The sequence below is a fragment of the Rhodococcus sp. NPDC057135 genome (genome assembly GCF_042670865.1).
Classification (GTDB): domain Bacteria; phylum Actinomycetota; class Actinomycetes; order Mycobacteriales; family Mycobacteriaceae; genus Rhodococcus_F.
Genome location: NZ_JBHUUU010000015.1, coordinates 1 through 113,223, shown reverse-complemented (window position 1 = coordinate 113,223; position 113,223 = coordinate 1). Strand labels below are relative to the sequence as shown.

Here is a 113,223-nt window from a genome sequence, read left to right as displayed (position 1 = left end):
ACAGAACTCAACCGCGAGACCCGCATGGGTGGCCTGGGTACCGAGACGACCGACCGCGAGGTCCGAAGGATCGATCTCGCGGACTTCGAGAACCGGCGCAGCGAGATCGCCGAGGAGTTGTGGTCGGCAGCGACCGACATCGGGTTCTTCCAAATCGTCAATCACGGAATCGATCTGGACCAGGTTCGCGAGGCTTTCGCGGCGGCCGAGGGATTCTTTGCGCTCCCCGCCGAGGTCAAAGCGCAGTATCCGCTCAAGAAGGGGTTCAACTCCGGCTGGGAGAGTATGACGCAGGTGCGTCCGTCCATCGGAACACCTGATCAGAAAGAGTCCTACCAGGTGACCCGCCCGCATATGGGAGATCTGTGGCCCACAGCAGACGAATTGGCCGGGTTCCGCGAGACGATCCTGGACTTCGAAGCCAAGTGTTGGGGCATTGCGATGGATCTGCTCTCGTGCTTCGCCGAGAAGCTGGGATTCGAGCGAGACTTCTTCACCAAGGCGCACGATCCGTCGGTGGAGAGCTACCAGAGCACACTGCGGCTGCTGCATTACTTCCCCCTTGCCGCCGACGCGGATGTCGAAGGGATGTGGCGCGCCGGTGCGCACACCGATTTCGATTGCCTGACATTGCTTTTCCAGCGTGACGGTCAGGGTGGTTTGCAACTGTGCCCGGGCAAGGAGATGGACACCCAGGAATGGACGTCGGTGGTGCCGGCTGAGGAAGCGATCACCTGCAATATCGGCGACATGCTGATGAGATGGAGTGATGATGTCCTGCCGTCGAACTTTCATCGGGTGAAGAGTCCCGGCGTCACCGACTACCGGGGACCTCGCTACAGCCTCGCGTTCTTCGCTCAGGCGAACCGCGACGTGACCATCGAGGGCCCCGCGGGCAAGTACCCTCCGATCACCGCGGAGGACTACATCGACCAGCGAGTACGCGCGAACTTCGCACGTTGATCCGCACCCGTTCCGTCACACACTTTCAGGAGAATTGTCGATGACTACCGCACACCGGAACTCGGCCGACACGATCGTCACGGACGTCACGCTCTACAGCGGCGGCCAATGGCTGAGCGGCCGCGATGTTGTCGTCTCGAACGGCGTTGTCGAATCGATCGAGGTTTCCGCCGGGAGCGCCGGCGCAGGCAGTGTGGACGGATCGGGGGCGTATCTGATCCCGGGGTTCGTCAACACCCATACGCACCTTCAACAGTCACTGATGCGTGGGATCGCCGAAGGGGCACCGCTTCTCGAATGGTTGCTCGCGGTCGCGGAGGAGTCCGTCCAGATCACTCCGGAGCGCGCCTACGCGGCCGCCGTCGCAGCATCGTTGGAAGCGTTGCGCAGCGGTACGACCACCCTGGTCGAACACATGTGGCCGCACCCGTCCAGTGAGGTTCACGACGCCGTGATCCGGGCGTTGCGCGACACCGGGATTCGAGCAGTGTTGGGGCGTGGGGCCGCAGACAGGGCGGACCCGACGAGGAAGTGGGGGTTCGATCCACGGCTGATGCAGCCACTCGGAGATGTTCTCGCACATACAGATCAGATGATGCACGACGTGGCTGGTTCCCGCGTCGACGTGGCAGTGGCGGTACCGAATCCGCGATCGCTGACCCCGGAGGGGATGTCGGCAGTGCGTGAATTCGCGCAGTCTCGCGACATGACGGTCTCGATCCACCTGCTCGAGACACAGACCGACAACACGATGTGTACCGAACATGCAGGCGTGAACGCTGTCGACTACCTCGATTCCCATGGTTTTCTATGGGATCGGGTGCTGGCGGTCCATTGTGTCGAACTCGACGACCGTGGCCAGAAAGTGTTGGCGGAGCGCGGCGTCGGAGTGTCGTACAACCCGGTCAGCAACATGCGCCTCGGCAGTGGAATTGCACCGGTCCCGAGCTTCCTCGACGCGGGAATCGCGGTGGGGTTGGGCGTGGACGGTGCGGCTAGCAACGACACCCAGGACATGCTGGAGACGCTGCGCACGGGCGCCTACGTGCAGCGAGCCGCGCGCGGCCGCGCCGACCTGTTCGGCTTCGAAGCCATGATCGACATCGCGTCCGGCGGCGCGAACGCGGCGCTCGGTCTACCCGCCAGGTCCGGCGGAATCTCCATCGGTGATCCCGCTGACCTCACCATGATTCGGTTCGAACGAGACTTCGGTTGCCTCCCGGTACGAGATCCGGGTGCGTCCATTCTCACGACGGGAAGTCGCCAGATCGTCGACACTGTGTTGGTTGCAGGCGAGGTCGTGATTCGTGACGGGCATTCCACTCGCGTCGACGAGGCGGAATTGATCCGGACGCTCAGCGCGTTGTGACGGCGCTCAGTCCTCACTGACCTCCATCTCGATGAGGACGCGGCGCAACAGCTTTCCCGTGGCGTTGCGGGGAAGTTCGTCGATGAAGACGATCTCGCGGGGAACCTTGTAACGGGCCAGGTTGGACCGAACGTGGTCTTTCAATTCGTCGGAGTTCTGCTCGGCGCCGTGAGCGACGACGACGAAGGCTCGCAGGCGGTGGCCGAAGTCGGCGTCTTCGACTCCGATCACGGCGGCTTCCAGGACGTCCTCGCGGTCGGCGAGGAGGTTCTCGACCTCGAGCGGGTAGACGTTCTCGCCGCCGGAAACGATCATGTCGTCGTCGCGGCCGTCGACGAAGAGGAGACCGTTGGCGTCGAAGTGTCCGACGTCGCCGGTGGAGAGAAGTCCGTCGATACGTTCCTTGTCCCGTCCGTCGGTGTAGCCCTCGAAGCTCAGTCCGCTCGCGACGAAGATTCGGCCGATCGTGTGGGGAGTGGTAATTCTTTTGTTGTTTTCGTCGAAGAGTTCGACGTGGCACGTCACTGGAGCTCGGCCCGCGGTTCCCGGAGCGATGGTCAGGTCCTCGGGAGTCGCGACCGTGGCCACGGCGACCTCGGTGGATCCGTACAGGTTGTAGAGGACGTATCCGAACGAGGCAGTGACTCGCTTACACAGGTCGGGGGAGAGCGACGAACCTGCCGAAAAGATGATCTTCAGGTTCGACGTGTCGTACTTGGACAGCACCTCGGGGCCGAGGTCGATGATACGAGTGAGCATCGTCGGGACCACTACCAGACTGTCGCACTTGTGTTGCGCGACAAGTTTGATCGTGTTCTCCGGGTCGAACTTTCGATGCATGATCACGGTCTGCCCGAGCGCCAACGCGAGAGCGAACTGCGAGACGCCGGTGCCGTGGAAGGCCGGGGCGGCCATCATCATGGTCTGTCCGCGGCGCAACGGAACGCGGTCGAGGAACTGCGCCGAAGCGAGCGGGGAGGTGTGTCCGCGCGGCGCGCCTTTGGGAGTTCCAGTCGTACCGCTGGTGAGGAGGACGAAGCCACCGTTCTTCTCGGGAGCTTGCACCGAGGACGTGGTGCGTCCGGCGATGGCCTCGTCGAGTGTCGTCGCTGAGGAGCTTTCGGCGGACGCGTCCGTCTCCGGCCACGAGCGATACCGGACGACGTCGCCTGGCAAGGCATCGGCGACGTTCGCGAACTCGTCGTCGTAGACGAAGGCGACAACCTTCTCGCGCGCGGCGACGTCCACGAGTTGGGGTCGAGCGAAGCCCGTGTTCATGAGGACGAGCTTGGTTCCGTTCTTTGCCGCAGCCAGCATGGTCAGCACCAAACCACGATGGTTGCGGCACATCGCGCCCATGACGGAGTCGGACGTGATGCCGTCCGCCTGCCATGCACGGACCAGCGCGTTGCTCTGGCGTTCGAGTTCGGCGTACGTGATGGGCCCGCGCTCGTCGACGATGGCCACCGCGTCGTAGCCGTTCTCGGCGTGGGCGTGGACCGGTCCGGCAAAAGGTCCGTATTTGTCCACCGCTGCAATCGATTTGAGTCCGCGGTCGATTCGGGGAAATGGGACGAGTCCGGCTCGGAACATGACCCCCGCCGCGCCGATGGTGTCAGTAACCTTGGTGACCAATCCGGGCATACGTGAACCTCTTCCGAGCGTCGTTGTAGGACTGAGTACACACTAATGCGCAACCACGGCTCGGTGGTGGAATTTCGGGATGGCGACCGAGCACTCCGCCCCGCCATCTCGGAAGGTGGCGGGGCGGAGCGTGTGCGATGTCGTATTTCTGGTGACCGACCTACGGAACCGTCACTTCAGTTCGGCGGACGACTTTCCGAGCAGACGGCGAGCGACGATCAGCTGCTGGATCTGCTGGGTGCCCTCGAAGATGTCGAGAATCTTCGAGTCGCGGCCCCACTTTTCGAGCAACGGGCGCTGCGAGTAGCCGTAAGTGCCGGCCAACTCCACTGCCTTGAGCGTCACGTCGGTGCCGGTGCGGCCGGCCTTCGCCTTGGACATCGACGCTTCGAGCGAGTTCGGCTTCTTGTTGTCGGCCATCCACGCCGCGCGCAGAGACAGCAGGTATGCGGCCTCCCAGTCGGCTTCCAAACGGATGAACTCGGCTGCAGCTGCATGCTGGTTGTAGACCGGTGTGTCGTAGGAGATCTCGACTCCGGCTTCGGTCAGGATGGTGCGCAGTTCTTCGAGAGCTGCGCGTCCGACGCCGACGGCCATGGCTGCAACGAGCGGGCGGGTGTTGTCGAACGTCTGCATGACGCCGGCAAAGCCCTGCTCCACGTTGACCTCCGGGCTGCCGAGGATGTTGTCTGCCGGAATGCGGCAATCCTGGAGTAGGAGGACGGCGGTGTCGGAAGCCTTGATGCCCAGCTTGTGCTCGAGACGAGCGACGCTCAGGCCCGGGGCGTCACGCGGTACGACGAACGACTTGATGGCCGCGCGGCCCTTCGACTTGTCGACCGACGCCCACACGACGATGTGCGTCGAACGCTCACCGGCGGTGACGAAGATCTTCTCGCCGTTGAGGACCCACTCGTCGCCGTCGAGAACAGCGGTGGTGGTGACGGCAGCGGAGTCGGAACCGAAACTCGGTTCGGTGATGGCCATCGAGGCCCACACCTTGCCGAAACGTTCGAGCTGCTCGTCGGTGGACACTGCGGCGATCGCGGCGTTGCCGAGTCCCTGGTAGGGGATCGAGAGCATGAGTCCGACGTCGCCCCAGGATGTTTCGAGCGAGTTGAGAAGCGCGGACATGTTGCCGCCGTTGGCGTTGCCGCCCTTGGCGCTCGCGTCGGAACGTCCGCCGCTGGCACCGCCGATGTCTCCACCGGAATCGGAGAGGCCTTCGACCATGGCGGCCATGGTGTCGAGCTCGACGGGGTACTCGTGCTCGGCCAGATCGTACTTACGTGAAATGGGTCGGAAGATCTGCGCCGCGACCTGATGTGCCTGGTTCGCTGATGCTTTGAGCTTCTTGGGAAGTTCGAGGTTGATCATCGTGGTTCTCCTGGAAGTTCAGCGGCGTCAGATGAGGACGATGCCCTCGGCAACGCCGATGGCACGGAGGTCGCGGTACCAGCGCTCGACCGGGTGTTCCTTGGTGAACCCGTGTCCACCGAGGAGTTGCACACCGTCGAGGCCGATCTGCATGCCCTTCTCGGAAGCCAGCTTCCGGGCCAGAGCGGATTCGCGGGCGAAGGACAAGCCCTGCTCGGCGCGTGAAGCGCCGCGAAGCGTGACCAGACGCAGTCCGTCGAGTTCGATGCCGATGTTGGCGACCATGAAGGCAACCGCCTGGCGGTGGCTGATCGGCTCGCCGAACGCTTCGCGCTCGTTGACGTACGGAATCACGTAGTCGAGAACTGCCTGGCTGGTTCCGACGGCCATGGACGCCCAACCGAGGCGGGCCAGGCGAATCGCGTCGGCGTATTCGGCCTTGCGCTGATCGGCGTCACCGTCACCGAGCAGTGCGGATTCCGGCACCGCGACGTCGGTGAGGATCAGGCGACCCAGACCGGCGGCGCGCAGACCCATGCTGGGATCTGCCTCGACGACAAGTCCCTTGGTGTCGGACTCGACGATGAAGAAGGAAGGCTTGCCGTCGAGTTCTGCGGCGATGACGAAGAGCTCGGATGTGGCCGCTGCCGGCACCAGGCTCTTGACGCCGTTGAGCTTGTAGCCGCTGGGGGAGCGAACTGCCTTGGTCTGCAGGGCAAACGGATCGAACAGAGCGCGAGGCTCGTTGACCACCACTGCTGCGCCGGGTACCTGCTCGCCGGTGAACGCCGGGAGGTAGGTCTTCTGCTGCGCGTCGGTGCCCCACTGCGTCAGTGCGACTGCAACACCACTGGGTGCGAGGATCGGCAGTGCCAGACCCATGTCTCCGTGCGCAAGTGCCTCGGCAACAAGAGAATTGGTGACTGCGCCACGATCGGCGGCCGCTCCGTCGAGTTCTTCGGGAACGTTGATCAGCGTGATTCCGAGCTCGGCCGCACGCTTGGAGAGATCGGCGGGTGCCTGAGCTGCACCGTCGGCGTCGTAGGCCGCGGGACGCAGAATTTCGGCCGCGAACTCGCGCACGGTCTCGACGATCATCTTCTGATCGTCGTCCGGGGTTAGGTCGAAGTAGTCGGCGTTCTTGCTCGGGTTGTCGGGGAGGCGCTTGGGTGCACCGTTGCCCGAGACCTTCTGGAATCCACGAGTAGCGGCGCCCAGGGTTTTGAAGCCCGTCTTGGTGCCCTCGTAGGTCACACGATCGATGGTCTGACGCAGGTTGAACTTCTCGGCCAGTTCCGAACCGGTGATCTTGGTAAGCACGCGCATGGCTGCGCCCATGGCGTCGCGTTTGATCGGGTTCAGGCCGACGGCGGACGTGTCGCGGGGCGCACCCTTGGCGCCGCCGCGCTGCGCGCCCGATTCGCTGCGCTGAGCGCTCTTGTCGGAGGCAACACTGTCTTGCTTGGTCATGATCACCAGCTGTTTCTCGGTGTTGGGGCGTTGGACGATTCTTATCTTACTCATCAGTAAGGTCTGTTGTCGAGAAACGGCAAAATGATGCGCGTCATAGGCTCGACGGGTGAACCGGACAGAGGTGCCAGATCGGATACAGCGGTACGTGCGCTACGCGCCGCTGGTGGTTGTTCCGTGCCTGTTGATCGCCAGCACGTATCCCGGGGAGTATCGAGTCCCGCTCACCTACTGGATCTTCTCGATGCTGTCGGCGCTCGTCTTCGTCGCCGGCCGTCGATGGCCGGTCCTCGCGTCCCTGGCCGTCTCGGCGCTGGCCATTCCGATGTTCGTCGCCGACGCCTGGGGGCTGTCCGAACTTGTCCCGTACCTCGGCGCGGTAGCGGTTGTCGACGTCACGATGCGGGCCGATCGCAGAGAGTTGGTCGCCGTTTCGGCAGCAGGCTGGTGCGGTTCGGTGCTCGCGGGGATCTGGTTCGAATCTCACGAAGCACTCTGGTCGGTCACCACTGCTGTGAAAGTGCTTGCGTACGTAGGATTGCCGCTGCTGCTCGGACTGTATCTGCGCTCGCAGCGTGAATTGGCCGCGAACAATCTTGCGCAGACCCGCGCTGCGGAGCGGAGCGCGCTCGCCCGCGAACTCCACGACCTCGTTGCGCACCACATGGCGTCGATCGTTTTGAGAATCGGTGTGGCTCAGCATGTCTTGGCGCCCGAGGACGAGGCCGTGCGTGAGGTCCTCGCGGATGTGCGTGCGACGGCGTCGGATGCGCTGACCGATATTCGTCGCCTTCTGGTAGCGCTTCGTGATCCCTCGCTCGGCGAGGTCGCTCTGGTCGAGCCGGATGCCGTGGACGCCGAAATCGCGGCGGCGGTCGATCGTGTGCGTGCAGCGGGTTTCGAGGTGCAGGCGGACTTCGATGTTCAGGGCAAAGTCGATTCGGGCGCAGCTGATCTCGATGCGATCGGCAGGCTGACGTTGTTACGGGTGATTCAGGAATCACTGACCAACGTCATGAAGCACGGCGATCGGAAGGGGTCGGTCTCGGTCTCGGTTCGTCGTTTCGACGGTCGGGTGGACGTATGTGTGATCAACAGTTGCGAGGGATCGGCAAGGAGTGCCGGACACGGACTGGTCGGAATGCGTGAGCGTGCAGAACTGGTCGGCGGCGAGATGACTGCCGGCATCAACAGCGACGGGAAATGGGAAGTCCACGTGAGTATTCCACTCGTTACCGCAGGCGGTGCCTCGTGATCAGCGTGCTCATCGTCGACGACCAGCGACTGGTGCGTGCGGGTTTACGGATGTTGTGCACGGCAGCTGAGGACATGACCGTAGCGGGTGAAGCCTCGAACGGGGTCGAGGCGGTAACGCTAGCTGCCGAACTGGATCCCGACGTGGTTCTGATGGACTTGCGGATGCCCGGGCTCGACGGGATCGGTGCCACACAGCAGATCGTCAAGGCCGGTCGGCGAGCACGCGTCCTCGTGCTGACAACCTTCGACGACGACGATCACCTGTATCCCGCGCTCGCCGCCGGGGCTTCCGGGTTTCTGGTGAAAGACACCGAACCGACCGAGTTGCTCGGCGCCATTCGACGGATCGCCGAGGGAGAGATGGTGTTCTCCCCGGAACTGCTCCGCCGCGTCGTGGATCGTGCCGTGATCGGCGCAGACGCCGACACTGCTGTGACAGTGAAGGTTCCGCTGACCGAGCGCGAATCACAGGTCCTCGCATTGGTGGCGGAAGGGCAGAGCAATCAGGAGATCGCGGACGCGCTCCATCTGGGTGTGACCACGGTCAAGACGCACGTGGCGAACCTGATGTCGAAGACCGGCTGTGACAATCGGGTTCGCCTCGCGGTGTACCACCTGCAGAACCGTCAGTGACCGGAGTGCGCACCGGACGACGGCATCGGCATGTCCATCGGCATGTCCATCTGCATCGGCATGGCTTTCTGTCCTGGCCCTAGTACGAGGAATTGGCCCATCATCCCTTGGTCCTCGTGCATCAGCAGGTGGCAGTGGAACATGTACGGGAAGGTGGGATCGGTGTACTCGGACCACTGCAGCGCGACGCGAATCCTACTGCCCGGTGGTGTGTACACAGTGTCCTTGAGTCCGCGTAAGTGAGGCGGAGGAGTGCGGCCGTCGACGTCGAGGATCTGGAACTGTACGTCGTGGACATGGAAATTGTGTGGCCAGTTGTCCTTGTTGGTGATCGTCCACACCTCGGTCGCGCCGACCTCGGCCTCGAAGTCGATGCGGTTCATGTCCATTCGTTGCCCGTTGATCATGTACCACTGCAGATCGAAGGTTCGGGAAACGCGTGCCTTCGACGGGTCGAGGCGCGCCAGGGTGGCCAACTGCGCCGGGAGACTCGACCGCGACGCGCGAGTGCCGACGCCCCGCAGTTCGACGATGTCGAAGCGGTCGTTCATGCCGAAGGTCTCTGCGTCCGATGAGTTCACGCCACCGCCGTCCTCGATCGGGAACGACACCAGTGTGGTCGTCGCACCGGGGTCGACTCGAACCACGATCTCGGCTCGTTCACCGGGGCTGAGCTGAATCCGCTTGATCGGAATCGGTGATTCGAGCAGTCCGCCGTCGGTGGCGATCAGATCGAAGGTCCGGTCGTCGGGGAACCCCAGGTTGTAAAGACGACCGGAAGAGCCGTTCAGGATGCGCACCCGGACAGCCCCGGTGGTGACGTCGAGGTAGGCGTCGGAGATGCCGTTGGTGACGATCGTGTCGCCGAGCAGGCCGATGTCGGTCGGGTCGGACTCGTTGAAACTGCCGTCGGCAAGGAATCGACGATCCTGGATTATCAACGGAACATCGTCAACCCCATAGGTTTTGGGGATGTCCAGCCTGTCGGTATCGGCGTCGTCGATCAGGAACAGTCCGGCGAGTCCGCGCTGCACGTGCCGTTCGGTGGATCCGTGCGGGTGTGGGTGATACCAGAGCGTCGAAGCCGCTTGGTCGATCGTCCACGCTGGTTCCCAGCGTCCGCCGGCTTCGATGGTCTGGTGCGGGCCACCGTCGAACTTTGCCGGCAGATGCATGCCGTGCCAGTGGACGGTCGTCGGCTCTGTCAGTGTGTTGTCGATCGTGAATGCGACAGATTCTCCGCGTGCGGCTCGAATGGTCGGTCCAAGGATGGATCCGTTGAAACCCCAAGTGTCGGTGATCTTTCCCGCGACGATCTCGGTGGCTGCGGCACCGGCGCGGAGTGTGAAGTGGCGAACGCCGGCGTCGTCGACCGTCGATTCGGCCAGCGGCGGAACCGGTAGCGGGCGAGAGGTTCCGGGTACCGCCTGTGCGGCGCTTCGTGCTGCCGAGTTGGCCCCGCAGCCCACTGCGAGCCCGAGGGGTGCGGCGGCAAGACCGAACAGAATCGTGCGCCTGGAAATCCGGTTCATCGTTCTCCTGGAGGTAGTGCGTGATCAACTACTTCCAGTCAACGGGCCGCGCCGTGCTGCCGAATCCTGCCGACGGGCCTGTCGGCACTCCTCCCTCGGACCCTTGCGGCGGGTGGGATGTTCTGGTACTCGGGTGGTTACCGCAGGCGGGTCAGAACGTCTTCGTGCAGCAGGCCGTTGGTGGCGACCGCACTGCCGCCGTGTGGACCCGCGCCGCCGTCCAGATCGGTGAACGCGCCGCCGGCCTCACGGACCAGAACATCGAGCGCTGCCAGATCCCACAGGGAAACTTCGGGTTCGGCAGCGATGTCGACGGCACCTTCGGCCACGAGGCAGTACGAGAAGAAGTCGCCGTAACCGCGCACGCGCCACACATGGTCGGCGAGTTCGACGAACTGGTCGCGAATTCCGCGGTCCTTCCAGCCGGACAGGCTCGAGAAGCTCAGGCTCGCCGATTCGCTGCGATCGACGGCGGATACCTGGATTGCCCGCGCATCGCCGTCTCCGAAAGACGTATGTGCGCCCAATCCTGTTGCAGCCCACCATCGCCGATTCAGTGCCGGTGCGCTCACGACGCCGATGACCGGGACGCCGTCCTCGAGCAAGCTGATCAGAGTGGCCCACACCGGTACGTTGCGGACGAAGTTCTTGGTCCCGTCGATGGGATCGACCACCCACTGCCTGCCCTCGAAGACTGCGTCGCCGCCGAATTCTTCGCCGAGCACGGAGTCTGCAGGCCGATGCTCACCGAGCGTCGCGCGCACTGCCCGCTCGACAGCGAGGTCGGCGTCGGAGACGGGGGTGAGGTCCGGCTTGTCGTCCACTCGAAGATCGAGTGCGCCGAAGCGGGCGCGAGTGATCGCGTCAGCCTCGTCGGCGATACGGAGGGCGAGTGCGAGGTCGGATGCGCGATCGGTCACGGGTACACAACCTACCGGCTCAGACGGGGAGGACTTCGTTCAGCTTTCCGGTCGCGACGTCGAAGACGAATCCGCGGAGGGACGTCGTCGCGGTGATGAACGGACTGTTCTCGATACGCTTCAACGACTGACGGACGTCCTCGTCGATGTCGGGGAACGACTCGGCGGCCCAGTTGGGTTTGATGCCGATCTCGTCTTGGATCGAACGCTTGAAGTCGTCGTCGGTGAACGTCAGCATTCCGCAGTCGGTGTGATGGATGAGGATGATCTCGGTAGTTCCCAGCAGCCGCTGGCTGATGGCCAGGGATCGGATCTCGTCGTCGGTGACGACTCCACCCGCATTGCGGATGACGTGCGATTCACCTTCCTTGATTCCCAGAACCCGATAGACGTCGATGCGGGCATCCATGCAGGCGAGAACGGCAACGTGTCTGCTGGGTGGGAGGGGGAGCGGTCCGGTGAACTGCTCGGCGTAGACGGCGTTGTTCTGGAGGTATTCGTCGGTGACAGTCATCGTTCCAGTAGGTTCCCTCGGACCGACGTTGGCAAGGCTTCGAGTCCCGGTGATCTCAATCCGTGACGTGCGGCGGACCTGAGAAGGTGACGCACGGCAGAGCCGAGGTCGGCACCCGGTAGCCTTGAGAACCGTGCATCCCGACGTAATTGCAGACCTGAACGCCCTCGACACCACCCTTCGCACCTGCGAATCGGTTGTGGACGTCGAGGAGCTGCGCCGACGCATCGACGAGCTCGAGCACCAGGCAGCCGACCCGGGTCTGTGGAACGACCAGGAACACGCCCAGCAGGTCACCAGCCAGCTCTCCCACGCGCAGGCCGAACTGCGGCGCATCGTGGCACTGCGCGAGCGGCTCGACGAGATGCCGATCCTCTACGAATTGGCCGAAGACGAAGGCCCCGACGCGCTGGCCGATGCCGACGCCGAGCGAGCCAGCCTGCGTGAAGACATCGCGGCGATGGAAGTCAAGACCATGCTCTCGGGCGAGTACGACGAGCGCGACGCCCTGATCAACATCCGCTCCGGTGCCGGCGGAATCGACGCCGCGGACTGGGCCGAGATGCTCATGCGCATGTACATCCGCTGGGCTGAGAAGCACGACTACGGCGTCGAGGTCTACGACACGTCGTACGCCGAAGAAGCCGGACTCAAGAGCGCGACGTTCGCGATCAAGGGCCCGTACACCTACGGAACGCTGTCCGTCGAGATGGGCACTCACCGGCTCGTCCGGATCAGTCCCTTCGACAACCAGGGCCGCCGCCAGACGTCGTTCGCCGAGGTCGAGGTCCTGCCGGTCGTCGAGACCACCGACCACATCGAGATCAACGAGAACGACATCCGAGTCGACGTCTACCGCTCGTCCGGTCCCGGTGGTCAGTCCGTGAACACCACGGACTCCGCAGTTCGACTCACACACATCCCGACCGGAATCGTCGTCACCTGTCAGAACGAGAAGTCGCAGCTCCAGAACAAGGTGTCGGCTATGCGCGTTCTGCAGGCCAAGCTGCTCGCGGTCAAGCGTCAGGAAGAGCGCGCCGAGATGGATGCGCTCAAGGGCGACAGCGGCAGCTCGTGGGGTAACCAGATGCGTTCTTACGTCCTTCATCCGTACCAGATGGTCAAGGACCTGCGTACCGAGTACGAGGTCAACAACCCGTCGGCAGTGCTCGACGGTGACATCGACGGGTTCCTCGAGGCCGGCATCCGTTGGCGCATGAGCGAGAACCAGTCCGCATAGCGTTCGGATATCGAAAGGCACGATGACTTTACTCAGACCTGGGCAGAACCTGCTCGATTGGCTTCAAACCACCGGTTTGTCCGTCCTCATGACCGTGCTCGGCGCGATGATTCTCGCCCGGTTGGTCAGTTGGGGAGGCAACAAGGTCACCGACCAGATCGACTCCAACTATCAGTTGGGCGATGCGCTGGTTCGCTCGGAGGCGACCAAGCATCGTCACTCGGTCGCGCAGGTCATCACCTGGGTTGTCATCACGTTCATCTACGTGATCGCGACGTTGAAGGTTCTCGACCAACTGAACCTGCCGATCGGTAGTCTCGTCGCGCCGGCGACTGTTCTCGGTGCGGCGCTCGGTTTCGGCGCGCAGCGCGTTGTGCAGGACATCCTTGCCGGTTTCTTCATCATCACCGAACGCCAGTACGGCTTCGGCGACACCGTGCGACTTGCGATCACCGGTTCCTCAGACGACGCCGAAGGTGTCATCGAGGACGTGACGCTGCGCGTGACGCGGATGCGTAACTCCGACGGCGAGGTCATCACCGTCCCCAACGGCCAGATCGTGAAAGCGACCAACCTGTCCAAGGACTGGGCCCGCGCCGTCATCGACGTTCCGGTACCGGCGACTGCCGACCTCACCCGGGTCAACGAGGTACTTCGTCAGGTCGGAGTCGACGCGATGGCCGACCGCGGACTCAAGAAACTGCTGCTCGACGAGCCCACCGTCATGGGCGTCGAAAGCCTCGAGGTCGATCAGGTCAACGTGCGGATGGTTGCGCGCACGCTTCCTGGCAAACAATTCCAGGTCGGACGCGCACTTCGCGTCCGCGTCGCGGCAGCGCTGCGACGTCAGGGGATCACGGTGTCACCGGATCTGCACACCGTACGGACCGAGGAGGCGAGCGAATGACCGATCAGGAACCGCGTCGCGGACTCGACAGACTGATTCACCTGGACTGGCTACCGTCGCGGATCTTCGGCGGCCGGATGCGAACTTCGACTTTCATCCTCATCGTGGCGTGGATACTGACGTATCTGCTGCACACGTACCTCAATCCGGAGGAACAGACCGCAGCGACGCCACCGCCGAGCACCGACACGTCGCAGACCGAACCGTACGTCGCTCCGTCGGTGAAGCCGTCGACGACGACCCCGGTACCGTCGTCGACCGAGCCGACGACCACCTCCGAGACCCCGTCCTCGGAAACGAGTACGGGCAGTTCCGGTTCTCCGACGCCGACTTCGGGTCCCGCGCCTGCGCCGGGCAACGCCGAACAGTCCGCGACCACCGTGCCGACCACTCCCGCGACGACGACCGTCCCGCAACCCGGCGCCGCAATGCAGGCACCGACGACGGTGCCGCAGTCACCTGCGACCACCGGTACCGGATAAGGACGAGGGTGCTCGCGCGTGGCGCCAAGGTCACCGTTAGATAACGGCTAGACTGGCTAGTTGTGATCAGCATGAAGAATGTGTCGAAGTCCTACAAGGCCTCCACCAGGCCGGCGCTCGACAAAGTCAGCGTGGAGGTGGAGAAGGGGGAGTTCGTCTTCCTCATCGGCCCCTCCGGCTCTGGCAAGTCGACGTTCATGCGGTTGCTGCTCAAGATGGAGTCGCCCACGTCCGGCGATATCGAGGTCGCGGATTTCCACGTCAACAAGTTGGCGGCCCGCCGTGTGCCGAAGCTTCGTCAGAGCATGGGCTGTGTGTTCCAGGACTTCCGCTTGCTTCAGCAGAAGACGGTCTCCGAGAATGTCGCCTTCGCGTTGGAAGTCATCGGCAAGCCCCGTAACGTCATCGCGCGCACTGTTCCCGAGGTGCTCGACATGGTCGGTCTGGCCGGTAAAGCCGACCGACTGCCCACCGAGCTCTCCGGAGGTGAGCAGCAGCGCGTCGCCATCGCTCGTGCATTCGTGAACCGTCCACTCGTCCTGCTCGCCGACGAGCCCACCGGCAACCTGGACCCCGAAACGAGCCAGGACATCATGCTGCTGCTCGAGCGGATCAACCGCACGGGCACCACCGTCGTCATGGCGACCCACGATCACCACATCGTCGACTCCATGCGTCGACGCGTCATCGAACTCGATCTCGGCAAGGTGACCAGAGACGAAGCGCGGGGTGTGTACGGCGTCGGCAGGTAGCGCCGACTACGACCACACGTCCCGTACGCCCACCGGTTGTCGTGAAACAACCGGCCTCTCGAAAAGGAATCGGATTCCCCGATGCGCGCCAGCTTTATTTTCAGCGAAGTACTGACCGGCCTACGCCGCAACATCACGATGACCATCGCCATGATCTTGACGACGGCGATCTCCCTCGGTCTCTTCGGCGGTGGTCTGCTGGTCGTCCAGATGGCAGGCAAGACCCAGCAGATCTTCCTCGAACGCGTCGAGGTGCAGATCTTCCTGACCGACGACATCTCTTCGGCCGATCCCGGTTGCGAGCAGGAGATCTGCAGTTCGCTGCGCAAGGAACTCGAGCAGACTCCGTCCGTCGTCGCGGTTCAGTACCTCAACCGTGAAGACGCGGTGAAGGACGCCACCGAGCGCGTGTTCAAGGACCAGCCCGAACTGGCAGCGCTGGTGAGCCCGGACAGCTTCCCGGCGTCGTTCAAGGTCAAGCTCAGTGACCCGGAGCGGTTCGGCGTCATCAACGACACCTTCGGTTCGAGGCCCGGCGTCGAGAGTGTGCTCAATCAGCGCGAGTTGGTGGACCGACTCTTCAGCGTGCTGGGTGGAGTGCGCAACGCGGCATTCGCGATCGCGATCGTCCAGGCGATCGCAGCGATCCTGCTGATCGCCAACATGGTCCAGATCGCGGCGTTCACGCGTCGTACCGAGGTCAACATCATGAGGTTGGTCGGCGCGACGCGTTGGTACACCCAGCTTCCGTTCCTCCTCGAAGCCGTCGTCGCGGCCCTGATCGGCGCGGTGCTCGCCATCGCCGGACTGTTCACCGCGAAGAACGTCTTCATCGACGGGGTCCTGGCCGACGTCTACGAAGCCAACATCGTGGCGCGGATTTCCAACAGCGACGTGCTGTTCGTCTCGCCGATCCTCGTGCTCGCCGGTGTCGGAATGGCCGCGGTGACGGCGTACGTGACGCTGCGTCTGTACGTCCGCGAATAATCGGTTTGCACGAGCTTCTATGCTGGAACTGTATTTGACGGTAAGACAGTATTCGACAGCAAGACAGCGGACTGAGAGGCCCGGACAGTGAAGGAAAAGGGCCGCAAGGTCATTGCGACCAATCGCAAAGCACGCCACAACTACACGATCATCGACACCTACGAGGCCGGCATCGCTCTCGTCGGGACCGAGGTCAAGAGTTTGCGTGAAGGCAAGGCATCGCTCGTCGACGCCTTCGCAACCGTGGACAACGGCGAAGTATGGCTGCGCTCGTTGCACATTCCGGAGTACACGCAAGGCACGTGGAACAACCATTCGCCGCGTCGTACCCGAAAGCTCCTGCTGCACAAGCGTGAGATCGAGCACCTCGTCGGCAAGACCCGCGAGGGAAACCAGACGCTGGTCCCGCTGTCGATGTACTTCAACGACGGCAAGGTCAAAGTCGAACTCGCGCTGGCAAAGGGTAAGCAGGACTACGACAAGCGCCAGGACATGGCCAAGCGCACCGCCGAGCGCGAGGTGACCCGCGAGCTCGGTCGTCGTATCAAGGGCATGCGCTGACCTCCATCCTGCTTGCCCTCGTGGCGGCAGTTGCCTACGGAGTCAGCGACTTCGTCGGTGGAGTTGCGTCACGACGGGTTGCCGCACTGCGCGTGGTGATCGTCTCGTATCCGCTTTCGCTCGTCATCGTGTTGATCGCAGCACCTTTCGTCTCCGGGACGCTGACGCTGAACGGGTTGATCTGGGGTGCGATCGCCGGTATCACGAGTGGTCTGGCGGTGTGGTGGTTCTATCTCGCGTTGGCGACCGGCCCCATGTCGGTGGTCTCGCCGCTCACCGCCGTTCTGGTGGCGGGTATTCCGGTGCTAGTCGGATTCGCTTTCGGTGAGCGGCCGGGACTGATCGCGTACCTGGGTATCGCCGTCGCGTTGGTCGCCGTCGTTCTGGTCAGTCGCGAGTCGCCCGACGACACCGCGGGTGAAGTTGCCGGCGGAATCACGCTCCGCTTCACCAGACAGGTAGCGCTGCTGACCGTCGGAAGCGGTGGCGCATTTGCACTCTCGTTCATCGCACTTCACCAGATCGGCGAGGGTAGTGGGCTGTGGGCGTTGGCCGTATCTCGCGGCGCCGCGACGGTCGTGGTGTGGTTGGTCGCGTTGGCGGCCGGTCACTTCGTTCTCCCGCGAGGTGAGCCACTCAAGCTCGCGGTGTACGTCAGCGTCCTCGACGTCGTCGCCAACGGGACGATGATCTACGCCTTCCAAGGCGGAATGCTCTCACTCGTCAGCGTGATCGGTTCGCTGTATCCGGCTGCGACGGTTCTGCTCGCGATGGTGATGCTGGGCGAGCGGGTCAGCCGCGTGCAACAAGCGGGAATGCTGTTGGCGCTGGCGGCAGTCGGCATGATTGCCGTCGCGGGTGCCTAGATTCTTTTCAGCTCCAGCGTTTTCAGTCCCAGCGTTTTCAGTCTCAGCGTTTTCAGGCTCAGTGTTTCAGCCGCGTCTGTCGGCCGGTGCAGCGCGTAGGTGAACCCGCTCGCCTTGTTTTCCGAAGAGGCTGATCGCCTCGGCCGGTCGACCGTCGGCAGCACTGATGCGGTGCGGGATGTGTGTATCGAATTCGGCTGCCTCGCCGGCACCCATGATGAAATCACGGTCGCCGAGTTGGAGTCTGATGCGCCCGGACAGAACGTAGACCCACTCGTAACCCTCGTGAGATCCTGGCTCGCGATCGTCGTCGGTGGGGGAGATGATCATCTTGTAGGCCTGCAGATTGCCGGGCTGGCTCGTCAGCGGAATGACCGTCATACATCCGACCGTCCGAGGTTCTTCTCGCACGCGCGGATCTTTGATCTTGCTGTTCACGAGGTCGTCCAAGGGGACGCCGTGTGCCTTGGCGATCGGCAGCAGAAGCTCCAAGTTGGCTCGGCGAGTACCTGATTCGAGTCTCGACAGTGTGCTCACACTGATGTCGGTGGCCTCCGACAAATCGGCCAGGGTCATGTCGGACTGTTGGCGCAACGCACGTAGGCGAGGGCCGATGCCGGCCAGTACGGCTTCGAACGATGTTTCAGTCATGCATTCATTTTGCCAAAGTGGCAACAGTGTTTGTCAAGATTGCGTTCTCTTGTCATTCTGGATTCATGACGCAGAACTCATTCGACGTAGCAGTAATCGGAGCCGGCGCGGCGGGCCTCAACGCCGCACTCATTCTCGGTCAGGCACGCAGGTCCGTGATCGTCTTCGACAACGGATCGCCACGAAACGCGGCCGCCGACCACATGAACGGATTCCTCTCCCGTGACGGTATGAACCCTGCCGAACTGTTGACCATCGGCAGAGGTGAGGTCCGCAAATTCGGCGGCGAGTTCCACGACGGCACGGTCGTCTCCGTGACACGGGACAGTGACGGTTTCTCGATCGAACTCGCTGACACCAGCAAGATTCAGGTACGCAAAGTCCTAGTCGCAACGGGCCTGACGGACCGTCTACCGGCAGAACTCGAAGTCTTCGGTGAGCGATGGGGCCGCGAGGTGTTGCACTGCCCGTACTGCCACGGGTACAGCGTGCGTGATCAGCCGCTCGGCGTGATCGCCAAGAGCGCGGAGTTTGCGATGCACCAGGCACTCATGGTGCGCCAGTGGTCCGACGACGTGGTTCTCTTCCTCCATCGAATCACCGAACTGAGTGCCGAAGATCGGGAAAAGCTTGCAGCCCGCGATATTTCGATCGTCGAGGGTGAGGTCGCCGGTCCCGCCGTAGAGGACGATCGCGTGGTGGGCGTGCGATTGGTGGACGGCACTGTGGTCGCGCGTTCGGCGGTTTTTGTCGGCGGCGCCCTCAAGATGGATCCCAACGATGCGATCTTGCGTAAATTCGGCGCTCAGCGCGCAGAGACGATGATGGGCGATTTCGTCACTGTCGACATGATGGGGGCCACAAGCGTGCCCGGCGTGTTCGCCGCCGGCAACGTCGTCGACCCGGGTGCCCAGGTCATCATGGCCGCAGCCGCCGGGGCGAAGGCCGGGGCGGGGATCAACATGATGTTGACGAACGACGACCTCGAGGTTGCACTCGCGCTTCGGAGCTGAATTCTGCGTAGCGTGGGGTGATGGACGCAGTGAGAGTGTTGATCACGGGTGCGACCGGATACATCGGCGGACGTCTTGCCCCTCGCCTGGTCGAAGAGGGGCACCACGTGCGGGTGGTGGTGCGAAGTCCCGAGAAGCTTCGCGATGTGCCCTGGCATGATTCGGTGGAGATCAAGCGCGGGGATTTGACCGACAGTGATTCACTCGCAGGTGTTTTCGACAACATCGACGTGGTCTACTACCTCGTTCACGCCATGGGCGGGGGAGGGTCTTTCTCTGACATCGACAAGCGGAGTGCGCAGAACGTCGCTGCCGCCGCACGCGATGCGGGGGTGCGCCGGATCGTCTACCTCGGTGGGCTTCATCCGTCCGACCGAGAGCTGTCGACTCACTTGCAGTCTCGGCTCGAAGTCGGTCGGATCCTGCTCGACTCCGAGGTTCCGACGGTTGTGTTCCAAGCTGGAGTGGTGATCGGATCAGGTTCGGCGTCCTTCGAAATGGTGCGCCACTTGACCAATCGACTTCCGGTGATGACCACCCCCAAGTGGGTGCACAACAACATCCAGCCGATCGCGGTGCGTGACGTACTCCACTATCTGACCGCGGCCGCGGCAACAACGCCGGAGGTCAACCGCGCCTTCGACATCGGTGGGCCGGATGTCATGCAGTACGGCGAGATGATGAACACCTACGCCGACGTTGCAGGACTGGTACGTCGGCGCATCCTCGTCTTGCCTGTCCTCACGCCGAGGCTGGCAGGTCACTGGGTGGGATTGGTCACCCCGATCCCACGGGGCTTGGCGATGCCGTTGATCGAGTCACTGCAGAACGACGCGGTGATGCATGATCACGACATCGACGACTTCATCCCGCCTCCCGCCGGTGGCCTCACGCCGTATCGGGAAGCGGTGCGTTTGGCACTTCACAAGATCGAGACCGGTGAGGTGGAGACGGCGTGGTCCGGTGCAACGATCGCGGGAGCACCCTCCGATCCTCTTCCATCCGACCCGGATTGGGCTGGTGAAGCGGTCTACGTCGATCATCGCGAACGCGACTGTGCTGCCGATCCGAAAACCCTCTGGTCGGTCGTCGAGTCGATCGGCGGTGAGAATGGTTGGTATTCATTCCCTTTGGCGTGGGCGATCCGGGGGTGGATGGATCGAGCAGTTGGCGGTGTCGGCCTACGCCGAGGTCGACGCGATCCCCGGCGACTCAACACCGGTGAAGCCCTGGACTTCTGGCGCGTCGAAGAGATCGATCGAGGCAAGTTGCTCCGTTTGCGTGCCGAGATGAAGGTTCCCGGCGGGGCATGGTTGGAGTTGCGAGTATCGGAAGGTCCGACGGGCGCGGACGGCCGACCGGTGGGTTCGCACCTCGATCAGCGTGCGGTCTTCTTTCCGCGTGGGCTCGCAGGCCGGGCGTACTGGTACTCGATCCTGCCTTTCCACGGAGTTGTCTTTCAGGGCATGATCACCAACATCACCGGTGCTGCCGAGCGTGAGATGGCTGCAGTGCAGGAAACGGCTGGGGCGAGGGACACGGCTGGGGCGAGGGACACGGAAAGTGCCGCCGATTAATTGGTATGACTTCCGAACTTCGGCGCGTTATAGTGAATAGCCCCACGAAAGACGCGGGGCACACACGGGGCTGAACGGTTTCGACTGCGTGTGTTGAGTTAGGGGAAGCGTGTCGGTGCAGGCAAGAGACCACCGTAAGCGTCGCTGCAAACCTATAAGCGCCGATTCCAATCAGCGCGACTACGCTCTCGCTGCCTAAGTAGCGAAGCGTGTCTGTCAGCCCGGGGTTGCCCTCGACCCGGTTCCTGGCATCAGCTAGAGGGCTTTACTGTTCGGCTCGGTCACGGAGTCGAACGGGACATCAAACAGTGACTGGGATCGTCATCCTGGCTTGTTCGCGAGACTGGGAGATCCAAGTAGAGACTTAGCGAACTGCACACGGAGAAGCCCTAGCGATTCAACGTAGGACCCGGGTTCAATTCCCGGCAGCTCCACAACAGGTCGGGCCGGAGAGCACACGCTCTCCGGCCCGACTTTTTTGTTGCCTTGCTGCGGTCTTGTTGCGACGCTTTGCTGCCGCGCTCGGGCCTTCTTGCGATCAGGAGCCGAAGAATCCCAGGTCGACCGAGCCGACGAAGTCGGGAGCTTCCTCGGATAGCGGCTTGCCGTCCAGATCGGCAGGCAATGCAACGCCCAAGCTCTGGAGGATTGTCGGAGTGATGTCGGCGATCGTGTACGCGGCGGTGGTCTTACCGGCCGCGTATCCCGCACCGCGTGCAATGACGAATGTCGTTGCTTCCGCGGGTGTCTGACCGCCATGCCCACCGGCGGGCTTGTGCCCGTGATCCGCAGTGACCAGTACAGTCCACTTCTCACCGGTCTTCGCTGCGCGCTGATCGACAGCATCGACAATCTTGCCCACCTGGGCGTCGACCGACGCTATCGACTCGTCGTACGCAGCGCCGTTGGTGCCGCCGCTGTGCCCTGCGCCGTCCACCTGATCGAGTTGGGTGAAGATCAGGTCAGGTCCCTTGTCGGTGATGTCCCGGGCGACGGCGTCTGCCGTTGCAGCGTCGGTGGCCGCTTCGGAACCTGCATCGGCAGTGGTCACGACAACGTCAGCTTTCGGTGTCCCACTGGAAGCGATGTTGTCGATGCCGCCCCAGGTGGAGATCGATTCGGTGAGGAGGGAGGGCTTTGCTGTTTCCAATCGGGTGAAGACGCTCGGGTAGAGGTCGAAGCGGGCGCCCGCGTACGTGTTGTCCTTGACGCCGTGCTTGGTGTCCCAGACCCCGGTCAGGATGGTCGACCACGACGGTCCGGAGATGGTGGTGTGGCCGAGGATGGAAGATTCTCCGCTGGTTCCTTCGGCGATCAGCTTCTGGAGACGGGGAGCGTCAGCGGTCTTGATGTGGCTGAGCATGGTGCCGTCGAGGCCGATGACAACTGTCTTCTCGGCGGCCGACGGATTGAGGTCGGATGATCCGGGAATGGCTGCAGCGGTTGCAGTTCCGGCTGCTACCGCGCCGGCGAGGAGGAGTGTGATGGCGGCTGAGGTGGGTGCGATTTTCTTGGTCACGCTAAGCATCTTGCGATAGGACTAGACCAATTGCACTACCTGGATGTGAGGGTTGTCCTGTTGTTCACGGCAGATTCAGATTGGACTAGACCAATGTTTCCTCAGGCGGCCCAGCCGTCGAGGATGACGCTGACCGCGTGATCGAGATGGAGGGGTTCGCCGTCCCATCTCGGGATGATCGCATCGTCGGGTATGTCTCCGCGAAGTAGGCCATCAGCGAATCCTTCGGTCGGCGGTGCTGGGTCGATGACGTCACCATTGGCGTAAACGAACTCGAACTTCTGCTCGCCGAGTGCAGTGATGGTGAACTGGCCGTCGTGCAGTGCACGGTGGCAGGTTCCGCAAAGCATGATCAAGTTGTCCAGATCCGTGGTGCCGCCGCGTCCCCAAAATTTGACGTGGTGCGCGTGCAGGAAACGAGTCCGCCCGCAACCTGGTGTGCGGCAACATCCGTCGCGGTAATTCAATGCCAACATTTGTTTGGCGCTGACGACGCGGGTCCGTCGGCCCAGATTCAGAACGCATCCCTCCTTTGTCGTTCCCAGGCGAAGTTTCGCGTTGCAGAGCACTTCCTCGGCGGCATTTTGGGGGAGCGCGGGTCCACTCGGCACTCGGACGGTGTTCGCTTCGTGGAAGAACACAACTTCGTTGGTGGCGGCCTTGGACGTGCGGTCTGCGACCACGGTGGTGGCGAGCTCCGCCATGGCGACCAGGACTGGCCCGATGTTTCCGACTGGGTTCTTTGTGGCCGTCTCGTTGTCAGGGCGGATGGCAGCGGTTCGGGTGCGTTCACGTTCCGCTACCGCCAACGCTGCGAGGATTCGGGCGCCGTCCTGCGCGGGCAGGCGTCCTTTGATGACAAATTCGCCCGTATCCGGGTCCCAATGCCACCGGACCTGAAGGTGTTCGGGTGCTTTGCTTTTGCCGGATTCGTTGTCGGTTGCTTTACGTAGACCGGCGGCGAGGCGATCGATCTGGGCTGCGGGTGCTTCACAGCCGAACCGAACCATCTGCTTTTCGTTGGACGGCGTGGTGACCCGAGTGAGTGCGCGAACCTTCGAGTAGGACAGCCGGCCTTGCTCGAAGGCCTTCCGCATCTCGGGTAATGGTCGGAGTGCTTTGGCGACGCGAACGTATTCCCTGCCGGTGTGCAGGCTCATTCCACATTTCCACGACAGCCAGTGGGCGCACGAGTGCAGTCCAGGGCCGGTCCAGCCGCGGTCTTCGTCGAATTTCGACAGGAGGGTGAGGAATCGGGCGGTGGCCGCGGCGATCTGGCCGGCGAGAGCGCAGATTTCGGAGCCGAGTTGCTCCACGTCGCCTCGGGCGGAACCCCGCGTTTCGTCATCGGTCAGTGCTGCGGTATCGGTCAGTGCTGCGTTGTTGATCAGTGCTGCGTTCATCGTTGCCCCCCGGCGCGCGTCCGACATCGTTTCGAATGTACGTTCGATATTAGATGTGGGTACCGACACGCATCCATGGATGCGGACTGAAAGCGTCCCCGCGGGGACGTCTAACCGCAGCCGATCGAGTACTCGGCGTAGGTGCCGACATCCTCGAAGCCGAGGTTTCGATAGAGCTGGGCGCCGTCGCTGGACGCCTGAAGTACGGCGATTCGGGCGCCTCGCTCGCGGGCGATGTCGAGCGCGGCAAGGGTGACCGCCGAGCCGAATCCGCGTCGGCGGGCCGCGTCGAGTGTGACGACGCCGTACAGTCCGGCGGCACCGGCAGCAAAATGGACCTCGGCTCCGGCGACGGGCTGGGAGTTCGCGTACCCGACGACAAACGAACTGCGCGACCGCTCATCGAGGACGGCATGGGCAGTTTCCTCGAAGAAGCCAATTACTGCCGCCGAGGGCGGCGACCAATTGGCGGCCATCACGGCGGCATAGTCGGCGAGCTGTGAACGAGTCGTCACTCGCTGAACGGAGAGTTCTGGGACAGGCGTTGGGCGCGGGACGACGTCTAGATCTGCCGTCATCGCTCGTTCTTCCTCGGAGCGCACGCAGCCGAGGGCTGACAAGCGAGCGCCGAGGTCTGAGGGCTTGTCGCGCGGGCCCGTCCACCAGGAGAACGGACGTCCCGTTGCTCGAATCGACGAGAGAATGTCGAGCAGTCGTCGGTCTTCGTCGGGGCCTTCATCAGGGCCTTCATCAGGTACGGCTAAGCGAGCGCCGGCGATGATGTTGAAAGTGTCGTCGGCGAGGCCGCTGTCTGCGACGACAACATCTGCAGCGAGAGTGACCGACGCCGTCGGTAAGTGTTCATGCAGGTGGCAGGCATGGGAGACCAAGTTGGCGTCCATGGCGTCGAGGACGTCGCCGACGGGTGCTTCGCGATTCACAAAAGAAATTCTACGAACCCCATCCAAATGGTTTTCGGCTCCGAATGCCTTGCATGACGCCTAACCGACGGCAAGAGCAGGACGGTGACCAGCACCTGGTGGTGCTCGTGCTGCCTGGAGGAAAGGTCTCGAGCCATCGCCCTGCCCGCGCGTGGCACCTGTCCAACCTTCGGATGCGCCCGTTCACTGCTCGGATTCGCCGCTCCGGTGTGACAGCGGTGCAGGTTCGGTACCGGGTCCGTGGTTGGAACGGCGCCGAGCGTAGTCCGGTAGCCGATGCCCGAGCTGCACTCGACGCGATCACGAGACGTGATGCACAAGCTCAGTTGATCCTGCTCGGGCACTCGATGGGTGGACGAGTTGCCGCTGAACTGTGTGGTGATCCGGCGGTGGTCGGTGTGGTTGCGCTGGCGCCGTGGTGGCCCGATGGAACGTCGGTGAATCTGCGTTCCGACACACCACTGGTGGTGCTCCACGGCACGGCCGACTCGTGGACTGACCCGGCAGCGTCTCGTCGGAAAGTAGACGAACTGCAGAAGTCTGGAACGAGCGCCGAATATTTCGGCATCGACGGCGCCGGGCACTTCATGCTCCGCCGGGCGGCGACCTGGCATCGCCTCGTCGCCGATGCAGTTGCAGGGATGAGCCGCGGGGTAGCCGCGACGAAGACGGGAGAACGACGATGAGTTCCGACAAGCGCAGGGTTGCAGTCGTCGGCAGTGGGGTCGCGGGTCTGACAGCGGCGTGGGTGCTGAGTAAGGACAGTGACGTGACGCTCTACGAAGCGGATTCACGGCTCGGTGGGCACGCGGACACCCATTCGGTCACCGATCCGGAAGGGCGAAGCCTCGCCATCGACACCGGTTTCATCGTCCACAACGACCGCACCTATCCGACTTTGTTGCGATTGTTCGCAGAACTCGACGTGCCTACTCAAGAATCCGATATGAGTATGTCGGTCAGGTGTGGGGGTTGTGGGCTCGAGTACTCGGGAGGGCAAGGGTTGCGCGGCGTTCTCCCGACGCCGGGGTTGCTGGTGAATGGCAGTTTTCTGTCGATGCTGATGGAGGTCAAACGTTTCCATCGCCGTGCCCGGGCTTTGCTCGACAACACGGATCCGTCGGCACCCGACCAGACACTGGGAGTGTTTCTGCGCAGCGGCCGGTTCTCCGACTACTTCACCGCTCATTTCATGACGCCGCTGGTGTCGGCAGTCTGGTCGTGTGATCCCGGCTCGGCGCTGAAATATCCTGCGCGGTATCTGTTCTCGTTCCTCGATCATCACGGAATGTTGAGCGTGACGGGATCGCCGACCTGGCGGACGGTTACCGGGGGATCAGCTGAATACGTTCGCCTCGTTGCCAAGAGTATCGGCGACATCAGGCTGAACACCCCGGTGCGCGCCATCCACCGGTTCGGCGATCGCGTCGACATTCGCGACGGCGACGACCAAATCCAGACCTTCGACGCAGCTGTAGTTGCAACGCATCCGCAGCAAGCGCTGAAGATATTGGCCGAACCGACGGCCGTCGAATCGCAGGTCCTCGGCGCAATGCCGTACTCCGTCAACCACACCCAACTTCACACCGACGAAAATGTGCTGCCCGACAACACCAATGCGCGCGCGTCATGGAACTACTACATCCCGGAATGCAACGCGAAGCCCGATCACGTTCTGGTCAGCTATGACATGACGAGGTTGCAACGGCTCCCAGATACCGGCCGGCGATACATAGTGACCTTGGGGGGAGGCGAGATGGTATCGCCGGAGTCGGTGATCGATCAGATGACCTACGAGCATCCGCAGTACACACCGACTTCCGTCGCAGCTCAGGGACGGCTTCCCGAGTTGGACTCGAACGTGCTCGCGTTTGCAGGCGCGTACCACGGTTGGGGCTTTCACGAGGACGGTGCACTGTCGGGCCTGCGCGCCGCCGAACGCGTCGGAGGTCGGTGGCCGTGACCGCCCCCATCACACCGTCCGCCCCCATCACACCGTCCATCGTTCACACGAGCATTCGGCATGTACGAACGCAGCCGTTGCACAACGAGTTCGAGTACCGAAGCTACAGCTGGCTCGTCGACGTCGACGATTTGCCCCAGCTCCCGAAGGCGTTGCGCCCATTGGCTACGTTCGACGCCGGGGATCACCTCGGCGACCCCACCCGATCGATTCGTACCAACGTCGAGACTTTTCTGGCGACCAACGGATTCGACTTCTCCGGCGGCCGGATCCTCATGCTTGCGAACGCACGTGTGTTCGGCCATGTTTTCAACCCACTGAGCGTGTTCTGGTGCTTGAACGACGACGGAACTCAGCGTTGCGTTGTTGCAGAGGTTCACAACACCTACGGCGAGCGGCACTGTTACCTGCTCGAACCCGACGAACGTGGCGCCGCTCGCACGTCCAAAGAGTTCTACGTGTCTCCGTTCAACGATCTGGACGGCGAGTACCGGATGCGACTCCCACTGCCCGACACCGCGCTCGCGCTTTCGATAGTTCTGGCCCGAGACGGCAAGGCGCCATTCGTAGCCACGGTGTCAGGTCGATGCGTGCCGGCAACGACGCGCGAGATCGTCCGCAGTGCGCTCTCCGTCCCGCTGGCTCCGCTCCGAGTCGCCGCGCAGATCAGATTTCAAGGAATCCGGCTGTGGGCCAGGCGCTTACCCATCGTTCCCCGACCGCAACATCACCCGCAGGAGGCAGTGCAATGACCACAACTACTCTCGGCACCGAACCTCCCGCTCACACGATCGAAACCGAGCGGTGGCCAGGCGTTGCCACAGTACCCAGCGGATTCAAAGTGCGGGTTGCATCGCCGGTTGCCCGCTCTCTGTTCCACAAGGCGGTCGCGCGCTTGCCGCTGCGTGTTCAGATGCCGAATGGTGAGTTCTCCGGCGGCGGTAGTCCGGATTCGCCGTTGATGGTCATTCATCGCCCGGACGACTTCGCCGCTCGTGTGGGAGACAGTGGCTTGATCGGATTCGGCGAGTCGTACATGGCGGGCGACTGGGAAGCTTCCGACCTCACCGCGGTCCTGGAAGTCTTCGCCTCCCGCGTCGCGACGCTGATTCCCGACTTCCTGCAGCGGTTGCGAGGCCTGTACATTCCGAAGCAGCCTCGCAGTGAGCGGAACTCGACGCAGAACACGCGCTCGAACATCTCCAGGCACTACGACCTATCGAACGAGATGTTCGAACTGTTCCTCGACGACACGATGACCTATTCCAGTGCACTCTTCGAGGATCTGTCGGTAGGAGCATCCCCGTCGTGGGATGCGTTCGCAGCTGCCCAGCACCGGAAGATCGATCGCCTGCTGGACGGCGCGGGCGTCGGTCCAGGTTCACGAGTGCTCGAAATCGGCACAGGCTGGGGAGAATTGGCGATCCGAGCGGCCCAGCGCGGCGCAACGGTGCGCTCGGTGACTCTTTCGGTCGAACAACAGGAATTGGCAGCGAAGCGGATAAGCGCCGCGGGACTGGCAGATCGCGTTCAGGTCGACCTTCTCGACTATCGGCAGGTGCAAGGGGAGTATGACGCCGTTGTTTCGGTCGAGATGATCGAAGCGGTCGGGCACCAGTACTGGGGCAGCTACTTCCAGACGATCGACGCTTTGTTGGCGCCGGGTGGGCGCGCGGCGATCCAAGCGATCACGATGCCGCACGATCGGATGCTCGCGACCCGCAACACCTATACCTGGGTACACAAGTACATTTTCCCCGGTGGGTTTCTTCCGTCGGTGCGGGCGATCGAGGATGTCACCGAACGATTGACGACGCTCCGGGTGCGTGAGCGGATGTCGATGGGCGATCACTACGCGCAGACGTTGCGGCTGTGGGACGAGCGTTTCAGCGCTCGCACCGACGAGGCATCTGCGCTCGGGTTCGACGCAGTGTTCGCGCGCATGTGGCATTTCTATCTCTGCTATTCCGAGGCGGGCTTCCGATCGGGGTATCTCGACGTTCAGCAAATTGTTCTCGATCGGAGGAACCAGCGATGACCGCCACGATGGATCGAGCGGTACGAGGCACCGGTGTTGCGGGCCGTCTGTCGGAAATTCTGAGTCCACTTGTCGGCGGCGAGCTTCCGGTGCGGTTGACTGCGTGGGACGGCAGCACGGCAGGACCGGAGGACGCTCCGAAGGTGACGCTCTACAGCGCGAACGTGTTGCGACGCCTGCTCTGGAATCCCGGCGAGTTGGGAGTTGCGCAGGCATATGTTCTCGGCGAACTCGACGTCGAGGGTGATCTGGGCGATGCGCTCACACACGTGTGGAAGGTGTCTGCCGAGCGGGGACTCGGGTCGATTACCCCGACGCCGTCGCTCGTCCTGGCTGCGGTCAAGGCCGCGCGGTCCTTCGGCGCTTTCGGGAGACCTTTGGCTCCACCGGCGTCGCAGGCTCAAGTGAAGGGCCGCTTGCACAGTCTCGCCCGCGACCGCGAGGCGATCGGGCACCACTACGATTTGTCGAACGATTTTTACGAGCTGATCCTCGACGAGAACATGGCGTACTCCTCGGGATACTGGACTTCCGATGCACCGGAATACACGCTCGAAGACTCGCAGACAGACAAGCTGGACCTGGTGTGCCGCAAAGTCGGTCTTGATCGGGCGCGAGGCCTGCGGTTTCTCGACGTCGGCTGTGGTTGGGGCTCGCTGAGCCTGCATGCAGCGCGGGAGTACGGCGCTCGGGTCGTCGGCATCACGATCTCGGCTGAGCAGAAGGCATTTGTCGACGCGAAGATCCGCGCACTCGGTTTGGAAGACTGGGTCGAGATCCGATTACAAGATTATCGCGAGATCCCCGACGGTCCGTTCGATGCGGTCGCGTCGATCGAGATGGGTGAGCACGTCGGCGAAGACAACTATTCGACGTACGTGAAAGCGCTCCACGACAACGTGATTGCGGGTGGGCGTGTGCTGATTCAGCAGATGTCGCGCAGCGGCTCGCATCCCGGGGGAGGCCCGTTCATCGAGTCGTTCATCGCGCCGGACATGTACATGAGGCCTGTGGGCCGGACCGTTGCGATGATCGAGGAAGGCGGACTCGAAGTCCGTGACGTCCACGCCCTGCGGGAGCACTACGTGCGGACGGTGGACGCGTGGATCGAGACTTTCGAATCGAATTGGGACCGCGTCGTGGAACTCGTGGGCGTCGAAGTCGCTCGGGTGTGGCGTCTCTACCTCGTCGGCGGGGGAATGGCTTTTCGGGACGGCAGGATGGGCGTCGATCAGATTTTGTCCGTCCGGCCGCTCGGCGATGGTCGATCGGGTATGGAACCGGTACGGCCGCAGTGGGTGTCGCGGCGATGAACGGATTCGACTGGGGCGCGTTCGGAGTGGTCACGCTCACGAGTCTGCTGGCGATCGCCATCGGAATGGCAGTGACTGCCACGATCGGCGTACGGATCGGGCGCCACAATGTTGTCGACGTGTCGTGGGGCGCCGGCTTCGTTCTGATCGCTCTCGTGTCCGCAATAGTTGGAACCGGCGACCTCTGGCGCCGGTTACTGATGCTTGCGCTGGTGGCGATCTGGGGTCTGCGGTTGGCGACGCACATGGCGATCCGATCGCGTGGCAAGGGTGAAGATCCGCGGTACGAGGAAATGCTCGGACGGACGACGGGCAGTCGAACGCTCTACGCGATCCGCAAGATCTATCTCACGCAGGGGATTTCATTGTGGTTCGTCTCCCTGCCGATCCAGGTCGCTGCGGTCTCGCACGGCAGCTTCGGACTTCTTGTTGTACTCGGTATCGCGCTGTGGATTGTCGGCGTCGCGTTCGAGACGGTTGGCGATCGACAGATGGAGGAGTTCAAATCCGATCCGGGTAGCCGCGGCCACATCATGGATCAAGGTTTGTGGGCGTGGACGCGTCATCCCAACTATTTCGGCGACGCGTGCGTCTGGTGGGGAATCTTCCTCGTTTCGGCGTCGGTGTGGCCGGGGGTGTTGACCATCCTCTCGCCGATCGCGATGACGTACTTCCTGGTCTTCGCCACCGGAGCGCGGTTGCTCGAGCGACACATGGAACAGCGCCCGGGCTATCGCGAGTATCAGCAGCGGACAAGCTACTTCATTCCGCGCCCGCCGAAAGCCCGATCCGGGACGTAGGCTCTTTCGGATGAGGCGAGAGCATGGGTGATCTGAAGCTGCCGGCTGCAGTGAGCGCGGTTGCCGTCGGTGGAGCATTGGGGGCACTGAGCCGATACGGTGTGGGAGAGCTGTTCCCCCACATCTGGACGACGCTGGTCATCAACGTCGTCGGCTCGCTCATTCTCGGCATACTCGCGGCCCTGCTGGTCCACAACAAGGTGGGGTACCTCTTTCTCGGCACCGGGTTCTGCGGCGGCTTCACGACCTTCTCGTCATTCGCGGTTCACGCGGTGACGGAGAGTCCGTGGCGATCGATTCTCTATGTACTCGGGACGCTGATTCCTGCCATCCTCGCCGCAGCGCTGGGCAAAGGGCTCGGAGAACGCTGGATCCGTGCGCGGGACGGGGTGTCGGCATGACGGTTCTCCTGGTGGCACTCGGCGGCGGCGCGGGTGCGAGTGGCCGGTACCTGTTGGCGCGGTATGTGCCCGCTTACAAGGGGTTCCCTGCTGCGACGTTCGCCGCGAACGTGATCGGCTGCTTCCTGCTCGGATTGTTCACCGGGGCAGCTCTTTCCACCGAAATGGCCGCGCTCCTGGCGACTGGCTTCTGCGGTGGCCTGTCCACGTACTCGACCTTCGCGACCGAGAATGTGGGCATGGTCGAGCGGCGTCAGACGATGCTTTCGCTGATCTACATCGTCGTCAGTCTGATCGTCGGCTTGTCCGCTGCATGGGTGGGAATCCAGATCACGGACTGACGTATTCGGCGTCGAGCGTGCACGCCACGCGGCCAGGGTAGACAATTGTCCACAGTCGCGTCGACACAGTGGTCGACCACCGGGCCGAGGGGGATTCGTGGCGCACGAACGAGCAGGACAAGTGGCTCTGCCAGAGGATCTGATCGACGTTCCTCATCTGGTCACCGCGTATTACACGCGCACCCCGGATCCCGAGAACCCGATGCAGCAGGTACTTTTCGGTACTTCCGGACATCGCGGTTCCAGCCTCGATTCCGCTTTCAACGAAGCCCATATCCTGGCCACGACCCAGGCGATCGTCGAGTACCGCGCTTCGCAGGGTATCGACGGTCCGCTGTTCATCGGCCGGGATACACACGCGCTGTCCGAACCTGCCTGGCTCTCCGCGTTGGAGGTCCTCGTCGCCAACGACGTCGTCGTTCTTGTCGACTCGCGCGACGCCTACACGCCTACCCCGGCAGTGAGCCACACGATCCTGCGATACAACTCGACGGGGCCGGAGGCCAAGGCCGACGGTATCGTCGTGACACCGTCACACAATCCGCCTCGTGACGGCGGCTTCAAATACAACCCGCCGCACGGCGGACCCGCGGACACGGATGCGACGTCGGTTATCGCCGACCGAGCGAACGAGCTACTGCGCAAAGGGCTTTCCGGGGTAAGACGCGTCACGGCAGCGCAGGCGCTGGACCGCGTCGAACGCTACGACTTCCTCCGCTACTACGTCGAAGATCTCCCCTCTGTCCTCAACCTCGATGCGATCCGCGACGCCGGAATCCGGATCGGTGCAGACCCCCTCGGCGGGGCAAGTGTCGACTACTGGGGCGCGATCGCCGAAACTCATCGACTCGACCTCGAAGTGGTGAATCCTCTCGTGGATCCGACCTGGCGGTTCATGACGCTGGACACGGACGGCAAGATCCGCATGGACTGCTCGTCGCCCGACGCGATGGCGTCGCTGATCGGGATTCGGGATCGCTACGACATCGCGACCGGAAACGATGCGGACTCCGACCGCCACGGCATCGTCACTCCCGACGGCGGTTTGATGAACCCGAATCACTATCTCGCCGTTGCCATCGAGTACCTGTTCGCGAACCGGCCAGGGTGGGGCGCAGATACCAAGGTCGGCAAGACCCTCGTGAGTTCGTCGATGATCGACCGCGTGGTCAGCGGCCTGGGTCGCGAATTGCTCGAGGTTCCGGTCGGGTTCAAGTGGTTCGTTCCAGGGTTGCTCGACGGGTCTGTGGGATTCGGCGGCGAGGAAAGCGCCGGCGCGTCCTTCCTCCGACACGACGGTTCCGTCTGGACGACGGACAAGGACGGCATCATCCTTGCGCTACTCGCATCGGAAATCACCGCTGTGACGGGAAAGTCTCCGTCAGCGCACTACGCCGCGTTGGCCGAGAAGTTCGGGAGCCCCGCGTACGCACGTATCGATGCGCCCGCAACACGCGCACAGAAGGCCGTCCTGGCAAAGCTGTCTCCTGATCAGGTGAGTGCAACCGAACTGGCGGGTGAACCGATCACCGCGACACTGACAGCGGCGCCCGGAAACGGTGCGGCGATCGGTGGTCTCAAAGTGACGACGGAAAATGCGTGGTTTGCAGCGAGGCCGTCCGGCACGGAGGACGTGTACAAGATCTATGCCGAGTCGATGAAGGGCACCGATCATCTGGCTCAGGTTCAGGCAGCGGCCAAGGACTTGGTGTCCGGAGTCTTGAAGGCGAACTAGCCCGCGGACCCCTCATGTCGCCCGGCTAGAATTCCGGGCGACATGAAAACTCGTGCAGCCAAGCTGCCACAGGAAATTTGGGTACTGGTCGCCGCCAGCTTCGTCATCGCCCTCGGATTCGGATTGGTCGCTCCGGCGCTACCGCAGTTCGCGCGAAGCTTCGACGTATCGGTCACCGCCGCCACGATCGTGATCTCGTCTTTCGCGTTCATGCGATTGGTGTTCGCGCCGATGAGCGGGACTTTGGTACAGAAACTCGGTGAGCGACCGGTCTACATCGTCGGCCTTCTGATCGTCGCGGTCTCGACCGGCGCGTGCGCTTTCGCGGGGGAGTACTGGCAACTTCTGCTGTTCCGGTCGTTGGGCGGCATCGGGTCGACCATGTTCACCGTGTCGGCTCTCGGGCTGATCATTCGCATGTCACCGCCGGACAGTCGCGGCCGCGTGTCGGGTCTGTACGCGACAAGCTTTCTCATGGGATCGATCGGCGGCCCGCTGGTCGGCGGTGCGCTGTTGCAGTTCGGTCTCCGGATGCCGTTCATCATCTACGCGATTGCGTTGGTGATCGCCGCGCTCGTTGTCTTCGTGAGCCTGCGTGGATCTCATTTGGCGTCACCGGACAAGGCAGTCGATGTGAAGTCGATGACTCTCACAGAAGGCCTCCAGTCGCCGGTGTACCGGGCAGCGCTCGGATCGAACCTCGCCTTCGGCGGGGTCATCTTCGGAGTTCGCGTTGCCATGGTCCCCCTGTTCGTCGTGGAGTTCCTCGATCGGGACCCTTCGATTGCGGCCTACGCCCTGACGATCTTCGCCGTCGGCAATGCGTTGGTGTTGATCGTTTCCGGACGACTCTCGGACCGCTTCGGACGCAAGCCCTTTGTCGTGAGCGGCCTGCTCATCTGTGGTGTGGGCACCATCGCGATGGGATTCACGGACAACCTCGTGGTGTTTTTTGCCATCGCGGCGGTGACGGGCGTCGGTTCAGGGCTCATGAGCCCGGCTCAACAAGCAGCAGTTGCCGATGTGGTCGGGTCGACGGCTCGCGGCGGACCCGTTCTGGCGGTTTTCCAGATGATGTCGGACATCGGTGGGGTAGTTGCGCCGATTTGTGCCGGGCTGATCGCCCAGCACGTGTCGTACTCTGCGGCCTTCGCGGTGATGGGAGCGGTTGTCGTCGTGTCGGCTACGGGTTGGTTGTTCGTCCCGTCGCGAACGAAGACAGTCGAATCCGTCGTCGAAGATCTGACTGATGTGACGGTGCTTACGGATACGCCTGCGCGGACAAACCTGGACTGACCGGGCATTCTGTACTCTCGATCGGGTGGCAATTCGTATCGTGAGTCTTGTAGCCCGATTGGGCTTGGCAGCCGTCTGGCTGATTTCCGGCGGGCTCAAGTTCCTTGATCCCGTGCAGACGAAGATCGCGGTGCGTGCCTATCAACTGTTGCCCGAGTCACTGGTGGGTCCGGTGGCGACGGCTCTTCCTCTGGTCGAGATAGTCCTGGGACTGCTGATCCTCGTCGGTCTGGCGGTTCGAGTATCCGCCGCAGTCTCGGTGGTGATTCTCACGGTCCTCATCGCGGTGATCATTTCGGTGTGGGCCAGGGGATTGTCCATCGACTGTGGATGTTTCGGCGGCGGCGGTGCTGCTGACGTCGGTGCTTGGGACTATCTGAAAGAGATTCTCCGGGACCTCGGCTTCATGGCGCTTGCCGTGTGGCTGCTCGTGTTCCCGCGTTCGCCGTTGGCATTGGGCCCCGGATCACGCGCGGCGTTCTCAGTGGATACTCAGTCTTCAGTGGCAAGGTAAGCAATCGGTAAATCGTTTCGACGCACGAAGGACTGCATCAGCGTGAGCACCAAGAGCAGCAAGAACAAATACTCGCCGGAACCGGTCTCGAGCCGCTCCACCTACATCATCGGTGGCCTCGCAGTGCTCGTGATCGCGGCCCTCGTCATCGGCGGTGTCTGGTGGACGAATAACAAGAACAAGCCCCAGAACGACGGCTACGGCTCCGTGCAGAATTCCGAAGTTGCCGTCACGGTGCAGGACAACGGCGTGGTGCTGCTCGGCAAGCCCAGCGCCGCAACGACCATTGATCTCTTCGAGGATCCGCTGTGCCCGGCCTGCTCTGCTCTCGAGCACCTCAGTGGCCAGGCGCTCTCGGCTGCCGTTGACAACGGTGACGTCGCCGTTCGCTACCACATGCTGAACTTCCTCAACCCGGCGTCGGGCAGCGGTGACTACTCCACACGGGCCGGCGCCGCTCTGCTGTGCGTCGCTCAGAGTGGCGACGCGATCGCGTACTCCGCATTCCACACAAAGCTTTTCGCGACCGACACGCAGCCTGCGGAGAGCGGCAGCAGCGATCACACCAACGACGACCTCGCCCAGATCGCTCGGGATGCGGGAGCATCCGAGGATGTGGCAACCTGCATCTCTTCCGGCACCAACGTCGAGGCCGCCGCAACCAACGCCGCAGCCGCGAGCCAGGCGCTCAAGGATGCCGGATCGACCGGGACCCCCACCGTCGTGGCGAACGGCAAGATTGTTGACACGCGCAGCAGCGACTGGGTTTCCAAGCTGTCCTGAGTCGAAGCGGCCGCTCCGATGAGGAGCGGCCGCCTCCCTCTGAGCAGGCGATTTGTTGCCCAGGATCGAAGTGGTGTAACTTTCTTCAAGCAAGCGGAAAGCAGAAAAGCCGCTGCGAGTTCGACTGTTAGAGTTAATTGAATACGGGGCTATGGCGCAGCTGGTAGCGCACCACACTGGCAGTGTGGGGGTCAGGGGTTCGAGTCCCCTTAGCTCCACCATGTTTATGCACGTCAGACGGCGTAAACGGTGAACAACAGAAAACGTGTTAACAGAACGTATCAACACTCTGTCGCACGCAACCGATACGATGACCTCCCTACAGGGGAGGTTTCTTCGTTTCAAGGCATCAATCGAACAGGCACCACAAAAGCCGGCGCAAACTCATTCCAGGTGTTGTTCAGGTTCGAAGGCAAGCAAACGTCGGACGTGTTCGGCACCTACGACGAAGCCTTCCGGTACAGGCTCCTCGTCGAAAAGGCGGGAGCGAAGACCGCCCGCGAGATGACGTTAGGCGATACAGCCGTCGCCGCGGAGTTGTCTGTTGCGGAGTGGATCACCACAGACATCGATCACCTCACCGCCATCGAAGAAGCGACCCACAATCAGTACCGCCGCTACCTACGTCGTGACATCGAACCGATCCTTGGGCCTCTGCCGCTGTCTGCGGTGAACGAGACAGCGCTATCTGTGTGGGTCCAGTCGTTGACGGAAGCCGGCAAGACAATCGCCAACAAGCATGGATTCCTATCGGGGCGTTCGCTCGTGCTGTCCGGGGGGAGCACATCACGTGGAAACCCTGTGAGGGGCGACGCCTCCCAAGTCGGCATAGCGACAGTGAGGCTGTCTTTCTGGCCCCACCCGAGTTCGCGCTCGTACGGGACACGGTGCCTGAGCATTGGCGCCTGTTCGCAGTGTTCCTGGTGACAACCGGAATTCGGTTCTCCGAGGCGACCGCGCTTCGAGTGGGCGACATCGACTTGGAGGAACGGACAGCGAGAATCGTGCGGGGCATGGAAGTACACAGGTGACGCGACAGGAAACTCGGACCGCAAGTCTGTGCGGACCATCAACCTGTCAGATCAGGCGATCGCCGCGATGGGGGAGTTGAAAGGCCGCAATCCATCCGAGTATGTGTTTGTGAACAAGCGGGGGACACCGATCGCTGCTCAACTGTTTCACAACAAGGCGTGGCGGCCGACGATAGTGCAACTGTCCGACAAGTTGGGGAAGCAGCCGAGACCGCATGATCTTCGGCATTCGTGCGCTAGTTGGATGATCGCGGCCGGGGTGCCGCTGCCCGTCATTCAGCAGCACCTCGGCCACGAGTCGATCACAACAACCATCGGAATCTACGGACATCTGGATCGACGATCCGCTCAGGCAATCTTAGGTGCCCTCACCGCTGCACTCGAAGGGCTCTGACCTCTATTCGAGTTTGTCCAGGCGCTCTGCCAGTCGATTGAATTCCTCATCCATGTCCGCGGCGATTGTTCGGCATTTGAAGAGGTCGTCTCCCTCTTTCGGATCTGCACATTTGGAGCGTTCCCATCGGGACCCGACGCTTTCAACAAATCCTGCCGCACTGTGAATGCTCTCAACTTCGTACGACATCGAAGCCTCACTCACGGTCTTGTCGTTGACCTTCTGGGCAAGTGCAACCTTGTCCAGGATCATCGCGTCGCAGTTGTGAACAGTGGGTTCTGTGCACTTCTGGTCGTTGAGGTCAGCGACTGCCGAGCAATACTCTTTGCAGACGCTGGGCTTGGTGATCTCCTGGTAGGCGTAGACGCCACCAACGACGACGATCACAACACCAAGGGCTGCGAGCAGAAATGTTCTGTTCCGTTTTTTGGCTTGCGGGTCAAGAGGTTGTGGCGCATGCGCTGCCGCCGTGGGCTGTGTTGCGCTCGTCCATTGCTGCCCATCCCAGAAGCGAAGTTGGTTGTGGCCCTGAGGGTCTGGATGCCACCCCGGTGCAGGGGTCGTCATCGCTACTTCGACCCTGTGACGGTGATAATGTTGACCTGGACCTTGGGTGCGGTGGTGCTGCCTCCGCGCTGTGTGTCGTAGGACTGCGATCCGAGAACCTCGACATGCAACGTCACGAAGTCATCCTCTACAACATCTGCGATCAATGTGGGGTCGACTGCGGTCACAACAGTGTTCTGGTCGTAGTCGTAAGACGCGTCCTGTGGTGATCCGGCTGTGCGGGCGAGGAACATCCTGCTCCCGGTCGCAGCGTCAGCCTGGAACACGACACCGTAAAGGGTCAGCTTCCGACCTTTGTATGCATCGGGATTTTTGGCGAACAAAGCGAAGTCGCGATCCGACATGGACTCGTAAGTATTCGGATCGAGTTTCGCTGCCTCCGCTTGTCGTTTTGCTTCAGCCGCGGCTTCAGACGCGGCACGAGCAGATGTGGCGGCAGCGGCGCTAGCCGCAACCTCGGCAGCCGACTTTGTCGTCGTTGCCGGCGCCGTCGTTTTTGCCTCGGAAGTCATTGCGGAAGAAGCGGTAGTTTCGGAATCTTTGTCCTTGCCCCCGTTTACTGCCGCGATCCCGATGATAATTACGAGAATCCCGGCGGCGATCGCGCCAATGACGACTTTGTTGGACTTCTTCTTCGGCTCGTTACCGGGAGTATCAGCTATTCCAAGTCCTGGAAACTCGCCAGCGAACTGAGAAGTGGTTGCTGGGGTGGTGAATGCTTCAGGTTGTGCCTGAGTAACTGCAGGTCGGGCGACTGGTTGGGTGGCACTTGTCCACTGCCTTCCGTCCCACCAACGAAGTTGGTTGGGAACGCCCTCGGGGTCGGGGAACCAGCCTGAGCCGGGAGGCTGCGTCATGTCGGGCCTTTCAATTTGTCCACGGCGACCGTCGCCGCAGTTCTGACTATGTAGTCGCGCTCTTTTTGAGTGAGACGGGCAACGCGAGTTCTGATTATTTCGAGCTCCACCCAAAGGCCAATCGCAGTTCCATCGTGGATTTGTGATTGGCCCCAGATGACAGCATCTAACAGGTCATCTAAATCGACCAAGGTTTGAGCTGTTAGGTGTTGCACATATCTTTCCTCACGCAAAGCAAGGTGTGGGTCATCGGGTACTCCGCCACGTTTGAGATGCCAGAGTTCGTGCGCGTCCGTCGTGGGCGTGCAACCGGCGGTCAACGTAGTTCCGTCTATCGCGATGCCGTACGCGTCGGCGGCGGTCGCGATCGAACCGCTGACGCTCGTCGCGGGGATGCACCTCGCTACGCAGCACACGCTGGTGTCGTCGGGCACGCAGACCCAGATCGCGGCATGGTCGGCGGATCAAGGTTCGACGATGACCTCCAACCGGCTCGTGATTCCGGCGACTCGATCGAACATGAAGGTCGAGGTATTCCGCCGATATCAAACGAATTTCGCTGTCGGCTCCCCGTCGTTCCAATGGCGGCATCTGCAGAACGCGCTCGCGGCACAGCCCGCATCGCAGACGGTTTCGGGTGGTGGCGTCGGCATGAATTACGAGGTCGTGATGACCTATACCGGAAACTTTGTCGCGGGCGATTTCCTGTACCTCACGTGTTCCGGAATGTTCACCGCCCCGGCGCCGTTCGTGATTCCGGGCGAGGACACATTCGTCCGGGTCCTTGATCCAAGCAACACGACAAAGCCCCCAACTCATAACTTTCGGTTATGGGTCGGGGGCTTGCCGTCGTTTTGGGATGCAACTCACGCGTGACGAGTGCGCCACGACACCGCCGCGGTCCCGACAGCGGCCACGCCGGCGAGTGCCCAGTACTGCCACGGGTGGTGTGTGACCGCGAGCGTCGCAGCGACGATCGCGAAGATCGTCAGGCTGGTCTTGTCTTGATTCGTCATCGTTCGATCTCTTCCGTGTGTGGGAAACTGTAGTCGGGGAACCCGCCCGTCGTGAGCGGGCGGTTTCCCTTTCCTGCTTGCGCTTTTTGCATTTCCGCTTGGGGGGCTTTTGGGCTTCGGAGACCCTTCGGATGAATTCTGCCCATCCCAGCAGGATGGTGTGAAGTCCGATTATCTCGGTCCAATTGTTGTTTGTGCCTTGTTGTATAAAGCACAGTTCGGCGTGGATGTGTCGACTGCCATAACACCAGGGCGTCAACGCTCAATACTGTCCGCTGTGAGGCCTGATCGGCCCGTGCAAGACCAGCGGCGGAATGGGGAGTCATGCGCGCACACGTGGTGATAATCGGTGCAGGATATGCGGGCGCCATGGCAGCGAAGCGGCTGCTGAGAACTCGTTCGGACGTCACGGTCACCGTCGTGAATCCGCGCCCACACTTCGTGCAAAGAATCAGGCTCCATCAGATGATCGCCGCTGGCTACGACGCGACGGTCTCGTTCGACAGGGCGCTACCGCGTACGGCACACCGAGTCTTCGGAGAGGTGACGACGATCGAGGCGGCGCTCGGCAGGCTCACCCTCGACGACGGCAGTGTGCTCGACTACGACTATCTGGTCTACGCAGTCGGAAGTGGGCAGTCACCCAGCACTGTCGCCGGGGCGGCGGAGCACGGGTTCACCGTTTCCGAATTCGAGGACGCGGTACGCCTAAAATCCAGGCTGGCGGCTCTCGACGAGAAGGCTGCAGTCTGCGTTGTCGGCGGCGGTCTCACCGGGATCGAGACTGCCGCAGAACTGGCTGAGCATCGAAGCAGCCGAATCACTTTGGTGACCGGCGGAATCGTGGCTCCGAACCTTTCGGAGCGCGCGCGATCGGCAGTAGTCAGAACATTGACCGATCTTGGAGTCGATATTGTCACCGAATCGCGGGTGACTCGGATCGAGGGTTCGTCCTGCGAGCTAGCGGGAGGCATACGGGTGGAGGCCGAATGCACGATTCTCGCGACGGAATTCGGCGTCCCCGAGCTGGCGCGCCGAAGTGGCCTTCCCGTGGACGATCTCGGTCGCCTGAAACTCGACGACCGACTCGAATGCCCGTCCCACCCCAACATCGTCGGTGCGGGTGATGCGGTTGCGGTCGGTGATCTGTCACTGAGGATGAGTTGCCAGGCCGCGATCCCCTTGGGAGTTCATGCGGCAGAAACGATCCTGCATCGACTCGCCGGTTCCGCGCCGCGTCCGGTGGTCCCGAAGTTCGCAGGCCGGTGCATCAGTCTCGGGAGGCGGCGAGGTGTTTTCCAGCGGACCACTCGTGTCGACGACGCAACTGGCATGTTCATCGCAGGCACGGCGGGTGCATTCGTCAAGGAAAGAGTCTGTTCGTCGACGACCGACTGGGCACTCACTCCGCGCCGCTCTTTCTTCTACAGCTGGACGTGAGCAGCGCGGTCACGCTCGATCACAGATCCGATCGATGATCGCCGCAGTCTTGCGGACGTACGGTTGACGAACGACGTCTTCGTGACACGCGTCGACGTCGTCGAAATCGAGCGAGCCCGTGGCAATGAGTGACCAGATTTCGCGTCCACGGTTGTTGGTGGCTCCACGGATCACGGTGACCGGCGCAGAGCACTCCCGCATCCGATGCTTCCGGAGCGCCTGGCCTCCGATGTAGAGGAACACTGTCCACTGGGTGGCCGGTGGGTACTGCAGAATGCCGGCGAACAGCGTGCGGATCCACATCGCCGCGACGGTGCGTCTGGTCGGCTTCCAGCGGGCATTGGTGGATGGTTGCGGTGCGAGGTCGATGATCGACGGATCCAAACTGATGCCCGCACGGTCGGCTAGTCGTGCGGCAGTGTCGGTGGGGATTCTGGTGTCGAGAACGGTGACGTGCTCGACGGCGTCGCCGGACTCGGACAGCTGTGACGCCATCTCCAGCGCCACGTAGCCGCCGTACGAGTAGCCGGCGAGGAGGTACGGGCCGGTGGGCTGAATCTTCTTGATTTCGAATATGAAACGGCGAGCGCTTGCCTCTACCGACCGATCGGGCAGTCCGCGAGATTCGAAGCCGTGTGGCTGAAGTGCGTAGACCGGGCGATCGGTGTGGAGTGCGTTCGACAAGGTGGACAGTGTCGTCGAGGGGCACCCCGCACCGTTCATGATGAACAGCGGTCGCCCTGACCCTTCGAGCTTCAGTGGAACCATCGTGTTGTGAGAGACGCGATCGTCGGGATCGATTGTGCACCGATCGATCAGCGCTGCAAGGTCTTTGACGGTGCTCGCGGTCGCGAACTCTGCCGCCGTGATCCGGACCCTGAACAGGTCGTGAATCTTGGCCACCACCTCGGTCGAAGCAAGGGAGTCGCCGCCGAGCTCGAAGAAGTCGTCCTCACGGTCGATGGAATCGATGCCGAGGATCGACTCCCAGATCGAGGACAGCCACAGTTCGGCAGGTCCGGTGAGAGTTGGGGGAGTGTCCCTCACCGCGACGGACGGCAATGTTGTTCGGTCGACCTTTCCTCTTTCGTTTCGGGGTAACTCGGCCATGAGAACAAAATGTCGCGGAAGCATCCAGGCGGGCAGGTATTTCGCCAATTCGCGCCGCATCTCGGCGCCCGACCGTGCCATCACGGCTTTGGTCAGGACCACGTAGGCGACAATCTCCGGTCGATCGTTCTCGAGTACGGCAGCCACGAAAGCATCGGCGACACCGGGAATTCGACGAATATGCGACTCGACTTCCATCGGTTCCACCAGGTAGCCCCGAATCTTGACGGCGTCGTCGACGCGTCCACGCAGTTGTAGTTCGCCGCGTTCGTCGATGCGGCCTCGGTCACCGGTCCGATAGATACTCACTCCGTCGCCGAGACGCGTGAATCGTGCTGCAGTGCGATCCGGGTCGCCGTGGTATCCGTCGGCAAGATCGCTGGAGACAACTTGAATCTCGCCGATCTCTCCGTCGGGGAGCGGCACGCCGTTCACATCGACGATCTGTACGTCCTTGCCATCGCGAGCACGTCCGGCCGGCACCAATCCGGCGGGTAGTTCGGAATGCGGCGGGAACGCGTTGTACGCGACGACGCCGGTCTCAGTGGTGGCCAGCCAGTTGACGTACGTGACGCGTGCAAAGCCGTGACGGCGATGGCGCGCGTAGTCCTCGCCGTGAACTGGTTCCCCGTACGTCACGACGACCCGCAGCGATCCGAGCGAATTATCCGGTGCTTCATCGGATTCGAGATCTGACCATGCTCGCAGGAATGACGGTGCGCAGTGCGCGGTCGTGATCGAGTTCTCGATCAGCCAGTCGTCGATTCCCGAGACGCCGTCTATGCGTGGATCCCAGCAGAAGACTGTGACTCCGTTCATCAGTCCCATGATCAGTGCCGTGATTCCCGCTCCGAAACTGACGGGCAACAGGTTCCCGATGTGATCGTCGGGTCGCAGGTCGATTGCTGCGGCAAGTTCGTCGGCTTTGTTCAGGCACATGGAGTGGCTCAGCACGACTCCCTTGGGCGCTCCACTGGTCCCGGACGTGAACGCGATCATGGCCGGGTCGGAACTGGACGGTTCGAGTGCGTTGTCGAAGCGGAAGCCCGTTGCGGCCGATTCGTCGAGTATCGATTGCAGCGCGACGGCGCCCGAGGTGCTCATGATGTGCGCTCGCCGGGCCTCGGGGAGTTGTGGGTCGATCATGACCAAGGGCCGACCGGAAATCAGAGTAGCGAGGATGGCGGGCACCGACTCGGCGGTTGGTTCGAGATCGACCGCAACCGGGCACGCCCCGTGTGACCCACGTAGGCGAAGTTCGCGGACCATTGCGTCGGTCCGGAGTTCGAGTTCGGCGAAAGTGATCCGGTCCCGCGGAGTCACGACGGCAACGGTGTCGTGCTGCATCGAGGCGACTCGGCGCCACCTCGACTCGATCGTCTCGTCGATGACTGCATAGCGCGTGCGCTCGAGACCTAAGTCGACAACCTTCATCACAGTAGCTCCGTTCGACCATCAGCTATCTTTGAGCAAAGACTACATAAGGTTTGTGAGATAGGTCCATAACAAACCGAAAGTAGTTTTACATACTTCGCCAATCCGCCGGGCCGACAGCTTCGAATGCATTGTTGAAGCAACGCCGGTCGGGCGTTGCACGAACCGGTGAGCCAACCGGTGCGTCAACGAGGAGGAATGGCATGAAGTGGTCGGGGCGAAGCGCGATCGTGATCGCGGGATTGTGTACTGCAGTGTCGATGTTCTCGGGCACCGCGCAGGCAGGGCCGTTGTGGGAGCCGCTACAACCGGTGGCGAACCTGGACGCCGCCCGCTACGTCGGTGAGTGGAACCAGGTAGCGGCGATTCCTCAGCCCTTCAACCTCGCGTGCGCCAAGGACACCCGGGCTAGTTACGGGATTGTCGATTCCATGAACGTGAGTGTGAAGAACACCTGCACGACGTGGACCGGCCAAGCCAACGAGATCGTCGGGAATGCCCGAGTTACCGATCCAGCAACGGGTGCACAATTGCATGTGAGCTTCCCCGGGGTGCCCTCACAGGAAAGCTTGGACGGTCCGCCCAACTACATCGTCACCTACATTGCCGACGACTATTCGTGGGCACTGGTGGGCGATCCGCTCAGGCTTTCCGGGTTCGTGCTCTCACGGTCGCCGGTCGTCGACGCGGCAGGCTGGAGTGAAATCCGTCGGGTCGCCGAAGCCCGTGGATACAACGCGTGCACGATCTTGACGTCACCGACCACCGAGGGCACTTCGGACATCCGCCCACTCTGCACGGTGTGAGTCTGCTGTCAGCGTGAACCTTCCGGAGCCACACTCCACTACGATCACTGATCGGTACGTGTGGTTTCGGAAGGTTGTGTGGTGGCGAAGAAGCAGATTCCCGTAATAGTCGTCGCAGGCTTTCTCGGTTCGGGCAAGACGACGCTGCTCAACCATCTTCTGCGCAACAACGACGGTGTACGCATCGGCGTGATCGTCAACGACTTCGGCTCCGTCAACATCGACTCGATGATGGTGGCCGGTCAGGTCGATTCGATGGTCACGCTCAGCAACGGCTGTTTGTGCTGCGCTGTCGACGTCTCCGACATGGACGAGATGCTGAACAAGTTGGCGCACCGGCAATCCGGGATCGACGTGATCGTCGTCGAGGCCAGCGGGCTGGCCGAGCCGCGGAACATGATTCGTCTCGTCCTCGGGAGTGAGAACCCGTCCGTCGTCTACGGCGGACTGGTGGTCATGGTCGACGGAGCCAATTTCTCCACCGTTCGTAGCGAACATCCCGAACTCGATCAACATGTCCGCCTGGCAGACCTGGTGGTAGTCAACAAGATCGAGAGCGTTCCCGCCGCTGAGCGCGAGCGATTCACGGCCGGAATTCGTGAGTTGAATCCGCGAGCGCCGATAGTGGAAACGTCGCACTCGCGGATAGACCCCGCTCTGTTGTTCGATTCCGGCGAGGTGACCCCTCCCGCTCCGGGTGATCAACTGAGCCTCGACGAGCTCCTGCGCGACGGACACGACCACGATCACGGACACGACCACGATCACGAGGACGGCTCCTGTCACCACGATCACCTGCACCATCGCTACGAGTCGGTTGATTTCATATCGGAGATGCCACTCGATGCCAGGGCTCTGACGCACTTTCTCGAGAATCAGCCGTCGGGTGTTTACCGCATCAAGGGATTCGTGAACTTCGAGATTCCGGGCTACACAGGAAAATTCGAGATCCAGTCGGTGGGTGATCATGTTCGGATCACCCCGCTGCGATGGAAGTCGGGCGAACCTCGAACTACGCAATTGGTCGTGATCGGTACCGGGATGGATTCGGGAGCGGTGGGCAGCGCCCTGCGCACCTGCGTACGAGAAGAAACGGTCGAACCGCACCCCGACGCCATGCTGGGATTGCACCGCTATACCGTCGGGGCGTGAGTGAATCAGCGGTATCCGTGTACGAAGCGATTCGGCGACGACGAGACGTTCGCGCCGAGTTCTCGGGAGAGATCATCCCGGACGAAACTCTGATGCGAATTCTCGACGCCGCCCATCGCGCGCCGAGCGTGGGAAACACGCAACCGTGGGATTTTGTCGTCGTTCGTAATCCGGAGACGCTCAACACCTTCGCGGCACACGTCGCCGATGCCCGGATGAATTTCGCGCAGTCTTTGCCCGAGGATCGCCGCTCGACGTTCGACCCCATCAAGATCGAAGGAATCGCCGAGAGCGGCACCGGGATCGTCGTCACGTACGACCCGTCACGCGGTGGCCCGAACATCCTCGGCCGCCACACCGTCGACGACACCGGCCTGTTCTCGGCAGTGCTCGCGATTCAGAATCTGTGGCTCGCCGCGGTAGCCGAGGAGATCGGCATCGGCTGGGTCTCGTTCTATGACGAGAAGTACCTCACCGAACTCATGGGCATTCCCTCACCCGTTCGCCCCATCGCCTGGCTCTGCGTCGGGAAGGTGACTGAATTCCAACAGGTTCCGGATCTCGAGCGCTTCGGATGGCGACAGCGCCGGCCATTGGCCGACGCTGTCCACTACGAAAGCTATTGAATTGTGCCTGTGCGGCCTAGCGCGCGGGACGACCTAGCGTGCGGGACGGCCACCGGTGGAGCCCGCAGTGCGAGCGCCGCCGCCGGTGCGGGGACGGCGAGCGCCGCCGCCGGCATGTTCCTGACGGGCAGCGCCGCCGGTGCGTGCACCGCGTGACTGACCGCCCTGTCCGGAGCGAGCCTGACCCGAACGTGCTGCGCCGCCGCGTCCACCCTGGCCGGCGGGGCGCTGTCCGCGTCCACCGTTCGGCTGGGCCGGAGCCTTCGGAGCCGGAGTGACGTGCGGTGCGATGTCGCCGACCAACTTGACGACGTGCTCGGAGTTGGCCGTCGAACGAACCGGCGTCACCTTGATGGCTGCCTTACGCATGAGGATCGCGAGATCCTTACGCTGCTCGGGCAAGACCACTGTGACCACGTCGCCGGCGCTGCCTGCGCGAGCCGTGCGACCACTGCGGTGCAGGTAAGCCTTGTGCTCGGCCGGGGGATCGACGTGAACGACCAACTCGACATCGTCGACGTGGACGCCGCGCGCCGCGACGTCGGTGGCGACGAGGACGCGCGCTTCACCGGCGGAGAAAGCTGCCAGGTTACGGTCGCGAGCGGCCTGCGAGAGGTTGCCGTGCAGGTCGACGGACGGGATGCCCGACTCGGTGAGCTGGCGAGCCAACTTGCGAGCCTGGTGCTTGGTGCGCATGAACAGGATGCGGCGACCGGTACCGGAAGCGAGCTTCTCGACCAGAGCCTTCTTGGCTTCGACGCCGTCGACGTCGAACACGTGGTGCGTCATCGCGGCGACGGGGGAGTTGGCCTCGTCGACCGAATGCATGACCTCGTTCTTGAGGAAACGCTTGACGAGCTTGTCGACGCCGTTGTCGAGCGTTGCCGAGAACAGCAGGCGCTGCCCGTCTTGCGGCGTGGACGAGAGGATGCGGGTGACGACGGGCAGGAAGCCGAGGTCGGCCATGTGGTCGGCCTCGTCGAGCACGGTGATCTCGACGGCGTCGAGGCTGACGAACTTCTGCTTCATGAGGTCTTCGAGGCGACCGGGGCAGGCGACGACGATGTCGACTCCGGCCTTCAGAGCCTGAACCTGGCGGTGCTGCGAGACGCCGCCGAAGATCGTGGTCACGCGCAAGTCGTATGCGGCGGCCAACGGTTCGAGGGTTGCTGTGATCTGGGTGGCGAGCTCACGCGTGGGTGCGAGCACCAAGCCGAGCGGTCGACCCGGGCGACGCTTGCCGCCGGACAGTTCGCCGGCGAGGCGAGAGACCATGGGGATGGAGAACGCGAGGGTCTTTCCGCTTCCGGTCTTTCCGCGACCCAGTACGTCGCGACCCGAGAGAGTGTCGGGGAGGGTGTCGATCTGGATCGGGAACGGAGAAGTGATTCCGCCGTCTTCGAGAGCTTTCACCAGCGGTGCGCGCACACCGAGGGCTGCGAAGGTGGTAGCGGGCGTAGAGATGTCAGACAAGTGTGTTCAGAGCCTTTCGGGCACGTGTTCGTGCCCGGATGCCGACACGGGAATTAACCGGTCGAACAATCAAGCACAGTGGTGGCGGCGCTGCCGGTCGGCAGGCTTCTTCGCCGTAAGAAGAGCGGGTGCATTGAGCACTCAGCAAGAAATTTTGCGTTCTACGACGCTGGATGCCCGATTTCAGGCACCTAGTGGTCGCAACTCTACCTTCCCGAAGCGTTCGACCTACAACCCGACCCATTCGGAGACGCCGTTCGCGAAGTGTTGCCGCTTCCAGATCGGTACCTCGTGCTTGATGCGCTCGACCAGTTCGGCGCACGCGGCAAACGCCTCCGCTCGATGCGGGGCGGCGACGGCGGCGACCAGAGCGAGGTCACTGATCTCGAGGTGCCCGACGCGATGAATCGCGGCAACCGGTAGGCCGGTCGAGGCTGCAACTTCTTGGCAGCACGTCTGGAGGAAGCGTTCGGCATCCGGATGCGCTTGGTACTCCAACGCCGAAACCGCTTGGCCTCCATCGTGATTGCGTACCGTTCCCGTGAACACCACAACAGCACCGTTCTTCGGACCGGCCACGGCCGCGTCGACGGTGTCTGCGTGAATCGGTTGCTCGGAGATCCGAGCCAGTAGCTCACTCATCGTGTGCTCCTCCGCCTGCGACCTGCGCGAGCAGGTGATCGATGATGGGTTCGAGGACAGTGAGACCGTCCTTCACTCCGCCGGGAGAACCCGGAAGATTGACGATGACCGTCGTACCTGTGAGACCTGCCACACCACGGCTCAGTGACGCGTGCGGGGTCTTCTCGAGGCCCTTGGTTCGGATCGCTTCCGCAACCCCGGGCAACTCACGGGTCAAGACCGAGCGGGTAGCTTCCGGGGTTGCATCCGTGGGGGAAGCCCCGGTGCCGCCGGTACTGATGACAAGCGACGGGGAGCCCTCCTTGGCGTCCGCTATGCCCGCCGCGATGTCTGCGTCGGCGTACACGAGCGGTCCACGCACCTCGAAGTCCCGCTCGCGTAGCCAGGCCGCGATCGTCGGCCCGGTGGTGTCGGGTCTGGTTCCATTGGCGCCGCCGGTGGAAGCGACGAGGACGGTTGCGGACCGTGCCGAGGTGAACACGTGCGCCGGAGAAGCCGGGGTGCCCTGAGTATCGCGGGTCCAATGTCCGTGTTTACCACCGTCTTTGGTGAGCAGACGCACACCGTTCATGGTGGCTCCGGGATCGACTGCTTTGACCATGTCGTGCAAGGTCAGGCCGGCCACCGCGACGGCGGTGAGTGCTTCCATCTCGACGCCGGTCTGTCCGCGAGTCTTCGCCGTCGCTTCGACGGTGATCGAGGTTTCGGTGAATCCGAATTCCACCTTGACCGACGAAAGTGCGAGCTGATGACACAACGGAATCAGTTCGGACGTCTTCTTTGCGCCGGCGATTCCGGCGATGCGTGCGGTGGTGAGGACATCGGCCTTGGGCATGCCGTCGGCGCGGACGAGGCGGACCACCTCGGCGGTCGTGACAAGTTCACCGGCAGCGACGGCGATACGCGTCGTCTCGGCCTTGGCGCTGACGTCGACCATGCGTGCGCGGCCTTCGCTGTCGACGTGTGTCAATTCGGTCATGAGTGTCCTTCGAATCAGATCGAGTGAATCAAATCGAGGTAGTCGAGAGTGGAATCACGTCGACGAGATCGCCCGCACCGAGTTCGGTGACGGCAGCGGGGATGTCGATCAGGACGTCGGCCCACGCCATTGCTGCGACGAGGTGCGAACCCGGTCCGGCCACGAGTTCGATTCCGCCCGCAGTTTTGCGCGCTCGCAGGAACTGCCGCTTGCCTTCCACCGAACGCAACGGCGCAGTCAACGGGAGTCTCTCGCGAGGGATCGCGGGCAGGCCCGCCGCGCGGCGCAGTTCCCCGCGTGCGAAGACCTCGAACGAGACCATCGTGCTGACCGGGTTGCCCGGGAAGCTCAGTACGGGTACTTCGTTCACCACAGCGGTGCCTTGAGGGCCCCCTGGTTGCATGGCGACGTGGCCGAATTGCGCACCCAAGGGTGTGAGGGTTTCCTTCACCACTTCGAAGTCGCCCATCGATACTCCGCCGGAGGTGAAAACCAGATCGGCGACCGAGGTTGCGTACGAGAGCAATTCGCGAAACTCAGCCGGATCGTCACTGCTTCGAGCGACGGATACGACATCGGCACCGTTGGCTTCGGCCAATGTTGCCAAAGCTGCACCGTTGGAATCGTAGATCTCGCCGGGTTCGAGAGTTGTTCCGGCACTCTTGAGTTCGGCGCCCGTGGTGATGACGGCGACCCGTGGCCTCGTGTACGTGTCGAGTGAGGCCAACCCGACGGCACTCAGTGCAGCGATATGGCGAGGTTCCAAGTGCGTTCCCGCTGTGACCAGTAGCATTCCGGCAGTGATGTCACTACCGCGTTCGCGAACGAATTCGCCTACAGACCTGCCCCGTTCGATGGTGACCACGTGTTCGGTGACGCCCGTGGTGTCCTCGACGGGAACGACGGCGTCGGCACCTTCGGGGAGCGGCGCACCGGTCATGATGCGAAATGCCGATCCTGGAAGGTGTTTCGGTGGTTTTCCGCTTCCGGCGGCGATCACACCTCGAACCGTCAGCGTGGTGGGAACCGAGGCCACGGAGGCGGCGTCGACCGCATATCCGTCCATCTGAGAGTTACGAAAGAGCGGGAGGTCCACCGGAGATGCGATATCAGAGCAAGTTATGCGCCCCAACGCTTCTGCCGTCGGAACCTCCGACGGAGAGAGGGTGTGCAGGCCCGAGAGCAATTCGGAGATGTGCGACGCGTGTTCCTCGACCGAACGCGCGCTCATGACAGTAACCTCGACAACCTCGACATGTTTTGATCCTAGGCGGTGTGGTCCGTCCGACACACGGAGTACGGCTTTCGGTCATACTGGAGCAATACGGAAGTTGGTGAAGTGATGACAGTGGTCTCGATGGGAATTCCCACCGTGCGGTTTGACGCCGCCGCCCTCACCGGCCGTCCCGAGACCGATCTCCTGGTCGACAGGTTCGGGCGTGTTGCCCGAGATCTGCGAGTGTCGATCACCGAGAAGTGTTCGCTTCGTTGTACGTACTGCATGCCGGAAGAAGGCCTGCCGGCGATCGCCGCGGAAGATCTTCTGAGTGCTGACGAGATCATTCGAGTGGTCGGAATCGGCGTCGAACGAGCCGGTATCCGTGAAGTGAGGTTCACCGGCGGGGAACCACTGATGCGCAGCGACCTCGAAAAAATCATCGCCGGGTGCGCTACTCGCGTGCCAGGTATTCCACTTGCCATGACTACCAACGCTGTTGGGCTCGAACATCGTGCTGCGAAGTTGGCCGCAGCGGGTCTGACCCGCGTCAATGTTTCTCTGGATTCGGTTGACCGCGCCCACTTCGCAGAATTGACACGTAGAGACAGGCTGCCATCGGTTCTCGCGGGAATTCGAGCAGCTGCGGCGGCCGGACTCGCGCCACTGAAGATAAATGCGGTTCTCATGCGTGAAACACTCCACGGCGCGGCGGACCTTTTGCAGTGGTGCCTCGATGCCGGCGTCGAATTGCGTTTCATCGAGCAAATGCCTCTGGATGCAGATCACGCATGGGCCCGCGAGAATATGGTGACCGCGGCTGAATTGTTGTCCGTATTGAGTGGTCGTTTCGAATTGGAAGCAACAGGTCGCGAAGACCCGTCGGCTCCAGCTGAAGAATGGCGTGTCAATAGGACCTCGATGACGGTAGGAATCATCGCTTCCGTGACCCGTTCCTTCTGCAGTGATTGCGACCGGACCCGAATGACCGCCGAAGGGACAATTCGGTCATGTTTGTTCAGTGATCGCGAAGTCGATTTGCGTGCGGCGCTCAGGTCAGGAGCAAGTGATGACGAACTTGCGGATTTGTGGCGCGGTGCGATGTGGAACAAGTGGGCAGGGCATGGCATCGACGCCGCGGACTTCGTTCCGCCGGAAAGAAGTATGGGAGCGATTGGTGGCTGATCCGCATTGGATCTCGGTTCGATACTTTGCTGCTGCAGCGGATGTGTCCGGGTGTCGCAGCGAGGTAGTCGCTATCTCGCCCGACAACACACTTGCAGAGTTGGTGGCGGTGCTCGTCGGGCAATACGGGCCGGAGATGGAGCGAGTGCTGTCGGTCTCGGCTTTCCTCGTCGGTGACGAGTTGACTCGAGACGTCACTCGACCCTCGGGTAGTGCTGTCGATATTCTTCCGCCTTTCGCGGGAGGATAGTCCGCGCATTGTCGGCGTAGCTATTTGTCGGCGGCAGATTTATTGTCGGATTTCAGCGGTCCGATTCAAATGGGCTGAGTGATATTTCTGCACTTCACGTAGCGTTTATCCTCATGTTCTCTATTCTTGGTCAATTGTCCAGAATTGGTCGTTTTGTTTCATTTCTCCTACTTTTAGGGGAGTGATTGCATTTTTGTTTGCCGATGCCAATTGTCATCTGTTCGGATGACAAAAGAAATTCCTCCGCTGTTGGTAATTGTCGACATGTGTTAATTTTGGCGCAATTCCAGTCGGGATATGCGAAAGGTATTTCAATGTCGATTAATTCCACGCGCCGTGTCGGAGTCGTCGTAGCACTCCTCGGAGCAGCTGCACTCACTGCTCCGGCAATTGCTACTGCACTTCCGTCCACCGGTTCGCTCGGCTCTTCTGCTCCGGAAGCCTCGTGCTCGACCCTGTCCACCGAAAAGACGCCGAATGGATGGGGCATCCCGTTCGCCGACGAGAAGGACCAGACCGCGTCGTACTCGGCCGAAAATGTCCTGGACAAGGACGGTTCACTGAAGCTCGCCGTCGACGGCGCCGGCGATCGTTCGGTTTCCTATCATTCGGCCGGCGGCATCAAGCTCTCCGACGCAGTCAGCAAGGCGATCGGCTTTGCCGAGCGCGCCGCCACGCCGACTGCAGCGTTCCAGCTCCGCCTCACCGGAACCACCGGCGGAAAGTTCGCGAACGGATTCACCACCCTGGTATGGGTCCCCGGACCCGACGCGACGCCGACGGCTGACGGCGGCGTTCACGCGGATCTTCAGAAGGGGGTGTGGTGGAGCACTCAGGACATCGACGGTGCCAAGAACCGCGTGTCAGTGCCTTTGGCAGACATCGTCGCGGCGAACCCGAAGGCAGTTGTCGATCACTACGGAGTCAGCGTGGGCACCGGATCCGCAGCCACTTCGACTCTGGTCGATGCGGTGCAGTTCAACGGATGCACCACCAACTTCGCGAAGAATGATCCGGCCTCGGGAACGGGTTCGCTGGGCAACATCTTCGGCAGCCTGTTCGGTAGCTAGTCGCTGGTAAGAGCTCTGTTAGGAGTTACTGCCACCAGTTATCCAGGGGGGTGACCGGCACCGTGCGCTTGTGACGAGTGTTGGTGAACATCTTCTCGAGCTTTTCGGCTACCTCGGAGGAAACGTCCTTTCCTTCGAGGTAGTCGTCTATCTGTGAGTAGGTGACACCCAGGGCAACTTCGTCGGGCAGTGCGGGCCGGTCGTCCTCGAGGTCGGCGGTCGGAACCTTGCGCCACGTGCTCTCCGGAGCCCCCAATTCCTGCAGGAGCGCTCCGCCCTGACGTTTGCTCAGGCCGGTGAGCGGGGTGATGTCGACACCTCCGTCACCGAATTTCGTGAAGAAGCCGGTGATCGCTTCCGCAGCATGGTCGGTACCGATCACCAGGTAGCCGAGCTGCCCGGCAATCGCATACTGAATGACCATTCGTTCGCGCGCTTTGATGTTGCCTCGGACGAAGTCGCGCAGTTCGCCGTTCCCCAACGCCTCGGATGCCTCGCGGGCCGTGGCGTCGGCGCCCGGCTTGACGTTGACCGTGAGGGAGCGGTCCGGCTTGATGAAGCCGAGTGCGATCTGTGCATCGGATTCGTCGGCTTGTGCGCCATAGGGGAGTCGGACCGCGACGAACTCGGCGTCGTGGCCTTCTTCGCGAAGCTCGGTGACGGCGCGTTGGGCGAGAGCCCCGGCGAGCGTGCTGTCCTGGCCGCCGCTGATTCCCAGAACGAACCCTGTGGCGGGGGTCGAGCGCAGGTAGTCCTTCAGGAACTGGACTCGCGCGCGAACCTCCGCTGCGGCGTCGATTGTCGGCTTTGTGCCGAGTTCTTCGATGATGCTTTCACGCAGTGTGGCCATGAATGGACTCTAGCGATGTGAGCAGGCGCGTGCAGTGCCACCGCAACCTGGGCGGTACGGTCGCGCACATGAGTGCGAACAACGTTCTGGTGGTCAGTGCGACGAAGTCGGAAGCGGCCTATGTGCCGCAAGGATACGAATTGCTGATCACAGGGATCGGAAAGGTCAGTGCTGCAACAGCAGTCGCCTCCGCTCTCGCGCGGTACGAGCGCGAGAACCTCCCGCTGGTCGTCAACATCGGGACAGCCGGTGCGCTGCATGCGCACCACGGTGGTCTTTATGTTCCCGGCGTCGTCGTCAATCACGACATCAGCAGCACCGCGATTCGAGCGTTGGGACACGACGTCGTGGATCGTCTGGTGCTCGACGACGGGGACGACTCTGTATTGGCCACCGGCGACGCATTCATCGCCGACGCGGTGACCCGCGATGCCCTCGCTCAGCGCGCCGATCTGGTCGACATGGAGGGCTTTGCCATCGCGTTTGCCGCGAAGGCCGCGGGTGCCACCTGTCGCCTCGTCAAACACGTCAGCGATCACGCAGACGACTCGGCCTTGGACTGGCCGGCGATGATCGATGCCAGCGCCCGTGAGTTGGGACGCTGGCTACTCGACAACATTTGATTAGGCCTGCACTGTCTGATCAGGCCTGCGCAGTCAGTATCAATCCGGTGTTGTCGGGCTTGCGCAGTGTCAGCGTGTCGGCGTCGATGGTGTAGCTCACTTCACCGTCGAGCACGGCCAGGACCTGACGCTCGATGTCCATGTTCTCCTCGGGGCAAGCCATGCGAGTGGTACCCATCGGCGCGAACGTGAGTGTGGTGTCGGATACCTGGGCGCTGCCGGTCATGCGATTGCATCCGGTGGTCCCGCTGACCGAACCGTCTGTGGCGATCGTGAGCTCGGGAGCTGACGTCTCCAGCGCCAGACTCGTACTGATCGCGTCGGGGCTGATGAGAGACGTGACGGTCCACGTCGTGCCCTGGAGCGCTCGATCCGGCGTGACGACTTTCTTGTCCTGCAGGGTGACGGTGGCATCGCCGGAGGTAAGGGTGAGGGTGTCGCCGTCGAGGCTCCACGTCGGCGCGGCGGTCAGCAATGTTGTTGTCCAGGCGTCGGATTCGGCGATACCGGGAGGGCAGCCCATCATGGTCGACGCCATCGTGCCTGTGGTCAGCTTGCCGTCGGTGAACTCGACCGAGCCGTTCGCGGCGTTGCATCCGGCGCTCGCGGACACTCGACCGGCTTGGCTGAAGTCGAGAGTCAGTGGGCCGCCGCCGGGAATCGGTGTTCCGTCGACCGAGGTCGAGATGAACACACGACCGGAGGGGTCCGTCTTGTCCTCGGGGGAGTCGGACGAAGCGGAGCAACCGCTTACCGCGGCGATGGTCAGGAGGCCGATGACGGCTGCAGCGATGCGCATGGGCTCACATTAAGTGGTGGGACGGATCTGGGGAGTCAACATCGAGTAACGCGTCGGGCAAGGTCTTCCCAGCCGGCCGCCAGGCGCTCGGTGGTCATCCCGAGATCGCGTACCTGATGAAGGACAAGCGACGCTTCGAGTGGTGCCAGCAGTGCCGAAGCGAGCAGATCCAGGTCGCCCTCGACGCCGGCTCCTCGAAGAAGTCCGATGACGTGAGCGATGCCGAGTGCTCGGGCCGGACCGCCGAAGCGGTATTCGGGGGCATTCTCCGCGGCGCGGAGAACTTCGCCCTGTACTTCCACCATGGCGATCCGGGCGCGGCCGAACGCGATGAGGCGCTCGATCGGCGGCGCACCCGGGCCCAACGGTGGGGGGCCGAACATGAATGCCTGCTGCAACTCTCGCTCCGTGTGATCGAGCAGAGCCTGCATCAGTCCTGATCGATTGCCGAAGCGCCGAAAAACTGTGCCCTTGCCCACACCGGCTCGGCATGCGACGGCATCCATCGTCACCGCGTCGACACCTCGCTCGGCGACGAGGAGGGCTGCGGCGTCGAGCAGAAGTGCGCGGTTACGTGCTGCGTCACCGCGCTCGACCGGCGCGGCGCCGATCTGGGGGAGGGGGATTGCGCTCACGGGATCAGGTTACAGGGCTGGGGAATGTAAGTGGACCGCGGTCCGTTTAGTTGATATAACTTTCAACCGGAGCCACCAACCGCACCACTCTCGAAGGAAACTCGTTATGTCACAGACCAATGTTCTCGTTCTCGTCGGCAGCCTGCGCGCCGGATCCGTCAATCGCCAGCTTGCCGAGACTGCTGTGTCTGCCGCGCCCGAGGGTGCTGCGCTGACGGTCTTCGAAGGCCTCGCCGACGTTCCCTTCTACAACGAAGACATCGACGTCGAGGGTGCTTCCATCCCCGCTGTCGACGCGCTGCGCTCCGCTGCGAGCAACGCGGACGCGTTCCTGCTCGTCACCCCCGAGTACAACGGCACCATCCCCGCAGTGCTGAAGAACGCCATCGACTGGATCTCGCGTCCGTACGGCGTCGGCGCAGTCAAGGACAAGGCTGTCGCAGTCATCAGCGCTTCGCCCAGCGGCAACGGCGCCAAGTGGGCACACGAAGACACCACCAAGGCAGTCGGCATCGCCGGTGGCAAGGTCGTCGAGGACACCGCACTGAGCATCGGTGGAACCGGCGCACTGTTCGGCGAGCTGCACCCGCGTGAGAACGCAGAGGTGCTCGCTCAGGTCTCCAAGGTCGTCTCCGACCTCGTCGACGCCAGCAAGCAGCTCGTCAACGCTTGATCCGTTTCACAGCTGAGGGCCATGCCGAAAGGCGTGGCCCTCAGCCGTATGTGCACTAAAGCTCTTGTGTACTAAAGCCCTTGTGTACTTAGAGCCCTTCGCGTTCCATCGCGTCGTCGACGGCGTCGCGCACCGACTCGAAATCCTTGCCCGCCATCATCGCTTCGCCCATCGCGGCATCTATCCGGTCGGCGACCGCGGCGTACCGACGCTCCCAGTTCTCCTTGTCGTCTCGCCAGTAGCCCATCACGTGCATGTGCGCTGCCGGAATATTGATCGTTCGACGCAGATGGGTGCGGATGCGTCTGGCAGCCGCGGCCTCGACTGCGCACCAGATATAGCCGGTGCCGGGCGGTAGGGGATAGGCGGACAGTTCGGTGAGGAGAGAGCCCGCTGTGTCGATCCATCGGTAGTGAGCGTCGGCGCGCGTGGTGAACGTCTGCTGTTCGCTCGGCGCGGGCACCTGTGCGATGACGTGGATCGGCAGACCGCCTGGGGCCTCTTCGAGAATTCGCCCGACTGCCGGCAGTGCGGCGTGATCGGCGACGAGTAGGAGCCAGTCGCACTCTGTCGGCGGCTCGAACCATCCGCTGGCAGTCGAGAGGTGGACGGTCTCGCCTGCTTGCGCATTCTCGGCCCAGAGAGCGGCTCCGCCATGGCCGTGGAGAACGAAGTCGATCTCCAGTTCGTTCTTCGACGGTTGCCAGCGCCGGACCGTGTAACTGCGGGCGTGAGGGGGATCGAGAGGGAATCTGACGAGCACCCGTTCGTCGGGGCTTCCGCTCGTCTCGAAGTCGCTCAGGCCGGTGCCGCCGAAGGTGATTCTGCGCATCAGTGGTGTCACCTGCTGCGTTCTCGTCACGGTTGCCTGGTGGCGCGGTGCTTCGTCCTTCGGGGGTGTTTCCACGACGCTCATGGTAGGTCCGTGGCGCGGTTCCGAGAGGTCGGCGAGCACAAAAAGAAAATGTGACGGGCGACACGCCGACGCGCCGGGAAATGAGGGCGCTGAACTGGGGCGACCTGGGAATTCCAACGATGTGACTCACAACATCTCGCGTTATGTGTTTCTGTCGGCCACTAGGTGTAGTGTCTTGAGCACTGAGAGACCACAACGCGGAACGCCTCGAGCGAGACTCCGGCAATCGGTCGAATCGGTGCTGAACATCACTACATCGGCCTTTGTTGGCTAAGCGAAAGAGGGACTCTCATGAGCATCACCGTCTACACCAAGCCCGCTTGCGTTCAGTGCAATGCCACCTACCGCGCCCTCGACAAGGCCGGTCTCGAATACAACATCATCGACATCACCGAGGATGCCGAAGCCCGCGACTACGTCATGGCTCTCGGGTACCTCCAGGCGCCCATCGTGGTTGCCGGTGAAGATCACTGGTCGGGCTTCCGTCCCGATCGCATCAAGACCCTGACCGTCGCTGCTTGAAGCGCCGCAGTGTCGGCGGTGGACACCTCCGCCGACACATCTGAGTAGTTCCGGGCACCGTACAAGAAAATGGTGACAACCGATGACTTCGCTGGTCTATTTTTCCAGCGTGTCGGAGAACACCCACCGATTCGTTCAACGTCTCGGCCTGCCTGCGACACGTATACCCATCCATGACCGTGACGGCTCATTTCGCGTAGACGAGCCCTATGTGCTGATTCTGCCCACCTATGGTGGCGGGGTCACCGTGACAGGGCGCGACACCAGTTATGTGCCGAAGCCGGTCATTCGTTTTTTGAACAATCCACACAACAGGTCGTTGATCAGAGCAGTGATCGCGGCGGGAAACACCAATTTCGGTGAGTCCTTTTGCTATGCAGGAAACATCATTTCCCAGAAATGCCACGTTCCTTTTCTGTACCGGTTCGAACTCATGGGCACTGCCGAGGACGTAGACCGAGTACGAGAAGGCTTGGGGGAGTTCTGGAATCATCTCGAAACAGAGAAGGAGCACGGGCAGTGGCGCCAACCATCACTGACACGATCGCGGCAGGAAGCGTAGAGCGTGATGCACGCGGCGGTGATTCCACCAACGGTCTCGACTACCACGCACTCAACGCCATGCTCAACCTGTACGGCGCCAACGGTGAGATCCAGTTCGAGATGGATGTCGCCGCAGCCCGTCAGTACTTCTTGCAGCACGTCAACCAGAACACCGTGTTCTTCCACAACCTCGACGAGAAGCTGGACTACCTCGTAGAGGAAAACTATTACGAGCCCGAGGTTCTCGATCAGTACTCACGTACTTTCGTGAAGTTCCTGATCGATCACGCGTATGCCAAGAAATTCCGCTTCCCGACGTTCCTGGGCGCGTTCAAGTACTACACCTCCTACACGCTCAAAACCTTCGACGGCAAGCGTTACCTCGAGCGTTTCGAAGATCGTGTCTGCATGGTTGCGCTCACCCTGGCCGCAGGCAACGAAGACCTGGCCGTCGAACTCGTCGACGAGATCATCGCCGGACGCTTCCAGCCCGCCACCCCGACGTTCCTGAACTCGGGCAAGAAGCAGCGCGGCGAGCCCGTGTCCTGCTTCCTGCTTCGCATCGAAGACAACATGGAGTCCATCGGTCGCTCCATCAACTCGGCACTGCAGCTTTCCAAGCGCGGTGGCGGTGTTGCCTTGCTGCTCACCAACGTTCGTGAGCACGGCGCGCCGATCAAGAAGATCGAGAACCAGAGTTCGGGTGTCATCCCGATCATGAAGCTTCTCGAGGACTCGTTCTCCTACGCCAACCAGTTGGGCGCGCGTCAGGGCGCCGGAGCTGTGTACCTGCACGCGCACCACCCCGACATCTACCGATTCCTCGACACCAAGCGTGAGAACGCCGACGAGAAGATCCGTATCAAGACCCTGTCTCTGGGCGTCGTGATCCCGGACATCACTTTCGAACTGGCGAAGAAGAACGAGGACATGTACCTGTTCTCGCCGTACGACGTCGAGCGCATCTACGGTGTTCCGTTCTCCGACATCAACGTCTCCGAGAAGTACTACGAGATGGTCGACGACAAGCGAATTCGCAAGTCCAAGATCAAGGCTCGTGAGTTCTTCCAGACCGTCGCCGAATTGCAGTTCGAGTCGGGCTACCCGTACATCATGTTCGAGGACACGGTGAACCGGGCCAACCCGATCGAAGGCAAGATCACGCACTCGAACCTGTGCTCGGAGATCCTGCAGGTTTCGACGCCGTCGCTGTTCAACGACGATCTTTCCTACTCGAAGGTCGGCAAGGACATCTCCTGCAACCTGGGTTCGCTGAACATCGCGAAGACCATGGATTCGCCCGACTTCGCCAAGACCATCGAGGTCTCGATCCGCGGTTTGACGGCAGTGTCCGACCAGACGCACATCTACTCGGTGCCGTCGATCGAGCAGGGCAACAACGACTCTCACGCCATCGGCCTCGGTCAGATGAACCTGCACGGATACCTCGCTCGTGAGCGGATCTTCTACGGCAGCGAAGAAGGCATCGACTTCACGAACATCTACTTCTACACCGTGCTCTTCCACGCTTTGCGTGCGTCGAACAAGATCGCCATCGAGCGCGGCTCGTACTTCAAGGGTTTCCCGGAGTCGAAGTACGCCTCGGGTGAATTCTTCGACAAGTACACCGACCAGGTCTGGGAGCCGGCAACCGACAAGGTCCGCGGACTCTTCGCCGATGCGCAGCTGCACATCCCCACCCAGGACGACTGGCGTGAGCTGAAGGCTTCGGTCCAGAAGCACGGTATCTACAACCAGAACCTTCAGGCCGTCCCGCCGACCGGCTCGATCTCGTACATCAACTACTCCACCAGCTCCATCCACCCGGTGGCGTCGAAGATCGAGATCCGCAAGGAAGGCAAGATCGGTCGGGTCTACTACCCGGCGCCCTACCTGACCAACGACAACCTGGAGTACTACCAGGATGCCTACGAAATCGGGTACGAGAAGATCGTCGACACCTATGCTGCCGCAACGCAACACGTCGACCAGGGCTTGTCCCTGACGCTGTTCTTCAAGGACACCGCCACCACGCGCGACATCAACAAGGCTCAGATCTACGCGTGGCGTAAGGGCATCAAGACGCTGTACTACATCCGTCTGCGTCAGATGGCACTCGAAGGCACCGAGGTCGAGGGCTGCGTTTCCTGCATGTTGTAGGGGCTTCGCCCCCGTGCGCCTTTTTGGTAGTGACTGCTACCGAAAAGGCGCACAGGGGTATCAGGCCGGCGGACGGCCGGGGCCGTGCATCTTGCCGGCATTCTTCGGCATACGACCGTGTTCGGTGAGTGCGCGCCGAAGGAGAAACTCGATCTGGGCGTTGGTACTTCGGAGGTCGTCGGCCGCCCACCGGGCGAGCGCGTCGTGCACCGCAGGATCCAACCGAAGCAGGATCTTCTTACGCTCGGATCTCGGAGCTGGATCCGTGGCCATGTGGCCTTTCCTTTACTGGTAGAGCGAACCGGTGTTCAGCACCGGTTGTGCATCGCGGTCGCCGCACAGCACGACCAGAAGGTTACTGATCATCGTTGCCTTGCGTTCCTCGTCGAGTTCGACGACATGCTTCTCCTCGAGCTGCTTGAGTGCCATGTCGACCATGGACACCGCACCTTCGACGATTTGCTTGCGGGCGGCGATCACAGCACCCGCTTGCTGGCGCCGAAGCATCGCGCTGGCGATCTCCGGTGCATACGAGAGCCTGTTGATCCGTGTCTCGATCACTTCGACACCGGCCGCCCGCACGCGGGCGTGAACTTCCTCCGACAAGGTGGTTGTGATGATATCGGCGTTCTCGCGCAACGAAACTCGGCCTTCGGCATCGTACGGATAGCTGCCGGCGATATGGCGGACGGCCGCCTCGGTCTGCACCGAGACGAACTCCTCGTAGTCGTCCACCTGGAACGACGCGAGCGCAGTGTCGGCGACTTGCCAGACGACCACCGCCGAGATCTCGATGGGATTGCCGTCGGCGTCGTTCACTTTCGCCTGACCGGTCTCGTGGTTTCGGATACGCGTGGAGATCGATCGACGGACAGTCAGCGGGTTCGTCCATCGCAGTCCCGGCGTGCGCAGGGTGCCGCTGTACGAGCTACCCAGGAGCTGAAGAACTCTGGCCTGATTCGGTTGCACCAAAGTCAGACCCATCAGCAGGGGGAGTGACGCGATGAACAGCACCACTCCGGCCGGAATCAGGGCAAAGAGTCCCAGAACTCCGCCTACGACGGACAGTGCGATTCCGGCCAGGAACAAAAGGACGCCGCCGAGGAGCATCCACCCGCCGGACAGGTCCCAGCCTGGGCGTTCGGCGATCGTGGTGGTGGCGACACCGGTCGGTTTCTCGGCCACGGTAGGGGTGCTGGTCATGCGAGACTCGCTTTCCATCGGTAAGTGATATTTAATTGATATCACATTTTTGATCCTTGTGGAGGGGCGCGTGCGACACATGTTGTTGTGTTGGCATCGCGGACCCGACACAACGGGTAGTGTTCAGGCAAGCCAACATTCGGCAGTATCTCTCTCGCTAGGTAGGAATTATGGTCAAGCTGGTCAGTCGCGTTTCCGCCATCAACTGGAACCGCGTCCAGGACGAGAAGGACGCCGAGGTGTGGGATCGCCTCGTCAGCAATTTCTGGCTGCCCGAAAAGGTGCCGGTCTCCAACGACATCCCGTCCTGGGGAACGCTGACCGCGCAGGAGCAGCAGCTCACGATGCGTGTCTTCACGGGTCTGACGTTGCTCGACACCATTCAGGGGACCGTCGGCGCGGTCAGTCTCATCCCCGACGCAATCACTCCCCACGAAGAAGCGGTCTACACCAACATCGCCTTCATGGAATCGGTGCACGCCAAGAGCTACAGCTCGATCTTCTCGACGCTGTGCTCCACCCCGGACATCGACGACGCATTCCGCTGGTCGGAGGAGAACCCCAACCTGCAGCGCAAGGCGCAGATCGTTCTCGACTACTACAACGGCGAGTCGCCGCTCAAGCGCAAGGTCGCCTCGACGCTCCTCGAGAGCTTCCTCTTCTACTCCGGCTTCTACCTGCCGATGTACTGGTCCTCGCGCGCCAAGCTCACCAACACCGCTGACCTCATCCGCCTCATCATCCGTGACGAGGCCGTGCACGGGTACTACATCGGCTACAAGTACCAGAAGGGCCTCGAACAGCTCACCGAGGCCGAGCGCGAAGAGCTCAAGAACTACACGTTCGAGTTGCTCTTCGAGCTCTACGAGAACGAGGTGGACTACACGCAGGACCTCTACGACGGCGTCGGTCTGACCGAGGACGTCAAGAAGTTCCTGCGCTACAACGCCAACAAGGCACTCAACAACCTCGGCTACGAAGGCCTCTTCCCGAAGGACGAGACGGACGTCAATCCGGCTATCCTGTCGGCACTTTCACCGAATGCGGACGAGAATCACGACTTCTTCTCCGGCTCGGGAAGCTCCTACGTCATCGGCAAGGCCGTCAACACCGAAGACGACGACTGGGATTTCTAGAGCGACCCGCTCGGGATTTCTAGAGCGACCAATACACCGAAGCCCGATTCCTGCACACGCAGGAATCGGGCTTCGGTCGTCCATGGGGGAGTGGACTAGCGTAGAAACCACGCTTCCGGCTTGTCCTGCAACGCTTTTTCGAGGCGTAGCCGCGAGGTTTCCGTCATGTCCGAGGGCAATTCGCCCGGCGCGAACCACGCGACCTCGAGGTTCTCGTCGTCTGCCACATGCGCTTCTCCGCCGGTCCACTTGGCCAGGAAGCACACGTCCAGGTACTGAGTCACGTCGCCGTTGGGGTACGTAATGGGTTCTGTGACATCGACACTCGTGATCCGAATCAATTCGGCGTCGACTCCGGTTTCTTCCTTCGCCTCCCGTACCGCCGCGGACGACGGCTCCTCGCCGGGCTCGAGAACGCCGGACACGACGGCCCATTGACCGTTGTCGGCTCGGCGGGTGAGCAGGACTCGGCCGTCGTCGTCGCGAATCACGACGCTCACTCCGGACAGCCACAGTGGGGCATGACCGACCTTCTCGCGCAGGGCGACAATGAATTCCGGGATCGGCATGGTCAGAAACCGACCATCACAGTTGCGGCGAGCTGCCTCGAATGTGGGAGTCGTGTTTCGTTCCGGTCAGCTCGCATATCCGTTCAAGGTTCCCTTCAAATCCGCCAATACGGCATGGGCGGCAGTCATCCCGTTTCCGTTCCAGATTTCGTCTTCCGCCACGAACACGCGCCGATCGGAGGCGGCGGCGAGGTCCTGCCACTGGTCGCTCTTCATGACCTCGGTGCCGTAGGTACGACCGTTCGGCCCGTCGAAGAGGACGTAGATCAAGTCACCTTCTGCTGCGCTGAGATCGTCGGCCGGAATCGGTGCTGTGGTCGCATCGGTCAATCGCTGCGCCGGTGGGCGCCGGACGCCGACGTCACTGAGGATCTGTCCGGCGAAGGACGCGGGACCCTCGATCTGCAGGTCCTTCGCACCGAACCGAACCACTGATGCCTGCGTCTGTGATGCATTCAATGTGTCGCCGATTTGCACGACGTCCTGCTGGTATCGATCGAGCTCCGTCGCCGCCGCTGACGAGCGGCCCAGTGCCTGACCGGCGAGCGCGAACTGCGCTTTCCAGTACACGGGATCGGACCCGGCGAACACGGTGGGCGCGATGGCGCCGAGCTGCCCGTACAAACCGTCGGACGCCGGACTCGACCCGAGGATCAAGTCCGGCGCGGCGGCCTTCACGGCGTTGACGTCAGGTGCGCTCACGGGACCGACACTCGGAATCTCCGAGATGCCGAAACCGAGGTACGACGGTTGAGGCGAGTCGACGCCGGTCGCAGCGCCCACCACGCGCTCCCACAGTCCGAGGGCGCACACGGCGTCCATCGAGACGCTGTCGAGGACCACGATCCGTTGTGGATCGGAAGGAACCTCGGCTTCACCCGCAGTGTGCACCACTCGACGCTTCACATCGGGGCCCGCTCCCGGGTCGGCCTGCGTCGGCGTCGGGCAGGCGGTGGCGGTGTCGCGTTCGATGCCCATCACGCCGGCACCCGCGATCGACGTGGTGGTCCGGACGATGGTGCTCGCGGGATCGTCCGACGAGTCGGACGAGCAGCCGCCGAGAACGAGCATCGTGGCCGCGATCCCCAGGATCGAGACACGACGAATGGACGTGCGGGCGATCGTGCGTGAGAGAACAGACGTGCGTGAGAGAACAGACGTGCGTGAGAGAACAGACAAGTCGACGGCTTCCTGTGTGAGCGGGCGCCGTTCAGGTTAGCTGCTCGACTCAGCTGTTCTGCTTGTCCACCTCGAACGTGTCCGAGAGGTCGTCGAGGATCATGTGCGCGCCCTGGACGCTGACCGGAGACATCCAACGTGAATCGTCCACGTCTACCTTGCGTCCTCGAAGTGTCTGCCACAGCGGGCTCTCGAGGAACGGCTTCGCAGCTTCGGCGCTCTTGCCCTCGGCGTCCTGCCAGGTGCTGATGAAGATGACGTCCGCGTCGGCCTCGTTGATCAGCTCGGGGCTGATCTTCATCATGATGTTGCCGGCGTCGGCGGGGTCGGGCCCCTGGTTGTCGGGGCGCTTCAGTCCTGCGTCCTGAAGAACGATGCCGCTGAACGAGGTGGTGCGGTAAAGGCGTGCGGTCGGTTCACCGGCGAATCGGACCACCGAGATGACCGGGTTGTCGGCCTTCTCGTTGATTTCCTTGCCGACGGCAGCCGCGCGAGTTTCGTACTCGGTGATCTTCGACTCGGCCGAAGACTCCTTGCCGAGGGCTTCACCGACCAGGCGAATGTTGTCCTTCCACGTCGGACCGGTCGTCTGGGTGAAGACGGTGGGTGCGATCGCGGACAGCTGTTCGTAGTTCTTCCCGTCGCGGACCTCGGCGGAGATGATGAGGTCCGGCTGCAGTGCGGCGATCTTCTCGAGGCTTGCGCTGCTGACCGTGCCGACCGAGACGGCGTCCGCGGCGAATTCCTCCCGGGAGGATCCGAGGTAGTCGGGCAGACCGGGCTCGCGGTAGTCGACATAGCCGACGAGCGGGGCTTCGAGGAGGAGGACGGCGTCGGTGAAGCTGTTGTCGAGCGCGACGATCCGCTGGGGCGCAGCCGGGATTTCGGTGCTTCCGCGGAAATGTTCGACGGTGCGGGGGAATGCACCCGACTCGGTCGAGGTGGTGGTTGCAGCCGGCTCGTCGTTACTCGAGCAGGCCGGAACAACCAAGGCGATCGAGGCTGCGGCCGCTACCAGCGCGGCACGGCGGGGAAAGAATTTCACTGATTGACTCCTGAGATGAGTTAGGCGAGGGTGACCTTATCAGTGGAGGAGTTGGCCGAAAACGGACACCGGCCGAAATCTTCGACGGGTGCGACACGCCGATTCGGAAGTGGGTTCGGACTCCCCGGGGAACATAAACCGCAGGTCGTTCGTTCGGTTCCCCGAAAAACGGATGCTCGAGTACGACGCAGAGTAGGACCGGGTCGCGGTGCCTCGGAGTCACGGTCTACGATTCGATGAGCGCAAGCCAGAAGCCGTTGTCCGCAGCCCGGGCGACGGACCCTGCGGGCGCAACCAAGGGCTCTGTAACGGAGTCTGCGGAGCGACCAAAGGCACATTCAGGAGGATCAGTGACTGCCGTAGCGCCCCAGCCAGTCCCCACGATAGCGCCGGCCAGGCCTTACCCGCCGCGGCAGGGACCCAAGGGCTCATTCATTTTCAAGATGATCACGACCACCGATCCCAAGGTGCTCGGAATCATGTACTTGGCGACTTCCATCGCCTTCTTCCTCATCGGTGGCCTCATGGCACTGATGATGCGTGCCGAACTTGCTGTACCCGGCATGCAGTTCCTTTCCAATGAACAGTTCAACCAGCTGTTCACCATGCACGGCACGATCATGCTGCTGCTGTACGCGACCCCGATCGTCTTCGGCTTCGCGAACTACATTCTTCCGCTCCAGATCGGTGCACCCGACGTCGCGTTCCCGCGTCTGAACGCGTTCAGCTACTGGCTGTACCTGTTCGGCGCGATCATCACGACGGCCGGATTCGTCACGCCCGGTGGCGCAGCAGACTTCGGTTGGACGGCATACACGCCGCTCACCAGCGCGCTGCACAGCCCCGGCGTCGGCGCCGACCTGTGGGTCTTGGGTCTGGCTGTCGCCGGCCTCGGCACCATCCTCGGTGGCGTCAACATGGTCACCACCGTGATCTGCCTGCGCGCACCCGGTATGACCATGTTCCGCATGCCGATCTTCACCTGGAACATCTTCATCACCAGCATCCTGATCCTGCTGGCGTTCCCGCTGCTGACCGCTGCATTCATGGGCCTGTTCGTCGACCGCCATCTCGGTGGACACATCTTCGACCCGGCAACGGGTGGTGTGCTCCTGTGGCAGCACCTGTTCTGGTTCTTCGGTCACCCCGAGGTGTACATCATCGCGCTGCCGTTCTTCGGCATCGTCTCGGAGATCTTCCCGGTCTTCAGCCGTAAGCCGATCTTCGGCTACAGCGGTCTGGTGTACGCAACGCTGGCCATCGCCGCTCTGTCGATCGCGGTGTGGGCTCACCACATGTACGCAACCGGCGCAGTTCTCCTGCCGTACTTCTCGTTCATGACGTTCCTGATCGCCGTGCCGACAGGTGTGAAGATCTTCAACTGGATCGGAACGATGTGGAAGGGGCAATTGACCTTCGAATCGCCGATGCTGTTCTCGATCGGCTTCCTGATCACCTTCCTCTTCGGTGGTCTGTCGGGTGTCATCCTCGCGAGCCCGCCGCTCGACTTCCACGTCACGGACAGCTACTTCGTCGTCGCCCACTTCCACTACGTGGTCTTCGGCACGGTCGTGTTCGCCACGTACGCCGGTATCTACTTCTGGTTCCCGAAGATGACCGGTCGCATGATGGACGAGCGCCTCGGCAAGTGGCACTTCTGGACCACGTTCGTCGGTTTCCACGGCACGTTCCTCGTGCAGCACTGGCTCGGTGCCGAAGGCATGCCGCGCCGTTACGCCGACTACCTGCCCTCGGACGGATTCACGGTTCTGAACTCGGTGTCCACCATCTTCGCCTTCGTACTCGGTGCCTCGACGCTGCCGTTCATCTGGAACGTCTTCAAGAGTTACCGCTACGGCGAAGTTGTCACCGTCGACGATCCGTGGGGCTACGGAAACTCGCTGGAGTGGGCAACAACCTGCCCGCCGCCGCGTCACAACTTCACCGAGTTGCCGCGCATCCGTAGCGAGCGTCCGGCGTTCGAGCTGCACTACCCGCACATGGTCGAGCGGATGCGCGCGGAAGCGCATGTCGGCCCCGGCCACGGTGGGAAGAACGCCAGCACCGTGCTCGAAGATGCTCGTCACGAGCCGCTGACAGTCGGGGACGAAGGCGACCCCGGCACCGACAGCCGCTCCTGAGCGAAGTAACACACTGAAGTAATCAGCGAAGGCCCCGCCCGAGTAACGGGTGGGGCCTTTCGCTTGGCACAATAGTGACGATAAAGACGCGAACGAAGAAACGATCGGAGTTTTCGGTGGGTGCCTCTGACACCACTGTTCTGGTGACTGTGACCGGGCCGGACCGCCCTGGCGTCACCTCGGTATTGTTCGCGGCGCTGTCGCGACACGATGTGCGTCTACTCGACGTGGAGCAGGTGGTGATTCGAGGTCGACTGACACTCGGAGTCATGGTGGCCTGCCCGAACGATCCCGAAGCGCTTCAGGAAGAACTCGAACAGGCGATGGCGACGGTCGGAATGAACGTCGACATAGAAATCGGTGCCGATCCCGGACGGCCCGCGGTGTCCACCCACGCGGTAGTTGTTCTCGGCAGCCCTGTCAATGCTCGCGCAATGCGATCGGTTGCACGCGAACTCGCGAAGCAGGGCGCCAACATCGATTCGATCCGTGGTGTCGCCGATTACCCCGTCACCGGTTTGGAACTCAGCGTCAGCGCGGCCGATACCGTCGACGGCGACGCGAAGCTGCGCACCGGACTCGCCGAGGTTGCCGCACTCGAAAACGTCGACATCGCGGTCGAGCGCGCAGGTCTCGCTCGCCGGGCTAAGCGTCTGATCGTGTTCGACGTGGATTCGACGCTCGTCCAGGGCGAGGTCATCGAGATGCTGGCCGCGAAGGCCGGCGTCGAGGACGAGGTCCGCGCTGTCACCGAAGCTGCAATGCGCGGCGAGATCGACTTCACCGAATCACTGCACCAGCGGGTTGCCACACTCGCCGGTCTCGACGCCTCCGTCATCGACGAGGTGGCAGAGAGCATCGAACTGACGCCGGGTGCTCGCACCACCATTCGTACCCTGCGTCGTCTCGGATTCCACTGCGGTGTCGTGTCCGGAGGCTTCCGACAGGTCATCGAAGGCCTCGCACACGAACTCGAACTGGACTTCGTACATGCCAACACCCTCGAGATCGTCGATGGCAAGCTGACCGGGCGTGTGATCGGTGAGATCGTCGACCGTGCTGCGAAGGCCGTAGCGCTGCGCAAGTTCGCCGATCAGGTCGGTGTGCCGATGGAACAGACCGTCGCCGTCGGTGACGGTGCCAACGACATCGACATGCTCAACGCCGCGGGCCTGGGTGTGGCCTTCAACGCCAAGCCCGCGCTGCGCGAGGTAGCGGATGCGGCTCTGTCGCACCCCTTCCTCGATGCTGTGCTGTTCATTCTCGGTGTGACTCGCGACGAGGTCGAGGCGGCAGACGCCGTCGACGGTGGCGTACGACGCGTACCGATTCCATGAGTTCCGATCCAGCAGTCACCTCCGATCCAGCAGTCACCTCCGATCCAGCTGTGAGTTCAGATCCAACTGTGATGTCCGGCCCCGATTCTCGGTGGCGCCAGCGTCACGCGGTGCTGGCCGCTGGATACGGTGGGCAAGACGATCCTGCGGATCCGGCGCTGGTGTTGGCGATGCCGATCGTTCTCCATATTCCGAAGGCAGACCCGCCGAAGCGCACGGCACTGCTCGAGGCTGCGGCAACCGCGGCAGTTGCCCTGTGCCTGGACGAACGCGTCGGGTTCACCGAAGACGGGGAACCCGGCCCGTGGCACGAGGATTATTCAGCCTGGGTGGGCGCCCGCATCCGGAAGGTGTCTCGTCGAGCGCGAGGTGCTCAGTGGCTTGCGGCGCAGGAGGTACCGGGCATCACCGTCGACGTGGATGGTGCCCAGGCGCGGGCTTTGGTTCCCGGGCCGGTCGGAGAACTGGACCCCCGAATCAAGAAGTTGCAGATCGGTGGCACCGATCTCGAGCACGACGAACCCGGACCGCCCGAGCCTGGACTGCCGGTGCTGTGGATCGACTCGGCGCTCGAGATGACGGTAGGCAAGGCGTCGGCTCAGGTCGGCCATGCCTCGATGTTGTTGGCAGCGGCCATGTCCGAGGAACAATGCTGGACCTGGGAGCAGAACGACTTTCGCTGCTCGGTCCGCGACGCGAGTCCGAAACAGTGGGCCGAGGCAGTAGATCGATTGAAGAAGTCGGAGGCCGTCGCGGTTCGTGATGCAGGGTTCACGGAAGTGGCGCCGGGTTCCATGACAGTCATCGCGGTTCCGTAAGACTCAACCGACCAGTCCAGTATCGGCAACTTGGCTATGGATGAACAGTCCAGTGGCCTTCAGGATGGTCGAGTGTTGATACGGAGATTTGCCTCGCTGTTCGTCGGTCTGTGGTTGTACGGGTTCTCGATGGCCATGATGATCACAGCGGGGCTCGGCCTCGATCCGTGGGATGTGTTTCATCAGGGTGTGGCCGAGCACGTTTCGCTCAGCTTCGGCGTGATCACTGCAATCACCGGTGCGGTGGTACTGCTGCTCTGGATTCCGATCCGTCAGCGCCCAGGATTCGGCACGGTCGCCAATGTCGTGGTGATTGCCATATCGGTGGATACTTCACTGGCCTTCTTGCCGGTCTTCGATTCCATGCCAGTTCGCGCTGCCATCATGGTCGGGGGAATTCTCCTCAACGGACTGGCCAGCGTTCTCTACATCGGCGCCGGCATGGGGCCGGGTCCTCGCGACGGATTGATGACCGGACTGGTCGCTCGCACCGGCCTGTCGGTCAGGCTCGTGCGTACCAGCATCGAAATCGCGGTCCTCGCTACCGGATGGCTTCTCGGTGGAACCGTCGGCGTCGGAACCGTGTTGTACGCCTTCGGAATCGGACCGACCATTCAATTCCTGATCAAGGTGCTGCCGGATTCCATGACAGCAGCGGTGACCGGCGGACGTGAAACCGAACGTAAGGCCAAGACCGTGGGTCCGGTCAACGAAATTACGGTGCCGACGGGAACTTCCGCGGTCGAGGCAGGCTCTCCGGTGGGTGACGCCGAATCGAACGATGCAGTCAAGGTGCCGTCGAACCATTCCGGAGTTCCGACGGTGACTTGAGCCGGTCCGCCGGAATGCAGGATCAGGAGCCAACTGTCGTCACCGAGAGGGCGCCCGGTCCGCGTGTGAGACCGAACGTCGGCGCCGTCGATCCAGGCCTGCAGGGTTCGGTGAGCCTCGTCGTACCACGCGGTGTCGTCGAACTCGATGCCGGCAGCGTCGAACCAGACGAGGTCCGGGTGTTCCAGTCTTCTTCTGCCTTCGAAGAATTCGGGCTGACGCAACGCCGGTGCCGCTCGGCGTAGTCCGAGAGCTCGGGAGACGAATCGCACCAACGACTGATCGGCGCTCGTCCAGTCCAGTGCCCACGACTGTGCAGGGGAGGCAAGAGCGGGAACACAGTACGCGTTGTTGTTCCCGCCCAGGCTGTGGCCGAACTCGTCACCGGCGGTGAGCATCGGTGTACCTGTCGACAGCACAAGCGTGGCGAGCAGCGCCCGTACGTGGCGCACCCTGGCGTCCTGAATTTCGGGATCGGTGCTCGGACCTTCGATTCCGTGGTTGAACGAATCGTTGTGATCGGCGCCGTCACGATTGTCTTCACCGTTGGCCTCGTTGTGCTTGTGGTCGTATGTCACTAGATCGGCGGCCGTGAACCCGTCGTGCGCGGTGACGAAGTTGATCGATGCCCAGGGGCGACGGCCGCTGCCGGCAAAGATGTCCTCGGAACCGGCGAGGCGGGACGCGACCTTCCGGACGCTGGAGCCGCCGTTCCAGAACTGGCGAATGGTGCTGCGGTACTTGTCGTTCCATTCGGACCACTGGAGTCCGAAGTTTCCGACCTGGTATCCGTCGGCAGTCGCATCCCATGGTTCGGCGATGAGCTTGCACCGAGTCAGTACCGGATCGGAGGAGATAGCCGACAGGATTGACGCGCGCTGGTCGAAGCCGCCGCCGCGCGGCCGACCCAACGCGCTCGCGAGATCGAATCGGAAGCCGTCGACACCCATTTCGGTGGCCCAGTAACGGAGGCTGTCGGTGATCATGCGGACGGCGATGGGGGAGCAGGCGTCGACCGTGTTGCCGCACCCGGTCAGATCGATGTCGCGGCCGTCGCTGTCGAGAAGGTAGTAGCCGGGACCGTCCAAACCTCGCCAGCTGACACTGATTCCGTCGACGCTCTGCTCGCAGGTGTGGTTGTAGACGACGTCGAGGATGACCTCGATACCTGCCGCGTGAAGTGCGTCGACCATGATCCGGAACTCGGTGACTTCGCTGCCCGGCGTTGCCGCGTATCCGGGATGCGGGGCGAAGTACGACGCCGTCGAGTAACCCCAGTGGTTGCGCATCCCTCGCTCGCGGACGCTGTGTTCGGTCAGAAACGCCTGTACGGGAAGCAGTTCCACGGCGGTGACGCCGAGTGCGACGAGGTGATCGATCACAGCCGGCGCGGTCAGACCGAGGTACGTTCCGCGGTGGGCTGCGGGAACTCCTGGATGCGTGGCGGTGTACGAGCCCACATGCAGCTCGTAGATCACGCTTTCCTCCCACGGCGTCTCGAGGCGGGCGGCGGCGGGCACGAGGCCTGGAGTCACCACGGACAGTGGCACGTGGCCGAGCGAGTCGAGCGTCGACGGGTCGCCGAAGGGATCGTCGGCGTACGACAGCAGGGCACGGTGATCACCGAGTTCCCCCTCGATGCGGCGCGCCCATGGATCGACGAGCAGCTTGTGTGGATTCAGTCTCAGCCCGGCGCGCGGATTCCACGGACCGCTCGCCCGAATTCCGTAACGCTGCCCCGCACCGATCCCGGCGATGATTCCGTGCCAGATTCCGTACGTGTGTTGCCGAAGTTCGACGCGATCTTCGTTTCCGGCCTGGTCGATCAGGCAGATGTGGACGCTCGACGCGGCCGGGGCGTGGACCGCGAACTGGGTTCCGGAGTCCACGATGTGGGCGCCGAGGGGGAACGGAGACCCGGGCGTCGGGGTGTGAGTTTCGATGAGAGGCGACACGCAAGATGATCCTGCCGTGAACGGCCGGAGAATGTGCGGGAAGATGTTCGGGTGCCGCTACCTGATCCAGATCTGCTCATCGATTTCGACAACGTACTCATCCGCCGGGGAGGGTCCACTCTCGTGGGTCCCGTCACCTGGAAAGTGGAGCTCGACGAGCGATGGGTGGTGCTCGGGCCCAACGGCGCCGGCAAGACGTCGCTGCTGCGAATAGCGGCCGGTGAAACTTTCCCGACCAGTGGTTCTGCCCACCTCCTCGGTGAAGTTCTCGGCAAGGTCGACGTCAACGAGTTGCGCCCGCGAATCGGATTGTCCTCGTCGTCGCTGGCAAACCGGGTTCCCGGCGACGAGAAGGTCAGCGACCTCGTCGTGTCGGCGGGCTACGCCGTTCTCGGTCGGTGGCGCGAGGAGTACGAATCCATGGACACCTCGCGTGCTGTGGAGATGCTCGAAAGCCTCGGCGCCGAGCACCTGGCGGATCGGACGTACGGGACGCTTTCGGAAGGCGAGCGCAAGCGCGTCCTCATCGCGCGCGCCTTGATGACTGATCCCGAGCTTCTTCTTCTGGACGAGCCGGCAGCCGGCCTCGATCTCGGTGGCCGTGAGGAACTTGTGGCCAGGCTCGCCGAACTGGCTGCCGATCCGGACGCCCCGGCAACCGTTCTGATCACCCATCACGTCGAGGAAATCCCGCCGGGATTCACTCACGCACTCCTTCTCAAGGAAGGTGAGGTCGTCTCCCAGGGCCTTCTGGACGACGTCATCACTGCCGAAAATCTGAGCGCGGCATTCAGCCAGTCCATCAGCCTCGACAAGGCGGACGGCCGATACTTCGCGCGCCGCGCGAGGCCGTCCGGAGCTCATCGCGCGTGAGCTTCAGTGGGACCTGAAATGCGGCCCAGATCACAGATCGCGTAGGTTCGCGAAGCATGGCTAACGAGAATGCAAACGCTGTCCCCGAGCCCAAGGACGCGTCGACCGTCATCTTGGTGCGCGATGCCGAATCCGGTATCGAGATCTTCCTGCTTCAACGAGTACAGGGGATGGCGTTTGCCGGGGGCATGACGGTCTTCCCCGGCGGCGGCGTCGACAAGTCCGACGCGACGGCCGAGGTCGAGTGGGCCGGCCCGTCGGTCGAGTGGTGGGCCGAGCGGTTCAGCACGGATGTGGCTCGGGCGAAGGCCCTCGTCTTGGCTGCGGTTCGGGAAACGTTCGAGGAGTGCGGCGTCCTGCTCGCCGGACCGACCGCAGGCACCGTCGTGGCAGACACGGCCGGCTACGCGCAGGACCGGGTTGCCCTCGAAAAGCACGAGCTGTCGTTCAGTGATTTCCTGAAAAAGGAGAACCTGGTCCTGCGAACGGATCTGCTGCGGCCGTGGGCGAACTGGATCACGCCGGTGGGCGAGACCCGCCGCTACGACACGCGCTTCTTCGTCGCGGCGTCACCGACCGGACAGATTGCGGACGGAGTCACCTCCGAGGCCGCCGAGGTTCGTTGGCAGAGCCCGCAGGACGCTCTTGCGCATTGGCGTGAGGGTGGCAGCATCCTGTTGCCGCCGACATGGAGTCAGCTGACCGAATTGGCCAAGTTCAGCTCGGTGGCGGAGATACTCGCAGCCGAGCCGGAGATCCCCGTCATCCTGCCTACGCTGATCACCGACGAGGAAACCCTGCGCGTGGAATTCCCGAACCAGGACGGCTACTACACCGCCGGACCGCATCCGTGGTCGATCAAGGCGGCAAAGTAGATTCTCGATCATGGCTGAATTTGTGACTCTCGAAGTTTCCGAAGGCATCGGCACCATCCGTCTGGCGCGCCCGCCCATGAACGCACTGAACCGTCAGGTGCAGGACGAGTTGGCAGCTGCCGCACACGCTGCGACCGTCGACAAGGCGGTCAAGGCCGTCATCGTCTACGGCGGGGAGAAGGTCTTCGCTGCCGGCGCCGACGTCAAGGAAATGGCCGAGATGGACTACGGCCAGATCCGTGACGCGATCGGTGGCATGCAGGCAGGGCTCGGCGCCGTGGCGTCCATCCCGAAGCCGACCGTTGCCGCGATCACCGGATACGCACTCGGTGGCGGACTCGAAGTTGCACTTTCGGCCGATCGCCGGATTGTCGGAGACAACGCCAAGCTCGGAGTTCCGGAGATTCTGCTCGGAATCATTCCCGGTGGCGGCGGAACGCAGCGCCTCGCTCGCCTGATCGGGCCGGCCAAGGCCAAGGATCTGGTCTTCACCGGCCGTTTCGTCGGGGCTGACGAGGCGTTGGCCATCGGGTTGGTCGACGAGGTCGTCGCTCCTGACGATGTCTACACCGCAGCCCGTACGTGGGCCTCGCAGTTCGTCGGAGGTGCGTCGCGCGCGTTGGCTGCTGCCAAGGCGGCCATCGACGAGGGTCTGAACACCGACCTGGAATCCGGCCTCAAGATCGAGCAGCATCTGTTCGCCGGATTGTTCGCGACCAAGGATCAGACGATCGGCATGGAGTCGTTCATCGCCAACGGTCCGGGCAAGGCCGAGTTCACGGGCGAGTAGGCTCCCCTAAACTAGAACTTGTTCATCTCTTACCAGCGAGTAGGATAGCCGCCATGACAGCCAGCCCGAATGACGACGCAACCGTCACGCCGCCCGCCGCTACCGACACCTCGGTAGTCGACCCCGCGCCGCGGCCGCACGCCACGGCCGAAGAGGTCGAGGCCGCTCGTAAGGACACCAAGCTCGCCCAGGTGCTCTACCACGACTGGGAAGCCGAAACTTACGACGACAAGTGGTCCATCTCGTACGACGAGCGCTGCATCGACTACGCACGTGGTCGTTTCGACGCCGTCGCGGGCGACCAGCCGCTCCCGTACGAGCGCGCCCTCGAACTGGGTTGCGGCACCGGATTCTTCCTCCTCAACCTGATGCAGGGTGGAGTCGCCAAAACCGGTTCGGTCACCGACCTCTCTCCCGGCATGGTCAAGGTCGCGCTGCGCAATGCCGAGAGCCTCGGCCTGCCGGTCGACGGCCGTGTCGCCGACGCCGAGACCATTCCGTACGAGGACAACACCTTCGACTTGGTTGTCGGCCACGCCGTGCTGCACCACATTCCGGACGTCGAGAAGTCGCTGCGTGAGGTCCTTCGTGTCCTCAAGCCCGGCGGACGTTTCGTCTTCGCCGGTGAGCCCACCACTGTCGGCAACTTCTACGCTCGCTGGCTCGGCCGCGCGACGTGGGAAGCAACCACTCGCGTGACCAAGCTGCCGTTCCTCGCAGACTGGCGTCGCCCGCAGGAAGAGCTCGACGAGTCCTCCCGCGCAGCAGCTCTCGAAGCTGTCGTCGACATCCACACGTTCGACCCCACGGACCTCGAGAACATGGCGAAGTCCGCCGGCGCCGATCAGGTCCACGCTGCCACCGAGGAGTTCGCCGCGGCGCTTCTCGGCTGGCCTGTTCGCACCTTCGAGGCGGCTGTTCCGCCGGAGAAGCTCGGTTGGGGCTGGGGGCGTTTCGCTTTCGGTGGTTGGAAGACGCTCAGCTGGGTCGACGAGAAGGTACTCCGCCACGTCGTTCCTCGCGGATTCTTCTACAACGTCATGATCACCGGCGTGAAGCCCGGAAACTGAATTGGGCTATGACTTCACCCTCGGCGACGTCGACTATCTCGGAAGTGATTCCGGCGTAGCGGCCTTGGCCGAGGTGGATCAGCTCGAACTGTCCACGCGTACGCGTCTGGCCGACATCGGCCGGGCGCGTACGCGTTTCGGTGATCACATGCCCGCGCTCGTGGACACCGTCCTACTTCGGCGCAAGGCGGCCGCCAAACTGCCGGGCAGTGAGCAGTGGTTGTTCACGGACGACGCGATGCAACAAGCCACTCCTGGCGTTGTCGCGGCCCACCGTGCGCAGCGTCTGATCGGTCGCGACGTCCATGACGTGACGTGCTCCATCGGCGCCGAACTGCACGCATTGACCGGCGTTGCGCATCGCGTGATCGGCAGCGACATCGATTCCGTTCGGCTGGCGATGGCGCAGCGCAATGTGCCGAGTGCAGCATTGTTGCGCGCCGACGCTCTCCGCCCGACGACCCGCGAAACCGTCGTACTGGCAGATCCTGCAAGGCGATCGGGTGGTCGCCGCACTCATGATCCCGCAGCGCTGATGCCGCCGTTACCAGACCTCATCGAGGCGTACTCCGGGCGAGATCTCGCCGTGAAGTGCGCTCCCGGACTCGATTTCGACAATCTCGGTTGGGCGGGCGAAGTCGAAGTCGTCTCGCTCGACGGCGGTGTCAAGGAAGCCTGCCTGTGGTCTTCGGGGCTGGCCGAGTCCGGCGTTACGCGTCGAGCGTCGGTGCTTCGCTCCGACGGGACCGGTTGGGCGATCACCGACGCCGAGGATGACGTCATCCCGGAGCAGGCACCGGGGGAGTGGATCGTCGACCCGGACGGGGCGGTAGTGCGCGCGGGCCTCGTGCGCCACTACGCGGCCAGACACGGCCTGTGGCAACTGGATCCGCGGATCGCTTATCTGACAGGTGACAGTGTCCCTGAGGGCGTTCGCGGATTCCGGATCCTCGAGCAGATCAAGTACTCGGAGAAACTGCTCAAGCAGACGCTGGCCAAACGGGACTGCGGTGTCGCCGAAATTTTGGTGCGGGGAGTCGACGTCGATCCGGCAGCGCTGCGTCCGCGGCTCAAGCTGAAAGGCTCGCTCGCGCTGAGCGTCGTGATCGTTCGGATCGGACGATCTGCGTCGGCCTTCATCTGTGAGGCATCCCGCTAGATCACTTGAAGACGAACAGCTCACCGATTGCGCTGGGCGTCAACACTTCACCCTTGGGTCCGATGGAAGTGCCGACGGTGAAGCCGACCGCGCCCGGCAACGTGTCCTGATCCACCGTCTCGCCGGTTTCGGTGTCGAAGGTGATCAGGCTCAGTCCGTTCTCACCCTCACGTACGACGGTGTATCCGGTGTTTCCGGCGGTCTGTGCCGGAACACCCAGCTGCAGAAGGTCCTTACGCTCCCAGACCAGTTCGGCATGATCTCCCTCGTCGCGCACGGCAAGGAGATGCCCCTTGTCGCCGCCGGCGGGGATGATCAGGCCGTCGTCGGACGTCGAGGCGCTGCCGGCCGAGTTGAAGCCGATGTCGTAACTCCACCGCGGGTCACCGGTTTCGGCGTCCACCGCCCAGAGTGATCCGTTGTTGTCGGTGGCGTACACGGTCTTGCCGTCCTTCGACAGGTCCGGGCTCGACGCAGTCCCACCGGGAAGCGCATCGGTGGACCACTCACGGGTGATGGACGGATTGTCGCCGCCCGTGTACTTCATGGCGACCAGATCGGCAGCCTGAGAACTGGGCCCGTAGAAGGTGAAGTAGAACTTGCCGGTGCCCAGGTCGACTGCCGGAGTATTGGCCACCGGGCAGCCGGACGTGCCGAGGAAGCACTCGTTCAAACCCTTGTTGTCGGGAATGAGTTCTGCGTTCGCGCCCTGGTCGATCGACGGCGGCGGGATCAGGTCGAACGACGGAAGAACCTTTGCGCCGGTCTGCGGGTTGAGCACGTTGATCTGGCCCAGTTGTGTGATGAACAGCAGGTTCCCGTCGCCGGTGAACTGCGACGAGAGCGGGGTACCGACAACAAGCGTGCGCCAACGTAATTGGCCTGTCTCGGTGAACGACATCATTGCGCCGCTCTCGCCGACGTAGACATTGGTGGCCGTGTCGACGATGGGCGTCGAGGCGACTACGCCGTCGTTGAGTCGAGCGCACCACTTCTTGCGACCCGAATCCATCTGGAACGAAAAGAGATTGCAGCCGTTCTCGGTGCGGGCGGTGACGAAGCTCTGGCCGTTCGCGGCCACCGAGGCGTACGCGGCAACCGGACCGCCGAGGGGTCGTGACCACGCGAACTCGATATCGCGTGATCCGGTGACCGGACTCGTGTCGCTGTTGCGTGCGTCGGCATGCATGGCCGGCCAACCCGCCGACGCGTACCGGTCCACCCGGCCGTCGTCGCTGCCGCAACCGGCGATCAGGACCGCAGCGATCGCCGTCGACACCATCACGGACGACCGTAGGACCCGCCGCATCACAATCTCCCTGCCTTCACTTCGTCAAGAGCCTTCGACAACTGCACAAGCCCGGACCAGAGACTATCCCGACCGGGGCAACGTGACGGGGCACACCCCGAGGGTCGGTGAGTCGGCCCCACGTAGGCTGAACACTCATGACGAGCATGTGGGGCGCACCGTTGCGCACTCGATGGCGGGGATCACGCCGAGGCGACAGCGATCAGGCCAAGTTCTTGACGGTCGATTCCCTCAAATGGGTTCTGGCGAACAAGGCGTACACACCCTGGTACCTGGTGCGGTACTACCGTCTCGCCAAGTTCAAGATGGCCAACCCGCACGTGATCCTGCGCGGCATGGTGTTCCTCGGCAAGAACGTCGAAATCCATTCCACCCCCGACCTGTCCCGCCTCGAGATCGGGCGCTGGGTGCACATCGGTGACGGCAATGCGATCCGGTGCCACGAAGGCTCGCTGCGCATCGGCGACAAGGTCGTCTTCGGCAAGGACAACGTCGTCAACACCTACCTCGACATCGAAATCGGTGCTTCGACGCTCGTAGCCGACTGGTGCTACATCTGCGACTTCGACCACCGCATGGACGACATCAACACACCGATCAAGGACCAGGGCATCGTCAAGGGCCCCGTCCGTATCGGCCCGGACACCTGGGTTGCCGCCAAGGTCACCGTGCTGCGGAACACCCGCGTCGGACGTGGTTGTGTCCTCGGGGCCCACGCCGTCGTCAAGGGAGACATCCCGGACTACAGCATCGCCGTCGGCTCGCCTGCGAAGGCGGTCAAGAACCGCAAGTCCGATTGGGAAGCCGGCGCTGCCGATCGCGCGAAGTATGTCGCCGCGCTCGAGGACATCGCGCGCAAGAAGGCTGCCGCAGACGCTGCCGACGCGTCGTCGACGTCGTAAGTCAATTTTCGACAGAGCCCGCGATTACTTTCGGCGCCGGCACCGGTCTGTATCGGTATCGGCGCCGAAAGTCTGCGTCGGTGAAAGGAGTGCCGACATGAGCGAACAGACACCCGAATGGGTCGTGGCGCAGCGCCGCGAACTGGTGGAATTTCTCGAAAGCCTGAGCGCAGAGCAGTGGAACGCGCCGACCCTGTGCGACGGGTGGCGCGTCCGCGAAGTGATCGCGCACATCACCATGCCGTACCGATACTCGGCGCCGCGATTCGTCGTGGAAATGGTCAAGTCACGCGGAAATTTCAACAAGATGTCGAATCGGCGAGCGCTCGCCGACGCGTCGGAAGTTGGTGAGCAACAACTACTCGCCTCGCTTCGTGACAACGTCGCACACCCGTGGAAGCCGCCGGGCGGCGGCTTCGAGGGCGCGCTCTCGCACGACGTGATCCACGGTCAGGACATTCGCGTGGCACTCGGCGACGATTACGTGGTGCCGGAAGACCGGCTCAGCCGCGTCCTCGGCGGCCTCTCACCCAAAACGGTGAAGTATTTCGGGACGGACCTCGACGGCGCGCGGTTGCGCGCCGACGACCGGGACTGGGAATACGGTGCGGGCGCCGAGGTCCACGGAGCGGTGCAGGATCTGCTGCTGGTGCTGTGCGGTCGGATGCTGCCGCCAGGCCATCTGCTCGGGGATGCGAGTTCTCGCTTCACCGCGCCGCTCCCGACCCTTTGAGGTCAGCGCCCAGGTAGCGGACGCTCGGGTATCTGCGGACGTGCCAGCGGCTGCCGCACCCGACGCTTTGCGCCCGCGTAGACGTGCGCAGTCTCCTCGGCGACCTGATGCCAGTCGAAGTCCGACGTCAGGCGTGCCCGGGCGGCCACGGCCCGCTCCTGTGCCCCGGCGGGATCGTCGAGAACCTCGCGAACTGCCGAGGTGAGTCCGGCGATGTCGCCCGGTTGGAAGGACATGCCTGTCACGCCGTCGACGACGGCCTCGCCCAGTCCGCCTGCGGTGGACGTGATCAACGGAGTGCCGGCTGCCGCCGCTTCGAGGGCGATGATCCCGAACGGCTCGTAGCGCGACGGCAGGACGATGGCATCCGCGCCGTGCAGCCAGCTGAGCAGTTCGGTGTGATCGAGGTTGCCGAGAAAGTCGACGGCCCGCGCGACGCGATGCGTGCGTGCCTGTTGGTAGAGCCAGGTGAACTGGGTACCTTCGCCTGCGATCGCGAGGGTCGTGCCGGGGTGGCTACGACGGATACGGGGGAGTGCCGCGATGGCGTCCTGCACACCCTTCTCGTATTCCAGGCGGCCGACGAAGAGGAGTTTCGGCGGTCCGGATCGCGGTCCTCGTTCGCGAAAGTTCCACGTGGTCACGTCGATTCCGTTGCGGATGACGGTGATCGGTGGAAGCGTCGGGCCGTAGAGCTCGGTCACTTCTTCCTGCATTGACGCCGAACAGGTTATGAGAGAGTCGGATTCGTTTGCAAGCCACCATTCGACGGAGTGAACCTGGCGGTTGATTCGGCCGGAGATCCAACCGCTGTGCCGACCGGCTTCGGTGGCGTGAAGCGTGGAAACCAGTGGTACGTCGTAGAATTCGGCCAAAGCGATCGCCGGATGTGCCACCAACCAGTCGTGCGCGTGCACCACATCAGGTTGCCAACCTTCGCCGACGCCCGGCTTGTGCAGCGCCATCCCGGCACGGACCATCGCATGGCCCATGGCCAGGGTCCACGCGAGCATGTCCTCACCGAAGACGAAGTGCGCCGGGTCCTCGGCCACCGCGACGACGAGAACGCCCTCGGAAATGTGCGTGACTGTCGGGTGGGTCGATGAATCGGTGCCGGACGGGCGGCGTGAGAGCACCACGACCTCGTGGCCCGCGGCTGCCAATTCGGTGGCGAGATGGTGGACGTGTCGACCGAGCCCGCCGACGACGACCGGTGGGTACTCCCACGAGACGATGAGAATTTTCACGACGGACTCAGTTCTGTGTCAGGTAGACGGCGAGCATCCAGTCCCGGGAACAACCCGTCGGCGCGATTCCAGCCTTCGGCGAGTCGCACGGCGACGGCATCGCGGCCGGATACCAGCGCTTCGGAGATTTCCCTGGTCGCATGGGCGTGCTTGTGCGCACGTTCGCGGGCGTACCCCGCGGCCGAATCCTTGCTCACCATGAATGCCCAATCGCTCGAAACTGTCATCAGTGTCTCGCGAAGTACCTGATCGTTGACGCGGTTTCGCAGTTCCGGTCGTCCGGGTGCGTTGTCGCGTCCGCGAGACTTGTCCACGGTGCCGAGCGCGGTCTCCACCACTTCGGAGTTCAGTTGCACCAGGTCGGATACCTGATCGCCGGCCCACACGCGCCAGTCCTTACCCGATCCCCAGGACGAGTCCTCGAGCTGAACGGGTTCGCCGACGTATCCCGATGCCTTGGCGTCGGCGAGGGTGCCGACGCGGATTCCGGCTTCGGGGAGCGCGCGCAGGAGCTTCTCGAGCCACTGCGGACCTTCGTGCCACCAGTGCCCGAACAGTTCGGTGTCGAAAGCGGCGACGACGAGGGCGTCGCGGCCGATGCGGGCGGATTCACTGCGCAGACGCGCCCGAACGGTGTCGACGAAGTCGGCGACATGCTTGTCGACGGCGGCAGCGGCGAGATCGGGGTCGTACGGCAACTTGTCGGCGGAGTCGACGGTCCGTCCGGTGACCCGCGACGGCTTGAGGCCTGTCGCGTGGTCGTAGGTGTGGAAGTCGCGGTAGGCAGCGTGGCCCGGGTATCCGGACTTGGGGGACCAGACACGGTAGCTGACCTGCAGGTCGCGACCGAAAGCGACGACGTCGGATTCTCGAACCGGTCGGCCGAGGGACGTGTCGCCGCGCAGGGCGGGGCCGTCGACCATGAAGTGAGTGACGCCGGCTTCGGCGTAACCGCGCTCCATGCCCGGGGTGTACCCGCACTCGGGTCCCCAGATCCCGGTAGGGGTGTGGTTCCACCGGGCATGCGCGTCGGCGAGACCTTCGCGGAGGGAGAAGGCGCGCAAGCGGGGATCGAGCAGTGGTTGGAACGGATGGGCCAGCGGCCCGCCGAGAAGCTCGAAGGCCTCACGATCGATGAGGTCGCGAAATACCGGCGAGGCACCGTGCTGCCAGTGAGTCTCGAAATCTTCGAGAGCGGCTGCTGACGCCCGGTGTTCGCGCGCTCCGAGTTCGCGGTGCGCTGCGTCCGGCATGCCGGCGGCCTCGTGGGCGCGGATCTGCCAGTTGCCGAGCCAGTGATGCATTCCGGCGAGGCAGTGGGGATCGTCCAACTGGGCTGCGAGTACCGGCGTGATTCCCAGCGTCAGCAAGTGCGATCGGCCCTCGTCGGCCAGGCGTCGTAGTGCGGCGGCGAGCGGAATGTACGACGCAGCCCAGGACTGGTAGATCCATTCCTCGCCGACGGGCCATCTGCCGTGGTTGGCGAGCCACGGCAGATGCGAGTGCAGAACCAGGGCGAACATCCCCGGTTCGGTGACGGGTGTTGCGTTACTCACTCGCCGGTTTCCTTCACGGCAGCGTCCATCGCAGCGGCGTCTTTCACGGCGATAGCGACGAGGTCGAGGCTGTCGTCGATGTCAGGTTCGCTGATGCTGAAATCGTCGACGGTGATGCCCTCGACGTCGCGGGTGAGATCTTCCGGCCAGGGCTCACCGGCCAGCGCGCGGTCGATCTGCGCATTGATGAACGATCCGCCGTGCTTGGCGTCGAGTTCCTTCAGACGCGAACCGTGGTGCACACCGGTCATCAACTGAACGCGGAATCCGGCGTCTTCGAGCAATTCGGTCATTTCGGCGGCGTTGAGCTCACGAGTGTGGAAAGGGTTGAGCGGCGTGTCGCGGCCGGGGGAGAAGGTGATCCGGTTGGGGGTGCTGATCAGAAGTTCACCGCCGGGAGCGAGAACTCGGAAGCACTCGCGCAGGAACTGACCCTGATCCCACAGGTGCTCGATCACCTGGAAATTGACGACGACGTCAACGGAGTTGTCGGCCAGTGGAAGCTCGGCGAGGTTGCCGTGAAGCATCTCGACGCGGGGGTAGCGGGCACGGACGTGTTCGACCGCGGAGATGTCGTAGTCGAGGCCGGTAACCTTCGTTGCGACGTCGGCAATCATGTTGGCGCCGTAGCCTTCTCCGGATCCGGCTTCGAGGACTCGGCGATCCGTGCAGCGCTCCAGAAGTGCGCGGTACACCACTTCGTGGCGTCGGAACCAGTAGTTCTCCTCGGGGATTCCTGGCACCGTTCGTTCGCCCGTCAGGGGCAGGGGTGCGTCCTCGTGGTTGCTGACACTCGTTTCACTCACCCGTGCGAGATTAGTGCCATCCGAGTAGAACGTGTTCGCCGTGGTCCAGATCACTGCTGTCAATTCCTGTTCGTGCCGTTATGGTGGACGAGGTTCCACGTTAAGTTACCCACCGGTAACTTAACGTGGGGTAATCTAACGCACAGCCGACGTGAACCGAGAAATCCGCCCGTAGGGAGACCTGTCGGACTCTCTTTTCGGACGCTCGGACTGCGCGAGCACCACAGACGATTTATCAGGTGAATTACACACAGGAGGTCGACGAAGACCCATGACGAATATCGTTGTTTTGATCAAGCAGGTCCCCGACACATGGTCCGAGCGCAAGCTGACCGACGGCGACTACACGCTTGACCGTGAAGCCGCCGACGCAGTCCTCGACGAGATCAACGAGCGCTCCGTCGAAGAAGCACTCCTCATCAAGGAAGCTCAGGGCGGTGAGGTAACGGTGCTGTCCGCAGGTCCCGACCGCGCCACCGACGCTATCCGCAAGGCTCTGTCGATGGGCGCCGACAAGGCTGTCCACATCAACGACCCGGCACTGCACGGCTCCGACGCGATCCAGACCGCATGGACCCTCGCTGCTGCTCTCGGACAGATCACCTTCGAGAACGACGAGCCTGCCGACCTGATCATCGCCGGCAACGAGGCCACCGACGGCCGCGTCGGCGCTGTCCCGGCCATCATCGCCGAGTACCTGGGCATCCCGCAGCTCACGCAGCTGCGCAAGGTCGTCGTCGCCGACGGCAAGATCACCGGTGAGCGCGAGACCGACGAGGGCGTCTTCGGCCTCGAGGCTTCGCTGCCCGCGATCGTCTCGGTCACCGAGAAGATCAACGAGCCGCGCTTCCCGTCCTTCAAGGGCATCATGGCCGCGAAGAAGAAGGAAGTTCTCGTCTACACGCTGGCCGACCTCGGAGTCGATCCGGAGACCGTCGGTGTTGCCAACGCCGGCACCACTGTGACGTCCTCCACCCCGAAGCCCCCCCGTACCGCTGGTGAGCGCATCGCCGACGAGGGAGACGGTGGCACCAAGATTGCCGCTTACCTCGTCAGCAACAAGGTCATCTGATCGCGCCCTTCTAGACATCCAGCAGAAGAACTCAGGGAGAGTTAAGTCATGGCAGAAGTACTTGTGCTCGTAGAGCACGCAGAGGGTGCGCTGAAGAAGGTCAGCACCGAACTCATCACCGCTGCACGCGCACTCGGTGAGCCGTCGGCAGTTGTCGCCGGCCCCGCGGGCACCGCAGCAAAGCTCGCCGACGCGCTGGCAGCAGCCGGCGCCGAGAAGATCTACGTCGCCGAGTCCGACGACATCGACGGCTACCTCGTCACCCCCAAGGTCGACGTTCTCGCCGCTCTGGTCGAGTCCACCAGCCCGGCAGCAGTCATCACCGCAGCCGGCACCGAGGGCAAAGAGGTTGCCGGTCGTCTGGCCGCACGTCTGGGCTCCGGACTGCTGACCGACGTCATCGAGATCAAGGCTGACGGCACCGGCGTCCACTCCATCTTCGGTGGCGCGTTCACCGTCGAGGCCAAGGCCAACGGCGACGTTCCCGTCTACTCGGTTCGTCCGGGCGCCGTCGAGGCTGCTCCGCAGGCCGGCGCAGGCGAGCAGATCACGGTCGAGGTTCCGGCTCAGGACGAGAGTGCCGTCAAGGTCACCTCGCGTGAGCCCATCGTCGGCGGCGACCGCCCCGAGCTCACCGAGGCGTCGGTTGTCGTCTCCGGTGGACGTGGCGTCGGCAGCGCGGACAAGTTCTCCGTCGTCGAAGAGCTGGCCGATTCCCTCGGCGCTGCAGTCGGTGCTTCGCGTGCCGCTGTGGACTCGGGCTACTACCCCGGACAGTTCCAGGTCGGTCAGACCGGTAAGACGGTCTCCCCGCAGCTGTACATCGCGCTCGGCATTTCCGGTGCCATCCAGCACCGCGCCGGCATGCAGACGTCCAAGACCATCGTCGCGGTCAACAAGGACGAAGAGGCACCCATCTTCGAGATCGCCGACTTCGGCATCGTGGGCGACCTGTTCAACGTCGCACCGCAGCTCACCGAAGCTGTGAAGTCCCACAAGGGCTAAAAAGCACAATCTGCTGTGCGCCTTTATCAACCCCCCGCGGTTGATAAAGGCGCACAGTGCTTTATTCACCCGGCCTGCATCGGTATGTCACTTCGTCGATACCGGGATGCCGTTCGCGCTCGATAAACCTTGCGCATGACAATTACGTCAGTCCTTCGCTCCGCGAGTGACAATCTCGGCCGTGAGGTCGCCCAGCCGAGATATTCCCTGATCGTCTCCTCCGACCGCGAGCATCGTGTCGCTGCGCAGCGTCTTCGATACCGAGTGTTCGCCTCCGAGCCAGGCTTCTCCCTCCCGTCAACAGCTGGGGTGTTCGAACTCGACGCCGACGCCTTCGACGAATTCTGTGATCATCTTCTCGTTCGTGACAACATCACCGAGGAGTACGTCGGCTGCTACCGAATGCTGCCGCCGGATTCCGCTGCGGCGGCCGGCGGGTATTACACCGCAACGGAATTCGACATCTCCGCGCTCGACCCGGTGGCGAACAGGATCGTCGAGATGGGTCGCGCGTGCGTCGATCCCGCTCACCGCACCGGATCCGTCCTGAGCCTGATGTGGTCGGGCATCCTGCACTACCTCGAACTGACCGGATACGAGTGGGTGATGGGTTGCGTTTCCGTGCCCATCCTGCCGCGCCCCGACGCCATCGCCGGCGCAGATGTCCGCGGCGTGCGTGACTTCGTGATGAACAAGCACGCCAGCCCGGTTTCGCGACGGGTGACACCTCGAAACCCGGTGGTCCTCGGCGGCCGGACGCTCGACGAGATTGCCGCACCGGAACGCCTCACGATGCCGCCGTTGCTCCGCGGCTACCTACGGATGGGCGCGACCATGTGCGGGGAGCCTGCTCACGATCCCGAGTTCGGTGTGGCTGATTTTGTTGCGCTGCAAGGCCTTCACTCCGCAAACAAGCGCTATCTCGAACGGCTGCGATCGGCGGCCGCCGCACACGAGTCGGGGATCGGCTGATGACCGCGGCGGTGCCGTACTGGGTACCTACGAGCCCCTGCGGCGACGGGTGTCTACCCGCGGACGCACCCGGTGTGTCGAGTATCACCGTGATTGCCCGCGGGGTCATGGTCGGTGCCGCACTGGTGACTGCGCCGGTGCTGTCGGCCGGCTGGCTGCTCCCACGCACCTGGCGCACGGAGATGCAACGCGGATATTCGCGGGCGTTGCTGCGCTGTCTGGGGATGAAGCTCACGGTCGACGATCAACGGTTGGGGCGCGCCGAACCGGCAGGCGTGATGGTTGTCGCCGGTCACGTCTCCTGGACCGATGTGCTGGTCGCGAGCGCCGTTGCTCCGGCCAACTTCGTCGCCCGCGCCGACCTGCTCGACTGGGCAGTGCTCGGCGGTCTCGCGCGGCGGATGCGCGTCGTGCCCATCGATCGAGCACGACTGCGGGACCTCCCCGGAACAGTCGACGTCGTGCGCGAACGCCTGCAGCGCGGTGTCCGCGTGATGGTTTTTCCCGAGGGGACGACCTGGTGCGGCCGAGCGTACGGCGGTTTCCGCCCGGCGATGTTCCAAGCTGCCGTCGACGCCGAATGCCCGGTTCAACCGATGGCGATCCGATACGAGAACGCCGACGGTTCCCTGTGCACCGGACCGTGCTTTGTCGGCACCGAAACGATCGGTCAGTCCATCCGTCGGATCCTGCGTCAGAAGAACGTCGAGGTGAAGGTCAGGCTGGCTCCGCTCGAGGAGGCAGGGGAGTGCCGAGCCGATCTCGCGCAGCGATGCGAGAGAGCCGTACGCGGCGTCGACAGCATCGATCTGGCAGCTCACGACATCTTCGACCCCGCACCGGAACTCGTGACACAAGCCGTGGGACAAATCGATCCCTCCCCGGCGATGAGCGCTTAGCCTGCTGAGCGAGGCTGGGCGAGCTCTCGTGCTGGGCTATCCTTGTCAAGCCATGACTCTGCCTGCACACAGTGCCCACGCCGGATTTCCGGTGTACCTCGATCATGCCGCCACGACTCCGATGTCGGCAGCCGCTATCGAGGCGATGACCGATACCTTCAAAACCGTGGGCAACGCGTCCTCGCTGCACGGCTCCGGCCGTGCGGCCCGGCGCCGCGTCGAGGAATCGCGCGAATCGATCGCCGCCAGCCTGGGCGCGCGGCCGTCGGAGGTCATCTTCACCTCCGGGGGAACCGAGAGCGACAACCTCGCGGTCAAGGGCATCTACTGGGCTCGCCGTGACGCCGATCCACGACGCACTCGCATTCTGGCCAGCTCCGTCGAGCATCATGCTGTGCTCGACGCCGTCGAGTGGCTCGAGCAGCACGAGGGCGCGCGCGTGACGTGGTTGCCGGTCGACGAGAACGGTGTGGTCGATCCGCAGACGTTGCGCGACGAACTGTCCGTCCACGCCGACGAAGTAGCACTGGTGACGGTGATGTGGGCCAACAACGAGGTCGGCTCGATCATGCCGATCGTGGAGTTGGCGGAGGTCTCGGCCGAGTTCGAGATTCCGATGCACAGCGACGCGGTCCAGGCTGTTGCCCAATTGCCCGTCGACTTCGCAGCGAGCAAGTTGTCCGCGCTGAGCATCGCGGCACATAAATTCGGTGGTCCCCACGGCGTCGGTGCACTCTTGCTCGGTCGCCAGGTTCCCTGTGTGCCGCTCCTTCACGGCGGTGGGCACGAACGTGATCTGCGTTCTGGCACTCCGGATACCGCGGGAGTTGTCGGAATGGCTGCGGCGCTGCGCGCAAACGTCGAGAACTTCGATTCCAGCACAAGGGAATTGGCGCAGCTGCGTGACCGTTTGATCGAGGGAGTCCTGGAGATCCTTCCCGAGTCGGTGCTCAACGGCCCGACCGGTTCCGATCGGCTTCCCGGTAACGCGCACTTCACCTTCCCCGGCTGCGAGGGCGATTCGTTGCTGATGCTCCTCGACGCAGCCGGTATCGAATGTTCCACCGGTTCGGCCTGCACTGCCGGTGTGGCCCGGGCCAGTCACGTGTTGATCGCGATGGGCGTCGAATCGCCCGTAGCGCGTGGCTCACTGAGATTTTCGCTCGGACATACGTCGAGTGTCACCGATGTGGATGCGCTGCTCGCAGCGCTTCCACAAGTAGTAGAGCGCGCTCGGGCCGCCGGTCTTGCCGGTGCCGGTTCGCGTGGAGGGGATCGCTGATGCGAGTACTCGCAGCCATGAGCGGAGGTGTCGACTCCGCTGTCGCCGCCGCCCGCGCTGTTGCCGCCGGACATGACGTCGTCGGCGTTCATCTTGCGCTGTCCACGGCGCCGGGCGCATTGCGTACGGGTTCGCGGGGTTGCTGCTCGAAGGAAGATGCCGGCGACGCCAGGCGCGCCGCCGACGTCCTCGGAATACCCTTCTACGTCTGGGATTTCGCCGATCGCTTCAAGGAAGACGTGATCGACGACTTCGTGGCGTCCTACGCGGCAGGTGAGACCCCCAACCCCTGCCTGCGCTGCAACGAGAAGATCAAGTTCACCGCACTCGCCGATCGTGCCGTCGCTCTCGGCTTCGACGCCGTGGCGACCGGTCACTACGCACGCCTCGAAGACGGCGTCCTGCGCCGGGCGGTCGACGCGGACAAGGATCAGTCGTACGTCCTCGGTGTGCTGACGGCAGAGCAGCTTTCACGCGCGATGTTCCCGATCGGTGACACCCCGAAGGAACAGATCCGCGAGGAAGCGGCCGAGCGCGGCCTCGCTGTGGCGAACAAGCCTGACAGCCACGACATCTGCTTCATCCCGACCGGTGACACACGAGCATTCCTGGGTGCGCGCATCGGCGTTCGTCCCGGAAGCGTTGTCGACGCCGATTCCGGTGAAGTCCTCGCTGCGCACGACGGCGTCCACGGCTTCACGATCGGACAGCGCAAGGGTCTCGGCGTCGAAGGTCCGGCGGGTGACGGCCGCCCGCGGTACGTGACCGCGATCGAGCCCGAAACCGGAACGGTCCGAGTGGGTTCGGCCAAGAACCTCGACGTCTGGGCCATCTCGGCGCAGCGTGCGATCTGGACTTCGGGCCAGGCGCCGGAAGGCCCTGTCGAATGCATGGTGCAGGTTCGTGCGCACGGCGGACTGGCACAGGCCGTCGCGGAGGCCGTCGATGACGGTACTTCGAGCGGCGGTATCTCGATCTCGTTGCGCGAACCACTGACCGGCGTCGCAAAGGGTCAAGCTGTCGTGTTGTATCGCCCCGACAGCGAACTGGGCGACCAGGTTCTCGGCAGTGGCACCATCTCGGGCACCGAATCCGAGCCGAACACACTGTGACGCAGCAGGTTTCCATCGGTGGCCTCGTCACCGGAATCGGATCCTGGCCGGGCACGGATGCCCGCGAAAGTGCCGCAACCATCCTCGGCGAGCTTGGGGGTTTCCCACATCTGGTGGAGCTGCCGAGCCGGGGTCTCGGCGCAGACATGGTCGGCCGGGCAGGCGCCATTTTGGTCGACATCAACCTCGACGCCTCGACACGTGCCTATCGCGTCGTGCCTCGGCGGGGCAACGTCGCGAAGCGGGCCGAGGACTTCCTGAATCAGGATCTCGACGCTCTCGAGGAAGCCTGGGAGTCGGCTCGCTTGGTCGGCGGAGATCACGTGATCAAGCTTCAAGCTGCCGGCCCGTTGACGCTCGGCGCCGAGATCGAGGTCGCGAACGGCTCACGAGTTCTCGTCGACCGCGGGGCGCTCCGCGACATCGCCGAATCACTCGGTGAGGGTCTCGCGCGTCACGCGGCCGGGGTCACTCGCCGGACCGGCGCCGCAGTGGTGATCCAGTTGGACGAGCCCCAGATCGCGGCAGTACTGGCCGGTTCGCTGCCAGGGCGCACCAAGATGGAGAGCGTTCCGGCACTGCCCGAACCCGAGGCGCTCGCCGTTCTCGACTCGACGATCAGCGGTTGCGGGCTGCCCACGATCGTCCACAGCTGCGGCGCCGACATGCCGTGGGATCTATTGAGGCGAAGTCAGGCGTTCGGCGTGAGCTTCGACATGTCGCTCATCGGCTCACGCGATCTCGACGGTATCGGCCAGTTGTTCGACGCCGGCAAGGAATTGGCGCTCGGTCTGGTTCCGTCCGTGGAACCGGAAAAGCCGGTGACGTGGAAAGAGTGCGCGATGCCCGCCGTCACGCTGATCGATCGTCTCGGATTCTCGCGTGAACTCCTGCAGAACCAGGTCGCGGTGACCCCGCGTTGCGGTCTTGCGGGTGCGAGCCTGGAGTGGGCTCGTGCCGCTCTTCGACTGAGCACAGACGTCGGCAAGGCATTGGTGGACGATCCGTCGGCGTTCTGATGCGTGGAGTCATGTGGTGTGTCGGTGTGACCCGATAATCTTCTAGCTGTGACTGAAACCGCGGATGCAATGCAGCCAGCGCCCAACGAGGCGCGCGAGCAGTGGACGGAGCTGGCCGAAGAGGTACGCCAGCATCAGTTCCGCTACTACGTTCGTGATGCGCCCGTCATTTCGGACGGTGCATTCGACACATTGCTCGGGCAGCTCAATGCTCTCGAAGAACAGTATCCGGATCTGCGGACTGCCGACTCTCCGACGCAACTGGTCGGCGGCGGATTCGCGACGGACTTCACCTCCGTCGATCACCTCGAGCGGATGCTCAGCCTCGACAACGTCTTCGACGAGTCCGAGCTGCGCGGATGGATCGCCAAGGTAGAGCAGGAAACCGGGCCCGAACTGCATTATCTGTGTGAAGTGAAGATCGACGGTGTCGCACTCAACCTTGTCTACGAGAACGGCAAACTCGTGCGCGCCGCTACCCGCGGCGACGGTCGCACCGGCGAGCTTGTCACACTCAACGCCCTGACGATCAACGACATCCCGGAGCGGCTCACCGCCACGGACGAGTACCCGATTCCGAGCTTGCTCGAGGTGCGCGGTGAGGTGTTCTTCCGCCTCGAGGACTTCGCTGCACTCAATGCCTCGCTGGTGGAGGAGGGCAAAGCGCCGTTCGCCAATCCGCGCAACTCCGCGGCGGGCTCCCTGCGTCAGAAGAATCCGGCCGTCACCGCGCGTCGTCGCCTCGGCATGATCTGCCACGGGTTCGGACGCATGGAAGGTTTCGATCCGGCTTCGCAGTACGACGCCTACGTTGCCCTCGCCGCCTGGGGTCTGCCGGTGTCCACGCACACCTCGCGGGTGGTCGGCGCCGACGCCGTGGTCGAGAAGATGAAGTACTGGGGAGAACATCGCCACGACGTCGAGCACGAGATCGACGGCCTGGTGGTCAAGGTCGACGAGATGTCGTTGCATCGACGTCTGGGCACCACGTCTCGCGCACCGCGGTGGGCGATCGCGTACAAGTACCCGCCGGAAGAGGTCACGACCAAGCTCCTCGACATCCGGGTCAGCGTCGGGCGCACGGGACGTGTGACGCCGTTCGCGTACATGGAACCCGTCACGGTGGCGGGTTCCACTGTGTCCTTGGCCACGCTGCACAACGGATCCGAGGTCAAGCGCAAGGGTGTGCTGATCGGCGACACCGTGGTGTTGCGTAAGGCCGGAGACGTTATCCCCGAGGTCCTCGGGCCCGTGGCAGACGTGCGCGACGGTTCCGAGCGCGAGTTCGTCATGCCGACGCACTGCCCCGAGTGCGGCACGTTGTTGGCACCGGCAAAAGAGGGCGACGTCGACGTGCGATGCCCCAATCAGCAGTACTGCCCGGCGCAGTTGCGCGAGCGCGTGTTCCACGTTGCCGGTCGCGGGGCGTTCGACATCGAGGTGCTCGGATACGAGGCCGCGACCGGTCTGCTGGAAGCGAAGGTCATCGGCGACGAGGGTGATCTCTTCTCCCTCGACGCCGAGAAACTGATCGATGTTCCGATCTTCCGTACCAATGCGGGAGCACTGTCCGCCAACGGAAAACGCTTGCTGGCCAATCTTGATTCGGCCAAGGACAAGCCGCTGTGGAGAGTGCTTGTGGCACTGTCGATTCGGCACGTCGGCCCTACTGCCGCCAGGGCGTTGGCCGGCGAATTCGGTTCGTTGCAACGCATTCGGGAAGCGTCGGTCGACGAGTTGGCTGCAGTGGACGGCGTCGGATCCACGATCGCGGCGGCGGTCGTGGAGTGGTTCTCCGTCGACTGGCACCAGCAGATCGTCGACAAGTGGGCGTCGGCCGGAGTACGCATGGAGGACGAACGAGACGATTCGATTCCGCGCAATCTCGAGGGCCTCTCGATCGTTGTCACCGGTTCACTCGAGACGTACTCGCGAGATCAGGCAAAGGAAGCGATTCTGGTGCGCGGGGGCAAGGCGGCAGGTTCGGTCTCGAAGAAGACCGCCTTCGTCGTCGTTGGTGAAGCGCCCGGTTCCAAGCACGACAAGGCCGTCGAATTGGGTGTGCCGGTGCTCGACGAGGACGGCTTCCGGCGGTTGCTCGAAGATGGCCCGGATGCAGTCGCTCCCACCGAATTGGACGCAGCAGAGTGACTTTGTCCGATTTCTGAGATTGGCGTGCGGGGTGCCATAGTGACGCCATGATCGAGATTCGTGAAGTTCTGCCGGCAGAGTTCGAGACCGTCGGTGAGCTGACTGTGCAGTCGTACGTGGGTGGCGGATTTGTCGCCGACGGATCCCCGTACGCGGAGCGCCTGCGCGACACCGCAACTCGGGTGGAGCAGGGGCGGGTGCTGGTGGCCGTTCTCGGCGATCAGGTCGTGGGTTCGTTGACGATTGCCGAGCCCGGTACTCCCTTCGCCGACGTCGCGCAGAAGGGTGAACTCGAGTTCCGCATGCTTGCGGTATCGCCGCAGGCTCGGGGATCGGGCGCCGGAACCGCATTGGTTCGCGCAGTGATCGCCGACGCATACGATCGCGGCGATCACTCGGTGGTCATTTCGACGCAGCCTGAGATGGTCGATGCGCGTCGTATCTACGACCGCAACGGTTTTGTCCCGGATCCCGAGCGCGCGTGGGAGCCCATTCGCGGCATGGAACTGACCGTCATGGTTCGCGGTCTGGCTTGATCAACCAGGCTGGTTAACCCAGCACCGTCGCGACGATTCCTGCGAGGTAGCCGAGGCGGGCTATCTCCGAGGGTCGGAATTCGGGTCCACCGGGGCGGCCGAGCATGAGGACTCGATTGCCGGAACCGAGAGGTGCGGCAGCGAGGCTGGTGTTCATGTCTCGCCATACGGCCGGAACCCAATCCGCCTCGCCGTCGAGCGCAGTGGGCTTGTCCAGTGGCATCCACGGAACGTCGGTGGCATGGGTTTCCGGAGCGCCGGCACTACCGACGACGCGGTACGCCCCGCGCTTGCCCAAGTCCGCGATGACACACCATCCGACTCGGAGCACTCGCGGCGCGCCGTCGACGAGAACCTGTAGTCGATCGTTTCTGGCGGTGGCGACGGAGTCGATCAGCTCGAGTTCGCGGTGAGTGTCGAGAATGCCGGCGTAGGGGCGGATCGAATCGACCAGCACGTCGGGCAGATGCTCGGCAGCGGTGATCAAAGTGTCGGGCAGGGCGCCGGGTTCGACGTCGACCACGAGGTCGTCGATGGCAAATCCGTCGCCCCGTTCCACGACGTCGAGCGAGAGGATGTCTGCGCCGACTGAGCCGAGAGCCACGGCGAGAGCGCCGAGGCTGCCGGGTCGGTCGGGCAGTTGGACGCGAAGCAGGTACGACACGTGCGTGCCTTTCGCTGATCGGTTCTCGCCCGGATCACGTCGACCCGGGCCAGACCCATCTTTGCACTTGCTCAGCACCCGTTGGTGGGCGCCGCGGCGGGGTCACACCGGGTGCACATGCTTGTCACACGAGCGAAACACGAGGTGGAATCGACGTGGCGGTGGACACAGTAAGCGTGCGTACCGGTCGACACAGCAGGCGTGCTTACAGGTCTGTGTCGGTGAGGAACTAGGCTGGACCGGCAATGTTCACGTCCTCTTCCGAAAGGGGCCCCGCGGTGCCTGCCATCTCCCGTGACGAGGTCGCGCACCTCGCGCGGCTGTCCAGACTCGCCCTGTCCGATGCCGAACTCGACGAGTTCGCCGGTCAGTTGGATTCGATTCTCAACCACGTCAAGGTGGTCACCGAGGTTGCGGCCGACGACGTCCCGCCCATGGCGAACCCCAATGCCGTCACCAACGTGACGCGCCCCGACGTGATCGTGCCCGGGTTGACCCCGGAGCAGGCATTGTCCGGAGCACCCGCAGTCGAACAGGATCGCTTTGCGGTTCCGCAGATCCTTGGAGAGGGCGAATGACCGATCTGACCACGCTGGACGCCGCTGAGCTGGCCGGCAAGATCCACTCGCGTGAGGTGTCCTCGGTAGAGGTCACGCAGGCGCATCTCGACCGCATCGCTGCCGTCGACACCGAGTACCACGCATTCCTGCACGTCGCCGGCGAGCAGGCTCTCGAAGCTGCCGCAGCAGTGGACAACTCGCTCGCAGGCGGAAACGAACCCGCTTCGGCACTCGCCGGCGTTCCGATCGCGTTGAAGGACATCTTCACCACGACGGACATGCCGACCACCTGTGCGTCGAAGATTCTCGAAGGCTGGGTTGCGCCGTACGACGCGACCCTGACGTCCAAGCTGCGCGCTGCCGGCATCCCGATTCTCGGCAAGACGAACCTCGACGAATTTGCGATGGGCTCCTCGACGGAGAACTCCGCCTTCGGTCCGACGCGCAACCCGTGGGACGTCACCCGCATCCCCGGCGGATCCGGTGGCGGTAGCGCGGCAGCACTCGCATCCCGTCAGGCTCCACTGGCCATCGGTACCGACACCGGCGGTTCGATCCGTCAGCCGGCTGCGGTCACCGCGACGGTCGGAACCAAGCCGACGTACGGAACCGTCTCACGCTTCGGACTCGTCGCGTGCGCGTCCTCGCTCGATCAGGGCGGCCCCTGTGGTCGCACCGTGCTCGACACCGCACTGCTGCACGAGGTCATCGCCGGACACGATCCGCGTGATTCCACGTCCATCGACGCCCCCGTGCGTCCGGTGGTTGCGGCGGCTCGTGAAGGTGCAAACGGCGACCTGCGCGGAGTGAAGGTCGGTGTTGTCAAGGAACTGCACTCCGACAGCTACCAGCCCGGCGTCATCGCTTCCTTCGACGCTGCCGTCGAGCAGCTCAAGGCTCTCGGCGCCGAGGTTGTCGAGGTCTCGTGCCCGAGCTTCGAGCACGCGCTCGCGTCGTACTACCTGGTGCTGCCCAGTGAGGTTTCGTCCAACCTGGCCCGCTTCGACGCCATGCGCTACGGACTGCGTGTCGACGAAGGCAACATGAGTGCCGACCAGGTCATGGCCGCAACTCGCGCCGCCGGTTTCGGCCCGGAGGTCAAGCGTCGCATCATGATCGGTACCTACGCACTGTCCTCGGGCTACTACGACGCCTACTACGGCTCGGCGCTCAAGGTCCGCACGCTCATCGCGCGCGATTTCGACAAGGCCTACGAGAAGGTAGACGTACTGGTCTCGCCGACCAGCCCGTTCACCCCGTGGAAGTTGGGCGAGAAGGTCGGCGATCCGCTGGCCATGTACCTCTCCGACCTGTGCACGCTGCCGACCAACCTGGCCGGACACTGCGCGATGTCGGTGCCCTCGGGTCTGTCCGCGGACGACAACCTGCCGGTGGGCCTGCAGATCATGGCGCCCGCCATGGCTGACGAGCGCCTTTACCGTGTCGGTGCCGCCTACGAAGCTGCACGCGGCCCGATCGCGACTGCAGTCTGACGTGTTTGCTGTGCGCCTTTATTAACCCCCCGCGGTTAATAAAGGCGCACAGCAGTTTCAGGAGCAGGTCCCCAAAGCCGTCCCCTGATCGGTTCCGTAGCGATGACCGTGGCCGGCGGGAACACCGAGCGAACCGAGCATGTCTGCGGTCGTCTGCAAGAACGTGACGCCTGGAATCCACTGCGGGATCGGGGCATCCTGGACGGCGCGGCTCAGGTCCGGCTTCTGCGTCGCGAGGGCGGGGGACCACCACACCACCGGGTCTGACGTGTTCGCGAGGACGGTTGCGCCCTCCGTCCGCGTCGCGCCCGCCGGGGGACCGGCCCACAACACGTCGCACGCGGTGGTGGGGCTTTTCTCCATCAACGCAGCACTGCCCCCGACTGCGCCCAGGCTCTGTCCGTAGAGGAACAGGTCCGGTCGCTCTTCGGTCGGCATCGAGGCGATGTGTGTACCGACCGCAGTAAACAGAGCGGTGGCTGAATCTTCGGCCTCGTCCCGGCTGAACAGGAACGTCGCCCAGCTGGGTGCGTCGGAGTATTGCTGGCCGACTATCGCGACGTCGCCGCCGAACCGTTGCTCGATACCGTCGACTGCGTGCGTGTCGATCCACCCCGAGCCGGTCGGAACGGCCACCACGACGCTGTTGCGGGCAAAGCCACCGACGCGATCGAGTTCACTCACGGCGAGAGCGGCACGCGATGCGGCGTCGGGTGCGGAATCCAAACCGGCGTAGACGCGCACCGAGTCTTCGCCTGCTGCGACGAATTTGCGTCCCTCCGCCCCCATCGACGTCCACGAGATGAGAGATTCGGGGCTGCCTGACACGGAGGCCGAAAGTGGCTGTGTCAGAGCGGTGTCGATGTACGCGTTGGACTTGTCGAACGAATCGGCGAGGCCGTTCCACACGACGGGACCGACGACCAACTGCACTCCGAGGACTCCCATGACCAGTGCGCCGACGCTCCGCGCGAAACCCATCCACCGCAGCGCCTTCGAAATTCCAACCCCGATGCCCCAGAGGCCAAGTGCGGTCAGTGCTGCAATGCAACCCGCCTCCGCCCAGTGGAGAAGTCCGGCAGACGGTGCGCCCATCGCCGCTCGCAACGAGTTCTGCCAACTTGAGGCGGCGAAGACAGCAATCGCGGTGGCGGCCGTCGACAACCCCAACGCGCTGATGCGCCAATGTTGTTCGTCGAATCGGGCCTTCACGCGATCGGAGACGAGCCGACGCGCAACCGCGGAGAACGCCCACATCGCCAGTAGTCCGGCCGCGACGAGCAGACCGCTGAACACACCCTGGAGCACGGCTGATCTCGGCAGCAGTCCGGGAGCAAGTGAGATGGCGGACATCGCTGCCACGGCGACGCTCGTCGACACTCGGGGGAGTGCGAGCGCCCCGACTCGGGCGAGGGCAGGGGTCCGTGACGCATTCAGAACGCTCATGCTGCAACCGCTTTCGGAGAGGAGAAGAACCCGTTCGACGGGTCGAGGCGCCGTGATCGCATCAGGGTGAAGCCGAGAGCGGAGACTGCCAGAACGCCGGCCGTGCCGTAACCGAATCCCGATTCCGTGACCGGCGTCAGATAGCTTTGGCGCCAAGAATTTCCGTTCACCGCTGTGACGGCTACATCGGCCATCGCGAAGCAATACCCTCGTGAGAGAAAGGACGTGCGGTCTTCACACGCGGCATGCATTCGCTCGTCGAGCTGACCGTCGAGGACCTGACGTGCCCACGGCCCCAGTTCAGTTCCGTGCGAATGCGCGTAGCGGAGCAGGTCGTAGCCGAGATCGTGCGCCTTGCAGGCCGAGTCGAATTCGTCGGGAAGTGGGACCGGCGACGAGCAGTCGCCGTGAGGATTGGCGAGGTATCCATCGACGACGGTGGGGGTGTAGCCCGCGAATGCCGCAAAGTCCGTCGGGATGGTGGTCACAGCGTCAGAGGCATCCGCGGTAGTCACGGTGGCGATCGCCCTGGATGCGTTCGAGTTCTCGGTGCGCGGCGGCTCGGCGCCGCTCGATCCGGCAGTGACGATGATTGCCGCCGTTGCCGCCAAGGCCAGGGCAGCCCAGGTGCCGCCGCTTCGAGAGAGGTCTTTCACTCGTGTGATCCGCATGCCGTTCACGCTATGAACGGACAATCCTGGCGGTCATCGCTCTGTGGAGGGGTTCTCCGACGCCGATTCGGGTGAGAATTCCCTCCCCTGTGATACCTCGGAGGTAGGGGGATCTCACTCTGCAGTATGAGGACTTTCGGGGTTCGCCTTCATAGGCTTGACGGGTGATCAAGGTCCGAAGGAAGAACAGGGGCGCACCGGATGCGCCCGCACCGACATTCGCCACTGCCGGGTCGATGCTGTCCGGCCTCGACGGGGCGGTAGTGCATTCGGAGAAAGTGCGCCGCGCAACCCGTTTCGTGGCCCACGGTCAGTTCTGGAACGTCGTCATAGTCGCGGTCACCTTGATCCTCTACGCGATCGCGTGGCCGACACTACAACTGACGCATCATGTTTCGCCGCCGATCATGCCGTTCGTCGCCGCGTTGGCCGCCTTTCCGTTTGTCCTGATCCGGATCAACGCACCGTTGGGGTGGGCGGTGTCGGCGGTGTCGGCGCTGATCATCCCGTTGGTGTTCGACAACACGCCCGGTTACGACTATCCGTGGCAGGTCGTCCACATCATCGTGCTGATGTGTTTGCTCGCCGCGGTGAGTCTGCGAGCGCCCATTCAGGTTGTCGGTGTCGCCTGGATCGCCACGGTGCTGCTCTTCCTCGGCAACGCCCCGGGAAGCGACGGAGCGGGTTGGGCTGTCGGGCTGAGTGCCCTGGTGGTCTTCTGCCTGTTGATCCGCTGGTTGGTTCTCTCGCGCCGCCAGTTGGCCAAGCAAGAGGAAGTCAGTGAACTCGAACGCACTCGGCGAACGATCCTCGAGGAGAAGGCGCGGATCGCCCGCGACTTGCACGACATCGTGGCCCACCACATGTCGATGGTGGTCGTGCAAGCGCAGAGTGCACCGTACCGACTCGATGCGGTCACTCCGGAGATCCGGACCGAATTCGAATCGATAAGTGAGACAGGGCGAGCAGCGCTCAACGAGATTCGTGGTCTCCTCGGAGTACTGCGGAGCGACGGCGACTCGGTGGTGACGGCCCCGCAACCGGGCGTCGACCAGTTGGACGAACTGCTGCTCGGCAGTACACGTGCCGGACTTCCGGTGTCGTGGCGAGTCGACGGAGATCGAGCGTCGGTCTCGGAGTCCACGGGACTTGCGCTATACCGGATCATTCAGGAGTCGATCACCAATGCGGCCAGGCATTCACCTGGCGGACCCATCGAAGTCGCTGTGGCGTTCGGCCCGCAATCGGTGAGCGCGCTCGTGAACAACGGACCTTCGCCACTGGGTGGCAATCAGCACTCGGCGTCGGAAACCACTGGTGGCAATGGAATACGCGGAATGCGTGAGCGGGCTTCGGCCGTGGGCGGCATGCTGTTGGCAAACCGGCGCGAGGACGGAGGGTTCGAGGTCCGGGCCGAGTTGCCGTCGATGCCCGCCTAGGCTGTCCGAGTGCCCATCACAGTATTCATCGCAGACGACCAAGCGATGGTTCGACAAGGGTTCGGAGCCCTACTCTCCGCCCAGCCCGACATCAGCGTGATCGGCGATGCGCCGGACGGCAAGATCGCCGTCGCCGAGGTCGCGCGATTGCGTCCGGATGTGGTGTTGATGGATGTTCGCATGCCCGAGATGAACGGACTCGACGCTGCCCGCCAGATTCTGTCCGCCGGATGGGAACCGCCGGTGCGAGTCCTCATGCTCACCACTTTCGACATCGACGACTACGTCTACGAGGCACTGAGCGTCGGGGCGAGCGGTTTCATGCTCAAGGACGCACCGGCTGAGGAACTGATTCGGGCGGTACGCGTGGTCGCCGAAGGGCAGGCCTTGCTGGCGCCGACGGTGACGCGTCGGCTGATTGCCGATGTGACCAGCCGGCGAGCGGCCCCGCGCGCACGGCCCGCAGCGCTCGACGCCCTGACCCCGCGTGAGCGCGAGGTCCTCGAACTGATCGCCCGCGGATTGTCCAACGTCGAGATCGCCGAGCGGCTGTTCGTCGCCGAACAGACCGTCAAGACCCATGTCGGGAAGGTGCTGTCGAAGCTCGATCTGCGTGATCGCGCCCAGGCAGTCGTGTTGGCGTACGAAAGCGGGCTCGTCACGCCGGGTTAGTGATCCCGTACGGCGCGGCGTTGCGGCTCGGCAACGCCGCTATCCTGCGGCAATACGGTGACTGGGGGAAGATGGACACCAAGATCCACAATCCGGTCACGAGAGGTGCTGCACTATGCGAATCGGAATCCTCACGGGCGGCGGCGACTGCCCGGGCTTGAACGCGGTCATCCGCGCCGTCGTACGTACGTCGGCCGGTCGTTACGGCAGTACCGTGGTCGGATTCCGGGACGGCTGGCGGGGACTTCTCGAGGACCGCAAGGTCCCTCTCGACGCGGACGATCGCATCAACCGCATCCTCACTCGCGGCGGCACGATCCTCGGCACCGCTCGTGTGAACCCCGACAAACTGCGCGCGGGTCTCGATCAGATCAAGCAGACCCTCGACGACAACGGGATCGACGTCCTGATCCCGATCGGCGGCGAAGGCACGCTCACTGCGGCCAGTTGGCTTTCCGAGAGTGGCGTGCCCGTGATCGGCGTGCCCAAGACGATCGACAACGACATCGACTGCACCGACGTGACTTTCGGTTTCGACACCGCCTTGGCCGTCGCCACCGACGCCATCGACAGACTCCACACCACGGCCGAATCACACCAGCGCGTCATGCTCGTCGAGGTCATGGGCCGGCACGCGGGCTGGATCGCGCTGCAAGCCGGACTGGCGTCGGGGGCACACCTGACGCTGGTTCCGGAACAACCGTTCGACGTCGACGAGGTGTGCGCGATGGTCAAGAAGCGCTTCCAGCGCGGCGACTCCCACTTCATCTGCGTCGTCGCCGAAGGCGCGATGCCCGATCCCGCGTCGATGACTCTGCGCGAGGGTGGCATCGACGAGTTCGGCCACAAGATCTTCACCGGAGTCGCGCAGCAGCTCGGTAACGAGATCGAGCGTCGGATCGGCAAGGAAGTTCGCACCACCGTCCTTGGACACATTCAGCGCGGCGGCACCCCGACGCCGCACGACCGCATCCTTGCCACCCGCTTCGGCGTACATGCCACCGACGCAGCTCACCGCGGAGATTTCGGTCAGATGGTTGCCTTGCACGGAACGTCCATCGACCTCGTTCCGCTCGCCGAGGCGACCCGCAAACTCAAGACGGTGCCCAAGGAGCGCTACGAGGAGGCAGCCGCATTCTTCGGCTGAGCCGCAGACGCATAAACTGATCACCATGACTGCTGTCGATGCGCCCGACATCCTCGATTACGACGAAGTACTGACCAAGTACGAGCCTGTGATGGGTATGGAGGTGCACGTAGAACTCGGCACCGCGACCAAGATGTTCTGCCCGTGCCCCACCGAGTTCGGTGCCGAACCCAATACCCAGGTGTGCCCGGTCTGTCTGGGCATGCCCGGTTCGTTGCCGGTGGTGAATGCAGCTGCTGTCGAATCCGCGATCCGGATCGGCCTTGCGCTCAACTGCTCCATCACACCGTGGGGTCGATTCGCGCGTAAGAACTACTTCTACCCGGATCAGCCGAAGAACTATCAGATCTCCCAGTACGACGAGCCGATCGCGACCGAGGGCTACCTCGACGTGATCCTCGACGACGGCACGACGTGGCGTGTCGACATCGAGCGCGCGCACATGGAAGAGGACACCGGAAAGTCCCTCCATGTCGGCGGTGCTACCGGCCGTATCCACGGCGCAAGCCACTCGCTTCTCGACTACAACCGTGCCGGTGTGCCGCTGGTCGAGATCGTCACCAAGACCATCCACGGTGCCGGCGAGCGCGCTCCCGAGGTTGCCCGTGCGTACGTGACGGCGCTTCGTGATCTGCTGAAGTCCCTCGACGTCTCCGACGTGCGAATGGATCAGGGATCGATGCGCTGCGACGCCAACATTTCGCTGATGCCGATCGGCGCCAAGGAACTCGGAACGCGTACCGAGACCAAGAACGTCAACTCCCTCAAAAGTGTCGAGGTCGCGGTTCGCTACGAAATGCGCCGTCAGGCAGCAGTTCTCGACGCCGGCGGTGAGGTCATCCAGGAGACCCGTCACTTCCAGGAAGCCGACGGCACCACCGCCGCTGGACGCCGTAAGGAAACGGCCGAGGACTACCGCTACTTCCCGGAGCCGGATCTCGAGCCTGTTGCCCCGAGCGCCGAGTGGGTGGAAGAACTGCGCGGCACCTTGCCGGAGCTTCCCTGGATTCGCCGCGCGCGGATCCAGAAGGACTGGGGAATCTCCGACGAGGTCATGCGCGACCTCGTCAATGCCGGTGCCATCGATCTGGTGATCGCGACCACCGAGGCCGGTGCGTCGCCCGAGGCAGCGCGGTCGTGGTGGCTGTCCTACCTGTCACAGCAGGCCAACACCCGTGGCGTCGAACTCGGTGCTCTGCCGATCACCCCGGCGCAGGTTGCCCAGGTCGTCGCTCTCATCGATACCGGCAAGCTCAACAACAAGGTCGCTCGCCAGGTCGTCGATCACGTCCTCGACGGCGAGGGTGATCCGGAGCAGGTTGTCGCGGCGCACCCGGAGTTGGTCGTCGAACGTGACGAAACCAAGCTCAAGGCAGCCGTCGACGAAGCGCTCGCAGCCAACCCCGACATCGCGGACAAGATCCGCAGTGGCAAGGTGCAGGCCGCCGGAAAGATTGTCGGCGACGTCATGAAGGCCACCCGTGGGCAGGCAGACGCGGCTCGTGTGAAGGAACTTGTCATCGAGGCGTGCAGCTAGTCCTCGGTAGTGAACACTGATGCCCGGCCGAATCGAATTCGGCCGGGCATCAGTGTTTTACCGCTGTCGATCTGGATACTGTCGATCTACAGACCGGGGACCACAACCGCGCGGCCGCTGAGCGTTCCGGCGGCCAGTCGTCGGTACGCTTCGGCTCCGTTGTCGAGGCTGAAGGTCTCCACCGCTATGTCGAAGATGCCGGCGTGGGCGAGGTCGATCAATTCGATCAATTCGTTGCGGGCACCCCAGTAAGGAACGGTCACCGAAGCCTCGTAAGGACTTTGGAAGAACCCGACCTTTGCATGCGCCTGACCGTCGCCGATCCCGACGATGGTGACGTCGGATCCGACGCCGGCGACAGCCATCGCGGTGTCGATGGTGGGCTGGTAGCCGACGAAGTCGAGAACCAGTGCGGCGCCCTGACTTCCGGTGATCTTGCGGACGTTCTCGGCCGCATCCTTGTCGGAGAGCACCACTTCGTGAGCGCCGACCTTGGTTGCCAGTTCGAGCTTGTCCGCGCTCACGTCGAGTGCGATGACCGTGGCTGCCGAGAGGTGGCGGAGGAGCTGAATGGCGACGTGGCCGAGACCACCGGTGCCGATGACAACCGCGTACGAGCCTCCGCGAAGCTTCGGCAGAGAACGCTTTATCGCGTGATAGGGCGTCAAGCCGGCGTCGGTCAGTGGCACTGTCTTGATCGGGTCGAGGTCGCCGATCGGGACGAGATGGCGAGGTGAGTCGACGATCATGAACTCGGCCAACGCGCCCGGGGCGCCGAGTCCGGGAGGATTGATGCCGAGTTCTTTTGCGCGAGAACAGTAGTTCTCCAGTCCCTGCGAGCAGTGCCAACAGTTGCCGCAACCCCAAGGCCCGTAGACGACGACATTGGTTCCGATGTCGAGTCCCTCGACACCCTCGCCGACGGCCGCGACTCGGCCGGCGCCTTCGTGACCGAGAGTAAGCGGAAGGCCGTAGGTGTACTGCTCTTCGGGCAGGCTCATGATGAAGTCGTCCGAGTGGCAGACGCCGGCCGCGGTTACTTCCAGGAGCACTTCCCCGGGGCCGGGCTCGGGTTTGGGAATCTCCGTGAGTTCGGGCTCTGCGCCGATTCTCGTGTACTGGATTGCCTTCATTCCGACTCCTTTGTCGTGGTTGGCCAATCGGTCCTGGCAACTACGGGGTGTTTAGCCCCGCTAATAAAAGAGTACGCATCTGTGCATGTTCGGTCACGAGAAACTTCGCTGCAGATCGACACCTGCGTTGCGCGGGGACGTTGAGCCTGGGCCGCTTAATCCACACGCATTAATGATACGAAGCGTCCGCCACTGCAGAGATCGGCTGGTTGCCGATCTCCCCACACCGCGAATCGATCCACAGACGCCAAAGCTGAAGAGACCAACGCTCGACACTCTCAAACCCGGTCTACAACATTTCGACCGAAATTGCCTGGGTGGGTTCGAATCAAGCCGCCCTACTGGGTTCGAATCAGATTGACATTCTCATGTGACGGTCGAGTCAGCGGGTTTGCGTCGACGGACCTTGATCGAGTGTTGCGTAGTCGACGAATCGGCCACGTCGTCATCTGCGGTGTCGCCAGTCCGCTGTCGTTGCTGCAACGATTCACGCCGCTGCTGATCCGGACTACGAAGTGTCGGTGCTATCCGACGGATGTGCCGACCCTGACACGGAGGTGCATCGATTCCTGATGGATGCGTTGTTTCCCGCACGGGGAGTCACTGTCCTCACCGCCGACAATTGGGTCAGCTCGTTCGGCTGACATGTCCGCCGAGCCTTCGGCCATGAATGCCTTGGTCGCGCTGACGCGTGAAAATTTGGGGTGACGGTGGAGCCGATCTGCTCGACCTGCTCGATGACAGGGGTGACGTCCCAGCCGTCATCGCAGCGCACAATATTTGAAGGACAACAGCGGACCCCGTCCGGAGATTCACGAGTCGATGAACCTCCAGTTCGCTCTCCGAACTCGGTTGCAGTTTCAGACCATTGGAAATCGCCGAAAACAAGGAACGCTTCTGTGCCGCTGAGGATCCGTACCCCCGACAAATTGGCGTGCAGCGTTCGTGGACGCTATGCCGCGGGTACTGGACGCACCCCACCCCTGCCCTTCGTTCGCGGGTTTCGGGCTGTCAGGCGCGGCCCACTAGGTGCTGCGGGGTGAGGCGGATGATGACCCGTCTCGCTTCGGGATTCTTTTCGGTCCAATTACTTCCGGTGTATGCGAGTGACAGCCGCTGGATGAGATCTCCGTCCGGGTCGTCGACGATGACGGCACTTCCTCGAAGTTCGATGCGGCGCATCGGGTTTTCCGAGTCAGTGATGCTGATACTGATACGCGGATCGCGGACTATGTTGGTGTGTTTGCGGCGTCCCTCGACGGTCGAGAACGCCACAGTGTTGTCGTCGTGAGTTATCCAGACTGGGGACAGTTGGGGTGAGCCGTTTGGCTCGACTGTGGCGACGGTGGCGATGTGGGGGCCTTGGCTAGATCTGATGCCAAGGTGGTGAGTTCCTGTTCGTTCATCTTCGCTCTTCTCGGTTGGCTGATTTGTTCAGGCCGTCTCGATGGATTTCGCGACTGCGACTCCGCCGGTGACGGCGGCGACGAACAGGACGACGCCGAACACTGTTACTGCTGTGGGAATGGATGTGGCGTCGATCAGATAGCCGGCCACCAGGGGCAGTATTCCTGCGGGGATGTAGCCGCCGATGTTCATCAATGCATTTCCTTGCGCCCGAGATGTAGGGGGAACATGCATTCCGATCAGCGTGAGCCCCCCGAGTTGGCCGAGGCCCTGGCCTGCGCCGGCTAGGAGTGCGGAAATGATGAGTAGTGGTGCGGCGTCAGATTGGACGGCACCGTACAACGCGAGCATCGACAGTGCGGTGGATGTTGCGCCGCCGATGAATATGGTTCGGATCGGAGTGCGAGCCACGGCAAATTGAATGCCTGTGGCGACGAGGAACATCGCGCACGCAGTTCCGCCCGCGACGAGGGGGCTTGTAACTCCTAGCTGCCGGGCAAGCAACGAAGGGCCGAGGGAAAGGACGAATGACGTTGCAGTAATCCCAGGTCCGAAGACCGCGATACCGAACAGCACGTAACGGCGAAAACGCCGGGGGACCGACGGCAGGCGGAGCTGAAACGGACTGCGATCATCGGTGTCTGCGAGGTTGGTAAGTGGGCGGGACTGGACGACAGCGATAGTGGCGATGACAATGAGTAGAGCTTCCGCACCGAACACCCAGGTGACAGGCTTATCAAGGTACTGAGCCATGATTCCTGCGAACAGTGGGCCGAGTCCGGCCCCGAGGACCATGGCAACGGACGCGAGTCGCGCGGCGGTCGCGCGAAGGGTGTCGCCTCCTGCATCGACGACGGAAGCCATTCCGGCAGAGACGATAACGCCAACCGAGATGCCGGTGAGCAGTCGCGCAACTATCAACATGGCGACGTTGTCGGCGATGAGGAAAAGGGCACTGGCAGCCAATGCGACGACGAGTCCGGGCAGAAGTACGCGTGGGCGACCGAAATGGTCGGATAGTTGCCCCGCAACAAGGAGCGTCAGAAGTAGACCGAGGATGTACGCGCCGAAAATGACCGTGAGCATGCCCGAGCTAAACCCGATGCTCTGTTGCCAATGGACGTAGAGCGGCGTCGGCGAATTCGAGAGCACGAATACTGCCGTGACGACGAAGGCCGCGGACATTACTGCAGGCATGGATCCGGGCACGGGTGTCGACGAGTGCGTGGAGGGCTGAACCTCAGAGCTTGTCATGGAGTCTTCCCTTCGGAATTGATGTACGTAAATATTCGTACTGACAGGACCGTAGTCGTATTGGTTCGAAGTTTCTAGTGAAACATCGGCTCGCATTCGTACCGGTTCGATAAAACTAGTATTGGATGTATTCTGCTGTTATGGTCACAATCGCGGTTCCTGAAGTCACAGATAAGTACCTGCCACCTCCCATTGACGAGCCATCAGTCGACGAGCTCGACCTCGCCGCAATTTTCGGCGCGCTCTCGACGCCTATCCGCCTCGAGATTGTCAGACGTTTGCTCGCCGACTCCGTCGAATACGACCACCCGTGTAGTTGGTTCGGCTTCGATCGACCGAAATCGTCACTGACGCACCATTTCAAGGCTCTACGAGAAGCCGGATTGATCAGGCAACGCCAATACGGAATGGAGCGGCGCAGTCGCGTGCGGTACCAGGATCTCGAACATCGGTTCCCGGGACTTCTCGATCTGATAGCCAGAGGCTGAACAACTTTCGATGCATGCTCGCCCAACAACAGGAGGACCTGAATTGACCGTTGTGCGAACGTCACCAGTCAGATCGTCGACGGCCGAATTGCTCGGTCCGATCGCCACAGTCGATGACACTGTTCACTCGGAACGGACGGGGGCTGGTTTTGACCGCGGAGTCCGGCGGCTGGGACCGAGACCCCGGTGGCAGGGACAGAGACCCCTAGATAGGGGGGTATGTCCGGTATGAGACCGGAGAAAATGAATTCGGATGTCCCCTAGGGCAATACGACAAGCCCAAGGATGTAGATGGCGAAAGGCACTGCGAGACTCCATAAAATACGAGCATGGTCGGGGAGGCTGCGCGGCCGTACTGGAAGTTCTATTCGCTGAATGGAACTGGTAGCCGCGAAGCTGTTGACCTGACAGCGTCACAGGGCAAGACGTGCCCAGCCGAGGCCCAACTCGAAGTTCAGAGAGTGGAGGTGACCCCGATAAAACCGTTCTACGTGGGTCTCGTCTTCGCGCTCGTCACGACGATTGTGGTCGCGACTCCGACACTCAGGGAAGCAGACGCCCGCAAGGGCGCACCGCAGTGTCAGGCTCGTATTCCGTTGCCGCTCGACAACTTTTTCGGTGGATGCAGATACCCCTTGCGCGTCGATTCCGAAGAGTGGGCAGCAGTTGTCCGCGAAAAGAACGCACGGCGCAAGGTAGGCGAGACCGTTCTCACGATCAGCGATCCTCGCGTGTTGCTATAGCGCAGTTGAGAGTGAGGACGAGATCGTCGGGAGTCACATCGGTGGGGAGGAGATTGCCGATTGTTGCGATGCCGTGAACGATCATCCACGCCAAAATCGCCATCGTCTCGGGGCTCGCGGACCCACCCCACCCGTTATCGTTTTCGGTCGTGGCAGTCGCAAGTAGCAAGTTCCACATGGCCAGACGCGCTGCGACCAACTCCTCATCGGTGGGGTCGATCTGTGCCGAACCCAGCATCAGAGTGAACAGGGGGCGGTTGCGTTCCGCGAAGCGGATATAGGCGATACCGATGGCCGCGGCTCGATGCCCGAGCGGCGAATCGGATGTGACCTTGTCGACAGCATCTGCACTGAGTGCAACCAACTGCCGAAACCCGTCCACAGCAAGTGCTGTCAGTACAGCCTGCCGATCTGTGAAGTGATAGCTCAGCGCCTGATGGCTGATGCCGACTCGTCGTGCCATGGCGCGGAGGCTGGCCTTCTCCACCCCGGCTTCGCTGATCTCCGCCGCTGCAGAAGCGAGAATGTCCGCCCGCACCCGAGAGCGCCGTCGGGCAGAGGAGGGAGAGTCCGGAATGTTCATCTGTTCATGATGCCCAATTTCCACTCGCGAACCCATTTTACTTGCCAGTGGCTGGTGCCCGGGTTTGGTGTTTTGCTCGAGATGGTGGAAGTCGCGACGGCCGCGTTCTTACTGAAGATGCTGTCGCCCCAGGGGCGGGGTGCGTACGCCTGGAAGCGCGGCGATCTTGCCGTCCACAAGGTACCGGCCGCCCCACACTCCCGCCGTTTCTCCCCGGTCGAGCGCATCGAGAAAGCACCGCTGACTGCGAGGACAACTGCGGCACAACATCATCGCCCTCGTCAATTCACTACGCGTCGTGGAGAACCACAGGTCGGGGTTATGGGACTGACAGGGAGAAGCTGTCACCGACGCCTGGTCGGTAACATCATCGCCCCGATCACCTATGACTCTCTGATCGTCAAACATCCTTTATCCTTCGCGTCGCGACTTTATAGCGGCAATGAGTGTTTTGTGTTCACAACGACCGAGTTCCTTCTGACAATACAAAGCTCCGACCAGCGGCTGCGGATGGAAACGAAGTGGCGCCTGGAAAGTCGACTTCACGCCCCGGTTCCACGGGAGCTACCCCACCTATGGCAACGTCGAGCATTCGATCCTTCCGCCGATGGGAATCTAGCGTCGCTTGTCGACGGTCGGCGGCGTAGCGCTCGCTCCGTCGGCGCCTAAGCGAGCCTTGCCGATAGTGTGCAGGGCTCTCATGAGTAAATGGATTTCGCTGCTGCGGTAGCGGCGGTGCCCGCCGACGGTCGTGATGTATCCGATCTTTCCCGCCTGCGCCCATCGAGTGACGGTCTTCGGATTGACATTGAACAAGGCCGCCGCTTGCCCTGGGGTCAACCAGTGTTCGGCGTCGTCACGGATCACTCCGGCATTCACACAACCGCCCCGATCGCTGTCGGAGCGAGGGCGAGCATCGCGGTCGTGTCTGCATCACGGACAAACAAGTGCCGTTCTTCACGATGATCACAGATCAAGCAGGAATGGCGTAGCACCAGTGAAGGCGGTCCGTTTCCGAAACCGGGGAGTGCGAGTGATGACCGAGTATTCATGTCGGTTCCGATCCATGATCGAGTAAGTCGGCTACCGCTGAGCCCGGCCGCGCCGGGTATACCGCCGATACGGCAGGCCTGCCGTATCGATCATCAACGCGTCCCGCGCGTGGGGCGCGGTTGAAGGCATCGCGCTCTTCTTGAGTTCATCTCATTCGCTACTCTTCCTCGTGCGAGGATTGGTCGGAGAACCCTCGGGTTGCCCCGAGCGCGTCGAATTCTTTGTCCCAGTGCGAAAGCCGCGTCGCGTCCGCGACGACTTGCCCGGTCCGGATTTCGTGGACGAGGTCGCGTCCGGTGACGGCACTTGCGGCGTGCACACCACTGAGCATCGATCCGACGGTCCCCGGCCCCCATGTGGTGCTGGTACCGACCACGAGCAATCCGTCGATCGCGGTGTGGTTTCGCGGGCGCAGCGGACCTGATTGGTCGAGACGGAGTGCAAGTCCGAAGGGCGCTCCGTCGGTGTTGCCTACGAAGCGGGTTTGGGTGGCGGGGGACCCGAGTTCTGCCAGGTGTACTCGGGTCGAGGAGCCCGGGTAAGCCTGTTCCATGCGTTCGAGCATCCCGTCGAGCACGATCTTCTTGATCTCGTTGTAGGCGCGGGATTTCCGATACTCGCCGGAGTCCGCGTCGTCTGCGGTATACCCCCACAGTTTCGGGTCGGGTGGGGTGATGGTCTGGACTTCGATGGTCGAGTAGCCCTGAGGGGCTGCTGCGCGGTGTTCAGGGTCGCGGCGTGAGGACGATTGCAGAAACATCGGTTGCCCGGCCGCCATAGCTCTCGCCCAGCTCTGGCCGTCTCTGAAGCCTTTGCCGTCGATCACTCGCCCGGAGAACCGAGCGAGGGACAGCAGCGATGTGGCAGAGTCCCAGTTCGGGATCGCGAAGTAGTTGCTGTTGGGTTGGGTGTTCGTGTCGAACTCGACGCCGAAGAACCCGTTGATGAGGGGGCGGGACATCTTCCATCGCTGCACCTGCTGTCGTTGTGGGAACGGTAGGTGTTCGACTCCCACGAGTTCGGTATAGGTCTTGATGATGTCGACGTCGGAGATCACGATGGGGGCAGTGAGGATTTCGCCATCGGCGAGGTGTACACCAGTTACGCGCCGATCCTCGATCACGATGCGAGAGACTTCGGCGTTGGTGCGGATGTGTCCACCGTGCGAGGTGATGACCTCGGCGAACCCTGCCGCGAGGATCTGTCCGCCGCCTTGTGGGTAGTAGGCGCCGCCGCCGACATAGTCCTGATAGAAACCTGCCATCGCTGCTGTCGGGATAGACAAAGAGCTCGATGCGAGGGCGCCGCATTGCACCGACAGCGCCAAGACGGCACGGGTGGAAAATCCACAGGAAACAAGCATCGCGGCGTACGGCATCGCGAGAAACGGTGCCGCCCAGCCGGCCCCGGAGATCCACCGGGCGGTCAACGAAATCGGGCTACGGCTCTCTCGCCGGTCGAGCCCGTCAGCGAGTTTGTGCATGATCGCGTGGAATCGCCGGACGGCTTTGTGCTCGTCGGGGAAAGCTGTGAGCAATTCCGTCAGGAACAGTTCCCAACCGACGGGCACGTTCAACGCGAAATCTGGTGCGATGATGCGGTCGAATGCGGTCGCGTCCAGCGACAGCCACTGTATCCGGTCATCGAGCGCGAGACCACGCATCATCGCTCGAACTATTCCGTCCGGGCCGCAATCGCCGACATAGTGCACGCCGCAGTCGAATTCCCACGAACCTCGGCGGCGGAACACGTGCGAGGACCCCCCAAGAGCCGAATAGCGTTCCAGGAGCAGCACTTGTTTGCCTGCTGCAGCGAGATACGCGGCCGCGGACAGTCCACCGAGTCCTGATCCGACGACAATCGCGTCTATCTCGGTGTTCTCGGACCGGTGTGATGACGGCACGGTAGGCCTTTCTATTCGGGGTCACCTTCGATTCGGAGGTGTTGTGGTGATCGGTGTCGTCGTCACCGGTGCGAAAGTTCCGGCGTGCAGGGCGACGACTGTCGGGATGGGTGGTTCGCTCAGACGGCGGAAGTCGGCAGCCGTCTCACTTCGGTGTGACGCCGAGAGCCGGTGCCAGTTGTGTGGCAATCGGATTGAGGTTGAGCTTGTCGGGGTCCACTTTGGGCTTGTTGTCCCACGGTTGCGGGATGTTCGGGTCCGCGAAGGCGACACGGTTGGCGCTGCGGACACCCGTCTCACTACCTTGCGGAGCCAGGCAGTTGGCTGCGGTGTTGACCGGGAAATCCTGCTGAGTGTCGTCGAAGTTCGGGTCTTTGCGCTTCATCTCGTCGAGGATCGCCATTGTCCCTTCGTATCCGACCGTGCAGGGAAACGGGGTATTGGTCTCGAGGACAAGTCCCTGACGCTGGACCGGCCCGTCACCGATAGCGGAAGGGCTTCCGGCAGCAAGACCGGGCATGAAGATCAGGAGCGGCTGAAGTGCCATAGTGCGCGGAGCGAATGTTCGCGCCGCGGACGCAAGGTTGCTCAGGTCTGTCGTAAGACTCGGACCCCCGTCTCGGACGAGTGCGCCGACTTGGTCGCTGGCCGGTATGCCGTTGTCGATCACGCGTCGGATGTCGGGGTCGCTGGTGCGCAACTGCGCGGTCAGTGCGT

The 113,223-nt window shown here is 62.9% G+C and carries 111 protein-coding genes, 1 tRNA gene, 1 other RNA gene and 3 pseudogenes (1 of these 116 only partly in view); 72 read left to right on the top strand and 44 right to left on the bottom strand.

The features are described 5' to 3' along the window. Positions 1-963, top strand: partial view of an isopenicillin N synthase family dioxygenase gene (locus tag ACFT1A_RS25005; protein WP_378449184.1) — the 3' portion only. Its footprint begins 15 nt before the window's first position; 963 of the gene's 978 nt are visible here — the last part of the coding sequence; its start codon lies beyond the left edge, outside the window; its stop codon occupies positions 961-963. Between the two features lie 40 nt (positions 964-1,003). Next, entirely contained in the window at positions 1,004-2,332 is a 1,329-nt protein-coding gene (locus ACFT1A_RS25000) for an amidohydrolase family protein (RefSeq protein WP_378449183.1), read from the top strand. Positions 2,333-2,338: 6 nt separating this feature from the next. On the opposite strand, the gene ACFT1A_RS24995 is transcribed toward ACFT1A_RS25000, so the two are convergent. From ACFT1A_RS24995 to ACFT1A_RS24985, 3 genes are all read right to left on the bottom strand, one after another. Continuing rightward, positions 2,339-3,976 (bottom strand): acyl-CoA synthetase, encoded by a 1,638-nt coding sequence (locus ACFT1A_RS24995; protein ID WP_378449182.1) that lies wholly within the window; start codon positions 3,974-3,976, stop codon positions 2,339-2,341. A gap of 171 nt (positions 3,977-4,147) precedes the next feature. Beyond that, entirely contained in the window at positions 4,148-5,353 is a 1,206-nt protein-coding gene (locus tag ACFT1A_RS24990; RefSeq protein WP_378449181.1) for an acyl-CoA dehydrogenase family protein, read from the bottom strand. Between the two features lie 27 nt (positions 5,354-5,380). Next, entirely contained in the window at positions 5,381-6,829 is a 1,449-nt protein-coding gene (locus tag ACFT1A_RS24985; protein ID WP_378449220.1) for an acyl-CoA dehydrogenase family protein, read from the bottom strand. A 103-nt stretch (positions 6,830-6,932) separates the two neighbouring features. Between ACFT1A_RS24985 and ACFT1A_RS24980 the strand changes: the two genes are divergently transcribed. Together ACFT1A_RS24980 and ACFT1A_RS24975 are read left to right on the top strand one after the other, a co-directional pair. Then, positions 6,933-8,078, top strand: a complete 1,146-nt coding sequence (locus ACFT1A_RS24980; protein ID WP_378449180.1) for a sensor histidine kinase — start codon at positions 6,933-6,935, stop codon at positions 8,076-8,078. Next, positions 8,075-8,713 carry a response regulator gene (locus tag ACFT1A_RS24975; RefSeq protein WP_378449179.1) on the top strand — a complete coding sequence of 213 codons (639 nt, stop codon included), beginning with the start codon at positions 8,075-8,077 and terminating at the stop codon, positions 8,711-8,713. Before ACFT1A_RS24980 ends, ACFT1A_RS24975 begins: the two co-directional genes overlap by 4 nt. On the opposite strand, the gene ACFT1A_RS24970 is transcribed toward ACFT1A_RS24975, so the two are convergent. The 3 genes from ACFT1A_RS24970 to ACFT1A_RS24960 all read right to left on the bottom strand — a co-directional run bounded on the left by ACFT1A_RS24970 (position 8,707) and on the right by ACFT1A_RS24960 (position 11,679). Then, positions 8,707-10,245 (bottom strand): multicopper oxidase family protein, encoded by a 1,539-nt coding sequence (locus tag ACFT1A_RS24970; protein ID WP_378449178.1) that lies wholly within the window; start codon positions 10,243-10,245, stop codon positions 8,707-8,709. The genes ACFT1A_RS24975 and ACFT1A_RS24970 overlap by 7 nt on opposite strands. A gap of 137 nt (positions 10,246-10,382) precedes the next feature. Continuing rightward, on the bottom strand, positions 10,383-11,165 hold the full coding sequence (hisN, locus tag ACFT1A_RS24965; protein WP_378449177.1) for a histidinol-phosphatase: 783 nt from the start codon (positions 11,163-11,165) through the stop codon (positions 10,383-10,385). A gap of 19 nt (positions 11,166-11,184) precedes the next feature. Beyond that, complete coding sequence (locus tag ACFT1A_RS24960) at positions 11,185-11,679, bottom strand: beta-class carbonic anhydrase (RefSeq protein ID WP_378449176.1); 495 nt, start codon at positions 11,677-11,679, stop codon at positions 11,185-11,187. Between the two features lie 133 nt (positions 11,680-11,812). Between ACFT1A_RS24960 and prfB the strand changes: the two genes are divergently transcribed. From prfB to ACFT1A_RS24925, 7 genes are all read left to right on the top strand, one after another. Beyond that, a complete protein-coding gene (gene prfB, locus ACFT1A_RS24955; RefSeq protein WP_058038579.1) occupies positions 11,813-12,919 on the top strand; it encodes a peptide chain release factor 2 in 1,107 nt (368 codons plus the stop codon). Positions 12,920-12,941: 22 nt separating this feature from the next. After that, the gene (locus ACFT1A_RS24950; protein ID WP_003942304.1) at positions 12,942-13,826 is read left to right on the top strand and encodes a mechanosensitive ion channel family protein; all 885 of its coding nucleotides are present in this window, start codon (positions 12,942-12,944) and stop codon (positions 13,824-13,826) included. Then, positions 13,823-14,308, top strand: coding sequence for a hypothetical protein (locus ACFT1A_RS24945; protein ID WP_378449175.1), 486 nt, complete (start codon positions 13,823-13,825; stop codon positions 14,306-14,308). Before ACFT1A_RS24950 ends, ACFT1A_RS24945 begins: the two co-directional genes overlap by 4 nt. Positions 14,309-14,379: 71 nt before the next feature. Then, the gene (ftsE, locus tag ACFT1A_RS24940; protein WP_020969258.1) at positions 14,380-15,060 is read left to right on the top strand and encodes a cell division ATP-binding protein FtsE; all 681 of its coding nucleotides are present in this window, start codon (positions 14,380-14,382) and stop codon (positions 15,058-15,060) included. 81 nt (positions 15,061-15,141) lie between these two features. Continuing rightward, positions 15,142-16,047, top strand: a complete 906-nt coding sequence (gene ftsX, locus ACFT1A_RS24935) for a permease-like cell division protein FtsX (protein ID WP_378449174.1) — start codon at positions 15,142-15,144, stop codon at positions 16,045-16,047. A gap of 87 nt (positions 16,048-16,134) precedes the next feature. Beyond that, positions 16,135-16,608 carry an SsrA-binding protein SmpB gene (smpB, locus tag ACFT1A_RS24930; RefSeq protein ID WP_003942330.1) on the top strand — a complete coding sequence of 158 codons (474 nt, stop codon included), beginning with the start codon at positions 16,135-16,137 and terminating at the stop codon, positions 16,606-16,608. A gap of 8 nt (positions 16,609-16,616) precedes the next feature. Then, a complete protein-coding gene (locus tag ACFT1A_RS24925; protein WP_317553422.1) occupies positions 16,617-17,474 on the top strand; it encodes a DMT family transporter in 858 nt (285 codons plus the stop codon). A gap of 66 nt (positions 17,475-17,540) precedes the next feature. On the opposite strand, the gene ACFT1A_RS24920 is transcribed toward ACFT1A_RS24925, so the two are convergent. Beyond that, positions 17,541-18,125 carry a helix-turn-helix domain-containing protein gene (locus ACFT1A_RS24920; protein WP_283303635.1) on the bottom strand — a complete coding sequence of 195 codons (585 nt, stop codon included), beginning with the start codon at positions 18,123-18,125 and terminating at the stop codon, positions 17,541-17,543. Positions 18,126-18,190: 65 nt separating this feature from the next. On the opposite strand from ACFT1A_RS24920, the gene ACFT1A_RS24915 reads away from it, so the two are divergent. The 3 genes from ACFT1A_RS24915 (at position 18,191) to ssrA (ending at position 21,152) form a co-directional block, all read left to right on the top strand. Next, on the top strand, positions 18,191-19,138 hold the full coding sequence (locus tag ACFT1A_RS24915; RefSeq protein ID WP_378449173.1) for an NAD(P)/FAD-dependent oxidoreductase: 948 nt from the start codon (positions 18,191-18,193) through the stop codon (positions 19,136-19,138). Positions 19,139-19,158: 20 nt separating this feature from the next. After that, a complete protein-coding gene (locus tag ACFT1A_RS24910) occupies positions 19,159-20,715 on the top strand; it encodes an SDR family oxidoreductase (RefSeq protein WP_378449172.1) in 1,557 nt (518 codons plus the stop codon). Between the two features lie 66 nt (positions 20,716-20,781). Next, positions 20,782-21,152: a transfer-messenger RNA gene (gene ssrA / locus ACFT1A_RS24905) on the top strand. A 101-nt stretch (positions 21,153-21,253) separates the two neighbouring features. Here the strand turns inward: ssrA and ACFT1A_RS24900 are convergent. From ACFT1A_RS24900 to ACFT1A_RS24890, 3 genes are all read right to left on the bottom strand, one after another. Beyond that, the gene (locus ACFT1A_RS24900; protein WP_378449171.1) at positions 21,254-22,243 is read right to left on the bottom strand and encodes an alkaline phosphatase family protein; all 990 of its coding nucleotides are present in this window, start codon (positions 22,241-22,243) and stop codon (positions 21,254-21,256) included. Positions 22,244-22,335: 92 nt separating this feature from the next. After that, positions 22,336-23,664, bottom strand: coding sequence for a DUF222 domain-containing protein (locus ACFT1A_RS24895; protein ID WP_378449170.1), 1,329 nt, complete (start codon positions 23,662-23,664; stop codon positions 22,336-22,338). An 83-nt stretch (positions 23,665-23,747) separates the two neighbouring features. After that, positions 23,748-24,578 (bottom strand): GNAT family N-acetyltransferase, encoded by an 831-nt coding sequence (locus tag ACFT1A_RS24890; protein ID WP_378449169.1) that lies wholly within the window; start codon positions 24,576-24,578, stop codon positions 23,748-23,750. Between the two features lie 53 nt (positions 24,579-24,631). Here ACFT1A_RS24890 and ACFT1A_RS24885 point away from each other — a divergent pair, with 53 nt between their 5' ends. The 15 genes from ACFT1A_RS24885 (at position 24,632) to ACFT1A_RS24815 (ending at position 37,187) form a co-directional block, all read left to right on the top strand. After that, positions 24,632-25,264: an alpha/beta hydrolase gene (locus ACFT1A_RS24885; protein ID WP_378449168.1), complete on the top strand. Its 633-nt coding sequence runs from the start codon at positions 24,632-24,634 to the stop codon at positions 25,262-25,264. Beyond that, entirely contained in the window at positions 25,261-26,541 is a 1,281-nt protein-coding gene (locus ACFT1A_RS24880) for an NAD(P)/FAD-dependent oxidoreductase (protein ID WP_378449167.1), read from the top strand. Before ACFT1A_RS24885 ends, ACFT1A_RS24880 begins: the two co-directional genes overlap by 4 nt. A gap of 8 nt (positions 26,542-26,549) precedes the next feature. Then, on the top strand, positions 26,550-27,293 hold the full coding sequence (locus ACFT1A_RS24875) for a DUF1365 domain-containing protein (protein ID WP_378449219.1): 744 nt from the start codon (positions 26,550-26,552) through the stop codon (positions 27,291-27,293). Next, the gene (locus ACFT1A_RS24870; RefSeq protein WP_378449166.1) at positions 27,290-28,579 is read left to right on the top strand and encodes a class I SAM-dependent methyltransferase; all 1,290 of its coding nucleotides are present in this window, start codon (positions 27,290-27,292) and stop codon (positions 28,577-28,579) included. The genes ACFT1A_RS24875 and ACFT1A_RS24870 overlap by 4 nt, the downstream gene beginning before the upstream one ends. Next, positions 28,576-29,892: a class I SAM-dependent methyltransferase gene (locus tag ACFT1A_RS24865; protein WP_378449165.1), complete on the top strand. Its 1,317-nt coding sequence runs from the start codon at positions 28,576-28,578 to the stop codon at positions 29,890-29,892. Before ACFT1A_RS24870 ends, ACFT1A_RS24865 begins: the two co-directional genes overlap by 4 nt. Continuing rightward, positions 29,889-30,692, top strand: a complete 804-nt coding sequence (locus ACFT1A_RS24860; RefSeq protein WP_378449164.1) for a DUF1295 domain-containing protein — start codon at positions 29,889-29,891, stop codon at positions 30,690-30,692. The genes ACFT1A_RS24865 and ACFT1A_RS24860 overlap by 4 nt, the downstream gene beginning before the upstream one ends. Before the next feature lie 23 nt (positions 30,693-30,715). Then, a complete protein-coding gene (locus ACFT1A_RS24855) occupies positions 30,716-31,093 on the top strand; it encodes a fluoride efflux transporter FluC (RefSeq protein ID WP_378449163.1) in 378 nt (125 codons plus the stop codon). Beyond that, positions 31,090-31,434 carry a fluoride efflux transporter CrcB gene (crcB, locus tag ACFT1A_RS24850; protein WP_378449162.1) on the top strand — a complete coding sequence of 115 codons (345 nt, stop codon included), beginning with the start codon at positions 31,090-31,092 and terminating at the stop codon, positions 31,432-31,434. The genes ACFT1A_RS24855 and crcB overlap by 4 nt, the downstream gene beginning before the upstream one ends. A 97-nt stretch (positions 31,435-31,531) precedes the next feature. Beyond that, complete coding sequence (gene pgm, locus ACFT1A_RS24845) at positions 31,532-33,169, top strand: phosphoglucomutase (alpha-D-glucose-1,6-bisphosphate-dependent) (RefSeq protein ID WP_378449161.1); 1,638 nt, start codon at positions 31,532-31,534, stop codon at positions 33,167-33,169. A 42-nt stretch (positions 33,170-33,211) separates the two neighbouring features. Then, complete coding sequence (locus ACFT1A_RS24840) at positions 33,212-34,465, top strand: MFS transporter (RefSeq protein WP_378449160.1); 1,254 nt, start codon at positions 33,212-33,214, stop codon at positions 34,463-34,465. A gap of 25 nt (positions 34,466-34,490) precedes the next feature. Further along, positions 34,491-34,979 carry a MauE/DoxX family redox-associated membrane protein gene (locus tag ACFT1A_RS24835; RefSeq protein WP_283303651.1) on the top strand — a complete coding sequence of 163 codons (489 nt, stop codon included), beginning with the start codon at positions 34,491-34,493 and terminating at the stop codon, positions 34,977-34,979. A gap of 42 nt (positions 34,980-35,021) precedes the next feature. Beyond that, a complete protein-coding gene (locus ACFT1A_RS24830; protein ID WP_378449159.1) occupies positions 35,022-35,762 on the top strand; it encodes a thioredoxin domain-containing protein in 741 nt (246 codons plus the stop codon). Positions 35,763-35,907: 145 nt separating this feature from the next. Then, a tRNA-Ala gene (locus ACFT1A_RS24825) sits at positions 35,908-35,983 on the top strand. 28 nt (positions 35,984-36,011) lie between these two features. Beyond that, positions 36,012-36,689 carry a hypothetical protein gene (locus ACFT1A_RS24820; protein ID WP_378449158.1) on the top strand — a complete coding sequence of 226 codons (678 nt, stop codon included), beginning with the start codon at positions 36,012-36,014 and terminating at the stop codon, positions 36,687-36,689. Between the two features lie 132 nt (positions 36,690-36,821). Then, positions 36,822-37,187 carry a tyrosine-type recombinase/integrase gene (locus ACFT1A_RS24815; RefSeq protein ID WP_378449157.1) on the top strand — a complete coding sequence of 122 codons (366 nt, stop codon included), beginning with the start codon at positions 36,822-36,824 and terminating at the stop codon, positions 37,185-37,187. A 3-nt stretch (positions 37,188-37,190) separates the two neighbouring features. Here ACFT1A_RS24815 and ACFT1A_RS24810 read toward each other — a convergent pair whose 3' ends face one another. The 3 genes and pseudogenes from ACFT1A_RS24810 to ACFT1A_RS24800 all read right to left on the bottom strand — a co-directional run bounded on the left by ACFT1A_RS24810 (position 37,191) and on the right by ACFT1A_RS24800 (position 38,725). Further along, positions 37,191-37,574 (bottom strand): hypothetical protein, encoded by a 384-nt coding sequence (locus ACFT1A_RS24810; RefSeq protein WP_378449224.1) that lies wholly within the window; start codon positions 37,572-37,574, stop codon positions 37,191-37,193. Positions 37,575-37,652: 78 nt separating this feature from the next. Further along, positions 37,653-37,754: pseudogene (locus ACFT1A_RS24805) on the bottom strand (DUF2510 domain-containing protein); the annotation flags it as partial. Between the two features lie 2 nt (positions 37,755-37,756). Next, on the bottom strand, positions 37,757-38,725 hold the full coding sequence (locus tag ACFT1A_RS24800; protein ID WP_378449156.1) for a DUF2510 domain-containing protein: 969 nt from the start codon (positions 38,723-38,725) through the stop codon (positions 37,757-37,759). 183 nt (positions 38,726-38,908) lie between these two features. Between ACFT1A_RS24800 and ACFT1A_RS24795 the strand changes: the two genes are divergently transcribed. After that, positions 38,909-39,487: a hypothetical protein gene (locus tag ACFT1A_RS24795; RefSeq protein WP_378449155.1), complete on the top strand. Its 579-nt coding sequence runs from the start codon at positions 38,909-38,911 to the stop codon at positions 39,485-39,487. Here ACFT1A_RS24795 and ACFT1A_RS24790 read toward each other — a convergent pair. Continuing rightward, positions 39,478-39,627 (bottom strand): hypothetical protein, encoded by a 150-nt coding sequence (locus ACFT1A_RS24790; RefSeq protein ID WP_378449154.1) that lies wholly within the window; start codon positions 39,625-39,627, stop codon positions 39,478-39,480. The genes ACFT1A_RS24795 and ACFT1A_RS24790 overlap by 10 nt on opposite strands. A gap of 324 nt (positions 39,628-39,951) precedes the next feature. Here ACFT1A_RS24790 and ACFT1A_RS24785 point away from each other — a divergent pair, with 324 nt between their 5' ends. Then, a complete protein-coding gene (locus ACFT1A_RS24785) occupies positions 39,952-41,067 on the top strand; it encodes an NAD(P)/FAD-dependent oxidoreductase (protein WP_378449153.1) in 1,116 nt (371 codons plus the stop codon). 9 nt (positions 41,068-41,076) lie between these two features. On the opposite strand, the gene ACFT1A_RS24780 is transcribed toward ACFT1A_RS24785, so the two are convergent. Further along, complete coding sequence (locus tag ACFT1A_RS24780; protein WP_378449152.1) at positions 41,077-43,611, bottom strand: alpha/beta fold hydrolase; 2,535 nt, start codon at positions 43,609-43,611, stop codon at positions 41,077-41,079. 203 nt (positions 43,612-43,814) lie between these two features. Between ACFT1A_RS24780 and ACFT1A_RS24775 the strand changes: the two genes are divergently transcribed. From ACFT1A_RS24775 to bluB, 3 genes are all read left to right on the top strand, one after another. Next, a complete protein-coding gene (locus ACFT1A_RS24775; RefSeq protein WP_378449151.1) occupies positions 43,815-44,417 on the top strand; it encodes a lipocalin family protein in 603 nt (200 codons plus the stop codon). A gap of 81 nt (positions 44,418-44,498) precedes the next feature. Next, on the top strand, positions 44,499-45,569 hold the full coding sequence (locus ACFT1A_RS24770; protein WP_378449150.1) for a CobW family GTP-binding protein: 1,071 nt from the start codon (positions 44,499-44,501) through the stop codon (positions 45,567-45,569). Beyond that, positions 45,566-46,195 (top strand): 5,6-dimethylbenzimidazole synthase, encoded by a 630-nt coding sequence (gene bluB, locus ACFT1A_RS24765; RefSeq protein ID WP_378449149.1) that lies wholly within the window; start codon positions 45,566-45,568, stop codon positions 46,193-46,195. Before ACFT1A_RS24770 ends, bluB begins: the two co-directional genes overlap by 4 nt. A 33-nt stretch (positions 46,196-46,228) precedes the next feature. Here the strand turns inward: bluB and ACFT1A_RS24760 are convergent, their stop codons facing one another. From ACFT1A_RS24760 to glp, 4 genes are all read right to left on the bottom strand, one after another. After that, entirely contained in the window at positions 46,229-47,668 is a 1,440-nt protein-coding gene (locus ACFT1A_RS24760; protein WP_042450056.1) for a DEAD/DEAH box helicase, read from the bottom strand. A gap of 228 nt (positions 47,669-47,896) precedes the next feature. After that, on the bottom strand, positions 47,897-48,310 hold the full coding sequence (locus ACFT1A_RS24755; protein WP_378449148.1) for a molybdenum cofactor biosynthesis protein MoaE: 414 nt from the start codon (positions 48,308-48,310) through the stop codon (positions 47,897-47,899). Further along, positions 48,303-49,289: a bifunctional molybdenum cofactor biosynthesis protein MoaC/MoaB gene (gene moaCB, locus ACFT1A_RS24750; RefSeq protein ID WP_378449147.1), complete on the bottom strand. Its 987-nt coding sequence runs from the start codon at positions 49,287-49,289 to the stop codon at positions 48,303-48,305. The genes ACFT1A_RS24755 and moaCB overlap by 8 nt, the downstream gene beginning before the upstream one ends. A 28-nt stretch (positions 49,290-49,317) precedes the next feature. Then, positions 49,318-50,520: a gephyrin-like molybdotransferase Glp gene (gene glp, locus ACFT1A_RS24745; protein ID WP_378449146.1), complete on the bottom strand. Its 1,203-nt coding sequence runs from the start codon at positions 50,518-50,520 to the stop codon at positions 49,318-49,320. A gap of 111 nt (positions 50,521-50,631) precedes the next feature. On the opposite strand from glp, the gene moaA reads away from it, so the two are divergent. The 3 genes from moaA (at position 50,632) to ACFT1A_RS24730 (ending at position 53,010) form a co-directional block, all read left to right on the top strand. After that, positions 50,632-51,690: a GTP 3',8-cyclase MoaA gene (moaA, locus tag ACFT1A_RS24740; protein ID WP_378449145.1), complete on the top strand. Its 1,059-nt coding sequence runs from the start codon at positions 50,632-50,634 to the stop codon at positions 51,688-51,690. Continuing rightward, positions 51,683-51,940, top strand: a complete 258-nt coding sequence (locus ACFT1A_RS24735) for a MoaD/ThiS family protein (RefSeq protein WP_378449144.1) — start codon at positions 51,683-51,685, stop codon at positions 51,938-51,940. The genes moaA and ACFT1A_RS24735 overlap by 8 nt, the downstream gene beginning before the upstream one ends. Before the next feature lie 314 nt (positions 51,941-52,254). Beyond that, positions 52,255-53,010, top strand: coding sequence for a hypothetical protein (locus ACFT1A_RS24730; protein ID WP_378449143.1), 756 nt, complete (start codon positions 52,255-52,257; stop codon positions 53,008-53,010). A gap of 25 nt (positions 53,011-53,035) precedes the next feature. On the opposite strand, the gene nadE is transcribed toward ACFT1A_RS24730, so the two are convergent. Beyond that, positions 53,036-53,860: an ammonia-dependent NAD(+) synthetase gene (gene nadE / locus ACFT1A_RS24725; RefSeq protein ID WP_378449142.1), complete on the bottom strand. Its 825-nt coding sequence runs from the start codon at positions 53,858-53,860 to the stop codon at positions 53,036-53,038. 68 nt (positions 53,861-53,928) lie between these two features. Between nadE and ACFT1A_RS24720 the strand changes: the two genes are divergently transcribed. Next, positions 53,929-54,483, top strand: a complete 555-nt coding sequence (locus tag ACFT1A_RS24720) for a nucleosidase (RefSeq protein WP_378449141.1) — start codon at positions 53,929-53,931, stop codon at positions 54,481-54,483. 19 nt (positions 54,484-54,502) lie between these two features. Here the strand turns inward: ACFT1A_RS24720 and ACFT1A_RS24715 are convergent, their stop codons facing one another. Both ACFT1A_RS24715 and ACFT1A_RS24710 read right to left on the bottom strand, forming a co-directional pair. Then, on the bottom strand, positions 54,503-55,282 hold the full coding sequence (locus tag ACFT1A_RS24715) for an META domain-containing protein (RefSeq protein WP_378449140.1): 780 nt from the start codon (positions 55,280-55,282) through the stop codon (positions 54,503-54,505). A gap of 35 nt (positions 55,283-55,317) precedes the next feature. Further along, on the bottom strand, positions 55,318-55,917 hold the full coding sequence (locus ACFT1A_RS24710) for a TetR/AcrR family transcriptional regulator (RefSeq protein ID WP_378449139.1): 600 nt from the start codon (positions 55,915-55,917) through the stop codon (positions 55,318-55,320). Positions 55,918-56,023: 106 nt separating this feature from the next. Between ACFT1A_RS24710 and ACFT1A_RS24705 the strand changes: the two genes are divergently transcribed. After that, the gene (locus ACFT1A_RS24705; protein ID WP_283303672.1) at positions 56,024-56,590 is read left to right on the top strand and encodes an NAD(P)H-dependent oxidoreductase; all 567 of its coding nucleotides are present in this window, start codon (positions 56,024-56,026) and stop codon (positions 56,588-56,590) included. A gap of 88 nt (positions 56,591-56,678) precedes the next feature. Here ACFT1A_RS24705 and ACFT1A_RS24700 read toward each other — a convergent pair whose 3' ends face one another. Then, the gene (locus ACFT1A_RS24700) at positions 56,679-57,506 is read right to left on the bottom strand and encodes a siderophore-interacting protein (RefSeq protein WP_378449138.1); all 828 of its coding nucleotides are present in this window, start codon (positions 57,504-57,506) and stop codon (positions 56,679-56,681) included. Positions 57,507-57,797: 291 nt separating this feature from the next. Here ACFT1A_RS24700 and nrdH point away from each other — a divergent pair, with 291 nt between their 5' ends. The 3 genes from nrdH (at position 57,798) to nrdE (ending at position 60,731) form a co-directional block, all read left to right on the top strand. Then, complete coding sequence (gene nrdH / locus ACFT1A_RS24695) at positions 57,798-58,028, top strand: glutaredoxin-like protein NrdH (RefSeq protein ID WP_019747886.1); 231 nt, start codon at positions 57,798-57,800, stop codon at positions 58,026-58,028. A gap of 82 nt (positions 58,029-58,110) precedes the next feature. Then, positions 58,111-58,590, top strand: a complete 480-nt coding sequence (gene nrdI / locus ACFT1A_RS24690; protein WP_003944767.1) for a class Ib ribonucleoside-diphosphate reductase assembly flavoprotein NrdI — start codon at positions 58,111-58,113, stop codon at positions 58,588-58,590. Next, positions 58,548-60,731, top strand: a complete 2,184-nt coding sequence (gene nrdE, locus ACFT1A_RS24685) for a class 1b ribonucleoside-diphosphate reductase subunit alpha (protein WP_378449137.1) — start codon at positions 58,548-58,550, stop codon at positions 60,729-60,731. The genes nrdI and nrdE overlap by 43 nt, the downstream gene beginning before the upstream one ends. A gap of 60 nt (positions 60,732-60,791) precedes the next feature. Here nrdE and ACFT1A_RS24680 read toward each other — a convergent pair whose 3' ends face one another. Then, a complete protein-coding gene (locus tag ACFT1A_RS24680; RefSeq protein ID WP_003944723.1) occupies positions 60,792-61,004 on the bottom strand; it encodes a hypothetical protein in 213 nt (70 codons plus the stop codon). Between the two features lie 12 nt (positions 61,005-61,016). Beyond that, positions 61,017-61,934: an SPFH domain-containing protein gene (locus ACFT1A_RS24675; protein ID WP_378449136.1), complete on the bottom strand. Its 918-nt coding sequence runs from the start codon at positions 61,932-61,934 to the stop codon at positions 61,017-61,019. A gap of 170 nt (positions 61,935-62,104) precedes the next feature. On the opposite strand from ACFT1A_RS24675, the gene nrdF reads away from it, so the two are divergent. Then, on the top strand, positions 62,105-63,070 hold the full coding sequence (nrdF, locus tag ACFT1A_RS24670; RefSeq protein WP_003944744.1) for a class 1b ribonucleoside-diphosphate reductase subunit beta: 966 nt from the start codon (positions 62,105-62,107) through the stop codon (positions 63,068-63,070). A 95-nt stretch (positions 63,071-63,165) separates the two neighbouring features. Here nrdF and ACFT1A_RS24665 read toward each other — a convergent pair whose 3' ends face one another. The 3 genes from ACFT1A_RS24665 to ACFT1A_RS24655 all read right to left on the bottom strand — a co-directional run bounded on the left by ACFT1A_RS24665 (position 63,166) and on the right by ACFT1A_RS24655 (position 65,863). Then, positions 63,166-63,639, bottom strand: a complete 474-nt coding sequence (locus tag ACFT1A_RS24665) for an NUDIX domain-containing protein (RefSeq protein WP_378449135.1) — start codon at positions 63,637-63,639, stop codon at positions 63,166-63,168. A gap of 66 nt (positions 63,640-63,705) precedes the next feature. After that, a complete protein-coding gene (locus ACFT1A_RS24660) occupies positions 63,706-64,710 on the bottom strand; it encodes an iron-siderophore ABC transporter substrate-binding protein (RefSeq protein WP_378449218.1) in 1,005 nt (334 codons plus the stop codon). A gap of 157 nt (positions 64,711-64,867) precedes the next feature. Continuing rightward, positions 64,868-65,863: an ABC transporter substrate-binding protein gene (locus ACFT1A_RS24655; protein ID WP_378449134.1), complete on the bottom strand. Its 996-nt coding sequence runs from the start codon at positions 65,861-65,863 to the stop codon at positions 64,868-64,870. A 350-nt stretch (positions 65,864-66,213) separates the two neighbouring features. Between ACFT1A_RS24655 and ctaD the strand changes: the two genes are divergently transcribed. The 4 genes from ctaD (at position 66,214) to ACFT1A_RS24635 (ending at position 70,990) form a co-directional block, all read left to right on the top strand. Continuing rightward, positions 66,214-68,004 carry a cytochrome c oxidase subunit I gene (ctaD, locus tag ACFT1A_RS24650; protein ID WP_020907234.1) on the top strand — a complete coding sequence of 597 codons (1,791 nt, stop codon included), beginning with the start codon at positions 66,214-66,216 and terminating at the stop codon, positions 68,002-68,004. Between the two features lie 116 nt (positions 68,005-68,120). Then, positions 68,121-69,341 carry a phosphoserine phosphatase SerB gene (serB, locus tag ACFT1A_RS24645; RefSeq protein WP_020969288.1) on the top strand — a complete coding sequence of 407 codons (1,221 nt, stop codon included), beginning with the start codon at positions 68,121-68,123 and terminating at the stop codon, positions 69,339-69,341. Positions 69,342-69,412: 71 nt separating this feature from the next. Continuing rightward, positions 69,413-70,159 carry a peptidyl-tRNA hydrolase gene (locus tag ACFT1A_RS24640; protein ID WP_378449217.1) on the top strand — a complete coding sequence of 249 codons (747 nt, stop codon included), beginning with the start codon at positions 69,413-69,415 and terminating at the stop codon, positions 70,157-70,159. Between the two features lie 36 nt (positions 70,160-70,195). Further along, a complete protein-coding gene (locus ACFT1A_RS24635; RefSeq protein ID WP_378449216.1) occupies positions 70,196-70,990 on the top strand; it encodes a YitT family protein in 795 nt (264 codons plus the stop codon). On the opposite strand, the pseudogene glgX reads toward ACFT1A_RS24635, so the two are convergent. Continuing rightward, positions 70,987-72,945, bottom strand: a pseudogene (gene glgX, locus ACFT1A_RS24630) (glycogen debranching protein GlgX); the annotation flags it as partial. The gene ACFT1A_RS24635 and the pseudogene glgX overlap by 4 nt on opposite strands. A 51-nt stretch (positions 72,946-72,996) precedes the next feature. Between glgX and ACFT1A_RS24625 the strand changes: the two are divergent. Genes ACFT1A_RS24625 through ACFT1A_RS24605 form a run of 5 tightly spaced genes read left to right on the top strand, consistent with a single transcriptional unit; the run spans position 72,997 to position 77,712 of the window. Next, complete coding sequence (locus tag ACFT1A_RS24625; RefSeq protein ID WP_003944728.1) at positions 72,997-73,818, top strand: ABC transporter ATP-binding protein; 822 nt, start codon at positions 72,997-72,999, stop codon at positions 73,816-73,818. A gap of 56 nt (positions 73,819-73,874) precedes the next feature. After that, positions 73,875-74,693 (top strand): NUDIX hydrolase, encoded by an 819-nt coding sequence (locus ACFT1A_RS24620; protein ID WP_378449133.1) that lies wholly within the window; start codon positions 73,875-73,877, stop codon positions 74,691-74,693. Between the two features lie 10 nt (positions 74,694-74,703). Continuing rightward, complete coding sequence (locus ACFT1A_RS24615; RefSeq protein WP_230812784.1) at positions 74,704-75,483, top strand: enoyl-CoA hydratase/isomerase family protein; 780 nt, start codon at positions 74,704-74,706, stop codon at positions 75,481-75,483. A 53-nt stretch (positions 75,484-75,536) separates the two neighbouring features. Further along, positions 75,537-76,553, top strand: coding sequence for a class I SAM-dependent methyltransferase (locus ACFT1A_RS24610; RefSeq protein ID WP_003944733.1), 1,017 nt, complete (start codon positions 75,537-75,539; stop codon positions 76,551-76,553). 1 nt (position 76,554) lies between these two features. Then, positions 76,555-77,712 (top strand): class I SAM-dependent methyltransferase, encoded by a 1,158-nt coding sequence (locus ACFT1A_RS24605; RefSeq protein ID WP_378449132.1) that lies wholly within the window; start codon positions 76,555-76,557, stop codon positions 77,710-77,712. 1 nt (position 77,713) lies between these two features. Here ACFT1A_RS24605 and ACFT1A_RS24600 read toward each other — a convergent pair whose 3' ends face one another. Continuing rightward, complete coding sequence (locus ACFT1A_RS24600) at positions 77,714-79,021, bottom strand: PQQ-binding-like beta-propeller repeat protein (protein WP_378449131.1); 1,308 nt, start codon at positions 79,019-79,021, stop codon at positions 77,714-77,716. 137 nt (positions 79,022-79,158) lie between these two features. On the opposite strand from ACFT1A_RS24600, the gene ACFT1A_RS24595 reads away from it, so the two are divergent. Next, positions 79,159-79,923, top strand: a complete 765-nt coding sequence (locus tag ACFT1A_RS24595; protein ID WP_283303684.1) for an acyltransferase — start codon at positions 79,159-79,161, stop codon at positions 79,921-79,923. A 97-nt stretch (positions 79,924-80,020) separates the two neighbouring features. Next, positions 80,021-80,656 carry a maleylpyruvate isomerase family mycothiol-dependent enzyme gene (locus ACFT1A_RS24590; RefSeq protein WP_378449130.1) on the top strand — a complete coding sequence of 212 codons (636 nt, stop codon included), beginning with the start codon at positions 80,021-80,023 and terminating at the stop codon, positions 80,654-80,656. A gap of 2 nt (positions 80,657-80,658) precedes the next feature. Here ACFT1A_RS24590 and ACFT1A_RS24585 read toward each other — a convergent pair whose 3' ends face one another. The 3 genes from ACFT1A_RS24585 to ACFT1A_RS24575 are packed head-to-tail and all read right to left on the bottom strand — an operon-like array spanning position 80,659 to position 84,265. Beyond that, positions 80,659-81,903, bottom strand: coding sequence for a glycosyltransferase family 4 protein (locus ACFT1A_RS24585; protein ID WP_283303686.1), 1,245 nt, complete (start codon positions 81,901-81,903; stop codon positions 80,659-80,661). Continuing rightward, positions 81,900-83,426, bottom strand: coding sequence for a 1,4-alpha-glucan branching protein domain-containing protein (locus tag ACFT1A_RS24580; RefSeq protein WP_378449215.1), 1,527 nt, complete (start codon positions 83,424-83,426; stop codon positions 81,900-81,902). Before ACFT1A_RS24580 ends, ACFT1A_RS24585 begins: the two co-directional genes overlap by 4 nt. A gap of 29 nt (positions 83,427-83,455) precedes the next feature. After that, complete coding sequence (locus ACFT1A_RS24575) at positions 83,456-84,265, bottom strand: class I SAM-dependent methyltransferase (RefSeq protein WP_378449129.1); 810 nt, start codon at positions 84,263-84,265, stop codon at positions 83,456-83,458. Positions 84,266-84,536: 271 nt separating this feature from the next. Between ACFT1A_RS24575 and ACFT1A_RS24570 the strand changes: the two genes are divergently transcribed. The 9 genes from ACFT1A_RS24570 (at position 84,537) to ACFT1A_RS24530 (ending at position 94,313) form a co-directional block, all read left to right on the top strand. Further along, positions 84,537-85,337 (top strand): electron transfer flavoprotein subunit beta/FixA family protein, encoded by an 801-nt coding sequence (locus tag ACFT1A_RS24570; RefSeq protein WP_019747906.1) that lies wholly within the window; start codon positions 84,537-84,539, stop codon positions 85,335-85,337. Positions 85,338-85,385: 48 nt separating this feature from the next. Then, entirely contained in the window at positions 85,386-86,342 is a 957-nt protein-coding gene (locus tag ACFT1A_RS24565; protein ID WP_003944698.1) for an electron transfer flavoprotein subunit alpha/FixB family protein, read from the top strand. Between the two features lie 135 nt (positions 86,343-86,477). Further along, positions 86,478-87,314, top strand: a complete 837-nt coding sequence (locus ACFT1A_RS24560) for a GNAT family N-acetyltransferase (protein WP_378449128.1) — start codon at positions 86,478-86,480, stop codon at positions 87,312-87,314. Further along, positions 87,314-88,213, top strand: coding sequence for a lysophospholipid acyltransferase family protein (locus ACFT1A_RS24555; RefSeq protein WP_378449127.1), 900 nt, complete (start codon positions 87,314-87,316; stop codon positions 88,211-88,213). Before ACFT1A_RS24560 ends, ACFT1A_RS24555 begins: the two co-directional genes overlap by 1 nt. A 52-nt stretch (positions 88,214-88,265) precedes the next feature. Continuing rightward, positions 88,266-89,495, top strand: coding sequence for a cysteine desulfurase family protein (locus ACFT1A_RS24550; protein WP_378449126.1), 1,230 nt, complete (start codon positions 88,266-88,268; stop codon positions 89,493-89,495). Then, a complete protein-coding gene (gene mnmA, locus ACFT1A_RS24545; RefSeq protein WP_378449125.1) occupies positions 89,495-90,607 on the top strand; it encodes a tRNA 2-thiouridine(34) synthase MnmA in 1,113 nt (370 codons plus the stop codon). The genes ACFT1A_RS24550 and mnmA overlap by 1 nt, the downstream gene beginning before the upstream one ends. Further along, positions 90,604-91,626, top strand: a complete 1,023-nt coding sequence (locus ACFT1A_RS24540; RefSeq protein WP_378449124.1) for a methionine synthase — start codon at positions 90,604-90,606, stop codon at positions 91,624-91,626. The genes mnmA and ACFT1A_RS24540 overlap by 4 nt, the downstream gene beginning before the upstream one ends. 69 nt (positions 91,627-91,695) lie before the next feature. Then, the gene (gene ligA, locus ACFT1A_RS24535) at positions 91,696-93,777 is read left to right on the top strand and encodes an NAD-dependent DNA ligase LigA (RefSeq protein ID WP_378449214.1); all 2,082 of its coding nucleotides are present in this window, start codon (positions 91,696-91,698) and stop codon (positions 93,775-93,777) included. A gap of 47 nt (positions 93,778-93,824) precedes the next feature. After that, positions 93,825-94,313, top strand: coding sequence for a GNAT family N-acetyltransferase (locus tag ACFT1A_RS24530; protein ID WP_230812805.1), 489 nt, complete (start codon positions 93,825-93,827; stop codon positions 94,311-94,313). A 13-nt stretch (positions 94,314-94,326) separates the two neighbouring features. On the opposite strand, the gene ACFT1A_RS24525 is transcribed toward ACFT1A_RS24530, so the two are convergent. Next, on the bottom strand, positions 94,327-94,977 hold the full coding sequence (locus ACFT1A_RS24525) for an amino acid-binding protein (protein ID WP_378449123.1): 651 nt from the start codon (positions 94,975-94,977) through the stop codon (positions 94,327-94,329). Between the two features lie 278 nt (positions 94,978-95,255). Here ACFT1A_RS24525 and gatC point away from each other — a divergent pair, with 278 nt between their 5' ends. Together gatC and gatA are read left to right on the top strand one after the other, a co-directional pair. After that, on the top strand, positions 95,256-95,555 hold the full coding sequence (gene gatC / locus ACFT1A_RS24520) for an Asp-tRNA(Asn)/Glu-tRNA(Gln) amidotransferase subunit GatC (RefSeq protein WP_003944747.1): 300 nt from the start codon (positions 95,256-95,258) through the stop codon (positions 95,553-95,555). After that, the gene (gatA, locus tag ACFT1A_RS24515) at positions 95,552-97,030 is read left to right on the top strand and encodes an Asp-tRNA(Asn)/Glu-tRNA(Gln) amidotransferase subunit GatA (RefSeq protein ID WP_378449122.1); all 1,479 of its coding nucleotides are present in this window, start codon (positions 95,552-95,554) and stop codon (positions 97,028-97,030) included. Before gatC ends, gatA begins: the two co-directional genes overlap by 4 nt. A 57-nt stretch (positions 97,031-97,087) precedes the next feature. Here the strand turns inward: gatA and ACFT1A_RS24510 are convergent, their stop codons facing one another. Both ACFT1A_RS24510 and ACFT1A_RS24505 read right to left on the bottom strand, forming a co-directional pair. Next, the gene (locus ACFT1A_RS24510; RefSeq protein ID WP_378449121.1) at positions 97,088-98,476 is read right to left on the bottom strand and encodes an alpha/beta-hydrolase family protein; all 1,389 of its coding nucleotides are present in this window, start codon (positions 98,474-98,476) and stop codon (positions 97,088-97,090) included. Continuing rightward, positions 98,473-99,147: a hypothetical protein gene (locus ACFT1A_RS24505; RefSeq protein ID WP_378449120.1), complete on the bottom strand. Its 675-nt coding sequence runs from the start codon at positions 99,145-99,147 to the stop codon at positions 98,473-98,475. Before ACFT1A_RS24505 ends, ACFT1A_RS24510 begins: the two co-directional genes overlap by 4 nt. Positions 99,148-99,311: 164 nt before the next feature. Between ACFT1A_RS24505 and ACFT1A_RS24500 the strand changes: the two genes are divergently transcribed. From ACFT1A_RS24500 to gatB, 4 genes are all read left to right on the top strand, one after another. Beyond that, entirely contained in the window at positions 99,312-100,586 is a 1,275-nt protein-coding gene (locus ACFT1A_RS24500; RefSeq protein ID WP_378449119.1) for a sensor histidine kinase, read from the top strand. A 9-nt stretch (positions 100,587-100,595) separates the two neighbouring features. After that, on the top strand, positions 100,596-101,258 hold the full coding sequence (locus ACFT1A_RS24495) for a response regulator transcription factor (RefSeq protein ID WP_007729374.1): 663 nt from the start codon (positions 100,596-100,598) through the stop codon (positions 101,256-101,258). Positions 101,259-101,373: 115 nt separating this feature from the next. Continuing rightward, positions 101,374-102,405 (top strand): ATP-dependent 6-phosphofructokinase, encoded by a 1,032-nt coding sequence (locus tag ACFT1A_RS24490; protein WP_283303701.1) that lies wholly within the window; start codon positions 101,374-101,376, stop codon positions 102,403-102,405. A 25-nt stretch (positions 102,406-102,430) separates the two neighbouring features. Then, the gene (gene gatB, locus ACFT1A_RS24485; protein WP_378449118.1) at positions 102,431-103,942 is read left to right on the top strand and encodes an Asp-tRNA(Asn)/Glu-tRNA(Gln) amidotransferase subunit GatB; all 1,512 of its coding nucleotides are present in this window, start codon (positions 102,431-102,433) and stop codon (positions 103,940-103,942) included. An 86-nt stretch (positions 103,943-104,028) separates the two neighbouring features. On the opposite strand, the gene ACFT1A_RS24480 is transcribed toward gatB, so the two are convergent. Continuing rightward, complete coding sequence (locus ACFT1A_RS24480) at positions 104,029-105,075, bottom strand: NAD(P)-dependent alcohol dehydrogenase (RefSeq protein WP_378449117.1); 1,047 nt, start codon at positions 105,073-105,075, stop codon at positions 104,029-104,031. Between the two features lie 515 nt (positions 105,076-105,590). Between ACFT1A_RS24480 and ACFT1A_RS24475 the strand changes: the two genes are divergently transcribed. Continuing rightward, on the top strand, positions 105,591-105,719 hold the full coding sequence (locus ACFT1A_RS24475) for a hypothetical protein (protein WP_378449116.1): 129 nt from the start codon (positions 105,591-105,593) through the stop codon (positions 105,717-105,719). Positions 105,720-106,086: 367 nt separating this feature from the next. Here ACFT1A_RS24475 and ACFT1A_RS24470 read toward each other — a convergent pair whose 3' ends face one another. After that, complete coding sequence (locus ACFT1A_RS24470) at positions 106,087-106,428, bottom strand: PPOX class F420-dependent oxidoreductase (protein WP_378449213.1); 342 nt, start codon at positions 106,426-106,428, stop codon at positions 106,087-106,089. An 81-nt stretch (positions 106,429-106,509) separates the two neighbouring features. Then, the gene (locus ACFT1A_RS24465; protein WP_378449115.1) at positions 106,510-107,832 is read right to left on the bottom strand and encodes an MFS transporter; all 1,323 of its coding nucleotides are present in this window, start codon (positions 107,830-107,832) and stop codon (positions 106,510-106,512) included. Positions 107,833-107,876: 44 nt separating this feature from the next. Here ACFT1A_RS24465 and ACFT1A_RS24460 point away from each other — a divergent pair, with 44 nt between their 5' ends. Together ACFT1A_RS24460 and ACFT1A_RS24455 are read left to right on the top strand one after the other, a co-directional pair. Continuing rightward, complete coding sequence (locus ACFT1A_RS24460) at positions 107,877-108,224, top strand: helix-turn-helix transcriptional regulator (RefSeq protein WP_230817096.1); 348 nt, start codon at positions 107,877-107,879, stop codon at positions 108,222-108,224. Positions 108,225-108,553: 329 nt separating this feature from the next. After that, positions 108,554-108,967 (top strand): hypothetical protein, encoded by a 414-nt coding sequence (locus ACFT1A_RS24455; RefSeq protein ID WP_378449114.1) that lies wholly within the window; start codon positions 108,554-108,556, stop codon positions 108,965-108,967. Here ACFT1A_RS24455 and ACFT1A_RS24450 read toward each other — a convergent pair. The 5 genes and pseudogenes from ACFT1A_RS24450 to ACFT1A_RS24430 all read right to left on the bottom strand — a co-directional run. Beyond that, entirely contained in the window at positions 108,942-109,550 is a 609-nt protein-coding gene (locus tag ACFT1A_RS24450; RefSeq protein WP_378449113.1) for a TetR/AcrR family transcriptional regulator, read from the bottom strand. The two genes, ACFT1A_RS24455 and ACFT1A_RS24450, sit on opposite strands and share 26 nt — an antisense overlap. Before the next feature lie 108 nt (positions 109,551-109,658). Beyond that, positions 109,659-109,958 (bottom strand): WhiB family transcriptional regulator, encoded by a 300-nt coding sequence (locus ACFT1A_RS24445; protein WP_378449112.1) that lies wholly within the window; start codon positions 109,956-109,958, stop codon positions 109,659-109,661. A gap of 207 nt (positions 109,959-110,165) precedes the next feature. Then, entirely contained in the window at positions 110,166-110,429 is a 264-nt protein-coding gene (locus ACFT1A_RS24440) for a BldC family transcriptional regulator (RefSeq protein ID WP_378449111.1), read from the bottom strand. Between the two features lie 331 nt (positions 110,430-110,760). Further along, a complete protein-coding gene (locus ACFT1A_RS24435) occupies positions 110,761-112,506 on the bottom strand; it encodes a phytoene desaturase family protein (RefSeq protein ID WP_378449110.1) in 1,746 nt (581 codons plus the stop codon). A gap of 145 nt (positions 112,507-112,651) precedes the next feature. Further along, positions 112,652-113,223 (bottom strand): annotated as a pseudogene (locus ACFT1A_RS24430) (mammalian cell entry protein); the annotation flags it as partial.

What these genes read in the sequence shown, in the direction of transcription:
- ACFT1A_RS24455 (WP_378449114.1), top strand. Translation starts at nt 108,554, where the DNA reads ATGGTCGGGGAGGCTGCGCGGCCGTACTGGAAGTTCTATTCGCTGAAT.
- ACFT1A_RS24680 (WP_003944723.1), bottom strand. Translation starts at nt 61,004, where the DNA reads ATGGCCACGGATCCAGCTCCGAGATCCGAGCGTAAGAAGATCCTGCTT.
- glp (WP_378449146.1), bottom strand. Translation starts at nt 50,520, where the DNA reads ATGAGCGCGCGTTCGGTCGAGGAACACGCGTCGCACATCTCCGAATTG.
- ACFT1A_RS24660 (WP_378449218.1), bottom strand. Translation starts at nt 64,710, where the DNA reads ATGCTCGTTCTCGGCGGCTGCTCGTCCGACTCGTCGGACGATCCCGCG.
- ACFT1A_RS24675 (WP_378449136.1), bottom strand. Translation starts at nt 61,934, where the DNA reads ATGACCAGCACCCCTACCGTGGCCGAGAAACCGACCGGTGTCGCCACC.
- nrdF (WP_003944744.1), top strand. Translation starts at nt 62,105, where the DNA reads ATGGTCAAGCTGGTCAGTCGCGTTTCCGCCATCAACTGGAACCGCGTC.
- ACFT1A_RS24640 (WP_378449217.1), top strand. Translation starts at nt 69,413, where the DNA reads ATGTCCGGCCCCGATTCTCGGTGGCGCCAGCGTCACGCGGTGCTGGCC.
- ACFT1A_RS24590 (WP_378449130.1), top strand. Translation starts at nt 80,021, where the DNA reads ATGAGCGAACAGACACCCGAATGGGTCGTGGCGCAGCGCCGCGAACTG.
- moaCB (WP_378449147.1), bottom strand. Translation starts at nt 49,289, where the DNA reads ATGACCGAATTGACACACGTCGACAGCGAAGGCCGCGCACGCATGGTC.
- gatA (WP_378449122.1), top strand. Translation starts at nt 95,552, where the DNA reads ATGACCGATCTGACCACGCTGGACGCCGCTGAGCTGGCCGGCAAGATC.
- ftsX (WP_378449174.1), top strand. Translation starts at nt 15,142, where the DNA reads ATGCGCGCCAGCTTTATTTTCAGCGAAGTACTGACCGGCCTACGCCGC.
- ACFT1A_RS24600 (WP_378449131.1), bottom strand. Translation starts at nt 79,021, where the DNA reads ATGCGGCGGGTCCTACGGTCGTCCGTGATGGTGTCGACGGCGATCGCT.
- ACFT1A_RS24460 (WP_230817096.1), top strand. Translation starts at nt 107,877, where the DNA reads ATGGTCACAATCGCGGTTCCTGAAGTCACAGATAAGTACCTGCCACCT.
- ACFT1A_RS24560 (WP_378449128.1), top strand. Translation starts at nt 86,478, where the DNA reads ATGACAATTACGTCAGTCCTTCGCTCCGCGAGTGACAATCTCGGCCGT.
- nadE (WP_378449142.1), bottom strand. Translation starts at nt 53,860, where the DNA reads ATGGCCACACTGCGTGAAAGCATCATCGAAGAACTCGGCACAAAGCCG.
- ACFT1A_RS24950 (WP_003942304.1), top strand. Translation starts at nt 12,942, where the DNA reads ATGACTTTACTCAGACCTGGGCAGAACCTGCTCGATTGGCTTCAAACC.
- ACFT1A_RS24995 (WP_378449182.1), bottom strand. Translation starts at nt 3,976, where the DNA reads ATGCCCGGATTGGTCACCAAGGTTACTGACACCATCGGCGCGGCGGGG.
- ACFT1A_RS24445 (WP_378449112.1), bottom strand. Translation starts at nt 109,958, where the DNA reads ATGTTTGACGATCAGAGAGTCATAGGTGATCGGGGCGATGATGTTACC.
- ACFT1A_RS24555 (WP_378449127.1), top strand. Translation starts at nt 87,314, where the DNA reads ATGACCGCGGCGGTGCCGTACTGGGTACCTACGAGCCCCTGCGGCGAC.
- ACFT1A_RS24530 (WP_230812805.1), top strand. Translation starts at nt 93,825, where the DNA reads ATGATCGAGATTCGTGAAGTTCTGCCGGCAGAGTTCGAGACCGTCGGT.
- ACFT1A_RS24910 (WP_378449172.1), top strand. Translation starts at nt 19,159, where the DNA reads ATGGACGCAGTGAGAGTGTTGATCACGGGTGCGACCGGATACATCGGC.
- ACFT1A_RS24465 (WP_378449115.1), bottom strand. Translation starts at nt 107,832, where the DNA reads ATGCGAGCCGATGTTTCACTAGAAACTTCGAACCAATACGACTACGGT.
- ACFT1A_RS24970 (WP_378449178.1), bottom strand. Translation starts at nt 10,245, where the DNA reads ATGAACCGGATTTCCAGGCGCACGATTCTGTTCGGTCTTGCCGCCGCA.
- ACFT1A_RS24775 (WP_378449151.1), top strand. Translation starts at nt 43,815, where the DNA reads ATGAAGTGGTCGGGGCGAAGCGCGATCGTGATCGCGGGATTGTGTACT.
- ACFT1A_RS24595 (WP_283303684.1), top strand. Translation starts at nt 79,159, where the DNA reads ATGACGAGCATGTGGGGCGCACCGTTGCGCACTCGATGGCGGGGATCA.
- ACFT1A_RS24705 (WP_283303672.1), top strand. Translation starts at nt 56,024, where the DNA reads ATGTCACAGACCAATGTTCTCGTTCTCGTCGGCAGCCTGCGCGCCGGA.
- ACFT1A_RS24895 (WP_378449170.1), bottom strand. Translation starts at nt 23,664, where the DNA reads ATGTCGGACGCGCGCCGGGGGGCAACGATGAACGCAGCACTGATCAAC.
- ACFT1A_RS24945 (WP_378449175.1), top strand. Translation starts at nt 13,823, where the DNA reads ATGACCGATCAGGAACCGCGTCGCGGACTCGACAGACTGATTCACCTG.
- ACFT1A_RS24860 (WP_378449164.1), top strand. Translation starts at nt 29,889, where the DNA reads ATGAACGGATTCGACTGGGGCGCGTTCGGAGTGGTCACGCTCACGAGT.
- mnmA (WP_378449125.1), top strand. Translation starts at nt 89,495, where the DNA reads ATGCGAGTACTCGCAGCCATGAGCGGAGGTGTCGACTCCGCTGTCGCC.
- nrdI (WP_003944767.1), top strand. Translation starts at nt 58,111, where the DNA reads ATGACTTCGCTGGTCTATTTTTCCAGCGTGTCGGAGAACACCCACCGA.
- ACFT1A_RS24635 (WP_378449216.1), top strand. Translation starts at nt 70,196, where the DNA reads ATGGATGAACAGTCCAGTGGCCTTCAGGATGGTCGAGTGTTGATACGG.
- ACFT1A_RS24785 (WP_378449153.1), top strand. Translation starts at nt 39,952, where the DNA reads ATGCGCGCACACGTGGTGATAATCGGTGCAGGATATGCGGGCGCCATG.
- ACFT1A_RS24960 (WP_378449176.1), bottom strand. Translation starts at nt 11,679, where the DNA reads ATGACTGTCACCGACGAATACCTCCAGAACAACGCCGTCTACGCCGAG.
- ACFT1A_RS24870 (WP_378449166.1), top strand. Translation starts at nt 27,290, where the DNA reads ATGACCACAACTACTCTCGGCACCGAACCTCCCGCTCACACGATCGAA.
- ACFT1A_RS24565 (WP_003944698.1), top strand. Translation starts at nt 85,386, where the DNA reads ATGGCAGAAGTACTTGTGCTCGTAGAGCACGCAGAGGGTGCGCTGAAG.
- ACFT1A_RS24715 (WP_378449140.1), bottom strand. Translation starts at nt 55,282, where the DNA reads ATGCGCATCGCTGCAGCCGTCATCGGCCTCCTGACCATCGCCGCGGTA.
- ACFT1A_RS24570 (WP_019747906.1), top strand. Translation starts at nt 84,537, where the DNA reads ATGACGAATATCGTTGTTTTGATCAAGCAGGTCCCCGACACATGGTCC.
- ACFT1A_RS24840 (WP_378449160.1), top strand. Translation starts at nt 33,212, where the DNA reads ATGAAAACTCGTGCAGCCAAGCTGCCACAGGAAATTTGGGTACTGGTC.
- ACFT1A_RS24780 (WP_378449152.1), bottom strand. Translation starts at nt 43,611, where the DNA reads ATGAAGGTTGTCGACTTAGGTCTCGAGCGCACGCGCTATGCAGTCATC.
- ACFT1A_RS24665 (WP_378449135.1), bottom strand. Translation starts at nt 63,639, where the DNA reads ATGCCGATCCCGGAATTCATTGTCGCCCTGCGCGAGAAGGTCGGTCAT.
- ftsE (WP_020969258.1), top strand. Translation starts at nt 14,380, where the DNA reads ATGAAGAATGTGTCGAAGTCCTACAAGGCCTCCACCAGGCCGGCGCTC.
- crcB (WP_378449162.1), top strand. Translation starts at nt 31,090, where the DNA reads ATGACGGTTCTCCTGGTGGCACTCGGCGGCGGCGCGGGTGCGAGTGGC.
- ACFT1A_RS24880 (WP_378449167.1), top strand. Translation starts at nt 25,261, where the DNA reads ATGAGTTCCGACAAGCGCAGGGTTGCAGTCGTCGGCAGTGGGGTCGCG.
- ACFT1A_RS24755 (WP_378449148.1), bottom strand. Translation starts at nt 48,310, where the DNA reads ATGAGTGAGCTACTGGCTCGGATCTCCGAGCAACCGATTCACGCAGAC.
- ACFT1A_RS24490 (WP_283303701.1), top strand. Translation starts at nt 101,374, where the DNA reads ATGCGAATCGGAATCCTCACGGGCGGCGGCGACTGCCCGGGCTTGAAC.
- ACFT1A_RS24480 (WP_378449117.1), bottom strand. Translation starts at nt 105,075, where the DNA reads ATGAAGGCAATCCAGTACACGAGAATCGGCGCAGAGCCCGAACTCACG.
- ACFT1A_RS24720 (WP_378449141.1), top strand. Translation starts at nt 53,929, where the DNA reads ATGAGTGCGAACAACGTTCTGGTGGTCAGTGCGACGAAGTCGGAAGCG.
- ACFT1A_RS24615 (WP_230812784.1), top strand. Translation starts at nt 74,704, where the DNA reads ATGGCTGAATTTGTGACTCTCGAAGTTTCCGAAGGCATCGGCACCATC.
- ACFT1A_RS24700 (WP_378449138.1), bottom strand. Translation starts at nt 57,506, where the DNA reads ATGAGCGTCGTGGAAACACCCCCGAAGGACGAAGCACCGCGCCACCAG.
- ACFT1A_RS24990 (WP_378449181.1), bottom strand. Translation starts at nt 5,353, where the DNA reads ATGATCAACCTCGAACTTCCCAAGAAGCTCAAAGCATCAGCGAACCAG.
- gatB (WP_378449118.1), top strand. Translation starts at nt 102,431, where the DNA reads ATGACTGCTGTCGATGCGCCCGACATCCTCGATTACGACGAAGTACTG.
- ACFT1A_RS24505 (WP_378449120.1), bottom strand. Translation starts at nt 99,147, where the DNA reads ATGCGGATCACACGAGTGAAAGACCTCTCTCGAAGCGGCGGCACCTGG.
- ACFT1A_RS24855 (WP_378449163.1), top strand. Translation starts at nt 30,716, where the DNA reads ATGGGTGATCTGAAGCTGCCGGCTGCAGTGAGCGCGGTTGCCGTCGGT.
- ACFT1A_RS24790 (WP_378449154.1), bottom strand. Translation starts at nt 39,627, where the DNA reads ATGACGAATCAAGACAAGACCAGCCTGACGATCTTCGCGATCGTCGCT.
- ACFT1A_RS24865 (WP_378449165.1), top strand. Translation starts at nt 28,576, where the DNA reads ATGACCGCCACGATGGATCGAGCGGTACGAGGCACCGGTGTTGCGGGC.
- nrdH (WP_019747886.1), top strand. Translation starts at nt 57,798, where the DNA reads ATGAGCATCACCGTCTACACCAAGCCCGCTTGCGTTCAGTGCAATGCC.
- ACFT1A_RS24620 (WP_378449133.1), top strand. Translation starts at nt 73,875, where the DNA reads ATGGCTAACGAGAATGCAAACGCTGTCCCCGAGCCCAAGGACGCGTCG.
- ACFT1A_RS24885 (WP_378449168.1), top strand. Translation starts at nt 24,632, where the DNA reads ATGACGCCTAACCGACGGCAAGAGCAGGACGGTGACCAGCACCTGGTG.
- ACFT1A_RS24915 (WP_378449173.1), top strand. Translation starts at nt 18,191, where the DNA reads ATGACGCAGAACTCATTCGACGTAGCAGTAATCGGAGCCGGCGCGGCG.
- ACFT1A_RS24510 (WP_378449121.1), bottom strand. Translation starts at nt 98,476, where the DNA reads ATGAGCGTTCTGAATGCGTCACGGACCCCTGCCCTCGCCCGAGTCGGG.
- ACFT1A_RS24920 (WP_283303635.1), bottom strand. Translation starts at nt 18,125, where the DNA reads ATGACTGAAACATCGTTCGAAGCCGTACTGGCCGGCATCGGCCCTCGC.
- moaA (WP_378449145.1), top strand. Translation starts at nt 50,632, where the DNA reads ATGACAGTGGTCTCGATGGGAATTCCCACCGTGCGGTTTGACGCCGCC.
- ACFT1A_RS25000 (WP_378449183.1), top strand. Translation starts at nt 1,004, where the DNA reads ATGACTACCGCACACCGGAACTCGGCCGACACGATCGTCACGGACGTC.
- ACFT1A_RS24900 (WP_378449171.1), bottom strand. Translation starts at nt 22,243, where the DNA reads ATGCTTAGCGTGACCAAGAAAATCGCACCCACCTCAGCCGCCATCACA.
- ligA (WP_378449214.1), top strand. Translation starts at nt 91,696, where the DNA reads ATGCAGCCAGCGCCCAACGAGGCGCGCGAGCAGTGGACGGAGCTGGCC.
- ACFT1A_RS24450 (WP_378449113.1), bottom strand. Translation starts at nt 109,550, where the DNA reads ATGAACATTCCGGACTCTCCCTCCTCTGCCCGACGGCGCTCTCGGGTG.
- ACFT1A_RS24730 (WP_378449143.1), top strand. Translation starts at nt 52,255, where the DNA reads ATGTCGATTAATTCCACGCGCCGTGTCGGAGTCGTCGTAGCACTCCTC.
- ACFT1A_RS24580 (WP_378449215.1), bottom strand. Translation starts at nt 83,426, where the DNA reads ATGTTCGCCCTGGTTCTGCACTCGCATCTGCCGTGGCTCGCCAACCAC.
- ACFT1A_RS24550 (WP_378449126.1), top strand. Translation starts at nt 88,266, where the DNA reads ATGACTCTGCCTGCACACAGTGCCCACGCCGGATTTCCGGTGTACCTC.
- ACFT1A_RS24610 (WP_003944733.1), top strand. Translation starts at nt 75,537, where the DNA reads ATGACAGCCAGCCCGAATGACGACGCAACCGTCACGCCGCCCGCCGCT.